Annotated in this window: 103 protein-coding genes and 3 rRNA genes (2 of these 106 cut by a window edge); 16 read left to right on the forward strand and 90 right to left on the reverse strand. The window is 73.6% G+C overall.

Annotation, left to right across the window (positions count from 1 at the left end; translation table 11 throughout):
* A protein-coding gene (locus I598_RS04345; RefSeq protein ID WP_068201600.1) for a glutathionylspermidine synthase family protein crosses the window boundary here: on the forward strand, positions 1-558 show its end. 675 nt of this gene lie to the left of the window's left edge; only the last 558 of its 1233 coding nucleotides appear in the window; its start codon lies beyond the left edge, outside the window; the stop codon is at positions 556-558.
* Between the two features lie 4 nt (positions 559-562).
* Here I598_RS04345 and I598_RS04350 read toward each other — a convergent pair whose 3' ends face one another.
* The 7 genes from I598_RS04350 to I598_RS04380 form a co-directional block, all read right to left on the reverse strand.
* Positions 563-2278 carry a PAS domain-containing sensor histidine kinase gene (locus I598_RS04350; RefSeq protein WP_083972865.1) on the reverse strand — a complete coding sequence of 572 codons (1716 nt, stop codon included), beginning with the start codon at positions 2276-2278 and terminating at the stop codon, positions 563-565.
* The gene (locus tag I598_RS04355; protein WP_068201601.1) at positions 2275-2472 is read right to left on the reverse strand and encodes a hypothetical protein; all 198 of its coding nucleotides are present in this window, start codon (positions 2470-2472) and stop codon (positions 2275-2277) included. The genes I598_RS04350 and I598_RS04355 overlap by 4 nt, the downstream gene beginning before the upstream one ends.
* On the reverse strand, positions 2469-3941 hold the full coding sequence (locus I598_RS04360) for a glycosyltransferase family 2 protein (protein WP_068201605.1): 1473 nt from the start codon (positions 3939-3941) through the stop codon (positions 2469-2471). Before I598_RS04360 ends, I598_RS04355 begins: the two co-directional genes overlap by 4 nt.
* Positions 3938-4678, reverse strand: coding sequence for a PHP domain-containing protein (locus I598_RS04365; protein WP_068201609.1), 741 nt, complete (start codon positions 4676-4678; stop codon positions 3938-3940). The genes I598_RS04360 and I598_RS04365 overlap by 4 nt, the downstream gene beginning before the upstream one ends.
* Positions 4675-5670: an ATP-grasp domain-containing protein gene (locus I598_RS04370; protein WP_198155751.1), complete on the reverse strand. Its 996-nt coding sequence runs from the start codon at positions 5668-5670 to the stop codon at positions 4675-4677. The genes I598_RS04365 and I598_RS04370 overlap by 4 nt, the downstream gene beginning before the upstream one ends.
* Before the next feature lie 14 nt (positions 5671-5684).
* Complete coding sequence (locus I598_RS04375; protein ID WP_083972867.1) at positions 5685-6743, reverse strand: response regulator; 1059 nt, start codon at positions 6741-6743, stop codon at positions 5685-5687.
* Positions 6744-6853: 110 nt separating this feature from the next.
* Positions 6854-7855 (reverse strand): FUSC family protein, encoded by a 1002-nt coding sequence (locus I598_RS04380; RefSeq protein ID WP_068201611.1) that lies wholly within the window; start codon positions 7853-7855, stop codon positions 6854-6856.
* Between the two features lie 285 nt (positions 7856-8140).
* Between I598_RS04380 and I598_RS04385 the strand changes: the two genes are divergently transcribed.
* Positions 8141-9514, forward strand: a complete 1374-nt coding sequence (locus tag I598_RS04385; RefSeq protein WP_068201619.1) for a glutamate decarboxylase — start codon at positions 8141-8143, stop codon at positions 9512-9514.
* 54 nt (positions 9515-9568) lie between these two features.
* On the opposite strand, the gene I598_RS04390 is transcribed toward I598_RS04385, so the two are convergent.
* The 5 genes from I598_RS04390 to I598_RS04410 all read right to left on the reverse strand — a co-directional run bounded on the left by I598_RS04390 (position 9569) and on the right by I598_RS04410 (position 16275).
* Entirely contained in the window at positions 9569-10975 is a 1407-nt protein-coding gene (locus tag I598_RS04390; protein WP_068201621.1) for a rhamnulokinase, read from the reverse strand.
* Positions 10972-13008 (reverse strand): bifunctional rhamnulose-1-phosphate aldolase/short-chain dehydrogenase, encoded by a 2037-nt coding sequence (locus tag I598_RS04395; RefSeq protein WP_068201623.1) that lies wholly within the window; start codon positions 13006-13008, stop codon positions 10972-10974. The genes I598_RS04390 and I598_RS04395 overlap by 4 nt, the downstream gene beginning before the upstream one ends.
* 35 nt (positions 13009-13043) lie before the next feature.
* On the reverse strand, positions 13044-14210 hold the full coding sequence (gene rhaI / locus I598_RS04400; RefSeq protein ID WP_068201624.1) for an L-rhamnose isomerase: 1167 nt from the start codon (positions 14208-14210) through the stop codon (positions 13044-13046).
* Between the two features lie 177 nt (positions 14211-14387).
* On the reverse strand, positions 14388-15047 hold the full coding sequence (locus I598_RS04405; protein ID WP_068201625.1) for a phosphonatase-like hydrolase: 660 nt from the start codon (positions 15045-15047) through the stop codon (positions 14388-14390).
* Positions 15048-15111: 64 nt separating this feature from the next.
* A complete protein-coding gene (locus I598_RS04410; RefSeq protein ID WP_068201626.1) occupies positions 15112-16275 on the reverse strand; it encodes a TIGR03364 family FAD-dependent oxidoreductase in 1164 nt (387 codons plus the stop codon).
* An 80-nt stretch (positions 16276-16355) separates the two neighbouring features.
* Here I598_RS04410 and I598_RS04415 point away from each other — a divergent pair, with 80 nt between their 5' ends.
* A complete protein-coding gene (locus I598_RS04415; RefSeq protein WP_198155752.1) occupies positions 16356-17093 on the forward strand; it encodes a GntR family transcriptional regulator in 738 nt (245 codons plus the stop codon).
* 23 nt (positions 17094-17116) lie between these two features.
* On the opposite strand, the gene I598_RS04420 is transcribed toward I598_RS04415, so the two are convergent.
* The 4 genes from I598_RS04420 to I598_RS04435 are packed head-to-tail and all read right to left on the reverse strand — an operon-like array spanning position 17117 to position 21541.
* A complete protein-coding gene (locus tag I598_RS04420; protein WP_068201629.1) occupies positions 17117-18172 on the reverse strand; it encodes a zinc-binding dehydrogenase in 1056 nt (351 codons plus the stop codon).
* On the reverse strand, positions 18148-19788 hold the full coding sequence (gene phnE / locus I598_RS04425; RefSeq protein WP_083972871.1) for a phosphonate ABC transporter, permease protein PhnE: 1641 nt from the start codon (positions 19786-19788) through the stop codon (positions 18148-18150). The genes I598_RS04420 and phnE overlap by 25 nt, the downstream gene beginning before the upstream one ends.
* On the reverse strand, positions 19785-20561 hold the full coding sequence (gene phnC, locus I598_RS04430; RefSeq protein ID WP_232314260.1) for a phosphonate ABC transporter ATP-binding protein: 777 nt from the start codon (positions 20559-20561) through the stop codon (positions 19785-19787). The genes phnE and phnC overlap by 4 nt, the downstream gene beginning before the upstream one ends.
* A 5-nt stretch (positions 20562-20566) precedes the next feature.
* The gene (locus tag I598_RS04435; protein ID WP_068201634.1) at positions 20567-21541 is read right to left on the reverse strand and encodes a phosphate/phosphite/phosphonate ABC transporter substrate-binding protein; all 975 of its coding nucleotides are present in this window, start codon (positions 21539-21541) and stop codon (positions 20567-20569) included.
* A gap of 153 nt (positions 21542-21694) precedes the next feature.
* Between I598_RS04435 and I598_RS04440 the strand changes: the two genes are divergently transcribed.
* Positions 21695-22921: an alpha-D-ribose 1-methylphosphonate 5-triphosphate diphosphatase gene (locus tag I598_RS04440; protein WP_083973528.1), complete on the forward strand. Its 1227-nt coding sequence runs from the start codon at positions 21695-21697 to the stop codon at positions 22919-22921.
* A gap of 76 nt (positions 22922-22997) precedes the next feature.
* Here the strand turns inward: I598_RS04440 and I598_RS04445 are convergent, their stop codons facing one another.
* From I598_RS04445 to I598_RS04485, 9 genes are all read right to left on the reverse strand, one after another.
* Positions 22998-23339, reverse strand: a complete 342-nt coding sequence (locus I598_RS04445) for a metal-sulfur cluster assembly factor (protein WP_068201637.1) — start codon at positions 23337-23339, stop codon at positions 22998-23000.
* On the reverse strand, positions 23332-23832 hold the full coding sequence (gene sufU, locus I598_RS04450; RefSeq protein WP_068201642.1) for a Fe-S cluster assembly sulfur transfer protein SufU: 501 nt from the start codon (positions 23830-23832) through the stop codon (positions 23332-23334). Before sufU ends, I598_RS04445 begins: the two co-directional genes overlap by 8 nt.
* Before the next feature lie 51 nt (positions 23833-23883).
* A complete protein-coding gene (locus I598_RS04455) occupies positions 23884-25188 on the reverse strand; it encodes a cysteine desulfurase (protein ID WP_068201644.1) in 1305 nt (434 codons plus the stop codon).
* Between the two features lie 11 nt (positions 25189-25199).
* Positions 25200-25961: a Fe-S cluster assembly ATPase SufC gene (gene sufC, locus I598_RS04460; protein WP_068201648.1), complete on the reverse strand. Its 762-nt coding sequence runs from the start codon at positions 25959-25961 to the stop codon at positions 25200-25202.
* A 37-nt stretch (positions 25962-25998) separates the two neighbouring features.
* Positions 25999-26343, reverse strand: a complete 345-nt coding sequence (locus I598_RS04465; protein ID WP_068201650.1) for a non-heme iron oxygenase ferredoxin subunit — start codon at positions 26341-26343, stop codon at positions 25999-26001.
* 3 nt (positions 26344-26346) lie between these two features.
* Positions 26347-27564: a Fe-S cluster assembly protein SufD gene (gene sufD / locus I598_RS04470; RefSeq protein ID WP_068201654.1), complete on the reverse strand. Its 1218-nt coding sequence runs from the start codon at positions 27562-27564 to the stop codon at positions 26347-26349.
* A 1-nt stretch (position 27565) separates the two neighbouring features.
* Positions 27566-29017 (reverse strand): Fe-S cluster assembly protein SufB, encoded by a 1452-nt coding sequence (gene sufB, locus I598_RS04475; RefSeq protein WP_068201656.1) that lies wholly within the window; start codon positions 29015-29017, stop codon positions 27566-27568.
* Entirely contained in the window at positions 29014-29742 is a 729-nt protein-coding gene (locus I598_RS04480; protein ID WP_068201658.1) for a helix-turn-helix transcriptional regulator, read from the reverse strand. Before I598_RS04480 ends, sufB begins: the two co-directional genes overlap by 4 nt.
* Before the next feature lie 190 nt (positions 29743-29932).
* Positions 29933-30556, reverse strand: coding sequence for an HdeD family acid-resistance protein (locus I598_RS04485; protein WP_068201659.1), 624 nt, complete (start codon positions 30554-30556; stop codon positions 29933-29935).
* Positions 30557-30593: 37 nt separating this feature from the next.
* Here I598_RS04485 and I598_RS04490 point away from each other — a divergent pair, with 37 nt between their 5' ends.
* The 3 genes from I598_RS04490 to I598_RS04500 all read left to right on the forward strand — a co-directional run bounded on the left by I598_RS04490 (position 30594) and on the right by I598_RS04500 (position 33421).
* A complete protein-coding gene (locus tag I598_RS04490; RefSeq protein ID WP_068201661.1) occupies positions 30594-31556 on the forward strand; it encodes an ABC transporter ATP-binding protein in 963 nt (320 codons plus the stop codon).
* Complete coding sequence (locus I598_RS04495) at positions 31553-32335, forward strand: ABC transporter permease (protein WP_068201663.1); 783 nt, start codon at positions 31553-31555, stop codon at positions 32333-32335. Before I598_RS04490 ends, I598_RS04495 begins: the two co-directional genes overlap by 4 nt.
* A gap of 114 nt (positions 32336-32449) precedes the next feature.
* Complete coding sequence (locus I598_RS04500; protein WP_232314261.1) at positions 32450-33421, forward strand: COX15/CtaA family protein; 972 nt, start codon at positions 32450-32452, stop codon at positions 33419-33421.
* An 87-nt stretch (positions 33422-33508) separates the two neighbouring features.
* Here the strand turns inward: I598_RS04500 and I598_RS04505 are convergent, their stop codons facing one another.
* The 26 genes from I598_RS04505 to argC all read right to left on the reverse strand — a co-directional run bounded on the left by I598_RS04505 (position 33509) and on the right by argC (position 64823).
* On the reverse strand, positions 33509-34162 hold the full coding sequence (locus I598_RS04505; RefSeq protein WP_068201665.1) for an NUDIX domain-containing protein: 654 nt from the start codon (positions 34160-34162) through the stop codon (positions 33509-33511).
* Positions 34159-35844 carry a CTP synthase gene (locus tag I598_RS04510; RefSeq protein ID WP_068201667.1) on the reverse strand — a complete coding sequence of 562 codons (1686 nt, stop codon included), beginning with the start codon at positions 35842-35844 and terminating at the stop codon, positions 34159-34161. The genes I598_RS04505 and I598_RS04510 overlap by 4 nt, the downstream gene beginning before the upstream one ends.
* Before the next feature lie 118 nt (positions 35845-35962).
* Positions 35963-37651 carry a murein biosynthesis integral membrane protein MurJ gene (gene murJ / locus I598_RS04515; RefSeq protein ID WP_068204927.1) on the reverse strand — a complete coding sequence of 563 codons (1689 nt, stop codon included), beginning with the start codon at positions 37649-37651 and terminating at the stop codon, positions 35963-35965.
* Positions 37648-38550, reverse strand: a complete 903-nt coding sequence (locus I598_RS04520) for a hypothetical protein (RefSeq protein ID WP_068201669.1) — start codon at positions 38548-38550, stop codon at positions 37648-37650. The genes murJ and I598_RS04520 overlap by 4 nt, the downstream gene beginning before the upstream one ends.
* A complete protein-coding gene (locus tag I598_RS04525; protein WP_068201672.1) occupies positions 38550-39551 on the reverse strand; it encodes a copper transporter in 1002 nt (333 codons plus the stop codon). The genes I598_RS04520 and I598_RS04525 overlap by 1 nt, the downstream gene beginning before the upstream one ends.
* 41 nt (positions 39552-39592) lie before the next feature.
* Positions 39593-40786 carry a putative cytokinetic ring protein SteA gene (gene steA / locus I598_RS04530; RefSeq protein WP_068204929.1) on the reverse strand — a complete coding sequence of 398 codons (1194 nt, stop codon included), beginning with the start codon at positions 40784-40786 and terminating at the stop codon, positions 39593-39595.
* 6 nt (positions 40787-40792) lie between these two features.
* The gene (gene recN / locus I598_RS04535; protein WP_068201674.1) at positions 40793-42496 is read right to left on the reverse strand and encodes a DNA repair protein RecN; all 1704 of its coding nucleotides are present in this window, start codon (positions 42494-42496) and stop codon (positions 40793-40795) included.
* A gap of 1 nt (position 42497) precedes the next feature.
* Complete coding sequence (locus I598_RS04540; protein ID WP_068201675.1) at positions 42498-43439, reverse strand: NAD kinase; 942 nt, start codon at positions 43437-43439, stop codon at positions 42498-42500.
* Positions 43436-44323, reverse strand: coding sequence for a TlyA family RNA methyltransferase (locus tag I598_RS04545; protein ID WP_083972877.1), 888 nt, complete (start codon positions 44321-44323; stop codon positions 43436-43438). The genes I598_RS04540 and I598_RS04545 overlap by 4 nt, the downstream gene beginning before the upstream one ends.
* Entirely contained in the window at positions 44323-44511 is a 189-nt protein-coding gene (locus I598_RS04550) for a hypothetical protein (protein WP_068201677.1), read from the reverse strand. The genes I598_RS04545 and I598_RS04550 overlap by 1 nt, the downstream gene beginning before the upstream one ends.
* Positions 44512-44584: 73 nt before the next feature.
* The gene (locus I598_RS04555; RefSeq protein WP_068201679.1) at positions 44585-45598 is read right to left on the reverse strand and encodes an HAD-IIA family hydrolase; all 1014 of its coding nucleotides are present in this window, start codon (positions 45596-45598) and stop codon (positions 44585-44587) included.
* Positions 45595-47445, reverse strand: a complete 1851-nt coding sequence (locus I598_RS18025; protein WP_157557158.1) for a tetratricopeptide repeat protein — start codon at positions 47443-47445, stop codon at positions 45595-45597. Before I598_RS18025 ends, I598_RS04555 begins: the two co-directional genes overlap by 4 nt.
* A gap of 152 nt (positions 47446-47597) precedes the next feature.
* Positions 47598-47714 (reverse strand): 5S ribosomal RNA (gene rrf, locus I598_RS04565).
* Between the two features lie 110 nt (positions 47715-47824).
* Positions 47825-50938: ribosomal RNA gene (locus I598_RS04570) — 23S ribosomal RNA — on the reverse strand.
* Positions 50939-51468: 530 nt separating this feature from the next.
* Positions 51469-52986, reverse strand: a 16S ribosomal RNA gene (locus I598_RS04575).
* Together the 16S, 23S and 5S rRNA genes form the textbook arrangement of a ribosomal RNA operon.
* Positions 52987-53469: 483 nt before the next feature.
* Positions 53470-54729 carry a tyrosine--tRNA ligase gene (gene tyrS, locus I598_RS04580; protein ID WP_068201682.1) on the reverse strand — a complete coding sequence of 420 codons (1260 nt, stop codon included), beginning with the start codon at positions 54727-54729 and terminating at the stop codon, positions 53470-53472.
* A 114-nt stretch (positions 54730-54843) separates the two neighbouring features.
* Positions 54844-55515, reverse strand: coding sequence for a DNA-3-methyladenine glycosylase (locus I598_RS04585; protein WP_068201684.1), 672 nt, complete (start codon positions 55513-55515; stop codon positions 54844-54846).
* A 10-nt stretch (positions 55516-55525) separates the two neighbouring features.
* Complete coding sequence (locus I598_RS04590; RefSeq protein ID WP_068201686.1) at positions 55526-56134, reverse strand: uridine kinase family protein; 609 nt, start codon at positions 56132-56134, stop codon at positions 55526-55528.
* Positions 56135-57586 (reverse strand): argininosuccinate lyase, encoded by a 1452-nt coding sequence (argH, locus tag I598_RS04595; RefSeq protein WP_068201688.1) that lies wholly within the window; start codon positions 57584-57586, stop codon positions 56135-56137. It lies immediately after the preceding gene.
* Positions 57586-58815: an argininosuccinate synthase gene (locus I598_RS04600; protein ID WP_068201689.1), complete on the reverse strand. Its 1230-nt coding sequence runs from the start codon at positions 58813-58815 to the stop codon at positions 57586-57588. Before I598_RS04600 ends, argH begins: the two co-directional genes overlap by 1 nt.
* Positions 58816-58862: 47 nt before the next feature.
* Positions 58863-59396 carry an arginine repressor gene (locus I598_RS04605; protein WP_068201690.1) on the reverse strand — a complete coding sequence of 178 codons (534 nt, stop codon included), beginning with the start codon at positions 59394-59396 and terminating at the stop codon, positions 58863-58865.
* Positions 59393-60325 (reverse strand): ornithine carbamoyltransferase, encoded by a 933-nt coding sequence (gene argF, locus I598_RS04610; protein WP_068201691.1) that lies wholly within the window; start codon positions 60323-60325, stop codon positions 59393-59395. Before argF ends, I598_RS04605 begins: the two co-directional genes overlap by 4 nt.
* Before the next feature lies 1 nt (position 60326).
* Positions 60327-61571, reverse strand: coding sequence for an acetylornithine transaminase (locus tag I598_RS04615; protein WP_068201692.1), 1245 nt, complete (start codon positions 61569-61571; stop codon positions 60327-60329).
* Entirely contained in the window at positions 61568-62557 is a 990-nt protein-coding gene (gene argB, locus I598_RS04620) for an acetylglutamate kinase (RefSeq protein ID WP_068201693.1), read from the reverse strand. Before argB ends, I598_RS04615 begins: the two co-directional genes overlap by 4 nt.
* Positions 62554-63744: a bifunctional glutamate N-acetyltransferase/amino-acid acetyltransferase ArgJ gene (argJ, locus tag I598_RS04625; protein WP_068201694.1), complete on the reverse strand. Its 1191-nt coding sequence runs from the start codon at positions 63742-63744 to the stop codon at positions 62554-62556. Before argJ ends, argB begins: the two co-directional genes overlap by 4 nt.
* Positions 63741-64823, reverse strand: a complete 1083-nt coding sequence (gene argC / locus I598_RS04630) for an N-acetyl-gamma-glutamyl-phosphate reductase (RefSeq protein ID WP_068201695.1) — start codon at positions 64821-64823, stop codon at positions 63741-63743. The genes argJ and argC overlap by 4 nt, the downstream gene beginning before the upstream one ends.
* 88 nt (positions 64824-64911) lie before the next feature.
* Between argC and I598_RS04635 the strand changes: the two genes are divergently transcribed.
* From I598_RS04635 to I598_RS04645, 3 genes are read left to right on the forward strand one after another with little or no spacing between them, the layout of a single operon-like run.
* On the forward strand, positions 64912-65895 hold the full coding sequence (locus I598_RS04635) for a quinone oxidoreductase family protein (RefSeq protein ID WP_068201697.1): 984 nt from the start codon (positions 64912-64914) through the stop codon (positions 65893-65895).
* Between the two features lie 14 nt (positions 65896-65909).
* Positions 65910-66782 carry a methyltransferase domain-containing protein gene (locus I598_RS04640; RefSeq protein ID WP_232314262.1) on the forward strand — a complete coding sequence of 291 codons (873 nt, stop codon included), beginning with the start codon at positions 65910-65912 and terminating at the stop codon, positions 66780-66782.
* Between the two features lie 10 nt (positions 66783-66792).
* Positions 66793-67581, forward strand: coding sequence for an LLM class F420-dependent oxidoreductase (locus I598_RS04645; protein WP_068201701.1), 789 nt, complete (start codon positions 66793-66795; stop codon positions 67579-67581).
* A gap of 76 nt (positions 67582-67657) precedes the next feature.
* Here the strand turns inward: I598_RS04645 and I598_RS04650 are convergent, their stop codons facing one another.
* From I598_RS04650 to infC, 8 genes are all read right to left on the reverse strand, one after another.
* Positions 67658-68530 carry an SDR family NAD(P)-dependent oxidoreductase gene (locus I598_RS04650; protein ID WP_083972879.1) on the reverse strand — a complete coding sequence of 291 codons (873 nt, stop codon included), beginning with the start codon at positions 68528-68530 and terminating at the stop codon, positions 67658-67660.
* Positions 68523-71111, reverse strand: coding sequence for a phenylalanine--tRNA ligase subunit beta (pheT, locus tag I598_RS04655; protein WP_068201703.1), 2589 nt, complete (start codon positions 71109-71111; stop codon positions 68523-68525). Before pheT ends, I598_RS04650 begins: the two co-directional genes overlap by 8 nt.
* On the reverse strand, positions 71111-72172 hold the full coding sequence (pheS, locus tag I598_RS04660) for a phenylalanine--tRNA ligase subunit alpha (RefSeq protein ID WP_068201704.1): 1062 nt from the start codon (positions 72170-72172) through the stop codon (positions 71111-71113). Before pheS ends, pheT begins: the two co-directional genes overlap by 1 nt.
* A 34-nt stretch (positions 72173-72206) precedes the next feature.
* The gene (gene thpR / locus I598_RS04665; protein ID WP_068201706.1) at positions 72207-72851 is read right to left on the reverse strand and encodes an RNA 2',3'-cyclic phosphodiesterase; all 645 of its coding nucleotides are present in this window, start codon (positions 72849-72851) and stop codon (positions 72207-72209) included.
* A gap of 25 nt (positions 72852-72876) precedes the next feature.
* Positions 72877-73752 carry a TrmH family RNA methyltransferase gene (locus I598_RS04670; RefSeq protein WP_068201709.1) on the reverse strand — a complete coding sequence of 292 codons (876 nt, stop codon included), beginning with the start codon at positions 73750-73752 and terminating at the stop codon, positions 72877-72879.
* A gap of 44 nt (positions 73753-73796) precedes the next feature.
* Positions 73797-74180 (reverse strand): 50S ribosomal protein L20, encoded by a 384-nt coding sequence (gene rplT, locus I598_RS04675; RefSeq protein ID WP_068201711.1) that lies wholly within the window; start codon positions 74178-74180, stop codon positions 73797-73799.
* Between the two features lie 61 nt (positions 74181-74241).
* A complete protein-coding gene (gene rpmI, locus I598_RS04680; RefSeq protein WP_068201713.1) occupies positions 74242-74436 on the reverse strand; it encodes a 50S ribosomal protein L35 in 195 nt (64 codons plus the stop codon).
* A gap of 101 nt (positions 74437-74537) precedes the next feature.
* Positions 74538-75572: a translation initiation factor IF-3 gene (infC, locus tag I598_RS04685; protein WP_083972881.1), complete on the reverse strand. Its 1035-nt coding sequence runs from the start codon at positions 75570-75572 to the stop codon at positions 74538-74540.
* Between the two features lie 290 nt (positions 75573-75862).
* Between infC and I598_RS04690 the strand changes: the two genes are divergently transcribed.
* From I598_RS04690 to I598_RS04700, 3 genes are read left to right on the forward strand one after another with little or no spacing between them, the layout of a single operon-like run.
* Positions 75863-76222, forward strand: coding sequence for a DUF1844 domain-containing protein (locus I598_RS04690; RefSeq protein ID WP_068201717.1), 360 nt, complete (start codon positions 75863-75865; stop codon positions 76220-76222).
* 1 nt (position 76223) lies between these two features.
* Positions 76224-76805, forward strand: coding sequence for a hypothetical protein (locus I598_RS04695; RefSeq protein ID WP_068201721.1), 582 nt, complete (start codon positions 76224-76226; stop codon positions 76803-76805).
* Complete coding sequence (locus tag I598_RS04700) at positions 76802-77539, forward strand: S1 family peptidase (RefSeq protein ID WP_232314263.1); 738 nt, start codon at positions 76802-76804, stop codon at positions 77537-77539. The genes I598_RS04695 and I598_RS04700 overlap by 4 nt, the downstream gene beginning before the upstream one ends.
* A gap of 9 nt (positions 77540-77548) precedes the next feature.
* Here the strand turns inward: I598_RS04700 and I598_RS04705 are convergent, their stop codons facing one another.
* The 7 genes from I598_RS04705 to I598_RS04735 all read right to left on the reverse strand — a co-directional run bounded on the left by I598_RS04705 (position 77549) and on the right by I598_RS04735 (position 82707).
* Positions 77549-78286 carry an SseB family protein gene (locus I598_RS04705; protein WP_068201726.1) on the reverse strand — a complete coding sequence of 246 codons (738 nt, stop codon included), beginning with the start codon at positions 78284-78286 and terminating at the stop codon, positions 77549-77551.
* On the reverse strand, positions 78283-79014 hold the full coding sequence (priA, locus tag I598_RS04710) for a bifunctional 1-(5-phosphoribosyl)-5-((5-phosphoribosylamino)methylideneamino)imidazole-4-carboxamide isomerase/phosphoribosylanthranilate isomerase PriA (protein WP_068201727.1): 732 nt from the start codon (positions 79012-79014) through the stop codon (positions 78283-78285). Before priA ends, I598_RS04705 begins: the two co-directional genes overlap by 4 nt.
* A gap of 35 nt (positions 79015-79049) precedes the next feature.
* Positions 79050-79793, reverse strand: coding sequence for an imidazole glycerol phosphate synthase subunit HisH (gene hisH / locus I598_RS04715; protein ID WP_083972883.1), 744 nt, complete (start codon positions 79791-79793; stop codon positions 79050-79052).
* Positions 79793-80320 (reverse strand): hypothetical protein, encoded by a 528-nt coding sequence (locus I598_RS04720; protein ID WP_068201729.1) that lies wholly within the window; start codon positions 80318-80320, stop codon positions 79793-79795. Before I598_RS04720 ends, hisH begins: the two co-directional genes overlap by 1 nt.
* A gap of 1 nt (position 80321) precedes the next feature.
* On the reverse strand, positions 80322-80924 hold the full coding sequence (gene hisB, locus I598_RS04725) for an imidazoleglycerol-phosphate dehydratase HisB (RefSeq protein WP_068201731.1): 603 nt from the start codon (positions 80922-80924) through the stop codon (positions 80322-80324).
* Positions 80924-82060: a histidinol-phosphate transaminase gene (locus I598_RS04730; RefSeq protein ID WP_068204936.1), complete on the reverse strand. Its 1137-nt coding sequence runs from the start codon at positions 82058-82060 to the stop codon at positions 80924-80926. The genes hisB and I598_RS04730 overlap by 1 nt, the downstream gene beginning before the upstream one ends.
* A 188-nt stretch (positions 82061-82248) precedes the next feature.
* Positions 82249-82707 carry a Rieske (2Fe-2S) protein gene (locus I598_RS04735; protein ID WP_068201733.1) on the reverse strand — a complete coding sequence of 153 codons (459 nt, stop codon included), beginning with the start codon at positions 82705-82707 and terminating at the stop codon, positions 82249-82251.
* A gap of 61 nt (positions 82708-82768) precedes the next feature.
* On the opposite strand from I598_RS04735, the gene I598_RS04740 reads away from it, so the two are divergent.
* Positions 82769-83179: a hypothetical protein gene (locus I598_RS04740; RefSeq protein ID WP_068204937.1), complete on the forward strand. Its 411-nt coding sequence runs from the start codon at positions 82769-82771 to the stop codon at positions 83177-83179.
* A gap of 278 nt (positions 83180-83457) precedes the next feature.
* Positions 83458-85683, forward strand: a complete 2226-nt coding sequence (locus I598_RS04745; protein ID WP_068204939.1) for a RecQ family ATP-dependent DNA helicase — start codon at positions 83458-83460, stop codon at positions 85681-85683.
* Between the two features lie 10 nt (positions 85684-85693).
* Here the strand turns inward: I598_RS04745 and I598_RS04750 are convergent, their stop codons facing one another.
* The 3 genes from I598_RS04750 to hisD all read right to left on the reverse strand — a co-directional run bounded on the left by I598_RS04750 (position 85694) and on the right by hisD (position 90906).
* Positions 85694-88954: a DEAD/DEAH box helicase gene (locus I598_RS04750; protein WP_198155754.1), complete on the reverse strand. Its 3261-nt coding sequence runs from the start codon at positions 88952-88954 to the stop codon at positions 85694-85696.
* Positions 88955-89015: 61 nt separating this feature from the next.
* On the reverse strand, positions 89016-89597 hold the full coding sequence (locus tag I598_RS04755) for a GNAT family N-acetyltransferase (protein ID WP_232314264.1): 582 nt from the start codon (positions 89595-89597) through the stop codon (positions 89016-89018).
* Positions 89584-90906 (reverse strand): histidinol dehydrogenase, encoded by a 1323-nt coding sequence (hisD, locus tag I598_RS04760; protein ID WP_068201737.1) that lies wholly within the window; start codon positions 90904-90906, stop codon positions 89584-89586. Before hisD ends, I598_RS04755 begins: the two co-directional genes overlap by 14 nt.
* A 57-nt stretch (positions 90907-90963) precedes the next feature.
* Between hisD and I598_RS04765 the strand changes: the two genes are divergently transcribed.
* Complete coding sequence (locus I598_RS04765; RefSeq protein ID WP_068201738.1) at positions 90964-91191, forward strand: RNA-binding S4 domain-containing protein; 228 nt, start codon at positions 90964-90966, stop codon at positions 91189-91191.
* 38 nt (positions 91192-91229) lie between these two features.
* Here the strand turns inward: I598_RS04765 and I598_RS04770 are convergent, their stop codons facing one another.
* The 21 genes from I598_RS04770 to I598_RS18240 form a co-directional block, all read right to left on the reverse strand.
* Positions 91230-91634, reverse strand: a complete 405-nt coding sequence (locus I598_RS04770; protein ID WP_068201740.1) for a pyridoxamine 5'-phosphate oxidase family protein — start codon at positions 91632-91634, stop codon at positions 91230-91232.
* A 69-nt stretch (positions 91635-91703) separates the two neighbouring features.
* Complete coding sequence (locus I598_RS04775) at positions 91704-92249, reverse strand: NUDIX domain-containing protein (protein ID WP_335583275.1); 546 nt, start codon at positions 92247-92249, stop codon at positions 91704-91706.
* Positions 92237-95806, reverse strand: a complete 3570-nt coding sequence (gene dnaE / locus I598_RS04780; protein WP_068201742.1) for a DNA polymerase III subunit alpha — start codon at positions 95804-95806, stop codon at positions 92237-92239. The genes I598_RS04775 and dnaE overlap by 13 nt, the downstream gene beginning before the upstream one ends.
* 130 nt (positions 95807-95936) lie before the next feature.
* Positions 95937-96869 (reverse strand): RluA family pseudouridine synthase, encoded by a 933-nt coding sequence (locus I598_RS04785; protein WP_068201743.1) that lies wholly within the window; start codon positions 96867-96869, stop codon positions 95937-95939.
* Positions 96869-97483 (reverse strand): signal peptidase II, encoded by a 615-nt coding sequence (gene lspA / locus I598_RS04790; RefSeq protein WP_068201745.1) that lies wholly within the window; start codon positions 97481-97483, stop codon positions 96869-96871. The genes I598_RS04785 and lspA overlap by 1 nt, the downstream gene beginning before the upstream one ends.
* A gap of 19 nt (positions 97484-97502) precedes the next feature.
* Entirely contained in the window at positions 97503-97964 is a 462-nt protein-coding gene (locus I598_RS04795; protein ID WP_068201747.1) for a TraR/DksA family transcriptional regulator, read from the reverse strand.
* Positions 97965-98087: 123 nt separating this feature from the next.
* Positions 98088-98714 carry a DivIVA domain-containing protein gene (locus I598_RS04800; RefSeq protein WP_068201749.1) on the reverse strand — a complete coding sequence of 209 codons (627 nt, stop codon included), beginning with the start codon at positions 98712-98714 and terminating at the stop codon, positions 98088-98090.
* Between the two features lie 212 nt (positions 98715-98926).
* Entirely contained in the window at positions 98927-99223 is a 297-nt protein-coding gene (locus I598_RS04805; RefSeq protein WP_068201751.1) for a YggT family protein, read from the reverse strand.
* Between the two features lie 90 nt (positions 99224-99313).
* Positions 99314-99787, reverse strand: a complete 474-nt coding sequence (locus I598_RS04810; protein ID WP_068201753.1) for a cell division protein SepF — start codon at positions 99785-99787, stop codon at positions 99314-99316.
* A gap of 80 nt (positions 99788-99867) precedes the next feature.
* A complete protein-coding gene (gene pgeF, locus I598_RS04815) occupies positions 99868-100638 on the reverse strand; it encodes a peptidoglycan editing factor PgeF (protein WP_068204943.1) in 771 nt (256 codons plus the stop codon).
* A 29-nt stretch (positions 100639-100667) separates the two neighbouring features.
* Complete coding sequence (gene ftsZ / locus I598_RS04820) at positions 100668-101978, reverse strand: cell division protein FtsZ (RefSeq protein WP_068201755.1); 1311 nt, start codon at positions 101976-101978, stop codon at positions 100668-100670.
* Positions 101979-102202: 224 nt separating this feature from the next.
* On the reverse strand, positions 102203-102931 hold the full coding sequence (locus I598_RS04825; protein ID WP_232314265.1) for a cell division protein FtsQ/DivIB: 729 nt from the start codon (positions 102929-102931) through the stop codon (positions 102203-102205).
* Between the two features lie 245 nt (positions 102932-103176).
* Positions 103177-104667 carry a UDP-N-acetylmuramate--L-alanine ligase gene (gene murC, locus I598_RS04830; RefSeq protein ID WP_157557159.1) on the reverse strand — a complete coding sequence of 497 codons (1491 nt, stop codon included), beginning with the start codon at positions 104665-104667 and terminating at the stop codon, positions 103177-103179.
* Positions 104664-105806, reverse strand: coding sequence for an undecaprenyldiphospho-muramoylpentapeptide beta-N-acetylglucosaminyltransferase (gene murG, locus I598_RS04835; protein ID WP_068201759.1), 1143 nt, complete (start codon positions 105804-105806; stop codon positions 104664-104666). Before murG ends, murC begins: the two co-directional genes overlap by 4 nt.
* 11 nt (positions 105807-105817) lie before the next feature.
* A complete protein-coding gene (ftsW, locus tag I598_RS04840) occupies positions 105818-107053 on the reverse strand; it encodes a putative lipid II flippase FtsW (protein ID WP_068201763.1) in 1236 nt (411 codons plus the stop codon).
* 11 nt (positions 107054-107064) lie between these two features.
* A complete protein-coding gene (gene murD, locus I598_RS04845; protein WP_068201765.1) occupies positions 107065-108507 on the reverse strand; it encodes a UDP-N-acetylmuramoyl-L-alanine--D-glutamate ligase in 1443 nt (480 codons plus the stop codon).
* On the reverse strand, positions 108504-109586 hold the full coding sequence (mraY, locus tag I598_RS04850) for a phospho-N-acetylmuramoyl-pentapeptide-transferase (protein ID WP_068201767.1): 1083 nt from the start codon (positions 109584-109586) through the stop codon (positions 108504-108506). Before mraY ends, murD begins: the two co-directional genes overlap by 4 nt.
* Positions 109583-110989, reverse strand: a complete 1407-nt coding sequence (locus I598_RS04855; protein WP_068201769.1) for a UDP-N-acetylmuramoyl-tripeptide--D-alanyl-D-alanine ligase — start codon at positions 110987-110989, stop codon at positions 109583-109585. Before I598_RS04855 ends, mraY begins: the two co-directional genes overlap by 4 nt.
* Positions 110986-112581, reverse strand: a complete 1596-nt coding sequence (locus I598_RS04860; RefSeq protein WP_068201770.1) for a UDP-N-acetylmuramoyl-L-alanyl-D-glutamate--2,6-diaminopimelate ligase — start codon at positions 112579-112581, stop codon at positions 110986-110988. The genes I598_RS04855 and I598_RS04860 overlap by 4 nt, the downstream gene beginning before the upstream one ends.
* 28 nt (positions 112582-112609) lie before the next feature.
* Positions 112610-113086, reverse strand: coding sequence for a penicillin-binding transpeptidase domain-containing protein (locus I598_RS18235; protein ID WP_250636815.1), 477 nt, complete (start codon positions 113084-113086; stop codon positions 112610-112612).
* A gap of 5 nt (positions 113087-113091) precedes the next feature.
* Positions 113092-114652, reverse strand: the 3' portion of a protein-coding gene (locus I598_RS18240; RefSeq protein WP_250636814.1) for a peptidoglycan D,D-transpeptidase FtsI family protein. Its footprint extends 8 nt past the window's final position; the window shows 1561 of its 1569 coding nt (coding positions 9-1569); its start codon lies beyond the right edge, outside the window; the stop codon is at positions 113092-113094.

Here is a 114652-nt window from a genome sequence, read left to right on the forward strand (position 1 = left end):
CAGTTCGTCGACGACTTCGGCCTGCCGGTCCGTGCGGCGTTCAAGCTCTACCCGTGGGAGGACATGCTCCACGAGCCGTTCGGCGCGCACGTGCTCGCCGGCCGGGAGGCCCGCCCCGTGCAGTGGCTGGAGCCCGCGTGGAAGCTCCTGCTGTCCACCAAGGCGATCCTGCCCGTGCTGTGGGACCTGTTCCCCGGGCACCCGAACCTGCTGCCTGCCTACCTGGGCGAGCCGCGGGGCCTGACCCAGTGGGTCGCCAAGCCGCTGTGGGGCCGCGAGGGCGACAACGTGCACGTGCACGCCGACGACGTGCGCCAGGTCAACGACGGCGCGTACGGCGACCAGCCGCTGGTCTACCAGCAGTACGTCCCTCTGCCCGACTTCGACGGCAACCGCGTCGTGCTCGGGTCGTGGGTGATCGGCGGCGTCGCGGCCGGATGTCTGGTGCGCGAGTCCGACGGGCCCGTCACCGACTACTTCTCCCGCGTCGTCCCGCACGTCATCGGCGACGCCCGCATGCCCGACGACGCGCAGGTCCAGGCCTGGCTCGACGAGTGACGGGTCACACCGGCTCGGCCGCCGGAGCGGTGCCGGCCGGCAGGGTCACGGTGAACGTCGTGCCCGCCCCTTCGACGCTGCTGATCGCCAGCTCCCCGTCGTGCGCGTCGACGATGGCCTGGGTGATGGACAGCCCGAGCCCGACGCCGGGGACCCGGCGCCTGGTCGCCGTCGTCGCGCGGAAGAAGCGGTCGGTGAGCCGGTGCACCTCGTCCGCGGGGATGCCGACGCCGTCGTCCTGCACGGTCAGCACCGCCTGCGGCGCGCCGTCGGGCGCCTGGCTTCGTACCGCGCGGACCTCCACGCGCCCGCCCGCCGGGGTGAACTTCAGGGCGTTGGACAGCAGGTTGTCGACCATCTGCCCCAGTCGCACCGGATCGGCCGACAACGCCACCGGGCCCGGCGTGGAGTCGACCAGCGCCAGGTCCTGCGAGATCGCGAACGGGACGGCGGAGCGCACGGCGGCCGCCAGGACGTCGGCGAGGTCGGTGGGCTCCTGGCGCACCACGAAGCCACCCGCGTCGACCTGGGCACGCAGCAGGAGGTCCTCGACGAGGTGCAGCAGCCGCTGCGCGTTGCGTTCGATCACCTCGAGGTAGCCGCGCTGCTCGGCGGAGAGGTCGTCGTCGTCGAGCCGGAGCAGCTCCAGGTAGCCGAGGACCGACGAGATCGGGGTGCGCAGCTCGTGGCTGACGTAACCGAGGAACTCGTCCTTGGCCCGTTCCGACTCGCGCTCGGCGGTGACGTCGGTCGCCACGAACAGATAGCCCTGCTCCTCGTCGCCCGGCAGGGGCGTGCGCCGCGTGACCGTCAGCCGCACCACCCGCGTGCGCTCCCGGCCGACGAGCGTCCAGTCGTGCTGGAACGCCAGGCCGTGCGCCGCGCTGCCCACCAGGACCGACCACCGCTGCGGGTCGCCCTCGGGGCCGGGCGGGATCCGGTGGCCCTGCTCGAGCGCCACCGCGTCGAGCTCGGCGGAGACACCGAGCTCGAGGAGCGGGCGCCCGATCATGTCCTGTGCCGCCCGGCCGCTGAGGTGTTCGGCCCCCTTGTTGAAGACCTCGACCGTGCCGGTCACGTCGGTGCCCACGATGGCCTGCTCGGTGGCGGCCTCCACGAGCCCGGCCATGAGGTCGCGGGACGTCCGCAGCTGGTCGGCCAGCGCGCTCTGCGCCGCAGCACGGGCGCGCAGACCCTGTGCGGCGTCGGACACGAAGACGGCGAGGACGAACGCGACGAGCGGCACGAGGATGCCCCGGTACACCGTGACCCCCGTGCTCGCGAAGTCCTCGATCCACACCGCGGGCACCAGGACGCTGATCGTCGCCAGCGCCGTCCCGAGCAGGACCCCGCGCCGTCCGCTCGTCCAGGCGAGGGTGGTCACGGGCAGCAGGACGAGGATGGAGAAGTAGAGCAGCTCGCCCGACGTCCCCCGCTGCAGGAGCAGCAGCGCCCCGACGGACGTGACCGGCAGCAGGTCCTGCGCGGCGGGCGCCCAGCGCCCCCAGGGCAGGAACGCCGCCGCCATCAGCACCGCCACCTCCACGAGGACCGCGGCCACGACGAGCACCGGTTCGTCGAGGTGGGCGATCACCACCGGGAGCACCGCCACCGAGATCCCGAAGATCGCCGCGAACGCGACCTGCCGCTGCAGCACGCTGTTGAGCGGGAGGTGCGCGACCTGGAGGCGCGGGATCCAGGGGGCGTCGCCGGTGTTCACGTCGCCGTGGGCCCGCCGTGCAGCACGAGGACCACGGCGGCTCCGGCCATCGCGAGAGGGGCGGCCAGGAGGAGCCACCGCTCACGGCGCCGGTTCGTCTCCGTCTCGTCGCGCAGCGCGTCGTCGTCGAGCGTGGCCCACCAGTCCGACCGGTCGTCGGGAGGCTCGTCCGTCGCGGCGTGGCGTGGCGTCATCCCATCACCCTTCCCGTCTTCTCGGTCTTGTCCCAGGTCGCCGCCGCGCCCTGCGCCTCCTTGAGGTAGGAGTCGAGCGTGACGGCGCACAGCAGGGGTCCGAACCCGACGACGTACAGCAGCAGGCTCGTCACCCACCGCCACCGCACGACGCCGTCCAGGAGCTTGAGCAGCCAGGCGAGCATCATCGCCACCAGGGGCCAGGCGTACAGCACGTACAGCAGCACCGTGCGGGTCTCCTGGGTCACGTCGATCCCGACGAGCTCGAGCCAGGTGTTCGGACGCCAGGCCGCCACCATGACCACGATCGCGCCGAGGCCCGGGAAGGCGAGGCCCTCGAACCACGCGCGCCGGGCGGTGCGGTGGTCCAGCATGAGGGTGAGCAGGGTGACGTAGACGTAGGCCACGACGGCGAGCCACCAGAGCCAGGTGAAGAGCTCCAGGGCGGCGACGTCGTTCACCGCATGGAGCACGACCAGACCCACCGAGGCGAGCACGGCCGCGACCGGCAGGCCGAACACCGAGAACCAGACGACCCCGAACGAGACCGACCCCAGCCGGTGGTCGCGCGAGGGCCGGAACCAGACCTTGCGGAACCGGGACGTGATCTGCACGTTCCCGCGGGCCCACCGCAGCCGCTGCTTCCACAGGGCCCGGATCGACGCCGGTTCCTCGGCGAGCACGTGGACCGTGGGGTCGAACACGACGCGACGCCCGCCGAGCTGGGTGAGGAACGTCGTGCAGGTGTCCTCCGCGAGCGTGGTGGTGTCGATCTCCCCGCCGATCGCCTCCAGGTTGACCCGCGAGTGGAGCTGGGCGCCGCCCGCCAGGCAGGCCATCGCCCCGAGCACGTTCTGCGCGCGGCGCGCGGCCGCCTGCGCGGCGACGTACTCGAACCCGACGAACCGGGCCACCGCGGCGGGACGCCGGCTGCCCTCGGCGATGTAGCCCGTCACGGCACCGATCTCGGGGTCGGCCAGGTGCCGGGTCATCCGGCGCAGGGACTCCGGCGCGAAGATGACGTCGGCGTCCATGACGAGCAGCGCCTCCATCCAGTCGTCCGCGAGCGCCTGGCGGATGCCGTGGTTGAGGGTGTGCGCCTTGCCCTGCCCGCCCTGCTCGCGGCGCAGGTGCCGGATGCGTCCCGGGTAGCGGGCGGCCATCGCCCGGGCGACGTCGGGGGTGTCGTCGGTGCTGGCGTCGTCGACGACGAGCACGCGCAACCGGTCCGGGGGGTACTCGAGGTGCATGAGCCGCTCGAGGGACGGCTCCAGCACGGCGCCCTCGTTCCAGGCCGGCAGCACCACGACGACGCGCGGCAGGTAGGGCGCCGACCGCGGCCAGTGGTTCGTCACGGCATGGACCGGCACGAGCAGGTACTGGTAGACGCCGACGACGACCGGCACGGCCCCCAGGGCGACCGCCGCGACGCAGAGGACCTCCAGGACCTGGAGCAGGACGTCCGTCACGGCTCCCCCGCGAGCCACCGGTAGGCACCGACGTCCCCGGCGTGGTGGGCGTCGGTCGACGCGACGAGCGGGACGCCCGCGGCGCGCAGCTCGGCGACGACCCGGTCGCCGGGGCACCGCCACTTCTCGTTGATCTCGACGACGCCGTCGGCCGCGAGCAGCGCGGCGACGAGGGCCGTGAGGTGGTCGTCGTCGACGTGGGACTCGTCCAGCCCGACCTTGGGCAGGACGGAGAACGGGTGCGCGAGCTGCGCCGGCCCGGAGGCGGCGAGGGCGTTCACGTAGGCGGTCACGAGATGCCCGACGACGTCGGCCGGGTCCAGGCCGGCCGCGAGGCGCTCCCGCGTGGCAGAGGGTGACCAGGGTCCGTCGGGTGCGGGGAGCTGGTGGTCCGCGAGGAGCACCCGGCCGGGACCTGCGCGGGTGCCGACGGCGGCCAGGACGTCGGCGGGCGCGTCCACGGTTCCGGCGGTGTCGAGGATCTTCGCCTCGATGCCGGTGCGGACCGTCAGCCCGTCGGGGACGTCGAGCGCGGCGACGGCGGCGAGGAAGTCCGGCACGTGGGTCGCGGCGACCCGGACGTGCTCCACCATGCGGATCCGGGTCAGGCCTCGTCGGGTCGCGGCGGCGAGGTTCTCCGCCGGGGTGCTGTGCGCGTCGTCCGAGAAGGTGGAGTGCACGTGGTGGTCGCCCCGCAGGTCGACGCCACCGCGGGCGGCGGTGCCGGCGTCCGTCACCGCTCCCCCGGGCCGGCCGCTGCCTCGAGGGCGGGCAGGACCTCGTCGAGCGGGAGGAACCTGTCCTCCAGGAACCGGACGTTCGCGACCTCGCGGAAGTCGAGGCGGGCAGGGACCGGCCGCCCGAGCACGGCGTCGAGCGTGATCGACGGCATGTCGACCCCGGACGCGACGGTCAGGGGCATGGCGCCCGGGAACCGCGGGTTCACCTCCAGCAGGGCGGGCACGCCGTCGGCGTCGCGCTTGAGCTGGACGTTGGCGACGGTCGTCAGGCCGATGACGCGGGCGACCTCCGCGGCGGTCGCGATCAGCTCCTCGTCGTGCACCGTCACGCCGGCCACGGACACGCCGGAGTCGACGCGCAGGCGGGCCCGCGGCACGGCCGCCACGACGTGGCCGTCCAGGTCCGCCAGCACGTCCACGGAGTACTCGTCGCCGGGCAGCAGCTCCTGGACGAGCAGGTCCTCGGCGGCGCTGGTCGCGACCAGCTCGGCATGGTCGGTGACGAGCCGTACCCCCCGCGAACCGGCGCCGCGGCGCGGCTTGACGATCACCGGGAAGGTCCACCCCTCGTCGGCGCCCTGCGTGCCGAGCAGCTCCGTGCGGGGCACGCGCAGGTGCGGTGCGCACGCCCGGGCCAGCGCGAGCTTGTCGAGCGCCGTCTCGAGGGTCTCCAGGGACGGCGAGGCCAGGACGGTGCCGACGTCCGCCAGCCGGTCGCGCGCCGCCGCCAGCCGCGGCAGCTCGACGTCGACGGTGGCGAACAGCACCTCGACACGGTCCCGGTCGCACAGCGCCACGACCTCGTCGACGAACCCGTCCGCCAGTCCGGGCGGGACGAGCCGGCGCCGGTCCGCCTCGACGAGGTAGATCCCGCTGGCCCACCGGTCCATGTCGGCGGCGTGCACCGCGACGTCGCCCCGGGCCAGCAGCGAACGGATCACGGCCACCCCGGCGGGTCCTCCCGCACCGGTCACCAGCACTCGCGTCATCGTGCGTCCTTCCGTCAGTGGAGCGGGCTCTGGCCGTGCACGCCCGCATGGTCGCCGACCAGCAGCCCGAGGCGCCCGACGGCACGCAGCGCCTCCATCGGCTCGGCGTAGGTGCCGACGCCGAACCTCGACCAGTAGCGGGCGGTCGCCCGCACCGACTCGGGCTGCATGTAGTCGCGGTGCGCCTGCGACGCGAAGGCGGCGAGCATCCGCAGCTTCGTCTCGATGTGCTCGTCGACGGGCGAGAAGCGGGCGGGCTTGAAGTCGATCGTGGCCGAGGGGCTCTGGTAGCACAGCACCGTGGGGACGCGCCGTGCCGCGACCTCGACGCCCTGGTGGACGGCCCGGTGGTCCTGGTGGCGGTCGTTGGCGGTGTGGGTGTACACGATGGTCGGGTCGACGTCGGCGACGACCTCCTCGATCGCCCGGATGACCGCCGCGAGCGGCTCCATCCGGGTGTCCTCGAAGTCGAGCAGCACCAGGTCGGCACCGATGACGGCGGCGGCCGCCCGCGACTCGTGCTCCCGCGCCGACGGCTGCCCGCCGACCGCGCCGCGGGACAGGGTGAGCACGGTGACGTCGTCGCCGATCGCGCGGTGCGCGGCCAGCGTGGCCCCGGCGCCGATCTCCACGTCGTCGGGGTGAGCGCCGACCGCGAGCACGCGTTCGCGGGGCGTCGGGGTGCCGGCCTGGCGGGCTCTCTCGACGAGCGTCCGCGCCCGGTCCACCAGCCTGGCGGAGTCGAGCGGCTTCACGAGGAACTCGTCGGCGTCGTCGCGCAGGGCCTCGACCGCGTAGTCGACGCTCGCGTACGCCGTCATGACGATGACCGGCAGGCGTGACCCCTCGGCACGGATCGCCCGGACGACCTCGAGACCCGACATGCCCGGCAGCTCGATGTCGGTCACCAGCAGGTCGAAACGCTCGGCCCGCAGCCGCGCCAGCGCCGACACGCCGTCCTCGACCACCGCCGTCTCCATGCCGCCCGTCCGCCGCAGCACCGTGGCCACGTAGATCGCGGCGTCCGGGTCGTCCTCGACGACGAGCACCCGGACCGGTCGTGCATCCTCCACCGCGATCCTCCCCCGCACCTCGTCCGATGAGGTCACGATGCCAAAGGACGGTCGAGGGCGCGCGAGGAGCGGTCCCCACCGCCGCACGCCGGGGCACGTCCCGTGGCCCGTCAGCCGCGGCGAACCCTCCGGGCTGTGGCCACCGTGGCGGCGACGCGGGGCACCGTCCAGGCGGCGGCCAGCGCGAGGGCGACCCCGAGGAGCGTCTCGCCGACCCGTTCGGCGAACCAGTGCCCGGCGTGGGTCTCGTCGCCGACCAGCAGCAGGGACAGCACGAGCAAGGTCGAGAAGAAGGGCATGACGTACCAGCGGCTGCCCGCGGTCGCGGCGGCCCCGGCGAGGGCGACCACCACGAGCAGCGCCCGGACGCCGTCGCTCGGTCCCGCGAGCGCGATCACGCAGGCCAGCAGCGACCCGGCCAGGACGCTCAGCGACCGCCCGACCTCCCGCACGTGCGCGTCCCGCAGGCGTGGACGGCTCACGAGCAGCGCCGTCGTGCAGGCCCAGCCCGGGTGGTCGAGGCCGAGGGCCAGGCCGATCGCGGCCGCCACCGCGCCCGCGACGCCGATCTGCACCCCGTAGACCAGCATCGCGCGCCGCGCCGGCACGGGCCGGGCCGGCGGCTGCGGCACGTCCCGCTCCGGCCAGGCGAGGGACACGAGCCAGGCGTACACCGAGCCCGCGAGCATCAGCAGAGCCATGCCTGCCGCCGACCCCACCGAGTCGAACGACAGCCCCGCCCCCACCAGCGGCAGCCCCAGCGCCATCGCCAGCGGGGCGAGGCGTCGGCCCGGCACGGCGACGGCGGCCGCGACGGCGACGCACAGCGCGAACACCGTCAGCACGGCGACGACCGGGTAGGGCGCGACGACGGAGCCGATCACCATCGAGACGCCGGCCAGCGCACCCACCCCGACCACACCGGCCCGACGCCGCCGGCTCGCCGGCAGGCCGACCGCAGCCGCCGGCAGCACGCCGACCGCCAGCGCGAGCCCCCGCGCCGGGTCGTCGAAGGCCACGACGGTCGCCGGCGCCGCGTACGCGACACCCAGCCCGAGGCGCGACCACGACCAGCTCAGCGGCCCTCGTTCCGGGCTGTCCGACGACGGCATGCGGCCACGCTAGCCGCGGCCACCACGTCCTGCGCGACGTCCCTCAGCGACGCGGGTCGTGACCAGGTGTCGACGGCACCTCGGACGTCGACAGCCGGGCAGCCGCCGTGAAGCCGGGCACCACGTCGTTCGGCAGCATCGCGTCGATAGGCGTCCGACGGCGAACGGGTCGACACTCGGAGGAGCTCGAGAACACGGCGGCGACCGCTGGGTCCAGATCCGGAGTGACTGGCTCCACGCACGTCGGGCACACCCTGTGCCGAGGACCGGGCGGAGGAGCAGACCATGGGGACCCTGCCGCACGACGACGACGCAGAGATGTTCGGCAACCGCTTCGCCATCGAGGAGGTGCCGACCAGCAGCTTTCCCACCGGCGGCATGTCCGCCGTCGACGCGATGCGGCTGGTCGGGGAGGACCTGGCCCTGGAGGGCGACCCGGCCCGCAACCTGGCGACGTTCGTGACCACCTGGATGGAGCCCGAGGCGCAGCGGGTGATCGCCGCGAACCTGCACCGGAACTTCATCGACCACGCGGAGTACCCCCGGACGGCGGAGATCGAGCAGCGGTGCATCCGCATGCTCGCCGACCTGTTCCACGCCCCCGGGGAGACGACGGGGGCCCGCACGCAGGGGTCCTCGGAGGCGATCATGCTGGGCGCGCTGTCGCTGAAGTGGAACTGGCGCAAGCGCCGCGAGTCCGCCGGTGCGTCGACGTCCAGCCCGAACCTCGTGTTCGGCGGCGACGTCCACGTCGTGTGGGAGAAGTTCTGCCGGTACTTCGACGTCGAACCCCGGATCGTCCCGTTGAAGCCCGGCAAGTACACGATCGGCCCGGAGGACGTCGCACCGCACGTCGACGAGAACACGATCGGGGTGGCCGCCGTCCTCGGCACCACGTTCACCGGGCACAAGGACGACGTCGTCGGCATCGACCAGCTCCTCGTGCGGCTCAAGCAGGAGCGCGGGATCGACGTCCCCCTGCACGTCGACGCCGCGAGCGGCGGCTTCGTGTGGCCGTTCCTCTACCCCGACTCGCCGTGGGACTTCCGCCTCGAGCAGGTCCGGTCCATCAACGTGTCCGGCCACAAGTTCGGGCTCGTCTACCCCGGCATCGGCTGGCTGATCTTCCGCGAACGGTCCGACCTCGCGCCGGAGCTCGTCTTCGAGGAGAACTACCTCGGCAAGACCGACGCGACGTTCACCCTGAACTTCTCCACGGGCTCCGCGATGGTCCTCGCGCAGTACTACAACCTGGTGCGGTACGGCCGCCACGGATACACCTATGTCATGCGCAACATGCAGCTCAACGCCCGTGTCCTGGCAGAGAAGCTGCAGGCCATGGGTCGCTTCGAGCTGATCGGGGCCGACGAGGAGCAGCTGCCGCTGGTCGCGTTCCGCCTCGCGGAACCCCAGGCGTACGACGAGTTCGACATCGCCTGGCAGCTGTCCGCCGAACGCGGCTGGATGGTCCCGGCGTACACCTTGCCGCCCGACGCGCAGGACGTCACGATCATGCGGGCTCTCGTCAAGCAGACGCTCAGCCGCGAACACGTCGACACCCTTGCACGGGACATCGAGGAGGCCTGCGCGACCCTGGACAAGAAGGGTGGCGTCCACGAGTCGGAACGGCGCAAGGTCGTCACCGGCAGCGGACACTGACCTGCGGGGCTCGCACCCGACACCTGGTGGGCGCCGGACCGCGGGCGCGTGCTCTCAGCGACGCGGGTCGTGCCGCCGGGGCGGGTGGGTACGGGCGACGAGGGCGCGCAGGTCCTCCAGGGTGCCGTCGAGCAGGCCGGCGGCCCGTGCCTGCACGAGGAGGTTGCCGGTGGCGGTCGCCTCGACGGGGCCGGCGAGCACGACCCGTCCGGAGAGGTCGGCGAGCCGCTGGCAGAGCAGCCGGTTGAGGCTGGCGCCGCCCACGACGTTGACGGTGTCGAGGCTGTCCCCGGTGAGCGTCTCGAGCGCATCGAGGGTGCGGGCGTAGGCGACGGCGAGGCTCTCGACGATCGAGCGCAGCACGCGGGCGGGCGACGCTCCGGCGAGGCCGGGCGCGAGGGCGACGAGCCGCGCCGGCATGTCGCCCGCGGGCACGAGCGACGGGTCCTCGACGTCGAGCACGACGGGGTCGTCGATCGTCGCGGCCTCGTCGAGGAGCGCGGGCAGGTCGGCCGGGTGACCGGCGGCCTGCCAGGCGGCGACGCACTCGTTGACGAGCCACATCCCCATGACGTTGCGCAGGTAGCGGGTGCGGCCGTCGACGCCGCCCTCGTTCGTGAAGTTCGCGGCGCGGCTCTCGGGCGTCAGGACGGGCGCGTCGGTCTCGGTGCCGATCAGCGACCAGGTCCCCGAGCAGATGTACGCCGACCCGGGACCCGGCAGCGGCACCGCGACGACGGCCGACGCCGTGTCGTGCGACCCGACGGCCACGACCGGTACCGGCCGGCCCCCGACTACCGCCGCCACGTCGGCCGTGAGGGTCCCGATCCGCTCCCCCGGCTCGACGACCGGCGCGAACAGGGCGCGCGGCAGGCCGAGCCGGGCGACGAGCGCGTCGTCCCAGTCGCCCGTGGTGACGTCGAGCAGCCCGGTGGTCGAGGCGTTGGTGCGCTCGGCCCGCCGCTCGCCGGTGAGCCAGAACGCGAGGAGGTCGGGCACGAGCAGCATCGACGTGGCGACGTCGAGCATCCCCTCGTCCCGGTCGACCGCGAGCTGGTAGAGCGTGTTGAACGGCAGGAACTGCAGCCCGTTGGCGGCGTACAGCTCGGCGCGCCCGACGACGTCGTCCACGGCGGCGACGCCGCGCGCGGTGCGCTCGTCGCGGTAGTGGTAGGGGTCGCCGAGCAGCCGGTCGCCGCGCAGCAGCCCGTAGTCCACGGCCCAGGAGTCGATGCCGATGCTGACGATCCCCGGCTCGACGTCGAACGCCTTGCGCAGCCCCTCGAGGACGTTGCGGTACAGGTCCAGGACGTCCCAGTGCAGGCCGTCCCGGGTCCGCACGGGCCGGTTGGGGAACCGGTGGACGTCCTGGACGTCGAGCGTGCCGCCGCCTACGCGGCCGATCACCACGCGACCGCTGGTCGCCCCGAGGTCGACCGCGGCGACCACGCCGGCCGTCATCGCAGGAACGCCGCGGCGACGCCCGAGTCGACGGGCACGTGCAGGCCGGTCGTGCGGGACAGCTCGGGGCCGGTGAGGACGTACACGGCGTCGGCGACGTTCTCGGGGACGACCTCACGCTTGAGGATGGTGCGGTTCGCGTAGAACTGGCCGAGGTCCTCCTCGGCGACGCCGTAGGTCGCGGCGCGGTTCGCGCCCCAGCCGGAGGCGAAGATGCCGGAGCCGCGCACGACGCCGTCGGGGTTGATCCCGTTGACGCGCACGCCGTGCTCGCCGAGCTCGACCGCCAGCAGCCGGACCTGGTGGGCCTGGTCGGCCTTGGTCGCCGAGTAGGCGATGTTGTTCGGGCCGGCGAAGACGCTGTTCTTCGAGGAGATGTAGACGACGTCGCCGCCCATCTGCTGGTCGACGAGCGCCCGGGCGGCGGTCTTCGCCACGAGGAACGACCCCTTGGCCATGACGTCGTGCTGGAGGTCCCAGTCCGCCTCGGTGGTCTCCAGCAGCGGCTTCGACAGGGACAGGCCGGCGTTGTTGACGACGAGGTCGATGCCGCCGAACGCGAGGACGGTCGCGTCGATCGCGGCCTGCACCGCGGCGGCGTCGGCGACGTTCGCGGCGACGCCGATCGCGACGTCGGTGGAGCCCAGCTCGGCCGCGGCCGCCTGGGCCTTGGCCAGGTCGAGGTCGGCGACGACGACGCAGGCGCCCTCTGCGGCGAGCCGGGTGGCGATCGCCTTGCCGATGCCGGACGCCGCGCCGGTGACGAACGCGATGCGCCCCTGGTGGCTCTTCGGCCTCGGCATGCGCGCCAGCTTGGCCTCCTCCAGCGACCAGTACTCGATCCGGAACTTCTCGGCGTCGGAGATCGGCGTGTAGGTGGACAGCGCCTCGGCGCCGCGCATCACGTTGATCGCGTTGACGTAGAACTCGCCGGCGACGCGCGCGGTCTGCTTGTTCGCCCCGTAGGAGAACATGCCGACGCCGGGAACCAGCACGATGAGGGGGTCGGCGCCGCGCATCGCCGGGCTGTCGGGCGTGGCGTGGGCGTCGTAGTACGCCTGGTAGTCGGCGCGGTACTCGGCGTGCAGCTCGCGCAGGCGGGCGATCTGCTCGGCGGTGGTCGCCGTGGCAGGCAGGTCGAGCAGCATCGGCTTGACCTTGGTGCGCAGGAAGTGGTCGGGGCAGCTGGTGCCCAGCGCCGCGAGCGCCGGCGCCTTGGCGGACGCGAGGAAGTCGAGCACGACGTCGGCGTCCGTGAAGTGGCCGACCATCGGCCGGTCGGTGGAGGCCAGGCCGCGGATCGTCGGCGCGAGCGCGGCCGCGCGGGCGCGGCGCTCGTCGTCCGGCACGGCCTCGAAGCCGGCGCGCGCGCCGCCGAACGGGTCCTGGCTGCCGTGCTCGGCGATGTGGGCGGCGGCGGTCTCGATGATCCACCGTGAGTTCGCCTCGGCCTCGGCGGACGTGTCGCCCCACGCGGTGATCCCGTGGCCGCCGAGGATCGTGCCGACCGCCTGCGGGTTCTGCGCCTTGACGGCCGCGATGTCGAGCCCGAGCTGGAAGCCGGGCCGGCGCCAGGGCACCCAGACGACCTTGTCGCCGAAGATCGCCGTCGTCAGCGCGGGGCCGTCGGCCGCCGTCGCGATGGCGATCCCGGCGTCCGGGTGCAGGTGGTCCACGTGCGCGGCGTCCACGAGCCCGTGCATGGCCGTGTCGATGCTCGGTGCGGCGCCGCCCTTGCCGTGCAGGCAGAAGTCGAACGCGGCGACCATCTCGTCCTCGCGGTCGACGCCCGGGTAGACGGCGACGAGGGCGCGCAGGCGGTCGAGCCGCAGCACGGCCAGGCCCTGCTCGGTGAGGGTGCCGAGGTCGCCCCCGGACCCCTTGACCCACAGCAGCTCGACGGGCTCGCCGGTGACGGGGTCGACGTCCGTGCCCTGGGCGGACGTGTTGCCGCCGGCGTAGTTGGTGTTCCGCGGGTCGGCGCCCAGCCGGTTGCTGCGGGCGACGAGCTCGGCGACGGTGGGGTGTGTCATCTCAGGTCCTGTTCGGTGTGGGGTGTCGAGGGCGCTCAGGCGCCCCAGCCGGCCTGGGTGCCGCCGACGCGGTCGGCCGCGATCCGGTGCTGGTAGCCCGACGCGGCGAACGCCGCCATCGGGTCGGCGGGCAGCCCCCGCGACTCGCGCCATGCGGCCAGGTGCGGGCGCACGTCGGTGTAGAAGGCGTCCATGAGGACGGCGTTCGCGCCGAGGACGTCGTTCGCCGCCTGGGCGGCCGCCAGCGCGTCGGTGTCCACGAGCAGCGCGCGCGCCGCCATCTCCTGCACGTTCAGCACCGAGCGGATCTGGCCGGGGATCTTGTCCTCGACGTTGTGGCACTGGTCGAGCATGAACGCGACCCCCGCCGCCGGGTCGAGCCCGCCGCCGCGGACGACCTCGAAGAGGATCCGGAAGAGCTGGAACGGGTCGGCGGCGCCGACGATGAGGTCGTCGTCGGCGTAGAACCGCGAGTTGAAGTCGAACGCGCCGAGCCTGCCGAGCCGCAGGAGCTGCATGACGATGAACTCGATGTTGGTGCCGGGCGCGTGGTGGCCCGTGTCGAGGCAGACGACGGCGCGCTCGCCCAGGGCGGCGACCTGCGCGTACGAGGTGCCCCAGTCCGGGACGTCGGTCGCGTAGAAGGCCGGCTCGAAGAACTTGTACTCCAGCACCAGCCGCTGCTCGTCGCCGAGCTGGGCGTAGATCTCCGCGAGGGACTCCGCCAGGGTGTCCTGGCGCCGGCGCAGGTCGTTCTGTCCCGGGTAGTTCGAGCCGTCGGCCAGCCAGATCTTGAGGTCGCGCGAGCCCGTGGCGCCCATGATCTCGAGGCACCGCAGGTGGTGGTCGATCGCCTGGCGGCGGGCGGCCGGGTCGGCGGCGGTCAGGGAGCCGAACTTGTACGCGTCGTCCTGGAACGTGTTCGAGTTGATCGTGCCGAGCCCGACGCCCTGGTCGGCGGCGTGGCGGCGCAGCGCCGCGTAGTCGTCGACCTCGTCCCATGGGATGTGCAGCGCCACCGTGGGGGCCGCCCCGGTGAACCGGTGCACCTGCGCCGCGTCGTCGATCTTCTCCTCGACCGTGCGCGGCGTGCCCGGGGTGGAGAACACCTTGAACCGCGTCCCGCTGTTGCCGTACGCCCACGACGGGACCTCGATCGCGAGGCCCTCCAACCGGGTCGTGACGTCCTCGAACCTGACCATCTGGCACTCCCCCGATCGGCATCGCCGGCGACGATGCTTGAAACGATTCAAGCGTGAATCTAGGGGCCCCCCTCGCCGGTGTCAAGCACGCGCGGCCGCGGCCCGGACCCTCGCGGGGACGCCGCGGTCGCGACGCCCCCGCGATGCCGCCGGCCGGCCGCTCCGGCCGAGCCGCACTCAGCCCCGCAGCAGCGCGGGCACGTCCGCCACGCTGTCCACCACGTGCGTGTGCGGGGCCGCCTCGAGAACCGCGCGGGGCACGCCGCCGCTGAGGACCCCCACGACCAGGCCGGCCCCGGCGTTCGTGCCGGCCTCCAGGTCCAGCACGGTGTCGCCGACGGTCAGCACCCGGGCGACGTCGGTGACGCCGGTGCGCTCCATCGCCCGGTGCACCATGTACGGTGCCGGACGCCCGGAAGGGACGTCGTCGGTGGTCACCACGGCGTCCAGCAGGCCGTCGGCCCAACCGAGGCGGTCGAGCAGCAGCCCGGTGACGTCCGCGGAGAAGCCCGTGGTCAGGACGATGCGGACGCCATGGTCCCGCAGCGCGGTGAACGCGTCGAGGACACCCGGCATCGGCGCCGGCGGCGTCGTGTCGTAGGCCTCGCGCAACAGCTTCTCGAAGTCGACGAACGCCGGCTCGACGGCCGACGTGTCCCCCCCGAGCTCCAGCAGGGCGCGGATCGCGGTGCGCTTGTCCGCCCCCATCCAGCGGGCGACGTCCGCGACGTCGGCGGCGCTGCCGTGCCGGCGCACGGCGTCGTGCAGCGCGCGGTAGACGGCGCCGCCCTCCTCCACGGTGGTGCCGGCGATGTCCAGGGCGGCGAGGTCGATCATGAGGTGGTCCTTCCGGTCGGTGGTGCGGTCCAGACCCGAGCGCGGGCTCGGGGTGCAGGGGTGGTCAGTCGGTGAGACCTGCGCGGTCGAGGACGTCGACGGCGAGCCCGAGGCCGGTGGTCATGCCGATCCCGGTGGTGACGACCGCGACGTGCACGCCGGGTGCCGGCTCGGCGACGAGGAACTCACGTCCCGGGGCCGTGGCGTACGTGCCCTGCCAGCGCTCGAGCACCCGCAGGTCGTCGCGGCCGAGCAGGTCGCGGCCCAGGCGCAGCAGCAGGTCGAAACCCTCCTCGTCCTGGAACACGGGGGCGTCGGTGGCGCGCAGGTGGGTGTCCCCGAGGATCAGGGTCCCGCCCTGCGGCGTCGCCATGAGGTTCACGTCCCACCGGGCGCCGTCCGGGTCGGCGGCGGCGAGCTCGGCCGCGACGTCGGCGGCCGACGGGCACACGGCGAAGGCGGCGTACCGCACCATCGACCAGCCGGTGAGCAGGGGCGCGGCCAGGCCGTGCGGCGTGCCGGGCCGCACCCGCAGCATGTGCAGCCGGCAGCGCCGCAGCCCGACCTCCTCCGCGAGATCCGGCAGCAGGCGGTCGAGGTCGTGGTGGACGGCGACCACGACGACGTCCCCCTCGACGACGCCCCGCGTGGTCTCGACCCGGCCGGGGGCGACGCCCCGCACGGCGGTGCGCCAGCGGAACGCCACGCCCTGGGAGGCGAGCCAGCGGGCGAGCGCGGGTGCCGCCGCGCGCGGGTCGACGAGCAGGTCGAGGTGCAGGTGCGCGCCCCCGACCACGTCGTCGGCCCGCATCGGGGCCACCGCCCGGACCTCCGCGACGTCCAGGAGACGGACCTCCTCCTCGCCGCGCTCGGCGGCCAGCTCGCCGAGCAGCCGCAGCTCGGCCGCGCTGCGCGCCACCACGTGGGTGCCGACCGCCGCGACGTCGAACCCGGCCGCGGAGCCGAGCGCGATCCACCGCTCCCGGGCGGCGAGCGCGTACCGACGCGCGTCCCCGGCCTGCGCCGTGGTGCAGACGTGCCCGAAGTTCTGCACCGACGAGCCGGTCACGCCCGCCGCCTGCTCGACGACGGTCACCCGGTGGCCCCGGCGGTGGGCCTCGGCAGCCACGCCCAGGCCCACCACGCCGGCGCCCACGACGACCACGTGGCGGCCGGTGGCGGACCGCGTGCCGACGGACGGGACGGGGGTCGGTGCGGGACCGGTCATCGGAGGCCTTCCTCGGGGTGGTGGCGCTGGGCGGTCGGGTCGTTCACCGCACGGCCACCTGGGACCGGTACGGTCCGCGCGTGAGCGCAGAGAACGGCCCGGCGTCGCCGTCGGCACGCATCGTGCGGGTGCTCGCCGACGAGCTCGCCGGCCTGCCGTCGGGGACACGGGTGGCCTCCGAGGCAGAGGTCGGGAGGCGCTTCGGCGTCGGTCGCGCGGCCGCGCGGGCCGCGCTCGTCGAGCTGGAACGACGGATGCTCGTCAGCCGCATCCAGGGTCTGGGCACCTTCACGCGCCGCCGGGTCGACTACCTGGTCGCACCCGGCCTCGCCCCGTCGTGGAGCAGGACGCTGCGGGAGGCGGGTGCGTCGCCACGGACCGTCGTCCTCGCGTGCGACGCCGTCCCGTTGCCGGCCGCCGTCGCGACCGAGCTCGAGACCGAGCCCGGTACCCCGGGGTTCCGGCTGGTCCGCCGCTCGCACATCGACGAGATGCCCGCCGCCTGGGGCGTGGAGTGGCTCACCGCCGACCTCGTGCCCGAGCTGCCCGCTGCCTTGCGGCTCGAGGAGTCCCTCGACGCGATCCTGCGGGACTCGGCCGGCGCGCGCCCGGAACGCGCCTGGACCCGCGCCAGCGTGGAGCCCGCCCCGGAGGTCGCCGTCGACGGGCTGGGGTGCCGGCCGGGCGATCCCGCCTGGCTCATGGTGAGCGTCGCGCGGGACGGCGCCACCGGCCACGCCCTGCTGTTCACCGAGCGCTGGGTGCGGGCCGACGCCGTGCGGGTCGTCCTGGAGCTGGGGAGCGCGCGGAGCTCCTGAGGGGCGCGTCCGCACCGAGCGGGTCACGGTGCCACCGCCGCGCGCGGCGCCGTGCCCGCCGGGCCGGTGAGCAGCCCGGCCAGGTCGGCGAGCCGCGCGGCGGGGGCCACGAGGTCGGTCCAGGGCACCACGTCGCGGGTACGGTCCAGCAGCTCCAGCGCCGCCCGCAGGTGCCGCGGCTCGTAGTTGTGCACCCCGGTCACGGTGTGCCAGCCCCGCACGATCCGCTCCGGGTCGAGCGGCACGGCCGGCCCCGGCGCGACGGAACCGACGAGCACCAGCCGCCCGCCGACGTCGAGGGCGTCGAGGCACCGGGCGACCGCCGCGCTCGCCCCGGAGAGCTCGACCGCGACGTCGACCGGAGCGACCGCGTCGTCGGTCCCCGGGGTCGCGGTGGCGCCGAAGCGCGCGGCGAGATCCCGGCGGGCGGCATCGGGGTCGCTCACGACGACGGCCGCCGCACCGGCGTCACGCGCGGCGACGACGGCGGCCAGACCGAGCATGCCGGCACCGCTGACGAGGACCCGTCGCCCGGCCAGCGGGCCGGCAGCCTCGACCGCGGCCATCACGGTCGCGGTGGCGCACCCTGCGGGCGCGGCGAGCGTGTCGGGCACCGTCGTCGGCACCCGGGCGACCGTCGCACCGGCGGGCAGCACCAGGTGGCGGGCGTACGTGCCGGACAGCGGCCACGCCGAGTCGAACGGCTCGTGCCCCACCTTGCGTACCGATCGGCACTTGGCCGTGCGTCCGGCCCGGCAGCGGTCGCAGGCGCCGCACGCCACGGTGACGCCCCACACGACGCGGTCCCCGGCCGCGAGCGCACCGCCGTCGTCGCCTGCCGCGCCACCGGCGCCGATCTCGACGATCTCGCCCACCGCCTCGTGGCCGAGCACCGACGGGCAGGGGGACGTGCGGCGGCCCGACACGGTGTGGCGGTCGCTGCCGCACACGGTGGCCAGGAGCACGCGCACGAGCACCTCGCCAGGCCCGAGCACGGGCAGCGGGACGTCGACCAGACGGACGGCGTCGCCGCCCTCCCAGAGCGCGACGGTGGTCAGGTCAGCTGAGCGCGGATCCACCCGGAGAGCCTCTCGATGAGCAGGACGACGATGAACACGAGGAGGACGATCCCGCCCGCCACCTGGAAGTGGAGGGTGCGGACGGCCTCGAAGAGGAGGAAGCCGACACCGCCGGCGCCGACGATCCCGAGGATCGTCGACGTGCGGATGTTGACGTCCAGCAGGTACATGCCCGACCCGACGATCGAGGGCATGCCCTGGGGCAGCACGGCCGAGAACAGCACCTTCCACCAGCCGCCACCGACGGATCGCACGGCCTCGGCCGGGCCGGGCTGGATCTCCTCGACGGCGTCGGCGACGAGCTTGCCGAGGAACCCGATCGAGCCGATCCCGAGCGCGACCGCCCCGGCGACCGGTCCGAGCCCGACCGCCGCGACGAAGACGACGGCGAGAATGAGCTCCGGGATGGCGCGCACGACGAGGATCACCGTGCGTGCAGCGCCGTACGCGAGCGGGTGCGGCGCCACGTTGCGCGCGGCGAGCAGCCCGAGCGGCAGGGACAGCAGCACGCCGATGCCGGTGGCCGACAGGCCGATGGCGAGCGTCTGGAGCAGGGCCTCCCAGAGCGCCGGGCCGAGCGTGGTGAGGTCCGGCGGGAAGGTGCGCCCCGCCACGGCGAGCAGGTCGGGCACGGAGGTGACGAGGGCCGCCGGGTCGATGTCGAGCCGCACGAACGACGCGACGAGCAGCGCGGCCGCGGCGCCGCCGACGGCGAACCGCACGGCACGGTCCCGGCCGTACCGGGGATTCTTCGGGGCGAGCAGCGTGCGCCGGATCGCGACGGAGAGCAGCTCCATGCCCGCCACGAGCGCGAGGATCACCAGGACGATGCCCATCGCCTTGGGGTAGACGAGGCCGCGCAGCGCGTCCTGCAGCGCGAACCCGATGCCGCCGGCCCCGACGAAGCCCAGCACCACGGAGGTGCGCAGGTTGATGTCGACGCGGTACACGAACGCCGACACCCACGCGGGGACCACCTGCGGCACGACGCCGTTGAGCAGCTCCCGGACGGGGCCCACCCCGATGCTGCGCACGGCTTCGCGCGGCCCGGCGTCGGAGGACTCGATGGCGTCGGCGAACAGCTTGCCGAGCATCCCGATCGAGTGCAGCGCGAGGGCGAGGACGCCGGGCAGCACACCGAGGCCGAGCGCCCGGACGAACAGCACCGCGAACACCAGGTCCGGCACGGCGCGGCAGAAGGTGATGATGCCGCGCGCGACGGCGGCCACCGCGGGGTGCGGTGTCGTGTTGCGTGCCGCGAGGAAGGCCAGCGGCACGGACAGCACGGTGGCGAGCACCGTGCCGAGGAACGCCATGAGCACGGTGTCGAGGGCGAGGGTCGCGATGCGCGCGGGGTCCGCGAGCGTGGGCGGCACCATCCGACCGAGCAGGTTCGCCACGTCTCCGGCGCCGGCGACGAGCGTCGGCAGGTCGAGGCCGATCGCCGACGAGGCCACCAGGGTCAGCAGGACCCCGAGACCCGCCAGCCAGCGGATCACGCGGGCCCGCGGGTCCGCCGGTGGGCGGACGGCGCCGGGCCGCGAACCGCTCGGTCCCGCGGCGTCAGCGCCGCCCGTCGGACTCTTCGGGCGGGCGACGACGGGGGTCCCGGTCACGCCGCCACCCCCGCGGGCTCGACCCGCCGGTAGATCGCCATCGCCTCGTCCTTGGTCAGCCCGGCGACGGGCCGGTCGAGGACCTTGACGCCCTGGCGCAGGCCCACCAGGCGGTGCGCCCAGCCGAGCGCCAGGTCCACCTGGTGGAGCGTGCACAGCACGGTCAGCCCCTCCTCGGCGCAGACCCGCACCAGCAGGTCCATCACCGTGCCGGCGTTCTCCGGGTCGAGCGAGGCGACGGGCTCGTCGGCGAGCACCAGCTGCGGGCGCTGCATGAGCGTCCGGGCCAGGGCGACCCGCTGCTGCTGCCCGCCGGACAGCGTGTCCGCGCGCTGGAACGCCTGGTCGGCCAGGCCGACACGCTCGATGTGCTCCAAGGCCTCCGCGCGCATCCGGCGCGGGTAGGTCGTCACCCCGTAGCGCGGGCCGCGCACCCTGCCCAGACCGCCGACGAGCACGTTCTCCAGGCAGGACAGCCGACCGACGAGGTTGAACTGCTGGAAGACGAACCCGACCTGTGTGCGCAGGTGCCGCAGCTCACGGGCCGACGCCCGGTCCACCCGCGTCCCCGCCACCGTGACCTCCCCGTCGCTCGCGCGGTGCAGACCGTTGAGGCAGCGCAGCAGCGTCGACTTGCCGGAGCCGGACAGCCCGAGCAGCACGACGAGCTCGCCCGCCGCGACGTCGAGGTCGACGCCCGCGAGCGCCGTCGTCCCGTCGAACTCCTTGCGGAGCCCGCGGACCCGCACCAGCGGCTCGTCGGCGGTGGGCACGCCGCTCACTCCTCGCACTTGTCCGACTTGGTGATGGTGCAGACCTCGCGGGTGCCGTCGTAGTCGGCGTCCTCGGCGGGCACGAAGCCCCACGCGTCCTCGTCGGTGAGCAGGCAGTCGCCGTCGCAGTAGCCGTGCTCGAGCAGGTAGTCGGCGTTCGCCTTCTCGGTGAGCAGGGTCGCGAGCTGCTCGTTGACGTCCGCGCCGAGCGCGTCGTTCCCGACGAACAGGGATCCCGAGATCGTCGCGGACCGCCAGACCTCCTTGAGGTCGCCGTCCGCGATGTCGCCGGCGTCGGGCAGGGTGTCCTCGACCATCGACTGCATGGCGAACCCGACCTCGCAGTCGCCGGAGGCGACGGCCAGGGCGGAGGCGTCGTGGCCTCCCGCGTACACGGGCTGGACGCCGGCGGCGACGTCCGCCTCGGTGCCGGACTCGATGACCCCGGCGTCGATCAGGCCGGCGCTCGGGTAGAGGAAGCCGGACGTCGAGCCCGGGTCGACGAAGCAGACGGTCTTGCCGGCGAAGTCCTCCAGCCCGTCCACGGCGTCGTTGTCCCCCTGGGTGATGCCGAGGGAGTAGTAGCCGGGCTCGGCGCCCGGCTCCGCGATGACGGCCGCCAGCGGGGTGATCGCGGCGTCGTTGTGGGTGGCGAGCACGTACCCGAAGGACCCGAGGAAGGCGAGGTCGACCTTGTCGGCGATGAGTCCCTCGATGACGCCGGCGTAGTCGGAGGCCTGGCTGACCTCGACCTGCGCGCCCGTCTCCTCCTCGAGCATCGCGATGATCGGCGCGTAGCCCTCGGCGAGGTTCGTCGAGTTCTCCGCCGGGATGGCGCCGAGCCGCAGCACCTCGGGGAATCCCTCGGCGGTGGTGCCGCCGTCGGCGGACGCCGAGCCCAGCGCCCCGCAGCCGGACAGCACGAGGGCTGCGGCGCCGGCGAGCGAGACGGCGGCAAGAGTGGTCCTGGTGTTCAACATGTGTCGTCTCCGGTGCTCGGTCTCCACGTGGACGCCGGATCCGGCGCCGAGAGGAGTCTGTGAGCAGGCAAAGAAGGAACTTCCCCCGGGCGATGAACGCCCGGTGAAACCTCGTTAACCGTCCGGCCAGGTCGTCCGGACAAGATGCGCGCCATGCTCACCACGTCGCCCGCCGCGCACCGCCCGCCCTGGCCGATCGCCGCCCCGCCGGGCGAGTGGACGCTCGCCGGCGTGCACGGGGTCCTGCCCGACCGCGTGGTCGACGACTGCCGGGTCGTCGTGCAGGACGGCCGGATCGTCGAGGTGGGCGAGCGGCCGCACGGCTTCCGGGCCGACCTCGACGGTGGCGGCGCCTGGTGCCTCCCGGCGCTGGTCGACGTGCACACCGACGTCCTCGGGCACGAGCGGCGGCCGCGGCCCGGGGCCGCTCTGCCGCTGGACCTCGCCGTCCGCACCGCCACCGACAGGCTGGCCGCCGGCGGCGTGCTGACCGCCTTCCACGGCGTGCCCTTCGGGGAGCGCACCCCGGTCGGGCTCGCGGCAGGAGCCCCCGGGCCGGGACCGGTGCTGGCGGCGCTGCGCGACCCGGTGGCGACGGCGGAGGGTGCCCGGGTCCTGTTCCGGGTCGACGTCCGGTGCGCCACCGGCCTCGCCGACCTCGAGTCGGCGCTGGCCGACGACGACGGCGACGTCCCGCCGCTCGTCTCCCACGAGGACCACACCCCCGGCATCGGGCAGTACGCCGACCCCGCCACGATGGAGCGCTACCTCGTGGAGCGCGAGGGGATGGCGGCCGCCGACGCGCGATCGCACGTGACGTCCTGGCGGGCGCTGCGCGAGGAACGCTCGGACGTCGCGACCGCGGCCCTGCGGCGGCTCGGCGACTGGGCTCGGGCGGGCAGGATCCGGCTCGCCGGGCACGACCCGCAGACCCGCGCGGACGTCGAGGACCTCGTCGCACGCGGAGGCACCGTCGCGGAGTTCCCCACCACGCTCGAGGCGGCGCGCGCCGCCCGCGAGCACGGGCTGTCCGTGGTCGCGGGCGGACCCAACGCGGTGCGCGGCTCGTCACACACCGCCAACGTCTCGGCCCGCGAGCTGGTCGCGCACGGCCTGGTCGACGCGCTGGCCTCCGACTACGTGCCGTCGTCCCTGCTCATGGCGGTCGAGGTGCTCGTGCGCGAAGGGCTCACCGACCTGCCCGGCGCCGTCCGGCTCGTCACCTCAGGGCCCGCGCGCGCTGCCGGGCTGCACGATCGTGGCGCGCTCGTCCCCGGCGCGCGCGCCGACGTCGTGCTCGTGCGCCGGTCGAACCGCTGGCCCACCGTCGCCGCCGTGCTCCGGGCGCACCAGCACGACGGGTCACCCTCCTGGCGGTGACACCGCCGGCCCGGGGAAGCAGCGGAGCCACGCCCCGGGAGGGGCGTGGCTCCGGAAGACCGGGTGCTGAGCCAGATCAGACGTTGAAGCCCAGCATGCGGAGCTGCTCGCGACCGTCGTCGGTGATCTTCTCCGGGCCCCACGGCGGCATCCACACCCAGTTGATGCGCTGGCCGGTGACGATGCCCTCGAGGGCCTGGGCGGCCTGGTCCTCGATGACGTCGGTCAGCGGGCAGGCCGCGGAGGTGAGCGTCATGTCGATGACGGCGTGCTGGTTCTGGTCGAGCTCGATGCCGTAGATGAGGCCGAGGTCGACGACGTTGATCCCGAGCTCGGGGTCGATGACGTCGCGCAGGGCCTCCTCGACGTCGGCGGCCGTGGTCGGCGCGGGCGCCGGCTCGGTCGTGTTCTCAGTCATCGGTTCCTCCGGTTCGGTGGTCGGGTGCGCCGCTGCGCACCAGGGAGTCCTTCAGCGCGGCCCAGCCGAGCAGCGCGCACTTGATGCGGGCGGGGTACTGCGAGACGCCGGTGAAGGCGTCGGCGTCGCCGAGGGCGTCGAGCGCCGCATCGTCGGCCAGGCCCTTGCCGCGCGAGGCCATGAGGTCGTGGAAGAGGGCGTCGAGGCGGGCGATCTCGGCAAGGTCCTGGCCCTGCACGAGCGTGGTCATGACGGACGCGGACGCCTGCGAGATGGAGCAGCCCTGGCCCTCCCAGGTGACGGCGGCGAGCCGGCTGCCGTCGGGGCCGGGCTCGACGTCGACGCGCAGGGTGATCTCGTCGCCGCAGGTCGGGTTGACCTGGTGGGACTCCCCCGCCAGGTGGCCGGGCGCCACCTCGGTCAGCCCGCGCCCGTGCGGGCGCTTGGCGTGATCGAGGATCACCTGCTGGTACATCTGCTCGAGCGAGCTCACGGTCTTCCTTCCCCGGTCTCCTGACCGAGCGTCCGGTGCCTCTTCGTCTTCTCAGTCCACACCGAAGAACGTTCGCACGCCCTCCAACGCTTCCCGGAACGCGACGACGTCCTCGACGCTGGTGTAGACCGACGCGGACGCGCGGGCGGTGGCCGCGACGCCGAACCGGCGATGCAGGGGCTGGGCGCAGTGGTGACCGACCCGCACGGCGACCCCGCGGTCGTCGAGCACCTGGCCGACGTCGTGGGCGTGCACCCCGTCGACGACGAACGACACCACGGCGATCCGGTCGCGCAGGTCGGTGGGACCGATGACCCGCACGCCGGGGACGTCGGCGATCTTCAGCAGCTCGGCGGCGATCTCCGTCTCGTGGGCGGCGACCTTGTCCATGCCGAGCTCGCCGAGCCACTGCGCGGCGACGCCCATGCCGACGGCCTGGGCGACCATCTGGGTGCCGGCCTCGAAGCGCTGCGGCGGCGGCGCGTAGGTGGTCGCGTCCATGGTGACGACCTCGACCATCGACCCGCCGGTGGTGACGGGCGGCATGGCCTCCAGCAGCTCGCGCCGCCCGTAGAGGGCGCCGACGCCGGTGGGGCCGACCATCTTGTGCGCGCTGAACGCGGCGTAGTCGACGCCGAGGGCGTGCAGGTCGACGGGCAGGTGCGGCACCGACTGGCACGCGTCGAGCACCGTGAGCGCGCCGACCCGGCGGGCCGCCGCGACGAACGTCTCGACGGGGGCGATCGCGCCGGTCACGTTCGAGACGTGCCCGAAGGCGATGACGCGCGTCCGGTCGGTGACGACCCGGTCGAGGGCGTCGACGTCGAGGCGGCCGTCGTCGTCCACGCCGATCCAGCGCAGCACGGCGCCGGTGCGGGCGCACAGCTCCTGCCAGGGCACGAGGTTGGCGTGGTGCTCGGCCTCGGTGACGACGATCTCGTCGCCAGGGACGAGCCGCAGCCGCTCGGCGCCCGCTCCCCCGCGCCCCAGCGACGCGTTGGACAGCGCGTACGTGACGAGGTTGATCGCGGCGGTCGCGCCGGACGTCCAGACGATCTCACCAGGGTCGGCGCCGACGAACGCGGCGACGGCGTCACGCGCCTGCTCGAACGCCTCGGTCGCCTCCTCGGCGACCTGGTGCGCGCCGCGGTGCACGGCCGCGTTGCGCTGCTCGTAGAAGTCGACCTCCGCCTCCAGGACGACGTTCGGCTTCTGCGAGGTGGCCGCCGAGTCCAGGTAGACCAGCGGCCGACCACCCCGGACCGTGCGCCCGAGCAGCGGGAAGTCCGCCCGCACCGCGGCGAGCTCGCGCGCGGTGAAGCGTGCCGTCGGGAGCACGGTTCCGGTGGTGGTCATGACGGCTCCGCTCAGGCCTGGGCGGAGGCCAGGTAGCGGTCGTAGCCCTCGTCCTCGAGCCGCTCGGCGAGCTCGGGGCCGCCCTCCTCGGCGATCTTGCCGTCGACGAAGACGTGCACGAAGTCGGGGGTGATGTAGCGCAGGATGCGCGTGTAGTGCGTGATGAGCAGCACGCCGACGTCGGTGGTGTCCTTGGCGCGGTTGACGCCCTCGGACACGATGCGCAGCGCGTCGACGTCGAGGCCGGAGTCGGTCTCGTCGAGGATCGCGAAGTGCGGCTTGAAGAGCTCCATCTGGAGGATCTCGTGGCGCTTCTTCTCACCGCCGGAGAAGCCCTCGTTCACGGAGCGCTCGGCGAAGGCCGGGTCCATGCGCAGGTTCTCCATCGCACCCTTGACCTCCTTGCCCCAGTGCCGCAGGGCCGGGGCCTCGCCGGAGATGGCGGTCTTGGCGGTGCGCAGGAAGTTCGCGACCGACACGCCCGGCACCTCGACGGGGTACTGCATGGCCAGGAAGAGCCCGGCGCGGGCGCGCTCGTCGACGCTCATCGCCAGGACGTCCTCGCCGTCCAGGGTGACGGTGCCCGAGGTGACCTCGTACTTGGGGTGGCCGGCGAGGGCCGAGGCGAGGGTCGACTTGCCGGAGCCGTTGGGGCCCATGATGGCGTGGGTCTCGCCCGAGTTGATGGTCAGGTCGACGCCGCGCAGGATCGGCTTCGGCCCTTCCTTGGTCTCGACGCTGACGTGCAGGTCGCGGATCTCCAGGGTGGACATCAGGTGGTTCTCCAGGTTCGCTTCACAGAAAGGGGTGTCAGGACGCCACGGCGACGGTCGCGTCGACGTCGACGAGCACGTTGCCGTCCTCGACGCTGACCGGGTAGACGGGCACGGGCTTGATCGCGGGGAGCTGGAGCGGGCGGCCGGTGCGCAGGTCGAACTGCGAACCGTGCAGCCAGCACTCCACCAGGCAGCCCTCGACCTCGCCGTCGGACAGCGACACGGCCCCGTGGGAGCAGACGTCGCTGATGGCGTGGAACTCGCCGTCGGCGTCACGCACGACCGCGACCGGCACGGTCCCGGCGGCGCCGACGAGCTCGACGAGCTTGGCCTCCTCCGGTCCCAGGTCGTCGGTCGTGCAGGCGATCTGCAGGGCCATGGATCAGGCCTCCGCCGCGGGCACGCCGGTGATGACGCTCATCGACTTCTCGAGCTCGGCCTCGATGGAGGCCAGGAGCCGCTCCTGCACGGAGGGCACACCGATCTCCTCGATCAGCTCGGCGAAGAAGCCGCGCACGACGAGGCGACGCGCGTCGGCCTCGGGGATGCCGCGGGCCATGAGGTAGAAGAGCTGCTCGTCGTCGAACCGGCCGGTCGCCGACGCGTGGCCCGCGCCCTCGATCTCGCCGGTCTCGATCTCCAGGTTCGGCACGGAGTCCGCGCGCGCACCGTCGGAGAGCACCAGGTTGCGGTTGAGCTCGTAGGTGTCCGTCGCCTCGGCCTCGGCCTGGATGAGGACGTCGCCCACCCACACCGTGTGCGCGCCGGCACCCTGCAGGGCGCCCTTGTAGGTGACGCGCGACTTGCAGCGCGGCACGGCGTGGTCGACGAACAGGCGGTGCTCCTGGTGCTGGTCGGCGTCCGCGAAGTACAGGCCGACCATCTCGACCTCGCCGCCCTCGGCGGTGAAGGTCGCGTCCGGGGTGAGGCGCACGACGTCGCCGCCGAACGTCACCACGACGTGCTTGAGCTTGGCGTCGCGGCCGATGATCGCGCGGTGCGACGACGCGTGCACGGCGCCGTCGGCCCAGTCCTGGACGGACACGACCGTGAGCTGCGCGCCGTCGCCGACGACGATCTCGACGGTCTGGTCGAGCAGCGCCCGGCCGCGGTGGTCGATGACGACGACCGCCTCGGCGTGCCGCTCGGCCTCGACGAGCAGGTGGCTGGCGGTGGCCTCGTCGGACACGCCGTCGACGCGCACGGACGTGACGGTCGAGGCGACGGCCTCGGCGGGCACCGTGACGACGGTCGCCTGCGCGATCGCGTTCCACGCGGTGACGGCGGCGCGGTCGCCGGGCTTGCCGGCGCGGCCGAGGCGGGCGTCGTCGCGACCGACGGTCTCGACCTTCACCTCGGGGGCGGCGTCGACGGAGACGGTCACGCCGTCGGCGCCGAGCGTCTCGGCGAACAGCGGCTGGAGGCGGGCCACCGGGGAGAAGCGCCACTCCTCCTCACGACCGGACGGGACCGGGATGTCCGCGAGGTCGAAGGAGGTGACGCGCTCCGCGCGCGAGCCGGCGGGCACCACGCCGTGGGAGTGGGCGCCGTCGGCGACGGCGCGCGAGTGGTCCGTCGTGAGATCTGTGGTTGCGGTCATTTCAGCCGACGGACCCTTCCATCTGCAGCTCGATGAGGCGGTTGAGCTCGAGGGCGTACTCCATGGGCAGCTCGCGCGCGATGGGCTCGACGAACCCGCGCACGATCATCGCCATGGCCTCGGTCTCGTCCATGCCTCGGGACATGAGGTAGAACAGCTGGTCCGCGCTCACCTTGGACACCGTCGCCTCGTGCCCCATGGACACGTCGTCCTCGCGGACGTCGACGTACGGGTAGGTGTCGGACCGGGAGATCTGGTCGACCAGCAGGGCGTCGCACAGCACGGTGGACGCGGAGTGCGAGGCGCCCTCGAGCACCTGCACCAGGCCGCGGTACGACGTGCGGCCACCGCCGCGGGCCACCGACTTGGAGACGATGGAGCTCGACGTGTGCGGTGCGGCGTGCACCATCTTGGCGCCGGCGTCCTGGTGCTGGCCCTCGCCCGCGAAGGCGATGGACAGCGTCTCGCCCTTGGCGTGCTCGCCGAGCAGGTAGATCGCCGGGTACTTCATCGTCACCTTGGAGCCGATGTTGCCGTCGACCCACTCCATGGTCGCGCCGGCCTCGGCCGTCGCGCGCTTGGTGACGAGGTTGTACACGTTGTTCGACCAGTTCTGGATGGTCGTGTACCGCACGCGGGCGTTCTTCTTGACGATGATCTCGACGACCGCGGAGTGCAGCGAGTCCGACGAGTAGATCGGCGCGGTGCAGCCCTCGACGTAGTGCACGTAGGAGCCCTCGTCGGCGATGATCAGCGTCCGCTCGAACTGGCCCATGTTCTCCGTGTTGATGCGGAAGTAGGCCTGCAGCGGGATCTCGACGTGCACGCCCGGCGGGACGTAGACGAACGAGCCGCCCGACCAGACGGCCGAGTTCAGCGCGGAGAACTTGTTGTCACCGGCGGGGATGACGGTGCCGAAGTACTCCTCGAACAGCTCGGGGTACTCGCGCAGCCCGGTGTCGGTGTCGACGAAGATGACGCCCTGGGCCTCCAGGTCCTCGCGGATCTGGTGGTAGACGACCTCGGACTCGTACTGGGCGGCGACGCCGGCGACCAGGCGCTGCTTCTCCGCCTCGGGGATGCCGAGACGGTCGTAGGTCGCGCGGATGTCCTCGGGGAGGTCCTCCCAGCTCGCGGCCTGCTTCTCCGTCGAGCGCACGAAGTACTTGATGCGGTCGAAGTCGATGCCGGTGAGGTCGGCGCCCCAGCTCGGCATGGGCTTCTTGTCGAACAGCCGCAGCGCCTTGAGGCGCGCCTTGAGCATCCACTCGGGCTCCTTCTTGAGCGCGGAGATGTTCTTGACGACGTCCTCGTTGAGGCCGCGCTTCGCGGACTCGCCGGCGGCGTCGCTGTCGCGCCAGCCGTACTCGTAGGCACCGATCGAGGCGATGATCTCCTCGTCGCTGCGCTGCTCCGGAGCCGCCTGGGCGGCGTCCTGCGTGGGAGCGCTCATCGTGATCCTTCCTGCGTACCGCGGGTGCGGCCGGCGGGGGTGGGGGGAGCAAGCGGGACGTTGGTGACGCAGGCGTGCGCGCCGCCTGCGAGGGTGGCGAGCCGCTGGACGTGGGTCCCGAGCAGCCGGGCGAAGGCGTTCGCCTCGGCCTCGCACAGCTCGGGGAAGTCCTCGGCGGCGTGCTGCACCGGGCAGTGGCCCTGGCACAGCTGCACGACGGGCACCTGGGGGCCGACGACGGGCCGCACGGAGGCGGCGTAGCCGTCGGCGGCCAGCAGCTCGGCGAGCTGCTCGGCGCGGGCGTGCGGGTCGGTTCCGGTCAGGCGCGGGGCGTACCGGCGCACCACGGCCTCGTTGCGCTCGGCCGCGAACGCGGCGACCGCCTCGTCCCCGGCCGTCTGCCGCAGGAAGCGCATCGCCTGGGTGGCGAGCTCGACGTCCTCGCCGCCGAGCTCGGACTGACCGGTGGTGGAGACGACGTACCGGCGCGCGGGGCGGCCCCGACGCCGGTCGTTGCGGCCGGCGTCGCGCACCGCGACGGTGCCGTCCTGCTCGAGGCAGGCGAGGTGGCGCCGGACGGCGGCGGAGGTGAGCTGCAGCCGGGCGGCCAGCTCGGACGCCGAGACGGGGCCCTCGCTGGCGACGAGCTCGAGCACGCGGCGGCGCGTCCCCTCGGTGTCCGCCGCGGTCGGCGGCACGCCGACGGGTGCAGGTGCGGGTGCCACGTGCTCACCTCCGGTTCGCCCTCGGGACCGGCCGGGAGCGACCCGGCCGACGTCATCGATATAGGCAACATCCTTGTTGCGTAATCGCCCTTGTCAAGCAAGGCATGCCTCACCGAAGGCACGGAGCCGCTGGTCACGGCACCGCCTGCGACGTACGTCACAGAGGTTTCACACCCGCGTCATCCCCCCGTCACTCCCCGACGACCTCGCCCTCGATGACGTCGTGGTCGGCGTCCGGCGGCGCCTGCTTGCCCAGCGCCCGCATCTTCAGCCCGAGCGCCACCAGCATCACGCCGATCGCGACCGCGAACAGCCCCACCACGACCGACATGAACTCGATGGTCTCGCTGGGCCGCACCAGGCAGACGACGGCGAGCGCCACGAAGAGCAGGCCGGACACCAGGCTCCACACCCACGACCCGCCGCCGCGGCTGCGCAGCGCGAACGCCGCGAAGATCTGCAGGAGCCCGAACAGCATCGCCCAGATGGCGATGAGGGCGAGCACCAGCGCGAGGGTGACGCCGGGCAGGAACAGCATGACGGCACCGAACACGATCGCCACGACGCCGATGCCCGTGTTCACCGAGCCCGCCTGCGAACCGCGGCGGCGCAGGCCGTCGACCAGGCTCACGATGCCGTCGACGATGACGAACGCTCCGAAGACCTGCACGAGCAGCCCGGGGGTCTTGTCGGGGAGGAACACGGCCAGGAGGCCGAAGACCACGGCCAGGACACCGCGGATCACCGGCCAGTACCAGAGGCGCCGTGCCATCCGGGCCAGGTCGGCCGGCTGTGCGAACGTGTAGTAGGTCATCGTCTCTCCCGCTCTGCTCGACTCGTAGAATCCTCGGGTGCCCACCACCGTCCCGCCAGTCGAGGCTGCCGTCGTCGTGCACCGGCTGCGCAAGACCTACGGGGGCCGGGACGTCGTCGACGGCCTCGACCTGCACGCGTCCGCCGGTGCGGTGACCGCGGTGCTCGGGCCGAACGGGGCGGGCAAGACGACCACCGTCGAGTGCTGCGAGGGGCTGCGCTCCCCCGACGGCGGCTCCGTGCGGGTGCTCGGGCTGGACCCCGTCGCCGACGCCGTGGCCCTGCGACCCCGGGTCGGCGTCATGCTCCAGGACGGCGGGCTGCCGACGGGCGTGCGCGCCCTGGAGATGCTCCGGCACGTCGCGTCGATGTACGCGGCCCCGCGCGACGTCGGCGAGCTCGCCGAGCGCCTCGGGCTGCACGCGTTCGCCCGCACCACCGTGCGGCGACTGTCCGGCGGGCAGCGGCAGCGCCTCGCGCTGGCCGCGGCGGTCGTCGGCCGCCCCGAGGTGGTCTTCCTCGACGAGCCGAGCGCCGGGATGGACCCGCAGTCGCGGCACGCCGTGTGGGAGCTCGTGCGCGAGCTGCGCGCGGACGGCGTCGCCGTCGTCCTGACGACGCACCTCATGGACGAGGCGGAGGACCTCGCGGACCGGGTGCACGTCGTCGACCACGGCCGCGTCATCGCCTCCGGATCGGTCCCCGAGCTCCTCGCGGCGGACGCCGACGGACCGGCACCCACCGTGCGACTCGACGCCACGGACGACCTCGACGTCGCGACGCTGACGGCGGACCTGACGGCGGCGCTGCCCGGCACGACCTGGCAGGTGACCCGCACCGACCCCGGCACCTACCAGGTGTCCGGGCCCACGTCCCCCGCGGCCGTCGCCGCGGTCGCCGCGGGCCTCGCCGCCCAGGACGTCCTGGTCCGGCGCCTGGGCGTCGGGCGGCGCACGCTCGAAGACGTGTTCCTCGACCTCACCGGACGGCACCTGCGATGACGACGCCTGCCCCCGCCCCCGCGACACCGTCCCCCGGCGCCGCGCCCGCGTACCGCCGGGTCGCCGCCCAGGCGTCCTTCGAGACACGGGCGATCCTGCGCAACGGCGAGCAGCTGCTCGTCACGATCGTCGTGCCGGTGATGCTGCTCGTCGGCCTGGTGCGCACGTCGTTCGTCGAGCTCGACACCGGCGGCGCGACCCGCGTCGACTTCGTCACCCCGGGGGTCCTCGCGCTGGCCTGCGTCACCACCGCGTTCACCTCGCAGTCCATCGCGACGGCTTTCGACCGCCGCAACGGCGTGCTGCGCCTGCTCGCCACGACACCGCTCGGCCGCGGTGGGCTGCTCGCCGGGAAGGTGCTCGGCGTGCTCGCGGTCGAGGTCGTCCAGGTCGCCGTCGTCACGGTCGTCGCGCTCACGCTCGGGTGGCAGCCCGCGCCCGGCGGGATCCTGCCCGCGGCCGCGCTGCTCCTGCTCGGCACGGCCGCGTTCACGGCCCTGGCGCTGCTGCTCGCCGGGACCCTGCGCGCCGAGGGCGTCCTCGCGGTGGCGAACCTCGTGCTGGTCCTGCTGGTCGTGGGCGGCGGGCTGATCGTGCCGCCGTCGGAGCTGCCCGGCGTCCTGGCGCACGTCGCCGCGTTCCTGCCCTCGGGGGCGCTCGGCGAGGGCCTGCGCGGTGCCCTGCTGGGCACGGGCGTGCCCCCGCTGAGCGTCATGGTGCTGCTCGCCTGGACCGCCGCCTTCGGGGCCGGGGCGAGCCGCCTGTTCCGCTGGCACTGACCCCCTCGCAGCCCGCACCGCGCCCTCGCGCGCGGCCGCCGGCGGGGCCAATCTCACAGCCCTCGGCCCCCGGGGCCGCCGGGAGCGCGTGACGGCGGGCACTACCGTGGACCCGTGAGCACCCCCGCCCCCGCCGAGCCCGTGCGCATCACGTCCGACCCCGCCGACGCCCCCGACCGGTTCGCCCGCTTCCGCGGGTGGACCCGCGGAGTGCTGGTGGCGAACGTCGTCGCGCAGATCGGCATCATCGTCACCGGCGGCGCCGTCCGCCTCACCGACTCCGGCCTCGGGTGCTCCACCTGGCCGCACTGCGAGCCCGGCAGCTTCACCCCCGTGCTGCACGAGGCGACGAGCATCCACCCGTACATCGAGTTCGGCAACCGGCTCCTGACGTTCGTGCTGGCCGCCGTCGCCGTCGCCGTGCTGGTGCTCGTGTGGACCGACCGTCGGCGCTCCCCGGAGTACCGCGCCCTCGGCTTCGTGCCGATCGCCGGGGTGGTGGCGCAGGCCCTCATCGGTGGCGTCGTCGTCCTGCTCCACCTGCACCCCGGCTGGGTCTCGCTGCACTTCGGGGTCTCCGCGGCGCTCGTCTGGTTCAGCGCGTACCTGCTGCACCGGCACGGCGAGGGCGACGGTCCTCCCGTCCCGGTCGGGCCACGCGCCCTCCGCGTCGCCGGGTGGCTGCTCACCGCCCTCATGGCGGCCGTCGTGATCCTCGGGGTGCTCGTCACCGGCGCCGGCCCCCACTCCGGCGACACCACGGTCGGCTACCGCCTCGCGCTCGACCCGTACCTCATGACGCGGGCGCACTCCGCGACGGTCTGGCTCTTCGTCGCCGTCCTCGTCGCGCTCCTGGTCATGCTGCACCGGCTGCCGCGACGCGAGGGCGCCGACGTCGACGCGCTCGGCGGGGCCCGCCGCGCCGCCTGGCTGCTGGTCGTCGTCACGCTCTCCCAGGGGCTGGTCGGCTACGTCCAGTACTTCACCGGCCTGCCGGAGATCCTCGTGGCCGTGCACATGCTCGGCGCCGGGGTGCTCGTCTGGGCCACCGCTCGCACCGTCCTGCGGCTGCGCACCCGCGCCTGAGACGCGCACGCCAGAAGGCCGGTCCCTCGATGAGGGACCGGCCTTCTGTGTCCGGACGAGCGGCCGTGGGCTCTCGCCACCGATCGGTCAGTCGGGCAGCGTGCCCCGCCGGTGCGGCCACGGGGCGTCCACCGTGCGCAGCGACGACCAGCCGCCCGCCCGGCTCGCGGCGGCGGCCAGCAGGCCGACCACGGTGGCAGGGTTGTGGATCTCGCCGGCCAGCGTCAGGGCGACCGCCTCGTCGAGCGGCACCCAGCGGGTGACGATCTCCGCCTCTTCGCCGGAGCGCTCGTGCCGCTCCCCCTCGGGGACCTCCGCCACACCGCGGGCGAGGAAGACGCGCAGCGCTTCGTTGCTCGCCCCCGGGGTGGTGGCGAAGTCGACCAGCACGTCCCAGCGGGAAGCCGTGAGGTCCGCCTCCTCGGCGAGCTCGCGCGCCGCGGCGTCCACCGCAGGCTCCCCCACGACGTCGAGCAGCCCGGCCGGGATCTCCCACATGAGGGTCCGCACCGGGTGCCGGTACTGGCGCAGCAGGAGCACCCGGTCCTCGTCGTCCAGCACGACCACGGCCACCGCTCCCGGGTGGTCGAGGTACTCGCGGGACACCGTCCCGGCGTCCCCGAGGTCCACCCGGTCGCGCACGAGGTCGAAGATCGCACCGGAGTGCAGGACCTCCCGGTCGGTCACCCGCCGCGGCTCGACCCGGTCCCCGACGCCGTCGGTCGCGGGCCCCGCCGTCACGCGCCGACGCCCTGGCGGACCAGCGCCGCGGCGACGAGGCCCTTGAACAGCGGGTGCGAGCCCGTGGGGCGCGACATGAACTCCGGGTGCGCCTGGGTGCTCACGTAGTACGGGTGGACGTCGGACGGCAGCTCGACGAACTCCACCAGGTTGCCGTCCGGCGACGTGCCGGAGATGCGCAGGCCGGCCTCCTCGAGGCGGTCGCGGTACTGGTTGTTCACCTCGTAGCGGTGCCGGTGCCGCTCGGAGACCTCGGTGGCGCCGTACGTCTTCGCGACGACCGAGTCGTCGGCGAGGCTCGCGGTGTACGCGCCGAGGCGCATGGTGCCGCCCAGGTCGCCGTCGCCGCCCACGATCGCGAGCTGCTCCGCCATCGTCGCGATGACGGGGTTGGCCGAGTCGGCGTCGAACTCCGTGGACGACGCGTCCGCGAGGCCCAGCACGTTGCGGGCGTACTCGATGACCATCGACTGCAGGCCCAGGCAGATGCCGAGCGTCGGCACGAGGTTCTCGCGCGCCCACCGCAGGGCGCCGACCTTGCCGTCGATGCCGCGCACGCCGAACCCGCCCGGCACGAGGATCGCGTCGACCCCGGACAGCGCCTCCTGGGCGCCCTCGGGGGTCTGGCAGTCGTCGGCGGCGATCCAGCGGATCGCGACGCGCGTGTCGTTGTCGAACCCGCCCGCGCGCAGGGCCTCGGTCACCGACAGGTAGGCGTCGGGCAGGTCGATGTACTTGCCGACCAGCGCGATCTCGACGTTGTGCTCCGGCTCGTGCACGCGCTCGAGCAGGCGGTTCCAGCCACCCCACTCGACGTCGTGGAACGGCAGGTCCAGGCGACGCACCACGTACGCGTCGAGGCCCTCGGAGTGCAGCACCCGCGGGATGTCGTAGATGCTCGGCGCGTCGGCGGCGTTCACGACGGCCTCGTTGTCGACGTCGCACATGAGCGCGATCTTGCGCTTGATGCCCTCCGGCACCACGCGGTCGGAGCGGAGCACGATCGCGTCCGGCTGGATGCCGATGGAGCGCAGCGCGGCGACGGAGTGCTGCGTCGGCTTGGTCTTCAGCTCGCCCGACGGACCGATGTACGGCACGAGCGAGACGTGCAGGAAGAAGCAGTCGTCCCGGCCGAGCTCGTGGCGCACCTGGCGGGCCGCCTCGAGGAACGGCTGCGACTCGATGTCGCCGACGGTGCCGCCGATCTCGGTGATGATCACGTCGACCTCGGGCCCGGCCTGGTCGCGCATGCGCGCCTTGATCTCGTCGGTGATGTGCGGGATGACCTGCACGGTGTCGCCGAGGTACTCGCCGCGGCGCTCCTTGGCGATGACGCGGGAGTAGACCTGGCCGGTGGTGACGTTCGACGACGCGGGCAGCTCGACGTCGAGGAACCGCTCGTAGTGGCCGATGTCCAGGTCCGTCTCGGCGCCGTCGGCGGTGACGAACACCTCGCCGTGCTGGAACGGGTTCATCGTGCCCGGGTCCACGTTGAGGTACGGGTCGAGCTTCTGCATCGTGACGCGCAGGCCGCGGGAGCGGAGCAGGCGGCCGAGGGACGACGCCGTCAGGCCCTTGCCGAGCGAGGAGGCCACACCGCCCGTCACGAAGATGTGGCGCGTCTGGTGCGTGGCACCGGCGCGGTGGGAACGGGACGAGGTTCGGTTCTGGGTGTCAGCCACGGAACTCCATGCTATCCGAGGTCTCCCCCCTCGGCGTGCCGGAACCGCCCTCCGGCGCCGTGCCGTGGGGCACACGGCGCGCACGGCGGCCCCGCGCCGCAGCGCGCCGGTCCCGCGGTCAGCGGCGCAGCATCCGACGGCCCGTCGACGCCAACCGGGAGCGCACGTCCCGGTCCGTCGCACCGGCGACGAGCAGCACCACCACGACGGCGACGAGTCCCGCGAGCAGCCCGAGCCCGACGTCGACGGCCGCCGCGGCGGGGTCGAACGGTGTGCTCACCGGGTTGCCGCCGGCCGGTCCAGCGGCGACCGTGCGGTCCGTCACCGGCACCGCCCAGCGCCCGAGGACGGCACCGACCCCGCCGGCGACCACGACGACGGCGAGCGTCCGCCAGACCCGGTCGAGCGCGCCGCGCCCCAGACGGGACCGGACCGCGGCCAGGAGCCCGACGCCGGCGACCACCATGCCGACGGTGGTGGCTCCGCCGAGCCAGGCCAGCACGTCCTCCTGCGTGCTGCCGGTCGCGGGGTCCGCCCCGGCGAACATCGGGACGGCGAGCCACGCACCGAGCGCGGCAACGCCCCAGCCGAGCACCGTCGCGACGACGGCGGGCCGACCGCCGTCCACGGCGTACAGCACGCGGGAGAGCTGCAGGATGAGGGCATAGCCGACCAGCCCGGGGGCCATCCACGTGAGCGTCCCGGCCAGCCCGTCCGCATCGCCGTGCTCGATGACGAGGTCGAAGACGTTCTCGACGAGCGGGGCGGCGGCCACCAGGGCGGCCGCACCCGCGGCCGAGACCACGACGAGGACCCGCGTCGTAGAGGACACCAGGCGGCCCAGGTCGTCGTGGAGCCGCTGCGCGGCGAGCTCGGAGAACCGCGGGAACGCGCTCGTCGCGATGGGGAACGCGAGCACGGCGTAGGGCAGGAAGTACACCTGCTGGGCGTAGAGGAAGATCGTCCAGGCCCCGGGGCCGCCCGCCTCGTTGGCGGCGGTCATGGTGGCGAGCAGGGCGAGCTGCTGGGCGACCAGCGCCCCCAGCCCGGCCGAGGCCAGCCGCGCCGCGCGCCGTCCCTCGCCGTCGGGGAACCGGAGCGTCGGGCGCAGCCGCAGCCCGGTGCGCAGCACCGGGACGACCAGCGGCAGCGCCAGGAACGCCACGCCCGCCGTCGTGCCCCAGGCCAGCCAGCCCAGGGCCTGCGACGTCAGCTCGGCGACATCCTGCTGGTTGCCGTCGGCGAGCGCACCGAACCGGGCGTAGACGCCGATGACGACGAGGCTGGACACCAGCGGGGCGAACGCCGGCCAGAAGAACCGGTTGTGCGCCTGGAGCATCCCGCCGAGCACGACCGCCAGCCCGTACAGCGGGACCTGCACGGCGAACACCCGCAGGAAGTCCGCGGCGACCGCGGTGTCGACGGGGTCGGAGAGCCGGAGCAGGCCGGCGATCGGGTCCGCGAGCAGCGCCATGACACCGGCGAGCGGCACGAGCACGACCAGCGTCCAGCCGAGCAGCGCCGACGCCGTGCGCGACGCCTTCTCGCGGTCGCCGCGCACCAGGTAGCCGGACAGCAGCGGCACGACGGCCCCGGCCAGCGCACCGCCCGCGGCGACCTCGAACAGGACGTTCGGCAGCAGGTTCGCGGCGTTGAACGGCGCGTCCACACCACCGGTGCCGAGGTACTTCGCCTGGGCGAGCCATCGCCCGAACCCGACGACCCGGCTGGCGAGCGTGACGACGGTGATGAGGGCCGCCGCCCCGGCGAGCGTCGTGGCGGCGCGGCGCCCGCCGGTCCCGCTCACCCGGTCGGGCCCGCGCCCGGCGTCGGGTCCGGCTCCACGGCCGGCGCGACGGGTGTCGCCGGCTCGGCGGGCCGGCGACCGATCGCGTCGATCCTGCGCAGCCATCCCGTGCGCTCGACGACGGCGGAGAAGCTCACCTTCTCCGAGGCGAGCGTGAGGGCGACGACGCCGCCGAGAGCCACGACCCGGGCGGCGCGGGGAGCACCGAGCGCCCACCGGGCGCCGACCCACGCACCCAGGGCGTTGGCGCCGCCGTCGCCGAGCATGTCCCGCTCCCCCAGGTCGGCCGGGGCGGCGACCGCCGCCGTGCCGAGCAGCGCGCCGGTCCCCGCCGCTCCGGGCGCCGCGACGACCGGCAGGGAGAGCAGCGCCGACGCCTTGAGGGCGCGCCCCGGACGCAGGTCGAGCAGGTTGACGAGGTTCGCCGTCCCGGCCACGAGCGCGCCGTTGACGACGACGTCCGTCACGTGCCCGGCGACGCTCCCCCGCCGCGGCGTGCCGACGGCCGCGGCGAGCAGCGCGGAGGCCCCGATACCGAGGACTTTCAGCCCGCCCGTGGTCAGGCGGCCCTGAGCCAGTGCACCGAGGTGACCGCGCAGCCCCTTCGTCCGGGTGGTCGTGTCCTCCGCGAGGTCGTCCACCACGCCGAACGCGCCCGCCGCCGACGTGGCGAGGGCGGTGGCAGCCCGCGCCCTACCGGCGCCCGGCCCGACCAGCGTGCCGGCGACCAGGCCCGCGGCCACCGCAGGTCCCTCGAGCATCGAGACGGGCTCCCCACGATGGTTCGTGCGGGTCCACCGCTCCACGCCGCCGGGCACCGAGCCGGCGAGCCCGCGCCGGACGACAGCCGTCGTGGCGGCGCCGACCACGGCCGCGAGGCCCGTGCGCAGCACGCCCATCAGGAGCCCTCGCCGTCGGTGCCGTCCGTCCCGGTCGCGGCCCGGTCGGCGAGGTCCACGGCCGGGGGCACGACGACCGCGTCGTCCTCGAACCCGTACTGCCCGACCTCGCCCACGTACTGCGCGGCCAGCGCCAGCGGGACGTTGAGCCGCATGACCTCCTGCTCCAGGCCGCTGACGGTGCTCAGCACCCCCGTCGCGGCCTCGTCGGAGCGCAGGGCCGAGACCAGGTCGCCCTCGGCCACCGTCGGGCCCGCCACCACGACGGTGCCCGCCGCCGCCTGCATCGCGAGCACCGCGCCGACCTCGTCGACGTCCTCCGGGACCTCCGACGACTCCGTCGACTCGACGCCCTCCTCCTCGATGCCGGCCGACAGCAGCAGCACGGCCTCCGCGGGCGCCGACGGCGCGAACCGCGAGTCGACCAGACCCACCTGCGACAGCAGCTGGTAGAGCTCGACGGCCCGGGTGCTGCGGCTCTCCGACCCCTCGCCGTCCGCCTCGGTCAGCGCCACGCCCAGGACCGTGCCGAGCACCTGCGCGGTCGTCGCGTCGTCCTCGACCATGCCGTCGAGCTGGCCGCGCTGACCGTCGGCCACGGTGCCGCGCAGCACCGCGTCCCCGGCCGACGTCCACGCCTCCGTCATCGACGACTGCGCCACGACCCGGGCACCGGCGGCCTCGAGCTGGGACACGACCTCCGCCTCGCGGGTCCCCGACACCTTGCCGACGTCCACGACCGCGACGCGCACGTCCTGCAACGAGCCCTCGACGAGCTCGGCGCCCGCGGCGAGCGCGTACGCGCTCTGCTCGTCGAGGGTGACCTGCGCCTCCGTCAGGGAGTCGCGCAGGGCGGTGCGCTCGACCCGCAGCGCCTCCACCTGGTCGGTGAGCTGGTCGCCGATGGCGTTCTGCAGAGGGCCGGCGCCCAGGATGATGCCGACCGCGAGCGCCAGGAAGACGGAGATCAGCGAGACGAGGTGGTACCGGAAGTCGATCACGGCGTGCGGGTGCTCCTTGGTTCGGGTGAGGGTCGTCGGGGTCAGCCGCCGAAGAGACTACCCACCCACGAGACGATGTCGTCGATCTGCGCCCCGACGAGACCGAAGGCGGTCTGGCCTGCGGAGGTGGACCACAGCGCGGCGATGACCGCCGCGACGCCCGCGGCGGACAGGAGCGTCAGCTGCAGGTTCGAGATCCGCGTCCGGTAGAGACGCGAGACACCCTTGGCGTCGACGAGCTTGCCGCCCACGCGCAGTCGGGTGAGGAACGTGCTGGCCATCCCGGCACGGCCCTTGTCGAGGAACTCGACCAGGGTGGCGTGCGTGCCGACGGCGACGATCAGCTCGGCGCCCTTGTCGTCGGCGAGCAGCATGGCGATGTCCTCGCTGGTACCCGTGGCGGGGAACACGACGGGCTCGACGCCGAGCGAGCGGACCCGCTCCAGGCCGGGGGCGTTGCCGTCGCGGTAGGCGTGGACGACGATCTCCGCACCGCAGGCGAGCGCCTTGTCGGTGACGGAGTCCATGTCGCCGACGATCATGTCAGGGCGCAGGCCGGCGTCGAGGATCGCGTCCGCGCCGCCGTCGACGCCGACCAGCACGGGCCGGTTCTCCGCGATGTACGACCGCAGCATCGCGAGGTCCTCGCGGTAGTGGTAGCCGCGCACCACGATGAGCACGTGACGCCCCTCGAAGCCCGTGCGGACGTCGGGCACACCGACGCCGTCCAGGAGGAGGTCGCGCTCACGGCGCAGGTACGACAGCGTGTTCTCCGCGAACCGCTCGATCTCGTCCGACAGGCCGACCCGGGCGTCCGCCTGCTCCAGCGTGACCGTCTCGGGGGTCTGCCGCTTGCCGGAGGCGACGACCGCGCCGTCCACGACGACGTCGCCGCCGTCGATCACCACGCGGGTGCCGTCGGGGACGGCCATGATCTCCGGCCCGATGTCGTCGACCAGCACGATGCCGGCCTGCACGAGGATGTCCGGGCCGGCGTTCGGGTAGCGGCCCGTGGTGGACCGGGCGGCGTTGAGCACGGCCACCGGTGCCGCGGTGACGAGAGCGTCTGCGGCGACCCGGTCGATGTCGGCGTGGTCGATCACGGCCACGTCACCGGGCTTCAGCCGCTTGGTGAGGTCCTTGGTGCGCGCGCCGACGCGCGCCGGACCACCGGGCCCGGTGACGTCGGCGCTGGTGTCCGGGCTGCGCTCGGCCCTGCGGAGAAGAGGTCTCATCGTCACCTATCGTCCCACGGCCGAGGACTCGAGAAGCTCGAGGGCGTGCCGCCGCGCGGACTCCGACTCCTCCTGGCCGGACAGCATCCGGGCCAGCTCGCGCACCCGGTCGTCGTCGGTCACGGGCCGGACGCCGGTCACGGTCGTGTCGTCGTCCGACGCGGTGGACTTCGTCACCACGAGGTGGGTGTCGGCGAACGCCGCGACCTGCGCCAGGTGCGTGACGACCACCACCTGCGTGGTGCGCGCCAGGACGGCGAGGCGGCGGCCCACCTCGACGGCGGCGCGCCCCCCGACCCCGGCGTCGACCTCGTCGAAGACGAACGTGGGCAGCACCGTGTCCCCGGCCGCGGTGGCGAGCGCCACCTCGACGGCGAGCATCACGCGGGACAGCTCGCCGCCCGAGGCACCCTTGCCCAGCGGGCGGGGCGGGGCGCCGGGGTGCGGCACCAGCAGGAACGTCACCTGGTCGGCGCCCGACGGGCCCGCGTCCGTCGCGGTGACCTCGACCTCGAGGCGCGCCCCGGACATCGCCAGGCCCGCGAGCTCCGCGGTGACGGACGCGGCGAGCCTGCCGGCGGCCTCCTGCCGGGTGGCGGTGATGCGCTCCGCGAGCGCCGCCAGCTCCGTGTCCAGCTCCTCGACGCGCTCCTGCATGCCCCGCACGCGGTCGCCGCCGTCGTCGAGGTCGAGCAGGCGCAGCCCCGCGTCGGACGACCACTGCAGGACGTCGTCGACCGTCGTGCCGTAGCTGCGGGTCAGCGAGCCGAGCGCGGCGAGGCGCGTGTGCGCGGTCTCCAGCGCGGCAGGGTCGGCCTGCAGGTCCGCGACGTAGGACGACAGCTCGGTCGCGACGTCCGCCAGCAGGTAGCCGGCCTCCGCGAGCCGCGTCGCCTGGTCGGCGAGGGCCGGGTCGTCGGCGGCCGCGGCCTCGAGGGCGCGGCGGGCGCGCTCCACCGCGTGCACGGCGGACCCCTCGGTCTCGACGTCGTCGCCGACGACGGCGTCGTGGGCCTCCTGGGCGCCCTGCCGCAGCGCCTCGGCGTTGCCCAGGCGCGCCACCAGGGCGGTCAGCTGGACGTCCTCCCCGGGCTGCGGGTCGACCCGCTCGATCTCCGCCAGCCCGAGGCGCAGCAGCTCCGCCTCCCGCGCGCGCTCGGCCGCCCGCGCCGTGAGGTCGTCGATCTCGTGCTGCAGGCCCGTCCGCTCGGTCCAGGCCGTCCGGTACGCCTCCAGCGTCGCCGCGTGGTCGCTGCCGGCGAACCGGTCCAGCGCCTCGCGCTGCTTGCCCGGGGTGCGCAGCCGGAGCTGGTCCGCCTGCCCGTGCACCGTGACGAGCTCGTCCGCGATCTCGGCGAGCACGCCCTGCGGCACGCCCCGGCCCCCGAGGTGCGCCCGCGACCGGCCTGCGGCCACCGTGCGCACGACGACGACCGTGCCGTCGTCGTCCGTCGCACCGCCCGCCTCGTCGACGCGACCCGCGACCTGCGGGTGCCGGCTCAGGTCGAGCCGTCCCTCGACGACGGCGCGGTCGGCGCCCGGGCGCACGGTGCCGGGGTCCGCCTTGCCGCCCATGAGCAGCCCGAGGCCGGTGAGCACCATGGTCTTGCCGGCACCGGTCTCGCCGGTGATGACGGTCAGTCCCGCGGACAGCGGCACCCGGGCGGCGCGGATGACCCCCAGGTCCTCGATGGCGATCTCCTCGAGCACGTCACCACTCCTCTCGACGGTGCTGGGCGTCGGCGTCCCGTCGCGCGGCCGCCTCGTCCGCGGCCTCCCGCCAGCCGATCACCGGCAGGGAGAACTTGGACACCAACCGGTCCGTGAACGGCGCGTGGGTGAGTCGGGCGAACCGCAGCGGCTCCGCGCCACGGCGCACCTGGATGAGCGACCCCGCGGGCAGGTCGATGCTCCGGCGTCCGTCGCACGTCAGCACGCCGGGCACCGGGCTGCGGTCCAGCACCTGCACGGCGAGCTCCGACGTCGGCCCGATGACCAGCGGGCGCGCGAACAGGGCGTGCGCGGCGAGCGGGACCACCAGGACGGCGTCGACGTCCGGCCACATCACCGGGCCGCCCGCGGAGAACGCGTGCGCCGTCGAGCCCGTCGCCGTGGAGATCACGACGCCGTCGCAGCCGAACGAGCTCAACGGACGTCCGTCGACGGCGATCCCCACCTCGAGCATCCGCTCGCGGCTCGCCTTCTCCACGGTGGCCTCGTTGAGCGCCCACCCGGTCTCCGGCTCGTCCCGGTCGGGTCGGTGCACGAGCACGTCGACGACGTGCCGCTCCTCGACGACGTAGTCCCGGTCGGCGACGCGACGCACCGCGTCGTGCAGGTTGTCCCGCTCGGACTCCGCGAGAAATCCGACGTGCCCGAGGTTGACGCCGAGCAGCGGCACGTCCGTGCCGTGCGTCAGCTCCGCGGCACGCAGGATCGTGCCGTCGCCGCCGAGCACCATGACGACCTCGGACTCCGTGACGCCCTCACGCGTGCGTGCCTCCATCGCGGGATCGCCGAACGACGCCGCGAGGTCGTCGTCGTGGAGCGTCACCTCGAACCCGGCGGACCTCAGCTCCGCGACCGCCTCGGCCGTCGCCGCGACCGCCTGCGGTCGTCCGCCGTGCGTCACGATGAGGACGCGTCGACTCATCGAGCACCACCTTCCCGGGCCGTAGCCACCTCCAGGACAGGGGGCACGCCGCCCGGCTGCCAGGCGACCGCCGTGACGGCAGCCTCCCGCAGCACGGGGTCGTCGACCGGCACCGCACCCTCGTCCCGCACGAACCAGCAGAAGAACTCACGGTTGCCCGACGGGCCCGGCAGCGCGCTCGGCACCACGGCCAGCGGCCGCAGACCGTGCTCGGCGCCCGCGGCGGCCACCGCCACGACCGACCCCGCCTGCTGTGCCGGGTCGCGCACCACCCCGCCCGCGCCCAACCGCTCCCGGCCCACCTCGAACTGCGGCTTGACCAGCAGCAGGACGTCGGTGCCGGGCGACACGGACCGCGCGAGCGCGGGGACGACGAGGACCAGCGAGATGAAGGAGAGGTCGCCGACGACGACGTCGGGGGCGGGGTCGAGGTCGCCCGCGGTGAGGTCGCGGACGTTGAAGCCTTCCACCACCGTCACCCGCTCGTCGTCGCGCAGCGCGGGCACCAGCTGGCCGTGGCCCACGTCCAGCGCGACCACGGACGTCGCGCCGCGTCGCAGCAGCACGTCGGTGAACCCACCCGTGGACGCCCCCAGGTCGAGGCAGCGCGCTCCCGGCACGCGGTCGGCGAGGCGTCGGCCCGTCTCGTGAGCCTCCAGTGCGTCCAGCGCGCCGGCGAGCTTGCCGCCCGCCCGGGACGCCCAGCCAGGGTCCTGCGGATCCGGTTCCACCGCCAGCAGCGCCGCCTCGGCGACCTGCACCGATGGCTTGACCAGGACGACGCCGTCGACGCTCACCCGACCTGCGGTGACGAGCTCGCCGGCCTGGCGCCGGGAACGGGCCAGGCCGCGTCGCACCAGCTCGACGTCAGCACGCTCACCCATCAGCCCTCCGTCCCCGGCGCGGCGTCGTCCGTCCCGGGGTCGTCGATCCGGGCGCGCAGGGCGCGCTCCACCTCCTCGAACCGCGCGACGTGCTCCGCCGTCGGGACGGCGTCCAGGTCGTGCAGCATCGCGAGCGGCCCCGCGGTGTCGGGAGTGCGCTGGGGTGCCTCGTCGGCGTCCTGGGACATGTCCTCTCCTGGGTCGGTCGGATCAACGCTACCGCCTGCGGGGCCCCGCCCGGCGGCGCCGCACAGGCCGTGGTCAGGCCGTGAGCTGCGGCACCCCGGACGCGGCGACGGCTTCACCGGCGTCGGCGGCCGTCCACGCCGCGGAGCACGCGGCACGGACCACGTCGATCCCCTGCGGGCCCTGGCGGTCCACCTCGAGCACGCCGTCCACGACCCGAGCCGCGCGCGCACCGCACCGCCACCAGCCGTCGCCGGCCTGCTCGGGCTCCGGGTGCGGCTCGAGCAGCGACCGCAGGTCGGCACCCACGTAGTGGGGCCGCAGGCCCGGCTCCGCCAGCACCGCGTCCCGTGCGCCCGACACGCCCGTCAGGACGTGCAGACCCGGGTAGCCGCCCGCGCGCGCGCCCGCGAGATCGGTGTCCAGCCGGTCACCGATCACCAGGGGTCGCTGTGCACCGACCCGGTCGACCGCCAGCCGGTACATCGTCGGCGCGGGCTTGCCCGCGCTGTCCGGCTCCACCCCGGTGGCCGCGACCACGGCACCGACCAGGGCGCCGTTGCCGGGCGCGAACCCGCGCGCCGTCGGCAGCGACAGGTCCCGGTTGCTCGCCACGTACCAGGCGCCTCCGGCGACGGCGTACGCCGCCTCCGCGAGGTCGCTCCAGCCCAGCTCCGGCGCGAAGCCTTGCGCGACGGCGTCCGGGGCGTCGTCCGCCCCGGAGGCCAGCCGGAACCCGGCCTGCTCGACGGCCGTCACCAGCCCCCGGCCCCCCACCACCAGGACCGAGGCTCCGGGCTCCAACCGGGTGCGCAGCAGCGCGGCGCAGGCCTGGGCGGCCGTCATGACCTCGTCCGGCGTCGTCGGGATGTCCAGGCCCGAGAGCTGCGCCGCGACGTCCTCCGGCTCACGCGAGGCGTTGTTCGTCACGAACAGCAGGCGCAGCCCGCGCTGCCGGGCCCCGGCCAGGCTGTCGGAGGCGTGCTCGATCGGCAGGTGGCCGTGGTAGGCCACACCGTCGAGGTCGACCAGCGCGAGGTCGTGGCACTCCGCGAGCGGCTGCGTGCTCCCGAGCAGTCCGGCCGTCATCGCTGGTCCTCGGCGGCGCCCTCCCCAGGGGCGGGTTCGGCGGAGTCCGTGTCGCCCTCGGCTGCCGACTCGTCGTCGGGCTCCTCGGACTCAGCCACCTCGTCGTCGGCCACCTCGACATCGGCGATCTCCTCGGCGTCGTCCTGTGCCGTGACCACCGAGCCGTCCTCAGCGTCGGCCTCCGCCTCGTCCGCGTCGTCCGCGTCCTCGTCGAAGGCGTCGAAGACGACGACCTCCTCGTCGTCCTCCACGACGCCGTTCACCCGCGCCAGCGCCGCAGGATCGACACGGGCCAGCAGCGCCGCAGCCTCGGACTCACGTCCGGCCGCCTCGAGCGCGACGGCCCGGGCCTGCACGACACGAACTCCCAGGTCACCCTGACGCTCCGCAGGGGCGATCCGGTCGAGGACCGCCAGCGCGGCGTCGTGCTCCCCGAGGTCGCTGCGCGCACCCGACACCACGATCGCGAGCTCGGTCCGGCCGTCGCCGTCCAGCGACCGCGCCTCGTCCGACGCCGCGAGGGCCACCGCCCGCTCGGGACGGCCCAGGCCACGCTCGCAGTCCGCCATGATCGGCAGGTGCTCCGACGAGCCGTTCAGCCGCCGGACCGTCCGCAGCTCACGCAGCGCCTCCGCGTACCGGCCGGTCCGGTACGCGGTCAGGCCGGCGGCCTCACGCACCACGTCCACCCGGCCGCCACGGCTCACCGCTGCCTGGGCGTGCTCGTACGCGAGCTCCGGGTCGGCGTCAATCAGCCGACCTGCCATCACCAGGTGCGACCCCACCCACTCGGCGTTGTCCTTGCTCAGACCCCGCAGACGCTCCCGCGCCTCCTTGTCGAGCTGCCGCATGCTGACGTCCTCCGGCAGCTCCGGGGCGTTCGAACGCACCGGCTGATCGGCCTCCGGACGGCCTGCCTCACGGCGCCCGCCGAACCCGCCACCCCGCCGGTCGTCCCCGTCGTTCCGACGCGGACCGTTCGACGGCCGTCCGGCATAGCCCCCACGATCGCTGCGACCACGAGAGTCCGGCCGTCCCCCGCGCTGGTCGTCCCGACGGTTCCCCGCCGGACGGTCGCCGCGGTCGTCGCGGTTGTAGCCGGAGCCCGACGGACGACCACCACGGTCATCACGGCTGTAGACCGAACCCGACGGACGACCACCACGGTCATCACGGCTGTAGCCCGAACCCGACGGACGGCGGTCGTCGCTGCTGCGCTGGTAGCCACCACCAGAAGGCCTGCGGTCGTCGCGGTTGTACCCGGAGCCCGACGGACGGCGGTCGTCGCTGCTGCGCTGGTAGCCACCACCAGAAGGCCTGCGGTCGTCGCGGTTGTACCCGGAGCCCGACGGACGACGGTCGTCGCGGTTGTACCCGGAGCCCGACGGACGACCACCACGGTCATCACGGCTGTAGCCCGAACCCGACGGACGACCACCACGGTCATCACGACTGTAGCCCGAACCCGACGGACGACCACCACGGTCATCACGACTGTAGGCCGAACCCGACGGACGACCACCACGGTCATCACGGCTGTAGTCCGAACCCGACGGACGACGGTCGTCGCTGTTGCGCTGGTAGCCGCCACCGGAAGACCTACGGTCCTCCCGCTGGCCACCCGACGAACGGTCCCGACGGTCGTCACGCTGGTAACCCGCACCCGACGAACGACGTTCGGTGGTGCCGCCACGCCTGTCGTTCCCCTTGCCGGCACCGCCGGATCGGGAACCTCCGGTGTGGCGCGCGGGTCCGCCGTCGCGGCCACGCTCGCCGCTTCCGGTGCGGGGCCTGCGCGGCTCTCGTCCGTCTTCGCGGGAGCTGTCGTGTCGCGACGTGTCGTTCATGTCTTCCTCTCGTCAGAACCGACGAACGATCATCCCACGGCTGCTGCCCGGACGGCGCGCTGTGGGGTTGTCCCGGGTTCTGAGCCCGTGGTGGTGTGGGGGTGCAAGCAGGCCCCCCAACCTGGTGGTTGGGGGGCCTGTTTGTGAAGGGTGTCCGGCGGCGTCCTACTCTCCCACCCCGTCTCCAGGGCAGTACCATCGGCGCTGTAGGGCTGAGCTTCCGGGTTCGGGATGGGACCGGGCGTTTCCCCTACGCTGTGACCGCCGTAACGTTGTCGAGTTGTTCGGGTTCCACACCGGTCCCCTTGGTCTGAGGGGGTGGTGTGGGTGGTGCCCGTTTCTCGGGAACCGCACAGTGGACGCGTGCATGCAAGGAGTGTGTGTGAAGTTGTTGGCTGATTAGTACCGGTCAGCTGCGACAGTCTTTGGTCCTGTCTTCCACTTCCGGCCTATCTACCCAGTGGTCTAGCTGGGTGCCTTCACAGAAAGATTCTGTTGGAAACCTCATCTTGAAGCAGGCTTCCCGCTTAGATGCTTTCAGCGGTTATCCCTTCCGAACGTAGCGAACCAGCGGTGCTCCTGGCGGAACAACTGGCATACCAGAGGTTCGTCCGTCCCGGTCCTCTCGTACTAGGGACAGCCCTTCTCAAGTTTCCTGCGCGCGCAGCGGATAGGGACCGAACTGTCTCACGACGTTCTAAACCCAGCTCGCGTGCCGCTTTAATGGGCGAACAGCCCAACCCTTGGGACCTACTCCAGCCCCAGGATGCGACGAGCCGACATCGAGGTGCCAAACCATCCCGTCGATATGGACTCTTGGGGAAGATCAGCCTGTTATCCCCGGGGTACCTTTTATCCGTTGAGCGACGGCGCTTCCACAAGCCACCGCCGGATCACTAGTTCCGACTTTCGTCCCTGCTCGACCTGTCGGTCTCACAGTCAAGCTCCCTTGTGCACTTGCACTCGACACCTGATTGCCAACCAGGCTGAGGGAACCTTTGAGCGCCTCCGTTACATTTTGGGAGGCAACCGCCCCAGTTAAACTACCCACCAGGCACTGTCCCTGGTCCGGATCACGGACCGAGGTTAGATGGTCGATGCGGTCAGAGTGGTATTTCAACGGCGACTCCACTCGCGCTGGCGCGCGGGTTTCATAGTCTCCCACCTATCCTACACAAACCGCACCGAACACCAATACCAAGCTATAGTAAAGGTCCCGGGGTCTTTCCGTCCTGCTGCGCGTAACGAGCATCTTTACTCGTAGTGCAATTTCGCCGAGTTCGCGGTTGAGACAGCGGAGAAGTCGTTACGCCATTCGTGCAGGTCGGAACTTACCCGACAAGGAATTTCGCTACCTTAGGATGGTTATAGTTACCACCGCCGTTTACTGGGGCTTAAATTCTGGGCTTCGCCGAAGCTGACCCGTCCTCTTAACCTTCCAGCACCGGGCAGGCGTCAGTCCGTATACATCGTCTTGCGACTTAGCACGGACCTGTGTTTTTAGTAAACAGTCGCTTCTCCCTGGTCTCTGCGGCCCTCACCGCGTCCCACCGCTAGGGTGTTGACGGATCAGGCCCCCCTTCTCCCGAAGTTACGGGGGCATTTTGCCGAGTTCCTTAACCACGATTATCTCGATCGCCTTGGTATTCTCTACCTGACCACCTGAGTCGGTTTGGGGTACGGGCGGCTAGAACCTCGCGTCGAGGCTTTTCTTGGCAGCATAGGATCACCCGTTTCCCGCATACGCGGTCACTGTCAGCTCTCACCCTGGTGCTTCGCGGATTTGCCTACGAAGCGGGCTACGGCCTTGGACGTGGTCTACCATCGCCACGCCGGGCTACCTTCCTGCGTCACCCCTGTTAATACGCTTACCTACTACCGGTTCGGGTCACGCGCCGCCGGCAGCGGTGTGGTCCGAAGACCACTGTGCTGCCCTTGGGGCGTTTAGCATCACCGGGCTCGGTATGGGCGGTTCTTCGCCGGTAGGAGAATATCAACTCCTTGTCCATCGACTACGCCTGTCGGCCTCGCCTTAGGTCCCGACTTACCCAGGGCGGATTAACCTGGCCCTGGAACCCTTGGTCATTCGGCGGACGGGTTTCTCACCCGTCATTCGCTACTCATGCCTGCATTCTCACTCGTGTGGTCTCCACCGCTGGATCACTCCGCGGCTTCACTGCCCACACGACGCTCCCCTACCCACCCACACGCCTGAACACAGATCAAGTCTGTGCTGGGCAAAGTGTGAGTGCCACGGCTTCGGCGGTGTACTTGAGCCCCGCTACATTGTCGGCGCGGAATCACTTGACCAGTGAGCTATTACGCACTCTTTCAAGGGTGGCTGCTTCTAAGCCAACCTCCTGGTTGTCTGTGCAACTCCACATCCTTTCCCACTGAGCACACGCTTAGGGGCCTTAGCCGGTGGTCTGGGCTGTTTCCCTCTCGACTACGAAGCTTATCCCCCGCAGTCTCACTGCCACGCTCTGGCTTACCGGCATTCGGAGTTTGGTTGACGTCAGTAACCTGGTGGGGCCCATCGGCCATCCAGTAGCTCTACCTCCGGTAAGGAACACGTGACGCTGCACCTAAATGCATTTCGGGGAGAACCAGCTATCACGAAGTTTGATTGGCCTTTCACCCCTAACCACAGGTCATCCCCTCAGTTTTCAACCTAAGTGGGTTCGGTCCTCCACGCCGTCTTACCGGCGCTTCAACCTGCCCATGGCTAGATCACTTCGCTTCGGGTCTAGACCCGGCGACTGAATCGCCCTGTTCGGACTCGCTTTCGCTACGGCTTCCCCACACGGGTTAACCTCGCCACCGAGCACTAACTCGCAGGCTCATTCTTCAAAAGGCACGCCGTCACCCCTGCTAGGGAGGCTCCGACGGATTGTAGGCACACGGTTTCAGGTACTATTTCACTCCCCTCCCGGGGTACTTTTCACCTTTCCCTCACGGTACTTGTCCGCTATCGGTCACTAGGTAGTATTTAGGCTTAGCAAGTGGTCTTGCCAGATTCACACGAGATTTCTCGGGCCCCGTGCTACTTGGGATCCCCTCCACCAGGCCGCACCATTTCGTCTACGGGACTCACACCCTCTACGGTCCGCCTTTCAATGCGGTTCGACTATGACACGGCTTTCTTACTGGCTGAAGAACTGTCAGATTCCTCCAGAAGGTCCCACAACCCCGTACGCGCAACGCCTGACAGCTTGACACGCGCACGGTTTGGCCTCATCCGCTTTCGCTCGCCACTACTCACGGAATATCTCTTCCTGCCGGTACTGAGATGTTTCACTTCCCGGCGTTCCCTCCACTCGCCCTATATATTCAGGCGAGGGTGACCAGGCATGACCCTGGCCGGGTTCCCCCATTCGGACACCCTCGGATCACAGCTCGTTTGCCAACTCCCCGAGGCTTATCGCAGGCTACCACGTCCTTCTTCGGCTCCTAGTGCCAAGGCATCCACCGTGTGCCCTTAAAAACTTCGGCACACACTACAAATATGCTACAGAAATCCAAGAAAACGCCTCACCACCTCGCAAGAGGAAGTGATGCGTCTTTGAACATCTGGGATGCTCGCGTCCACTGTGCAGTTCTCAAGCAACGGACGAACCCGCCGGCGCGGACGCCACCAACCCCACCACCACCAGAAGCCCCACACCTTCCGGTGCGAAGACCCTGCAGCAGCCAGGCGGTATGACACCCACCGACGACCCGCGTCGTGAAACCCCCGACCCATGGCCGGTTGCCTCAGGACCCAACAGTGTGCTCTCCCGACCCCACTCACGACACCGACCCGACTTTCCAACCACCCACCCACCCCGAAGGGCAGCGCAGCGGCGTACTCGCGAGCCGGCCCACGAACGGGACCGTACGGTCAATGTTCCACCCAGAGCAGCCACCAGACGCACGAACGGCGCCTCGAGCAGCCTGCATGGACCCCAGCTGAACGATCCCACCAGCACCCACCCGAACGGGCGAGCAACACCGGTGCGACCACCAGGGCCACGTGCTCCTTAGAAAGGAGGTGATCCAGCCGCACCTTCCGGTACGGCTACCTTGTTACGACTTAGTCCCAATCGCCGGTCCCACCTTCGACCACTCCCCCCAAAGGGTTGGGCCATGGGCTTCGGGTGTTACCAACTTTCGTGACTTGACGGGCGGTGTGTACAAGGCCCGGGAACGTATTCACCGCAGCGTTGCTGATCTGCGATTACTAGCGACTCCGACTTCATGGGGTCGAGTTGCAGACCCCAATCCGAACTGAGACCGGCTTTTTGGGATTCGCTCCACCTTACGGTATCGCAGCCCTCTGTACCGGCCATTGTAGCATGCGTGAAGCCCAAGACATAAGGGGCATGATGATTTGACGTCATCCCCGCCTTCCTCCGAGTTGACCCCGGCAGTCTCCCATGAGTCCCCGGCATAACCCGCTGGCAACATGGGACGAGGGTTGCGCTCGTTGCGGGACTTAACCCAACATCTCACGACACGAGCTGACGACAACCATGCACCACCTGTGCACCGACCTTGCGGGGCACCCATCTCTGAGTGTTTCCGGTGCATGTCAAGCCTTGGTAAGGTTCTTCGCGTTGCATCGAATTAATCCGCATGCTCCGCCGCTTGTGCGGGCCCCCGTCAATTCCTTTGAGTTTTAGCCTTGCGGCCGTACTCCCCAGGCGGGGCACTTAATGCGTTAGCTGCGGCACGGAACTCGTGGAATGAGCCCCACACCTAGTGCCCAACGTTTACGGCATGGACTACCAGGGTATCTAATCCTGTTCGCTCCCCATGCTTTCGCTCCTCAGCGTCAGTTGCGGCCCAGAGACCTGCCTTCGCCATCGGTGTTCCTCCTGATATCTGCGCATTCCACCGCTACACCAGGAATTCCAGTCTCCCCTACCGCACTCTAGTCTGCCCGTACCCGATGCACGCCCCAGGTTGAGCCTGAGGTTTTCACACCAGACGCGACAAACCGCCTACGAGCTCTTTACGCCCAATAATTCCGGACAACGCTTGCGCCCTACGTATTACCGCGGCTGCTGGCACGTAGTTAGCCGGCGCTTCTTCTGCAGGTACCGTCACTTGCGCTTCTTCCCTGCTGAAAGAGGTTTACAACCCGAAGGCCGTCATCCCTCACGCGGCGTCGCTGCATCAGGCTTTCGCCCATTGTGCAATATTCCCCACTGCTGCCTCCCGTAGGAGTCTGGGCCGTGTCTCAGTCCCAGTGTGGCCGGTCGCCCTCTCAGGCCGGCTACCCGTCGACGCCTTGGTAGGCCATTACCCCACCAACAAGCTGATAGGCCGCGAGCCCATCCCCCACCGAAAAACTTTCCAGCACCCACCATGCAGCAGGCACTCATATCCGGTATTAGACCCCGTTTCCAAGGCTTATCCCGAAGTGGAGGGCAGGTTGCTCACGTGTTACTCACCCGTTCGCCACTGATCCACCCAGCAAGCTGGGCTTCACCGTTCGACTTGCATGTGTTAAGCACGCCGCCAGCGTTCGTCCTGAGCCAGGATCAAACTCTCCGTAAAAGAGAGAAAAACACCACGAACCCCGAAGAGCCCGCGATGCCAATCGATACTGGCCAGACAGCTAGCATAAAACCTAGATGTCCGATCCAAAGGAACCAATGAAGGTTCAATAAATTTGGCATTGACTATCAAGCACACTGTTGAGTTCTCAAACAACCGACACACACCATCCGACGATCCGAACCTCAGTCCGAACCCCGTCCGGGGCAACCCTTCAACCTTACCGGCTTCGCTCCGCCCGGTCAAACCGCACGGTGTTCAGTGCGATGATCGAGAAGACCCTGCCAGCGTCCAGGGCACACAACTGTACCTGAACCGAAGTCTGGGTGGAACACCCGCGGGACCGTCCATCCGTCGGCCGGTTGACCGGCCTGCGCTGTCCGTTCCTCCCTGCCGGGCGAACGACCAGAACACTACACACGCCCTGACCCACGGACAAATCCGCAGGTCAGGGCGTGTTTGCGGCAGCAGCAGCCGGCCTGATCAGTCGGCCACGGCGACCGCGAGGGTCTTCTTGCCGCGCCGCAGCACCGCGAACCGACCGTGCAGCAGGTCCGCCGCCGACAGCACGGCCTCCTCGCCGTCCACCTTGACGTTGTTGACGTACGCGCCGCCCTCGGCGATCGCGCGCCGACCGGCCGCCTTCGACGCGACGAGCCCGGACGCGACCAGCGCGTCCAGCACCGGCGTGCCGGGCTCGACCTGCGCGCGGGGCAGCTCGTCCGTCGCCGCTGCCAGGGTCGCCTCGTCGAGCTCGGTGAGCTCACCACGGCCGAACAGCGCCTGGCTCGCCGCGACGACGGCGTCGGTCGCGTCCTGCCCGTGCACCAGGGTCGTGACGTCGGCCGCGAGCGTCCGCTGCGCCTCCCGGGCGCCCGGGCGCTCCTGCACCGCGGCCGCCAGCGCCTCGATCTCCTCGCGGGAGCGGAAGGTGAAGATCTTCAGCCAGGAGACGACGTCGGCGTCCGACGCGTTGAGCCAGTACTGGTAGAACGCGTACGGGCTCATCATGTCCGGTGCCAGCCAGACGGCGCCGCCCTCGGTCTTGCCGAACTTCGTGCCGTCGGCCTTGGTGATGAGCGGTGTCGTCATGACGTGCACCGACCCGCCCTCGGTCTTGCGGATCAGGTCGACCCCCGACAACAGGTTGCCCCACTGGTCATTGCCGCCGGTCTGCAGGGTGACCCCGTGACGTCGGAAGAGCTCGAGGAAGTCGATGCCCTGCAGGATCTGGTAGCTGAACTCGGTGAAGCTGATGCCCTCGTCCGAGTTGAGGCGGCGAGCCACCGTGTCCTTGGCGAGCATGGTGCCGAGCCGGTAGTGCTTGCCGACGTCGCGCAGGAAGTCGATCGCCGTCATCCCTGCGGTCCAGTCGAGGTTGTTCACCAGGACCGCCGGGTTCTCTCCCTCGAAGTCGAGGAACCGGGAGACCTGCGCCTTGAGACGCTCGGTCCAGTCGGCGACCGTCTCCTTGGTGTTGAGCACGCGTTCGCCCGACTGCCGAGGGTCACCGATGAGGCCCGTCGCCCCGCCCACCAGGGCGACCGCACGATGGCCGGCCTGCTGGAGATGGCGCAGCACCACGAGCTGGACGAGGTGCCCGTGGTGCAGGCTCGGCGCCGTCGGGTCGAAGCCGCAGTAATAGGTGACCGGGCCCGCCGAGAGCGCGTCGCGCAGCGCGGCCTCGTCGGTGGACTGCGCCACCAGGCCACGCCAGTGCAGCTCGTCGAGAACGTGGGTCACCGTGTGCTCCTTCGATGGGTTCGTGCGGTCCGGCCGGACCGCAGCGTGCCTAGTCTGCCCGACCTGCGGCCCGCTGACGCACAGGAAAATCCTCCCGGACTCCGGCAGGCTCGTTCAGCGCAGGCGACCCGTGACGGGTCGGTAGGCCGACACCGTCGGCTCGTCCACCAGCCAGGAGCGCCAGGCGAACCGCGCCGGGTCGGCACCCTCGCCCGCCACCCCCACCCGCGCCCCGGTCGCCACCGTGCGTGGCAGCGGGTCGACGGGCAGGTGCAGCACGAGCGCGCCGTCGGGGTCGGTGACGTCGGTCGAGTCGTGGTCGAGCACGAGGTCGAGGGCGACGGCGAGCCGGGCTGGGCCACGAGCGATCTGGCGGTCCGAGTCGCAGCGGCCGATCTCCTCGCGGCGGCGCCGAGCGAGGCCCGCGCCCTCGACGACCTCCCCCGCGCGCAGCAGCACGGCGGCCGCCTCGCCCGACGGGCCGCAGACGACGTTCACGCAGTGGTGCAGCCCGAGGTGCCGATAGACGTAGAGCCGGCCCGGCCTACCGAACATGGAACGGTTGCGGGCCGTGGGGCCGCGGAACGCGTGCGAGGCCGGGTCGTCGACACCGCCGTACGCCTCCACCTCGGTGATGCGCAGCGTGACGTCGCCGTCGGGGTGCCGCCGCTCGAGATAGGCACCGAGGAGGTCACGCGCGACCAGGTGGACGTCGCGCGCGTACCAGGAGGGGCCGGGCACCTGCCACGGCACGGCCTGGACGTGGCCGTCGGTCGACGTGCTCATCGCGCCTCCGTCAGTCGCTGCCCGCCGGGACCAGCCGTCCGAAGCCGTCGAGGCGGACGTCGGCCCGGGCGCGCGTCTGTTCCGCAGCGTAGTGCCTGGCCTCGTCGTCCATCCAGAGCAGCCAGTGATCCCGCGCGTGCTCGCCGTCGCGCTCGAGCCCGCGGCGCAGCCGCTCGGTGTCGTCCGCCTCGACCCAGACCCGCAGCGCCGCCCACGGGTCGACCTGGCGCGCCGCGGCGCCGCAGCCCTCGACGACGAGGAACGGCGCGGGCTCGACGGCGTGGCGCTCGGCCCAGCGGCCGGCGACCCAGTCGTAGCGCCGGTACTCCCCCGCGCGGCCCGCGGCCAGGGGTGCGAGCACCTGCGCACCGAGGTTCGCCGCACCCCCGTCGGGACCGTCGTCCCAGCCCTCGTACAGGTCGTCCATGTGGACGACCTGAGAGGCGAGCTCGACGGCGAGCTGCGTGCCGAGCGTCGACTTGCCCGAGCCCGCCGGGCCGTCGACGCACACGAGCCGGGTGCGTCGCCACACCGGCGACGCACCCGGCCCCGGCAGGCGTGCCGGCGACTCGTGCACGCGGCGCACGAGACCGGCCAGCACGTCGGCGCCGACGGTCACTCAGCCCTCGGCCCAGAAGCGGAACTCCGTGGAGCGCTCCTTGGCGGCCTCGAGCTGCTCGGTGACGCGCACCGGTGCCGTGCCGCCCACGCCGTCGCGCGACGCGACCGAGCCCTCCACCGTGAGCACGGCTCGCACCTGAGGGGTGAGGTGCTCGGAGATCGCGGCGAGGTCGTCGTCGGAAAGGTCCCACAGCTCGATGCCGCGCTCCTCGCAGACGCGCACGCACGCGCCGGCGACCTCGTGCGCGACCCGGAACGGGACGCCCTGCCGCACCAGCCACTCGGCGATGTCCGTCGCGAGCGCGAACCCCTGCGGGGCGAGCTCGGCCATCCGGTCCGTGTCGAACGTGAGGGTACGGATCATCCCGGCGAACGCGGGCAGCAGGACGGTGAGCGTGTCGACCTGGTCGAACACCGGCTCCTTGTCCTCCTGGAGGTCCCGGTTGTACGCCAGCGGCAGGCCCTTGAGCGTCGTGAGCAGGCCGGTGAGGTCACCGACGAGACGCCCCGACTTGCCGCGCGCGAGCTCGGCGATGTCGGGGTTCTTCTTCTGCGGCATGATGCTCGACCCGGTGGACCACGCGTCGTCGAGCCGGACGAACCCGAACTCCTTGGTGTTCCACAGGATGATCTCCTCGGAGATCCGCGACAGGTCGATGCCGATCATGGCGGCGACGAACGCGAACTCCGCCACGACGTCGCGCGAGGCGGTGCCGTCGATGGAGTTCTCCACCGGGCCGTCGAAGCCGAGGTCGGCGGCGACCGCCGCGGGGTCGAGCCCGAGCGAGGAGCCTGCGAGCGCCCCCGACCCGTACGGCGACCGGGCGGCCCGGACGTCCCAGTCGACGAGGCGGTCGACGTCGCGCAGCAGCGGCCACGCGTGGGCGAGCAGGTGGTGCGCCAGCAGCACGGGCTGGGCGTGCTGCAGGTGGGTGCGCCCCGGCATGACGGCGTCCCCGGCGGCCTCGGCCTGCGTGAGGAGCTCGTCGACGACCGTCAGCAGGTGGACGGCGATGGTGCGGGCGTTCTCACGCAGGTAGAGGCGGACCTGGGTGGCGATCTGGTCGTTGCGGGAGCGCCCGGCGCGCAGCTTGCCGCCGAGGGCGTCCCCGGCCCGCTCCATGAGTCCGCGCTCGAGGGCGGTGTGCACGTCCTCGTCGGCGAGCTGGGGCAGGAACTCCCCCGCGGCGACGTCCTGCTCGAGCCGGTCGAGGGCGTCGAGCATGCCCGCCAGCTCTCCCTCGTCGAGCAGGCCCGCGGCGTGCAGGACGCGGGCGTGGGCGCGGGAGCCGGCGATGTCGTAGGCGGCGAGACGCCAGTCGAAGTGCGTCGACTGCGACAGCGCCTGCAGCTCGGGCGACGGGCCGCCGGCGAACCGGCCGCCCCACAGGCTGACGGAGGGCGTCTCGGCCGGCGCGTCGGCGCCGGCCCGCTTCTCGAGGTCGGACATCAGAACGACCCGACCCCGAAGTCCACGCCGTTGCCGAACTTCTCGTCGCGGGCCGCGGCCTGCTTGGCGGCGAGGCCGTAGATCTCGATGAAGCCCTTGGCGTGCGACTGGTCGAACGTGTCGCCCTCGTCGTAGGTGGCCAGGTTGAAGTCGTACAGCGCGGCCTCGGAGCGGCGGCCGGTGACGGTGGCACGACCACCGTGCAGCACGAGGCGAACCTCGCCGGACACGTACTTCTGGGTGTCGGCGATGAACGTGTCGAGGTTCTTCTTCAGGGGGCTGAACCACATGCCGTCGTACACGAGCTCGGTCCAGCGCTGCTCGACGCCGCGCTTGAAACGGGCCTGCTCGCGCTCGAGGGTGACGTTCTCGAGCTCCTGGTGGGCGGCGATGAGGGCGATCGCGCCGGGCGCCTCGTAGACCTCGCGGGACTTGATGCCGACCAGGCGGTCCTCGACGATGTCGATGCGGCCCACGCCCTGGGCGCCGGCGCGTCGGTTCATCTCCTGGATGGCCTGCAGCGGCGTGACGGGCACGCCGTCGAGCGCGACGGGGACGCCCTGGTCGAACGTGACGACGACCTCGTCGGCGACCGGCGGGAACGTCGGGTCGTCGGTGTAGGAGTAGACGTCCTTGGTGGGCTCGTTCCAGATGTCCTCGAGGAAGCCGGTCTCGACCGCGCGGCCCCACACGTTCTGATCGATGGAGAACGGGTTCTTCTTCGTGGTCGCGATCGGCAGGTCGTGCTTCTCGGCGTAGTCGATCGCCTTCTCGCGGGTGAGGGCGAGGTCGCGCACCGGCGCGATGGTCTTGAGGTCCGGGGCGAGCGACGTCGTCGCCACCTCGAAGCGGACCTGGTCGTTGCCCTTGCCGGTGCAGCCGTGCGCCACGGTGGTCGCACCGAACTGGCGGGCCGCGCGCACCATGTGCTTGACGATGACGGGGCGCGAGATCGCGGAGACCAGCGGGTAGCGGTCGAGGTAGAGGCCGTTGGCCTGCAGGGCGGGCATGCAGTACTCGGCGGCGAACTCGTCGCGGGCGTCGGCCACGTAGGCCTCGACGGCGCCGCAGTCCAGGGCACGCTGGCGGATGACGTTCATGTCCTCGCCGCCCTGGCCGACGTCGACGGCGACGGCGACGACCTCGGCACCGGTCGCCTCGGCGATCCACCCGATGGCGACGGAGGTGTCCAGGCCGCCCGAGTAGGCGAGCACGACGCGATCAGTCATGAGGTTCTTCTTCCTTGTGGTGCGGTACGGGGTCGAGTCTTGCAGGCTCAGGCGTCGTGGGACGCCGTGAGCTCGAGGAAGCGGCGGGCGAGGTCCTCGCCGCCGGCGGGGTCGCGGGAGATCACGAGGATCGTGTCGTCCCCGGCGAGACAGCCGAGGACCCCGGGGAAGACGGAGTGGTCGATGGCGGAGGCGAGATAGTTCGCGGCCCCGGGCGGTGTGCGCAGGACGACCTGGTTGCCTGACGCCTCGGCGGAGACGAGCAGGTCGGCGCAGAGCCGGGCGAGCCGCGCGGCCACGTACCCGGCCTCGAGCCCGCCGACGCCGGCGGCCTGCACGCTGCGGTCGCCGCCCTCGCCGGGCACGGCGTAGACGAGGGCACCGGCGGCGCTGCGCACCTTCTCGGCGCGCAGCTCGACGAGGTCGCGCGACAGGGTGCCCTGGGTGACGGTGACGCCCTCGTCGGCGAGCGCGCGGGCGAGCTCGGCCTGGGAGTGGATGGCGGTGCGGCGCACGATCTCGACGATGCGGGCGTGCCGGGCCGCCTTGGTCGACGGCGCACCGGCGGCGGGAGCGCTCATCGGTGCTCCAGCAGGAACGTCAGGACGGCCTTCTGGGCGTGCAGCCGGTTCTCCGCCTCGTCCCAGACGACGGACTGCGGACCGTCGATCACCTCGGCGGTGACCTCCTTGCCGCGGTAGGCGGGCAGGCAGTGCAGGAAGATCGCGTCGGGGGCGGCGAGCGCCATGAGCGCGGCGTCGACCTGGTGGTCGGCCAGCGCGGCGAGCCGGTCGGCGGCCTCGTCCTCGTCGCCCATCGACACCCAGGTGTCCGCCGCGACGACGTCGGCGCCGGCGACGGCGGCCCGCGCGTCGGTGGTGACGGTGACCGACCCGCCGGTGGTCGCGGCGATCTCCTGCGCCCGCGCGACGACGTGGTCGGGCGGGAGATAGCCGTCGGGGCCTGCGACGGTGACGTGCATGCCGGCGGTCGCGCAACCCAGGAGGTACGAGGCGCCCATGTTGTTCGCGGCGTCCCCGACGTAGGTGAAGCGCTGCCCGGCGAGCGCGCCGAGACCCCCGTGGTGCTGGGCGACGGTGAGCAGGTCCGCGAGGATCTGGCACGGGTGGAAGTCGTCGGTGAGGGCGTTGACCACGGGGACGCGGGAGACCGCGGCCATCTCCTCGATGCGGTCCTGGCCGAACGTGCGCCACACGACCGCGGCGACCTGCCGGTCCAGGACCCGCGTGACGTCGGCGACGGACTCGCGCACGCCCACCTGGGCGAGACGGCCGTCCACGACGAGCGGGAAGCCGCCGAGCTCGGCGACCCCGACGGAGAACGAGACCTGGGTGCGCAGGGTCGGCTTGTCGAAGACGAGGGCGACGGCTCGCGGCCCGGACAGCGGGGCGCGCAGGAAGCGGTCCTCGCCGAACGCCCAGGCGAGCTCGAGGACCTCGCGCTGCTCGGCCGGGGAGAGGTCGTCGTCGCGCAGGAAGTGGCGAGGCATGTCAGTGCTCCGGGTCGGGGACGGTGACGCCGGCGAAGAAGCGTGCGGCGTCGAGGGCCTGGTCGGTGGTGAGGACCAGCGGCGGGGCGAGGCGGATCGCGTCGGGCGCGACGGCGTTGACGACGAACCCGGCCTCCAGCGCGGCGCGGGCGACCTCGGCGGCGACGGGCCGGTCGAGTCGCACGGCGAGCAGCAGGCCCCGGCCGCGGACCTCGGCCACCAGCGGGTTCCCACCGGCCTCGATCGCGCGGCGCAGCGTCTCGCCGACCTCGACGACGTGGGCGAGCAGCCGGTCGCGCTCGATGACACCGAGCGTGGCCAGCGCCGCGGCGGCGGCCACGGGGTTGCCGCCGAACGTGGTGCCGTGCTGACCGCGGCCGAGCAGCGTCGCCGACTCCCCGTACGCGACGACGGCACCCACGGGGAACCCGCCTCCGAGCCCCTTGGCGAGCGTGACGACGTCGGGCACGATCCCGCCCCCGAGCTCCGGGTGCTGGTGGGCGAACCAGCGGCCCGTGCGGCCGATGCCGGTCTGCACCTCGTCGAGGACGAGCAGGGCGCCCGCGTCGGCGGTGAGCCGCCGCGCCAGCGCCAGGTAGCCGGCCGGCAGCTCACGCACCCCGGCCTCGCCCTGGATCGGCTCGACGACGAACCCGGCGACCTCGCCGCGCGCGGCGACGGCCTCGGGCGAGAACGCCTCGACGAGCGCGTCGGTGTCGCCGAACGGCAGGTGCTCGACCCCGCCGGGCAGCGGCTCGAACGGCTCCCGGTAGGCGGCCTTCGCCGTGAGGGCCAGCGCACCCATGGTGCGGCCGTGGAACCCGCCCTCCAGGGCGAGGACGCGCGGCCGGCCGGTGCGGCGGACCATCTTGAACGCCGCCTCGTTGGCCTCCGTGCCGGAGTTCGTGAAGAACACGCGGGAGCCGTCGGGCGCCTCGGCGAGCTGGAGCAGCCGCTCGGCCAGGGTGATCTGGGTGGGCGTGCCGAAGAAGTTCGACACGTGCCCGAGCGTCCCGAGCTGGGCGCTGATCGCCGCCGTCAGGGTCGGGTGGGCGTGCCCGAGGGCGTTGACCGCGATCCCGGCGAGCAGGTCGAGGTACCGCTTGCCGTCGGCGTCCCACACGTAGGCCCCCTCGCCGCGCACGAGGATGCGCTGCGGCGGGCCGAACGTGTCCATCACCGAGCGGGTGTACGCCTCGGTCCACCCGTCCGAGGTCAGCTCGGTGCGGGTCGTCACGTCGGTCATGCGTTCGCCTCCGTCGAGCCGTGGTCGTGGTGCGGGCCGTCCGGGACGTCACCGTCCGGGACCACCATCGTGCCGTTGCCGCGGGTCGTGAAGACCTCCAGCAGCACCGAGTGCGCCTGGCGGCCGTCGATGACGGAGGCGCGCGGCACCCCGCCCTGCACGGCCCGCAGGCACGCCTCCATCTTGGGCACCATCCCCGCGCTCAGGCTCGGCAGGAGCTGCGCGAGGTCGCCCGCGGAGATCTGCTCCACCAGCGAGGTGCGGTCCGGCCAGCTCGTGTACAGGCCCTCGACGTCGGTGAGGACGATGAGCTTCTTCGCCCCCAGCGCCACCGCGAGCGCCGCGGCCGCGGTGTCGGCGTTGACGTTGAGCACCTGGGTGGGGTCGTCGACGTCGGGCGCGACCGTCGACACCACGGGGATGCGGCCGGCGGCGAGGAGGTCGAGCACCGCCGACGGGTTGACCTGCACGACGTCGCCGACGAGGCCCACGTCGACGGGCTCGCCGTCCACGACGGCCTGGCGACGCACCGCGCCGAACAGCCCGGCGTCCTCCCCCGACAGGCCGACGGCGCGGGGTGCGTGGGCGTTGAGCAGCCCGACGAGCTCGCGCTGCACCTGGCCGACCAGGACCATCCGCACGACGTCCATCGCCTCGGGGGTGGTGACGCGCAGGCCGCCCCGGAACTCGGACTCGATGCCGACCCGGCCGAGCATCGCGGAGATCTGCGGGCCCCCGCCGTGCACCACGACCGGCCGCAGGCCGACCTGGCGCAGGAACACCATGTCCTCCGCGAACGCCGCCTTGAGCGTGTCGTCGATCATCGCGTTGCCGCCGTACTTGACGACGACCAGCGCGCCCGCGAACTCCTGCAACCAGGGCAGGGCCTCGATGAGCACCTCGGCCTTCTGGTCCGGGCGCAGGTCGGTGCGGGTGTCGAACGTGAAGTCGGGGTCGATGCCGGTGTCCGGCGTCCGGTCGCTCATGAGGAGTACGCGCTGTTCTCGTGGACGTAGTCGTGCGTGAGGTCGTTGGTCCAGAGCGTGACCTCGGAATCGCCGGCGTGCAGGTCGACGTCCACGTGCACGTCGCGGTGCGAGGCGAGGTCGACGAGCTCGCGCGGCTCGCCGACGCCCCCGGCCCGGCACACCTGCACGCCGTTGATGGCGACGTCGAGCGAGAGCGGGTCGTAGGGCGCGACGTCGGGCGGCACGGTGCCGACGGCGGCGAGCACCCGGCCCCAGTTCGGGTCGTTGCCGAAGACGGCGGCCTTGAACAGGTTGGAGCGGGTGACGGCCCGGGCGCAGGCGAGCGCGGCGTCCTCGGTGCTCGCGCCGCGCACGGTGACCGCGATGTCGTGGCTCGCGCCCTCGGCGTCCGCGACGAGCTGGCGGGCGAGGGAGGCGCAGACGTCGGTGACGGCCGACGTGAGCTCGGCGAGTGTGACCTCGACCCCGGACGCCCCGCTCGCGAGCAGGATCACGGTGTCGTTGGTCGACATGCAGCCGTCGGAGTCGACCCGGTCGAACGTGGTGCGGGTGGCGGCGCGCAGCGCGGCGTCGGCGGTCGCGGCGTCGACGACGGCGTCGGTGGTGACGACCGACAGCATGGTGGCCAGGCCCGGCGCGAGCATCCCCGCGCCCTTGGCCATCCCGCCGACGCTCCAGCCGTCGCGCTGCGCGGCGGCCTGCTTGGCGACGGAGTCGGTGGTCATGATGGCGTGGGCGGCGTCGTCCCCGCCGTCGGGGTCCAGCGCTCCGGCCGCGGCGTCCACGCCTCCCAGCAGGCCGTCCATGTCGAGACGAAGGCCGATGAGGCCCGTGCTGCACACGAGCACGTCGCCGGCCCCGACCTCGTCCTCGGGGGTCGCGGCACCGGCCGAGAGCACCGCGGCGACGTGCTCGGCCGTGCGGTGCGTGTCCGCGAAGCCCTCCGGGCCCGTGCAGGCGTTGGCGCCGCCGGAGTTCAGCACGACGGCGCGGGCGGCGCCGTCGGAGACGGCCTGCCGGGTCCACACGACGGGCGCGGCCTGCACGCGGTTCGACGTCAGCACGGCCGCGGCGGACGCCAGCGGGCCGTCGTTGACGACGAGCGCGACGTCGCGCGCACCCGTGGACTTCAGGCCCGCGGCGACACCGGCCGCCCGGAACCCGCGAGGGGTGGTGATGCTCACGGAGCCACTCCTTCGGTGACGAGGCCCGCCGTCTCCGGCAGGCCGAGGGCGAGGTTCATCGCCTGCACGGCCTGACCGGCGGTGCCCTTGACGAGGTTGTCGAGCGCGGTGACCACGACGACGCGGCCGGCGGCCGCGTCCAGCGCCACCTGCACGAGCGCCGTGTTGGCGCCGAGCGTGGCGGCCGTCGACGGCCACTGCCCCGCGGGCAGCAGGTCGACGAACGGCTCGTCGGCGTACGCCTGCTCCCACACCGCGCGGACGTCGGCGGCGCTCGCGGCCTCGCGGCCCGGCGCGAGGCGGGCGGTCACGGTGGCGAGGATGCCGCGGGACATCGGCACGAGCGTCGGGGTGAAGCTGATCGACACGTCGTCGGCGCCCGCGACGCGCAGGTTCTGCGCGATCTCGGGGATGTGCCGGTGGGTGCCGCCGACGGCGTACGGCGCGGCCGACCCGAGACCTTCCGCGGCCAGCAGGTGCGGCTTGAGGGCCTTGCCCGCGCCGGAGTACCCGTTGGCGAGCACCGCGACGACGTCCCGGGGGCTGACGAGGCCGGCGGCGACCCCCGGCTGGAGCGCGAGGGTGACGGCGGTGACGTTGCAGCCGGGCACGGCGATCCGGCGGGCGCCGGCCAGGCGGTCGCGCTGGGTCGTGACGGAGCCGTCGGCGGCGGTGCGGATCAGCTCGGGCAGACCGTACGGCCAGGTCCCGGCGTGCGCGGAGCCGTAGAACGCCTCCCAGTCGGCGGCGGAGGCCAGGCGGTGGTCGGCGCCCAGGTCGAGGACGAGGACGTCGTCGGGCAGCTGGGCGGCGATCTCGCCGGACGCGCCGTGGGGCAGGCCGAGGACGACCACGTCGTGGCCCGCGAGCGCCTCGGCCGTGGTGGGCTCGAGCACGCGGTCGGCGAGGCCGCGCAGGTGCGGCTGCAGCTCGCCGAGGCGGCTGCCGGCGTTCGAGTGCGCGGTCAGCGCGCCGATCTCGAGGTGCGGGTGACGCGCGGCGATCCGGAGCAACTCACCGCCGGCGTAGCCGGACGCCCCGGCGACGGCGACGCGCAGTCGCTGCTGTGTGCTGGCCATGGGCGCCACTATACATACATATGCGAGGTCTTCGGAATCTATTCCGACAGGCGGTCGCGGGCCCTCGCGGCCGGTTAGTCTCGGAGACATGCACGCCGTCGTGGCCCGCAGCGCGGGTGGTCCCGAGGTCCTGTCGTCCACCGAGCTGCCCGATCCCGCCCCAGGTCCGACCGACCTGCTCGTGCGGGTCGCCGCCGCCGGGGTGAACTTCATCGACACCTACCGCCGCGCCGGGGTGTACCCGATGAGCTTCCCGCACGTGGTGGGCTCCGAGGGCGCAGGTGTCGTGGAGGCCGTCGGAGCCGAGGCGCGCGGGTTCGTCGTCGGAGACCGCGTCGCCTGGGACGCCGCCCCCGGGTCGTACGCGGAGCTCGCCGTCGTGCCCGCCGCCGACGCCGTCCACGTCCCCGACGGCCTGGACCTGACCACCGCCGCCGCGCTCCCCCTGCAGGGCATGACCGCCCACTACCTCGTGGCCTCGACGTTCGAGGTCGGCCAGGGCCACGACGTCCTGCTGCACGCCGGCGCCGGGGGCGTCGGGCTGCTGCTCACCCAGCTCGCCGTCGCCCGCGGCGCCCGGGTGATCACCACCGTCTCCACGCCCGAGAAGGCCGCCCTGTCGTCCGCGGCCGGGGCCGCGCACACCATCGACTACGCCCGCCTGGACGACCTCGCCACCGAGCTGCCCGCTCTCGTGCGCGACCTCACCGACGGCGCGGGCGTGCACGTCGTCTACGACGGCGTCGGAGCCGCGACGTTCGACGCATCCCTGGCCTCCCTGCGCCGGCGCGGCACGCTCGTGCTGTTCGGCGGGGCGTCCGGGCAGGTGCCGCCGTTCGACCTGCAACGCCTCAACGCCGCCGGGTCGCTCTACGTCACCCGGCCGACGCTCGCGCACTACACGGCGACCCCGGCGGAGCTCGAGTGGCGGGCCCGCGAGGTGTTCCGGGCCGCCGCCGACGGCGACCTCGACGTGCGCGTCGGGGCCACCTTCCCGCTCGCCGAGGCGGCCGAGGCGCACCGCGCCCTCGAAGGGCGCCGCACGACGGGCAAGGTGCTGCTGCTCCCCTGACGGCGGGCCGCACCGTGACGGCGGTCGACACGTCGGCCGCCAGCATCTATCTTGATGTCAAGATACTTGATATCGAAGGAGATGTGATGGGCGACTGGTCCCCCGAGCACTACCTGCGCTACGTCGACGAACGGTCCCGGCCGTTCACCGAGCTCCTCGCCCGCGTCCCGGACGACGTCACCACCGCCGTCGACCTCGGGTGCGGGCCGGGCCACCTCACCGGCGTCCTGCGCGCCCGCTGGCCCGGGGTGCGGGTGGTCGGGGTCGACTCCTCCCCCGCGATGATCGACCGCGCCCGCGCCGACGACCCCGACGGCACCTACCTGCGCGGCGACGTCCGCGACCACGCTGCGGGCGGCGTCACCGACGACGCCGACCTCGTCGTGTCCAACGCGACCCTCCAGTGGGTGCCCGGCTACCGCACGCTGCTGCCGCACCTCGCCGACCGTGCCCGGCACGCCTTCGCGTTCTCCGTGCCGGGCAACCACGACGCCCCCAGCCACGTCCTCCTGCGCACCGTCGCCTCGCGGAGGCCGTTCGCGGACGTCGTCGGCACCGTCGAGCGGCGTGCCGTCGGCGACCCGGCCGACCACCTCGCCGACCTGGCACGCCCCGGCTGGGACGTCGACGTCTGGGAGACCACGTACACGCACGTCCTGCCCGACACCGACGACGGCACCCATCCCGTCCTGCGCTGGATCTCCGCCACGGGCGCCCAGCCGGTGCTGCACGCGCTCTCCACGCACGACGCCGCGCACGGCACCGACCTGCGCGCCCGGTTCCGGGTCGACCTCGGGGCCGAGCTCGCCGCGGCCTACCCGCGCACGTCCCACGGCACCCCGCTCACCTTCCGCCGGGTCTTCACCGTTGCCCGGCGCACGCATTAGGTTGGTCAGCATGACCTCCCCCGACGCGCGCCCCGTGCGCATCGCCGTCCAGCTCCAGCCCCAGCACGCCGACTACTCCGGCATCCGTGACGCCGTCCTGCGGGCCGAGGACCTCGGTGTCGACGTCGTCTTCAACTGGGACCACTTCTACCCGCTCACCGGCGACCTCGACGGCAAGCACTTCGAGTGCTGGACCATGCTCGGGGCGTGGGCGGAGCAGACCGAACGCGTCGAGATCGGCGCGCTGGTCACCGGCAACGGGTACCGCAACCCCGACCTGCTGGGCGACATGGCGCGCACGGTCGACCACATCTCCGGCGGCCGCCTGATCCTCGGGATCGGCGCGGGCTGGAACGAGAAGGACTACGACAACTTCGGCTACGACTTCGGCACCGCGGGCTCGCGCATCGCGGCGCTGGCCGAGGCCCTCCCGCGGATCCGGCGGCGCGCCGCGATCGGCAACCCCGCGCCCACGCGGGACATCCCGCTGCTCATCGGCGGCGGCGGGGAGAAGAAGATGCTGCGGCTCGTCGCCGAGCACGCCGACATCTGGCACTCGTTCGGCGACGCCGGGACGCTGCGCCGCAAGTCCGCGATCCTCGACGACCACGGCGCCGACGTCGGCCGTGACACGGCGCGCCTCGTCGAGCGGTCGATCGGCGTCGACGGCCCGCCCGCCGAGACCGGCGAGGAGATCCTCGCCGCCGGAGCCACGCTCCTCACGATCGGCGTCAACGGCCCCGACTACGACCTGACCACCGCCGCGCAGTGGGTCGCCTGGCGCGACGAGCGACGCTGACGAGGACCGCCCCACCGTCACGACGGGGTGCCCGGACCTTCGAGGACCGGGCACCCCGTGCGTCGTGCGAGCGGCTTCAGCGCCCGGTGAGGACGTCCGTCATCGGGTCGGCGTCGCCGGCGGGCAGCACGCGCAGGCGGCGGGGCGCCGCCACCTCGCCCGCGGTCGCGGCGAGCGCCCGCAGGGAGTCCGGGGTGTCGTCGGACACCCGCACGAACCAGCCTGAGCACACGTCGAGCTCACCCCGGGCGAAGGCGACGGCCACGTCGACCGTCCGCTCGACGGGCGTCCACTCGGTGCGACCCTCGTGCATCCGCATGGAGGCCGTCATGTCGGTCGTGACGACGCCGGGCGCCAGCTCGAGGGTCCGCAGGCCCTGCGCACCGCCCGCGGCGTGCAGGTGGTGCCCGAGCCGCATGAGGGCCGTCTTGGACAGGTTGTAGGCGCTCGACACGGTCATGTCGTGCGAGCCCGACCCGCTGTTGAGGTCGATCACCCGCCCACCGCTGCGGGCCAGCATGCCCGGCACGACGTTCCGGACGAGGAGGAAGGGGCCGCGGACGTTCGTCTCCACGACCTGCCACCACTCGTCGACGTCGGCCTCCCAGGCGGGGACCTCGGCGTCGATGCGACCGGCGTTGTTCACCAGCAGGTCGACGCCGCCGAGCCCGCCGTCGGCGACCGGAGCCTCCGCGCGACGCACGGCGGCCGCGACACCCGCGACGTCGGTGACGTCGCAGGGCAGCACGACGGCGCGGCGCCCGAGCGCGCGGACCTCGTCCGCGACCTCGGCGAGCAGGGCCTCGTCACGGGCCAGCAGCGCCACGTCGAGACCCGCGCGCGCCAGGCCGAGCGCGACCGCACGGCCGATGCCGCGGGTCGCGCCGGTGACCAGCGCCGTGCGGGCGGGCCGCACGACACCGTCACCGGTGGCGTCGGGGTCAGCCACGCAGGACCGCCCCCACCTGCTCGGCGGCGGACTTCACGACACCGTCGCGCACGGCACGCACGTCGTCGGCGGACAGCGTGCGGTCCGCCGCGCGCAGGCGCAGCGAGTACGCGAGCGACTTCTTGCCCTCGCCCACCTGCGGGCCGGTGAAGACGTCGAACAGGCGGACGTCCTCCAGCAGCTCACCGGCACCGGCCACCACGGCCGCCTCGACCTCCGCAGCGGGCACCCCGGCGTCCACGACGAACGCGAAGTCCTCCTTCGCGGCCGGGAACGCCGACACGGGACGGGCCGCCACCGGCTCACCGTCGGCCGCCTCGACCAGCAGCGACAGGTCGAGCTCGAACGCCGCCGTCCGCGCGGGCAGGCCCAGCGCCTCGACGACCTTCGGGTGCAGCTCCCCGGCGTGCCCGACGACGCGGCCGTCCGTCAGCTCGAGGCGCGCGCAGCGACCGGGGTGCCAGGGCATCCGGGTCGGGTCGTTCGCGACGACGACCTCGGTGCGTGCCACCTCGGCCACGGTCCGTGCGGCGGACAGCGCGTCCGTCCAGTCGGTCGGGCGGCCCGCGCCCCACCAGCCGGCGGGCACGCGGTTCCCCGAGAGCACCCCGGCCACCTGGCGCGGCTGGGGCGGGACGGCGGCGTCGAGCGCGGCCAGGTCGGCCTCGCTCGGACGCACGCCCACCGGGAGCTGCGGGGCCGCCGGGGCGTCCGGCGCCGGGTGCGTCACCAGGCCGAGCTCGAAGACGGCGACGTCGTCCAGGCCGCGGGCCACGTTGCGGCGCGCCGTCTCCAGCAGGGTGACGAGCACGCTCGTGCGCATCGACGGGCGGTCGTCGGCGATCGGGTTCGCCAGCCGCAGCGCGGTGCGCCGCGGGTCGTCGGCGGGCAGACCCAGCACGTCGAGGTCCGCCGGGCCCATGAACGGGTACGACAGCACCTCCACCAGCCCGGCGTCGGCCAGCGCGCGCGCCACCGAGCGGCGGGTGCGCTGCTCCGGCGTCAGACCACGGCCACCGGGCGCGGCCGGGAGCACCGACGGGATCTGGTCGTAGCCGACGATGCGGACGACCTCCTCGACCAGCGTCGCCGGCTCGACCAGGTCGGGACGCCACGACGGCGGCGTCACCTCGACGACCTCCCCCGCGCCGGTCACCGTGCAGCCGATCTCCGCGAGGGTGCCGACGACCTGCTCGCGCGTGTACGGCACACCGGCGGTGCGGGACGGGAGCGTCACGTCGAACGCGATCGGCGTGGGCGCCGTCGTGGTGTCGAGGTCGCTCACCGCCGGGTCCGCCGTGCCGCCCGCGAGCTCCACGAGGAGCTCGACGACACGCTGCGCCGCCACCGCGGGCAGCCGCGGGTCGACGCCGCGCTCGAACCGCTTGGCCGCCTCCGAGGGCAGCTTGTGGCGGCGCGCCGTGCGCGCCACGCTCACCGGGTCGAAGTGCGCCGCCTCCACCAGCACGTCCGTCGTCGAGGCCGAGACCTCCGACGACTCGCCGCCCATGACGCCCGCGAGGCCCAGCACGCGCGAGCCGCGGGCGCCGTCCGGGGAGTCCGTGATGAGCAGGTCCTGGGCGTCCAGCGCGCGGTCGACGTCGTCGAGCGTCGTCAGTCGCTCCCCCGGCGCCGCGCGCCGCACCACGACCGGCGCGGCGACCGCCGCCAGGTCGTAGGCGTGCAGCGGCTGCCCGAGGTCCAGCATCACGTAGTTGGTGACGTCGACGGCCAGCGAGATCGAGCGCATGCCCGACCCCTCCAGGCGACGCTTCATCCACGCGGGGGTGGGCGCCGACGGGTCGATCCCGCGCACGACCCGCGTGACGAACCGGTCGCAGCCGACGCGACCGTCGATCGGAGCGGCGTCGTCCACCTCGACGACGAACCCGTCGGGGGTCGCGGTGGGCTCCGCACCCGTGGGCAGGCCCTTGTCCGTGAACGCGGCGCCCGTGGAGTGCGCGTACTCGCGCGCCACCCCGCGGTAGCTGAACGCGTACCCGCGGTCCGGGGTCACGTTGATCTCCAGGACCTCGTCGCCGAGACCGAGGAGCTCCGTGGCCGACTGCCCGGGGGTGAGGTCGGCCTCCGCGAACCCGGCCCGCGTCAGCACGAGGATGCCGTCGTGGTCGTCGCCGATGCCGAGCTCGCGCACCGAGCAGATCATGCCGTCCGAGGTGTGGCCGTACGTCTTGCGGGCCGCGATGGCGAAGCCGCCGGGCAGCACCGTGCCCGGCAGGGAGACCACGACCAGGTCGCCCACACCGAAGTTGTGCGCGCCGCACACGACGCCGCGCGCCCCGCCGGGCGGGACGTCGGCGTCGTCGACGCCCTTGATCTGCGTCGCGTTGTGCTCCGGGCCGACGTCGACCAGGCACCAGTTGATCGTCTTGCCGTTCTTCTGCGGCTCGGGCGTCATCGCCAGGACGCGACCCACCACCAGCGGGCCGGTGACGGCCGCCGCGTGGATCTCCTCCTCCTCCAGCCCGACCCGCACGAGGTCGGCGGCGAGCTGCTCCGTGGTCAGGTCCGCCGGCAGCTCGACGTGGTCGGCCAGCCAGTCAGCAACGATGCGGGGCATCAGATCTCCGTCCCGAACTGCGTGGAGAAGCGCACGTCGCCCTCCACCATGTCGTGCATGTCAGCGATGGAGTGGCGCAGCATCAGCGTGCGCTCGATCCCCATCCCGAAGGCGAAGCCCGAGTACTCCTCGGGGTCCACCCCGGCGGCGCGCAGGACGTTCGGGTGGACCATGCCGCAGCCGCCCCACTCGATCCAGCCCGCGCCGCCCTTCTTCTGCGGGAACCACAGGTCCATCTCGGCGCTCGGCTCCGTGAACGGGAAGAACGCCGGCCGCAGCCGCGTCCGGGCCTCCGGGCCGAACATCGCCCGGGCGAACGCGTCGAGCGTCCCCACGAGGTTCGCCATCGTCAGGCCCTTGTCGACCGCCAGACCCTCGACCTGGTGGAACACCGGGGTGTGGGTCGCGTCGAGGGCGTCCGTGCGGAAGGTCTTGCCCGGGACCGCGACGTACAGGGGCACGCCGCGCGCCAGCATCGAGCGCGCCTGGACCGGCGAGGTGTGCGTGCGCAGCACCAGGTTGTTCGGCTCGCCGGACGGCGACTGCGCGTAGAACGTGTCCTGCATCTGCCGCGCCGGGTGGTCCGGGCCGAAGTTCAGGGCGTCGAAGTTGAACCACTCCGCCTCGACCTCCGGGCCGTCGGCGATCTCCCAGCCGAGGCCCACGAAGAAGTCCGCGACACGCTCCTGGACGAGCTCGATCGGGTGCCGCGCGCCCTGGGGCGCCCGGTGCACGGGGAGCGTCACGTCGACCGTCTCGGTCTGAAGGACCCGGGCGTCGCGCTCCGCCTCGAGCTCGGCCTGCCGGGCCGCGAACGCCTGGTTCAGCCGCGCCCGGCGCGGGCCGACGTTCTTGCCCGCCTGCGCCTTGTCCGGACCGGGCAGCGCGCCGATCGCCCGGTTGGCGAGCGCCAGGGCGCTGCGGTCACCGGTGTGACGGGTACGGACGTCCTTGAGGGCGTCGAGGTCCGACGCCGCGGCGACGTCGGCCAGCGCGGCGTCGACGGCGGCGTCGAGCGCGGTGACGTCCAGCGGGTCGGGAAGTGGTGCGGGCGCGGACATGCGAGCCTTCCTGGAGGTCGGTGGGGCGGCAGGCTCAGTCTAGGTGGCCTCGCAGGGGGACGCGGGCCACCACCGCGTGGGCAGGACCACCCGCACGCCCCTCACCGAGCCGTGACGAGACGACCAGGACCTCGCCGACCGTCCACAGCGGCCCGCGGTACACCGACAGGGCGCGCGACCACCGGCCGAACGGCGACGTCGGCACACCCTCCGGCTCCCCCCGGCGCCGACGTCGACGCTCCCGGGCGCGGTCCGCGCCCACGACGGACGCGGACGCTCGCGCGACGGTGAGGTGCGGACGCCCGGACGCGCGGTCCGCGCCGGGGACGCCGGTCTCGTCCGCCACCTCGTCGGTGTGCCGGGCGAGGGAGCGCAGCGCGTGGACGTCACCGCCGAGGCCGACCCACAGCGTCCGACCCCCGAAGGTGCCGCTGCCCGCCAGGGCGAGGTCGAAGGACCGAACGCCCGCGACGGCCTCGGCGAGGGTGTCGACGTAGCCGTCGACCGCGCCGTCGGGGACGTCGCCGTGGAACGCGAGGGTCACGTGCCGCTGCTCGCGCGGCACCCAGCGCAGCCCCGCGCCGGGATCGGCGACGGCCGCACCGCCGACGCCACCGAGGGCGCCGTCGAGATGGTCCAGGGACTCCGGGGACGGGTAGACCGCCGTGAAGAGACGCACGCCGGGATGCTAGCGGCCGGCTCCGTCAGCGCTGGGCGCGGCCGGAGGCGTACAGGCAGACGGTGGCCGCGGTCGCCAGGTTGAGCGACTCCGCGCGGCCCCGGATCGGGACGCGCACGACGGCGTCCGCCAGCGCCCGGTCGGTCGCGGGCAGACCCCAGGCCTCGTTGCCGAACACCCACGCGGTGGACGCGGCGAGGTCGGGCGTCCCCGCCGGGCGGACGGCGGCCGGACCCGCCACGTCGAGGAGGTCGTCGAGGTCGTGGTCACCCACGCCGTCGGCGGCCAGCACCGTGCAACCGGCGGCCCGGAGGGCCGCCACCGTGTCGGCCAGCGACGGGCCCGTCACCACCGGCAGGTGGAACAGGGACCCGGCGGTGGAGCGCACCACCTTGGGGTTGTGCACGTCGACGCTCTCGCCGGCGAGCACCACGACGTCCGCGCCGGCGGCGTCCGCGGCGCGGATCACGGTGCCGGCGTTGCCCGGGTCCCGCACCGTGGCCAGCACGGCGACGAGCAGGGGCCGGCCCGCGGCCCGCCGGGCGGCGGACAGCTCGTCGACCGTGTCCGCCAGCGCCCACGACCGGGCCCGGACCACCGCCAGGACGCCCTGGGCGTCCGGGCTCATGGCGTCCAGCACCTCGGGCGTGCCGACGTGGACCCGCAGCCCCGCATCGAGCGCGGCGTCGAGGATCTCGTCGTAGCGCGCCGCGGCAGGCTCGGTGAGGTAGACGTCCCGGACGTCGGCGGCGGCGTGCCGCACGGCTTCACGGACGCCCTGCGGGCCCTCGACGAGCAGCTGACCGTGCTTGGAACGCGCAGGACGCCCGGACAGCGCCCTGACCTGCTTGACCCGGTCCGCCCGCGGGTTGGCGAGCGTGAGGTCGGGGATGCGGTGCATCGAGGTCAGGGGTGTCCGGGCGTCCGGGGGTGCGACGCGGCTGCTCAGGCAGCCTTGGGCGCGTTGACGTCCTCGGGGAGGGCGTCCTTCGCGACCTGGACCAGCGCGTTGAACGCGGCGATGTCGTTGACGGCCAGCTCCGCGAGGAGACGGCGGTCGACCTCGACCTCAGCGGCCTTGAGGCCCTGGATGAGGCGGTTGTAGGTCAGACCCTGCGCGCGGGCCGCAGCGTTGATGCGCTGGATCCACAGCTTGCGGAAGTCGCCCTTCTTGGCCTTCCGGTCGCGGTACGAGTAGACGAAGGAGTGGGTGACCTGCTCCTTGGCCTTCCGGTACAGGCGCGAACGCTGGCCGCGGTAACCGGCGGCGCGCTCGAGGGTCGTACGGCGCTTCTTGTGGGCGTTGACAGCCCGCTTCACGCGTGCCACGTGATGCTCCTTGCAGTTCGGGTCGGTCGGTGGCCTCGGCGGGTCGGACCCGCCGGAAGACTCACTTGCCGAGCAGCTTCTTGATCTTCTTGACGTCCGCCGGCGCGACCTCCTGGTCGACAGCGAGGCGGCGGGTGCGACGGGTCGACTTGTGCTCGAGCAGGTGGCGGCGGTTGGCCTGCTCGCGCATGACCTTCCCCTTGCCGGTGACCCGGAAGCGCTTCTTGGCGCCGGAGTGCGTCTTGTTCTTCGGCATGACTGCCGTCTCTCCTCATGTCGGTCGCCCGCCCGTGGGGGGCGGGGACGTGGTGCTGACCGTGGCCGGTGCGCCGACCCGGTGTCAGATGGGCTGTGGCCTCAGGCCCGGGGGCCCGGGCGGGGTGCCGGTCGCGGCGCGGGCCGCGGGGTCGCCGGGCGCGGGGTCGCCGCGCGCGGCGTGGCGGGACGCGCGGCCGGAGCGGCGGCGGCCGGCGCGGCGGCGGCGGCCGGAGCCTTGGCGGCCGGGGCCTTGGCGCGGGGAGCCGGGGCGGGCTTCTCCTCGACGGCGGGCTCGGGCGCGGCCTCCGGCGCGGGCTCCGGCTCGACGGCCGCGGGCTCCGGCTCGACGGCCGCGGGCTCGACGGCCTCGACCTCGACGGCGGGCTCTGCCACGGCGTCGGTCACCGGCTCGGTCACGTCGTCGCTCGTGACCTCGTCCGCGGGCTCGTCCGTACGGGCGCGGGCCTCGGCCTTGACCTCGGACTTCGTCTTGCGCTGGGCGTTGACCTCGGCGGAGCGCTGGCGCTGCTCGACCTTGGCCTCGGCCTTCTTCTTCACCGGGCCCAGGACCATCGTCATGTTGCGACCGTCCTGCTTCGGCATCGACTCCACGAAGCCGAGCTCCGAGACGTCGTCCGCGAGGCGCTGCAGCAGGCGCACGCCCATCTCCGGGCGGGACTGCTCACGACCACGGAACATGATCATGACCTTGACCTTGTCGCCCGCCGACAGGAAGCGCACGACGTGGCCCTTCTTGGTCTCGTAGTCGTGCGGGTCGATCTTCAGGCGGAACCGGATCTCCTTGAGCAGGGTGTTCGCCTGCTTCCGGCGCGCCTCGCGCGCCTTCATGTCCGACTCGTACTTGAACTTCCCGAAGTCCATGAGCTTGCAGACCGGCGGACGGGCGTCCGGGGCGACCTCGACCAGGTCGAGGTCGGCGTCCTGGGCAAGCTTCAGGGCGACTCCCGTGGCGACCACGCCGACCTGTTCCCCGCCCGGGCCGATGAGCCGGACCTCGGGAACGCGGATCCGGTCGTTGATGCGAGGCTCGCTGATGGTGGTGCTCCTTGAACTCGTGGTGAGACCGCCGAGAAACGAGGAAGGCCCCCGTCCTGGGTGCAAGACGGAGGCCATCACTACCGGGCGCACGTCGGCCGGGGCCGTCGTGCGACAAGGACGACGAAGGACGCCGTCCGACCGGACCCGGCCCCTGTCGGCGCGCTGCGCCCGTCGGGACTCGGGTGGGATGATCTCCACTTGCGACACCCGTCCGCCAGGCGGTCGGGTCGGTCAGTTCCCCAGGCTAGCACGGACCCGCTGCGGGCCGGCAGGCGTCGCGGGGTCGATCCGGTGTCAGGTCCGTCACGCGCACGGTCCGCCGCCGGCCAGGTCCTCCCGCACGCGCGAGGTGCCAAGATGGTCCCATGAGCTCCGCCACCACCGAACCCGGCGACGCGAACGCCGCCACCCGCGACATCGCGGACGTCGCCGCCGTCGAGGTCATCACCACCGCCGCCGTGCACCTCATGAGCGCCGCCGCCGTGAAGTGCGGCCTCGCGGACGACGCCGACGCCCGGGACCACCTCGACCTCGACGAGGCCCGCAAGCTGATCACCGCCCTCGCCGCGCTCGTCACGGCGTCCGCGCCGGACATCGGCAACCAGCATGCCCGCTCCCTGCGCGACGGGCTGCGCTCCCTGCAGCTCGCGTTCCGCGAGGCGTCCGTCATCCCCGACGCCCCGGGCGAGGGACCGGGCGAGAAGTACACCGGCTCCGTCGTCTGACATGGCCGAGCCGACGCCGACCCCGGCGCCCGCGTCCGTCGACGCGGCACCCGCCCCCGCCGGGCGGCGTCGGCCGGGGCGCCGGGCGGCCGTCCTGGCCGGGGTCCTCGCCGTCGCCCTCGTCGCGGCGCTGGTCCTGGCGGCCTTCCTGTGGCGCAGCACCGACGCGTGGCAGGGGCACTCCGCGGCCTGGGAGGGCAAGGCCCGCGACCACGCCGAGCAGGTGGCCGGCCTGGAGGTCGAGCTCGAGGGCACCCGCACCGACCTCGCCGTCACCCGGGACCAGCTCGCCACCGCGACGGCCCGCATCACCGAGCTCGCCGACGAGAAGGCCCAGCTCGGCGACGAGCAGGTCGTCGCCGAGCAGTACCTCGACTACCAGCGGCGCGTGAGCGAGGCGGCGGGCGGAGTCGCCACCGCGCTGGGGCACTGCACCGCCGCGCAGTCCCAGCTCATCGGCTACCTCGGCAACCGTGACGCCTACGACCCGGCCGACCTCGACCGGTTCGCCGGCGACGTCCAGGCCCTGTGCGACGAGGCGAACGAGGCCAACACCCGGCTCCAGCAGGAGCTCGCGCAGTGAGGGCCGCGGCGCGGATGACGCGGTCGGGCGCCACGGCCGCCGCCCTGCTCGCCCTGGCGGCCTGCTCCGCGCTGCCCGAGATGCCTCCGCCCGTCCCGGACGACATCGTGCCCAGCGCCGCCGCTCCCGAGTTCGAGGACGGGGCCACCGAGAACCTGTCCCCCGACGGCTTCGACACCGTGCAGCGCATGGCCGTGCGGGTGCGCAACGTCGGCTGCGACGCCCTGTCGACGGGGTCGGGGTTCGCGATCGACGAGCACACCCTCATCACCAACCGGCACGTCGTGGCGGGCAACGAGTCCTTGCAGGTCAGCACCTACGACGGGCGGGACATCGACGTCGCCGCCGCGAGCGCGGCCGAGCTGGCCGACCTCGCGCTGGTGCGCACGCAGGACCCCCTGCCGTCCTTCCCCGACGTGTCGGCCCAGGACCCGGTCACGGGCGACGAGGTGACGGTCGTCGGCTACCCGTCGGGCGGGCGCCTGACCGTCACCACCGGGCAGGTGGTCGGCAGCACCACCGACCCCCTGCACGAGAACCTCGGCGAGGTGCTCGTCACCGACGCCGTCGTGGAGCCCGGGTCGTCGGGGTCGGCCGTCCTCGACGACGGCGGCGAGGTCATCGGGGTCGTGTACGCGAAGACCTCCGACGGCCGCTCCCTCGTGGTGCCGGCCTCCACGCTGCGGGACCTGCTCGCCGACTCCGCGGCGTTCACGGACCTGCCGCCCTGCTGAGCGGGTCGCTCAGCGGGCGGCCCCGATCCGCAGCTCCAGGGAGTCGACACGGTCGGCGACGACCTTCGCGGCGGCGAGCCGGGCGTTGACCTGACCCAGCACGGTGTCCAGCCCGGCCCGGTCCAGACCGGGGTCGAGGGCGAGGACGACGGCGACCTCGGCCGTGCGGCCGGGTTCGGCGTGGGCGCGCACCACGTGCTGCACGGGCGCTGCGGCGTCGGCGATCGCCCGGGCGACGTCGGCGTCGACGGTCAGGCCGTCGGCCGTCGGCACGAGCGCGGGCCGCCAGGTCTGCCCCTGGGCGAGCGCCCACACGGCGGGCCGCGGGACCAGCACGGTCACGGGGCCGGCCGGGTCGAGCACGAGCAGCGCCCACTTCTCCGCGACGGCGGACAGCGCGGCGCGGGTCGCCTCGACGGGCACCGGCCGGGCATCGCGACGCCACGCCTGCATCGCGGCCACGGAGCTGAAGACCGGCAGGGCCCGGCGTCCGTCGGGCGCCTCGAGCGCCACGACGCCCGCGGACGCCTCCTTGTCGACCTCCAGGGCGGACCCGGCGTGCTCGACCGTCGCGGTCTGCTCGACCTCGGCGAGCACGGGCACGAGCACCCGCGTCGCGGCGAGCCGCGCGACGACGTCCCGCAGCGGCGTCGTCCCGGTACGGAACCCGTCGAGGAGCCGGACGAGCTCGGCGTCCGCCGAGCCGTCGTCGCCGGCGAACTGGCTGGTGGGCTGGATCGACCTCACGGCCGGCCCGCCACGTCGAGCGCCTCCGGCAGCGTGAACGCGCCCGCGTAGAGCGCCTTGCCCACGACGGCACCCTCGACGCCGTCGGCGACCAGGGTGCGCAGCACCTCCAGGTCGGCGAGCGACGAGATGCCGCCGGACGCGACGACCTTCGCGGGCGTGCGGGCGGCGACCTCGCGCAGGAGCTCGACGTTCGGGCCGCGCAGCGTGCCGTCCTTCGTCACGTCGGTGACGACGTAGCGGGCGCACCCGGCCTCGTCGAGGCGGGCCAGCACCTCCCAGAGATCGCCGCCCTCCTTCGTCCAGCCGCGGGCGGCGAGCGTCGTGCCGCGCACGTCCAGACCGACGGCGACGGCGTCGCCGTGCTCGGCGATGATCCGGGCGGTCCACTCCGGGTCCTCCAGCGCGGCGGTCCCGATGTTGACCCGGCGCGCGCCGGTGGCGAGCGCCCGCTCGAGCGAGGCGTCGTCCCGGATGCCCCCGGACAGCTCGACCTGGACGTCGAGGTCCGCCACGACGCGCGCGAGCAGCTCGGCGTTGGAGCCGCGGCCGAACGCGGCGTCGAGGTCCACGAGGTGGATCCACTCCGCACCGCCGGACTGCCAGTCCAGCGCCGCCGACAGGGGGTCGCCGTACGAGGTCTCCGAGCCGGCCTCGCCCTGGACGAGGCGCACGGCCTGCCCGTCGGCGACGTCGACGGCGGGCAGCAGCACGAGGCGTTCGGTCATCAGCGGGGTACTCCAGTCGGTGTCGGCGGGGGCGCTCACAGGGAGCGCACCCAGTTCTCGAGCAGGGTGGCGCCGGCGTCGCCGGACTTCTCGGGGTGGAACTGCGTGGCGGACAGCGGGCCGTCCTCGACGGCGGCCACGAACCGGACGGCGCCGCCGTCGGGCCCGTGCTCCGCCCACGTGACGCGCGGCGGCGTGTAGCGGGGGTCGGCGGCCTCGTCGTGGCCCTGGGCGAAGGTCTGCGCGCCGTAGGAGTGCACGAAGTAGAACCGCTCGTCCTCGACGCCGCGGAACAGGGTGGAGCCCGAGGCGGCGTCGACGCCCGACCAGCCCATGTGGGGGACGACCGGGGCGTCGAGGTGCTCGACGACGCCGCGCCACTCCCCCAGGCCCTCGGCGCGCACGCCGTGCTCGACGCCCGCGTCGAACATGACCTGCATGCCGACGCAGATGCCCAGCACCGGGCGGCCGCCGGCGAGGCGGCGGTCGACGACCTGGTCGCCGCGCACCGCACGCAGCCCCTCCATGCACGCGGCGAACGCGCCGACGCCGGGCACGACGAGCCCGTGCGCCTCGGCCGCGGCGTCCCGGTCGGCCGTCAGCTCGACGTCCGCGCCGACGCGCTCCAGCGCCCGCACGGCGGAGCGCACGTTGCCGAACCCGTAGTCGAGGACGACGACGCGGGGGCGACCGTCGACGCGCGGCAGCGGCACGGGCCGCGGGTTGAGGTCCGCGGCCGCGCCGCCCGACGGCAGCAGCTCGGGGACGTCGGTGCTCATCACTTCTTCTTCCGCGCGCGCCGCGAGACGGCGGAGAGCATCCGCACCGCCTTGAGCCGTCCGATGCCGGCCGACGGCACGACCCCGGGGAGGTCCGCGACGGTCAGGTGACCCGTGACGAGGTCCTCCAGCGCCTCGGGCGCGCCACCGAGCACGAGGCCCGGCGGGAGCTCGCCCTCGTCGACACCGTCCGCCCAGCGGTGGCAGCTGAGCTGCTCGCCCCGGCGGGTGACGAGGATGAGCGGGACACCCTTGACCACCTGGGAGATCTGCGCGGCGGCCCGCTGGGGCAGACCCTCCGAGCGGTCGCGCAGGACGGCGAGGGCGCCCACGGGCGTCGGGACGGCGTCCACGTCGATCTCCGCCAGCGCGCAGGCGGCCGCGAGCGCCTCGGCGTCCGCGACCTGCGTGATGAGGGCGGCGAGGTCCGGCTCGGCGGACCCGGTGAGTGCCGAGAGGTCGTCCGGGACCTGGAGGTCGGCGGGCGCCTCGGGCAGGTCCGGCTGGTCGTTCGCGGGGTCGGTCACCCTACAGCGCTCCCTTGGTGGACGGGATGCCCTCGACGCGGGGGTCGAGGGCGACGGCGGCTCGCAGCGCGCGGGCGAGAGCCTTGAACTGGGCCTCCACGACGTGGTGCGGGTCGCGGCCCGCGAGCACGCGCACGTGGAGGCAGATGTCGGCGTGGTGGGCGATCGACTCGAGCACGTGCCGGGTCAGCGAGCCCGTGAAGTGGCCGCCGATCAGGTGGTACTCCTGCCCTGCGGGCTCGCCGGTGTGGACGAGGTAGGGCCGGCCGGAGACGTCGACGACGGCCTGGGCGAGCGCCTCGTCGAGCGGCACGAGGGCGTCGCCGAACCGGGAGATGCCCTGCTTGTCGCCGAGCGCCTGCTTGAGGGCCTGACCGAGGACGATCGCGGTGTCCTCGACGGTGTGGTGGGCGTCGATGTGGGTGTCGCCGGTGGCCCGGACCGTGAGGTCGATGAGCGAGTGCTTGCCCAGGGCGGTGAGCATGTGGTCGTAGAACGGCACCGAGGTCGAGATGTCGGTGCGGCCGGTGCCGTCGAGGTCCAGCTCGACGACGACGGTGGACTCGCTCGTGGCGCGCTCGATGCGTGCGGTACGGCCTGCCATCACTGCTCCTTCTGGGCGGTCTCGGCGACGACGTCGGTCAACGCGTCCTGGAACGACCGGGTCTCGGCGGGTGTTCCGACCGAGACCCGCAACCAGCCGTCGGGGCCGGTCTCGCGGATGAGGACGCCACGGTCCAGCAGGCCCTGCCAGACGGCGTGCCGGTCGGCGAAGGTGCCGAACAGCACGAAGTTGGCGTCGGTGTCGGCGACCTGGAGCGGGCGTCCGCCGACCTGCTGGTCGCGCAGCCACGTCACCAGGTCGTCGCGCTCGGCGCGCAGGTCGGCGACCTGGCCGAGCAGCTCGTCGCGGTGCGCGAGCGCGGCGCGGGCGGCCGCCTGCGTGACGGCGGACAGGTGGTAGGGGAGGCGTACGACGCGCAGCGCGTCGACGAGCGCGGCGGACGCGGCGAGGTAGCCGAGCCGCAGCCCGGCGGCGGCGAACGCCTTGGACATGGTGCGGGTGACGGCCAGGTGGGGGTGCGCGTCGAGCAGCTCGAGCGCGGAGGGCACGCCCTCGCGCCGGAACTCGGCGTACGCCTCGTCGACGACGACCACGGCCGGGATCCGTGCCGCGGCCTCCAGGACGGCCTCGACGGTGCTCGGCGGCAGCGCCGTGCCGGTGGGGTTGTTGGGGCTGGCGAGCAGGATCACCGACGGCCGCTCGGCCTCGATGGTGGCGACGGCGTGCGCGGGGTCCAGGGTGAAGTCCTCGGCGCGGCGGCCGGTGACCCAGCGGGTGTGCGTGTCGCGCGCGTACTCCGGGTACATGGAGTAGGTCGGGGCGAAGGACAGCGCGGTGCGCCCCGGCCCGCCGAACGCCTGCAGCAGGTGCAGCATGACCTCGTTGGAGCCGTTGGCCGCCCACACCTGCGCCGGGTCGAGGCGGACCCCGGACTCGACGGCCAGGTAGTCGGCGAGGTCGGCGCGCAGGGCCGAGAAGTCACGGTCGGGGTAGCGGTTGAGCTCGCGCGCGGCGTCCGCGACGTACCGGGAGATCGTGGCGACGACGGCGTCGGAGGGGGCGTACGGGTTCTCGTTGACGTTGAGCCGCACGGGCACGTCGAGCTGCGGGGCGCCGTAGGGCACCTCGTCGGCGAGCTCGGGGCGCAGCGGCAGCGCCGGAGCGTCGGGGGTGATCACCCGCCCAGTCTACGAACCCCGTGGGCCGTCGTCGTCGGTCGTCCGCAGGCCGGGCACCGCGCGCGGGTGCGAACCGCGGGCGCAGGCCACGCCCGGCCACCTGCCGGGCCCCGCAGGGTGAGCAGCCTCACGGTCCGGCACGCCCGCGACGACGGGGTGAGGGAGCCGGCCCGACGGCACGGGGCTCAGGCGACGACGACGTCCCCGTCGACGACCTCGACGGGCACCTCGCCGAGCGGTTCGGGAGCGGGGCCGGACTGGACGGCCGCGTCGGTCAGGGCGAAGGTCGACCGGTGGCACGGGCACTCCAGGACGCCGTCGCCCGGGAGCACCGTGCACCCCTGGTGGGTGCACACCGCGCTGAACACGTGCACCTCCCCCTCGACGGGCTGGGTGACCAGCACCTCCACGCCGCCGACCTGGCCGGACACCGCGCCGCCGACGGGCACGTCGGCCAGCGCCACGACGACCTGGCCCGCCGCGCCCGACGCCTCGTCGACCGACGCCCCGGGATCGGTGCCCTCGGAGCACGCCACGAGGGCACCGCCCACCACGACCGCGCCGGTGGTCGCGGTGACCCCTCGCAGCAGGTCGCGGCGGGAGCAGCAGGAGGTGGTCAGGACGGTGGCGGCGGTGTCGGTCATGGGGGCTCCTCGGCGGGGCTGCGGACGACGGACGGCACGCTGCGGTGGCAGCATGTCCATCATGGATGCAGATGCCCCGAGGCGGCCAGCGACCGGCGCGGGCGCGCCGCGCCCGGCGCGGGTCTGGCGGGCGGTGTCGGCGGCGGGCGTGCTCGTCTCGGCGATCGTGCACCTCGTCCTGTGGTTCGACGGCTACCGCGACATCGCGCTGGTGGGCCCGCTGTTCCTGCTCAACGCGGTGGGCGGCCTCGTGCTGTCCGTGCTGCTGGTGACGTGGCCGCACTGGCTGCCGCTCGTCGGGGCGATCGGGTTCGGGGTCGCGACCCTCCTGGCGTTCGTCGGGTCCGCCGCCTTCGGGCTGCTCGGCATCTCCGCGACCTTCTTCGGGACGAACGAGCTGATCGCCGCGGTCGCCGAGGTCGCGGCCGTCGTGGGGGCGACGGTGGCGCTGCTCCGCGAGCAGGCGCGCTGACCTGTGGAGAGCGCCTGCGCCGTGTCCCCGGCAGCGCCTACGATCGCCCGGTGACCTCTTCCGACGACCCGTACGCGGACCTCGAGCCCACCTGGACCGACGCGGACGTCCCGCCGGACGACGACGTCCCCCCGCCGCCGCCGGAGGACGTGCCCGGCCCGGTCGTCGAGGACGCCCCGGTCGCACCGGCGCGTCCGGCGGCCGGCTCGCCGTCGGGTGCGCAGCAGGCGGCGCCCCGAGACGACCGCGCCGACGCGACGCGCCGGGCGAAGCTCGCGATGCTGCGCGGCCTCATGGACACCGCCGGCGGCGAGGGCGGGACCCTGCGCGAGCAGGCCACCGTCGCCCTGCGCGGCCTGGTCGGCCGCGACGACGTCGAGCTGCGCGACGACCAGTGGCGGGCGATCGAGGCGCTGGTCGCGTTCCACCGCCGTGCGCTCGTCGTGCAGCGCACCGGCTGGGGCAAGTCGGCGGTGTACTTCGTCGCGACCAGCCTGCTGCGGGCCCGCGGTGCGGGTCCGACGGTCATCGTCTCGCCGCTGCTGGCGCTCATGCGCGACCAGATCGCCGCCGCCTCGCGCGCCGGGATCCGCGCCGTCACGATCAACTCCGCCAACGTCACCGAGTGGGACGCGATCCACGCCCGGATCGCGGCGGGCGAGGTGGACGTGCTGCTCTGCTCCCCCGAGCGGCTGAACAACCCGGCGTTCCGCGACGAGGTGCTGCCGCGGCTCGCCGCCGACGCGGGACTCGTCGTCGTCGACGAGGCGCACTGCATCTCCGACTGGGGCCACGACTTCCGCCCCGACTACCGGCGCATCCGCACCCTCCTGGCCGACCTGCCGCCCGGCATCCCGGTGCTGGCCACCACGGCCACCGCGAACGAGCGCGTCACCCGGGACGTCGCCGAGCAGCTCGCGGTGCCCGGCGAGGGTGTGGGGGGCGAGGCCGTCGCCCTGGCCACGAACGACGACGTGCTCGTGCTCCGCGGCGCCCTCGACCGGGAGTCGCTGCACCTGGCCGTCCTCGAGCTGCGCGACCAGCCGACCCGCGTGGCGTGGCTCGTGGAGGCGCTGCAGGAGATCGACGGGTCCGGCATCGTCTACTGCCTCACCGTGTCGGCCGCGGAGGAGGTCGCCGCGCAGCTGCGGACCGCCGGCCTCGCCGTCGCCTCGTACACCGGCCGCACCGACCCGACGCAGCGCGAGCAGCTGGAGGAGGACCTCAAGGAGAACCGCGTCAAGGCGCTGGTCGCGACGTCGGCCCTCGGGATGGGGTTCGACAAGCCGGACCTGGCGTTCGTCGTGCACCTCGGCGCGCCGTCGTCGCCCATCGCCTACTACCAGCAGGTGGGTCGCGCCGGTCGCGGCGTGGACGACGCCGTCGTGGTGCTGCTGCCCGGGCACGAGGACACCGCGATCTGGGAGTGGTTCGGGTCGCAGGCGTTCCCCGCCGAGGACCAGGTGCGCGCCACCCTCGCAGCGCTGACGCAGACCGGCGAGACCATGTCGACCGCCACGCTGGAGACGTACGTCGACCTCAAGCGGTCCCGGTTGGAGACGATGCTCAAGGTGCTGGACGTCGACGGTGCCGTGCGCCGCGTCCAGGGCGGGTGGGTCGCCACGGGCGAGCCGTGGGTCTACGACGCCGCCCGCTACGGTCGCGTCGAGGAGACCCGGCACGCCGAGCAGCAGGCCATGCGCGACTACGTCGCGACCGACGGCTGCCGCATGCGGTTCCTGCGCGCCCAGCTCGACGACCCGGCGCTGCCGGACGGGTGGACGTGCGGGCGCTGCGACCGCTGCGGCGGCGTGACCCTCCCGCCGCCCCCGGACGCCGAGACCGTGGCCAGCGCCCGCGAGGAGATGGACCGCCCCGGTGTCGAGGTGGAGCCCCGCAAGATGTGGCCCTCCGGTCTCGCGACGCTCGGCCTCGACCTCAAGGGCAAGATCCCCGACGGCGAGCGGGCCGAGGTCGGCCGGGCCGTCGCGCGCTTCGACGGCCTCGGCTGGTCGGGGCCGGTGCGCGAGCTCTTCGCCCCGCGGACCCCGGACGGGGAGACGCCGGCCGCGCTGCGCACCGCCGCGGCCCGCGTGCTGGACGACTGGTCGGCGATCCGCGGCGAGGCCCCCGAGGACGGCGAGGCGCCGCTCCTCGTCGAGGGGGTCGTCGCCGTGCGGTCGGTGACCCGGCCCCAGCTCACCTACCACCTGGCGAACGGGCTGGCCTCCTACCTGGGCGTCCCGCTCATCGGGGCCGTCGGTCCGGTCCCCGGCTCCGAGGAGCCGGGCCGGCACGACGTCAACTCCGCCCAGCGGCTCGCCGGGGTCGCCCGGCGTCTGCGCCTCGAGCTCGGCGAGGGCGCGCTCGCCGGCCTGCCCGGCCGCCGGGTGCTCCTCGTCGACGACTGGACCGAGTCCGGCTGGACCCTGACGGTGGCCGCACGGCTGCTGCGCCAGGCCGGTGCGGCCGGCGTGCACCCGTTCGTGCTCGGCGTGCGCTGAGGCGGGAAGCTCAGCCGTCGAGGAGTCCCCGGACGTCCTCGGCGGCGAGCGCACCCGCGAAGGTCCCGGCGTCGTCGTCGACCACCGCGTCGAACAGCGCGGCCTTGCGCGCGGCGAGCGCCATGACCTTCTCCTCGATGGTGTCCGCCGCGACCAGACGGGTGACCACGACGTGGCGGGTCTGGCCGATGCGGTGGGTGCGGTCGACGGCCTGGGCCTCGGCCTGCGGGTTCCACCACGGGTCGAGCAGGTAGACGTAGTCGGCCTCGGTGAGGTTGAGCCCGAACCCGCCCGCCTTGAGGCTGATGAGGAACACCGGGGCGTCACCCGCCTTGAACCCGGCGATGACGTCGGCGCGGTTCCGCGTCGACCCGTCGAGGTAGGCGTACCCGAGCCCGGCGGCGTCGAGACGATCGGCGACGCGCCGCAGGAACGACGTGAACTGGCTGAACACCAGCACCCGGTGCCCCTCGGCCGCGATCTCGGGGAGCTGCTCGGTGAGCAGGTCGAGCTTCGCCGAGCCGGTCCGGGCGTAGGCGTCGTCGACGAGCGACGCGTCGAGCGCGAGGCGCCGCAGCGTCGTCAGGGACCGGAAGATCGCGACCCGGTTGGCCTCGAAGTCCTCCAGCAGCCCGAGCAGCCGCTGCCGCTCGCGCTGGAGGTGCGTGTCGTAGATCTTGCGGTGGTCCGCGGTGAGCGGGACCCGCAGCACCTGCTCGGTGCGCTCCGGCAGCTCCGGGGCGACCTGCTCCTTGGTGCGGCGGAGCATGAGGGGGCGGATGCGTCGCTTGAGCCGTCCGAGGGCACGGTTGCCCGCCGCGACGACGGCCGGGTCGTCGTCGGACGCCGCCGCGGCCACGGGGCGCACGGTCTCGAGCCGGAACCTCGCGAGCGACGGGTACAGGCCGGGCGCGACGACGGCGAGGATCGCCCAAAGCTCGGTGAGGTCGTTCTCCAGCGGCGTGCCGGTGACGGCGAGCTTGAACGGCGCGTCCGTGGCGCGGGCCACCCGGTTCGCGCGGGTGCGGGGGTTCTTCGCGAACTGCGCCTCGTCGAGCAGCAGGCCGGACCAGGCCAGCTGGGTGTACGCCGGGTCGAGACGGTGCACGGCGTAGGAGGTGACGACGACGTCGGCCCCGGCGGCGAGGTCGGCGAGCGAGGTCTTCCGCTTGGCGGAGGTGGTCCCCGCCGCGACGACCTTCAGCCCTGGCGTGAACCGGGCCGCCTCCAGCACCCAGTTCGCCACGACCGACGCCGGGGCGACCACGAGGAACGGCGGGGCGTCGGGCTGCTCGGCGCGGGCGTGCGCGAGGAACGTCAACGCCTCGAGCGTCTTGCCGAGGCCCATGTCGTCGGCGAGGATCCCGCCGAGGTCGTGCCGCCACAGGAACGTCAGCCACTCGAACGCCTGCCGCTGGTAGGGGCGCAGGTCGGCGTGCAGGCCGGCGGGCAGCGGCGTCGGGACCGCCTCCTCGGTGCCCGCGGCGAACGCCTGCAGGCCGGCCAGCGTGCGCCGCCAGCGGTCGTCGACGTCGACGGCGTCCGCGACGTCCTCGACGGCCCGCCACAGGTCGGCGTCGTAGCGGCTCATGCGCAGCTCGCCCGGGCGGTCGGCCAGGTCGGCGGAGTCGGCGATGAGGTCCCGCAGGCGGTTCAGCACCGGCTGGTCGAGGCGCAGCCAGGACCCGTCGACCAGCAGCAGCCGCTTCTTCCCCGTCGCCAGCGCGGTGAACAGCCGCGCGAAGGGGATGTCCTTGCCCGCGACGGTCACCGAGATCCCCAGGTCCAGCCAGTCGGACCCGCCGGACGGCGCACCGTCGACGACGACGCGCGGCTCGCCGTCGAGGTGCAGGTAGTCCGGGACGTCGCTCGTCTCCAGGCGGACGTCCGGGACGGCGGCGAGGGCGGGCAGCGCGTCGTGGGCGAGGTCGAGGGCGTCGAGCCCGCGCCACTGCTGCCGGTCGGTGTCGAAGTCGGCGAACCCCGGCACGGCGCGGACGGCCGCGACGGCCTTGTCGCGGATCTCCGTCTCGACGTCGCCGTCCCGGGTCAGGTCGTGGGCTCCCCCGCCGACCGGCACCACCCGTACCCCGTCGGCGCGGGGGTACTCCCACGCCCAGGTGAGCTCGGCCTCCTGCGGCGACGCGTACCGGGCGGTGGCGACCAGCACCGGGCGGGGCGGCGCGGGCAGGTCGACGCTGCCGTCCGTCACGACCCGCGCCAGGCGACGCAGGGCCGGCAGGTGCTCGGCGTACAGCTCGCCGACGTCGTCGGCGGGGACGTCGAGCGGACCGGCGGCGAGCAGCTCGGCGACGCCGTCGGCGGTCCGCCGGGCCGCCGGGCCGAGGTGCAGGACCGTCCGGCCGTCACCACCGTCGACGGCGTAGAACCCCGTGTCTCCCACGCACCCGAGCGGAGAGCCGGCCTCGGCGTCGAGCCCGTCGAAGCCGACCCGCGGGGTCAGACGCACGCCGGCGTCGTGGGCACCGACCTCCCAGCGGACGGCCGCGGCCCGGGCGAGCCGGACCTCGTCGCGCACGCCGTGGCCCACCAGCGGGACGCCCAGGTCGGCGGCCTCGGCGAGCAGCGGCCACACCGCCCGCCCGCCGCGCGCCAGGGGCCGCCACGCCTCCCGGGACGAGGTCTGCCCCCCGCCGAGCACGGCGCCGAGGTCCGCGAACCAGCGGCGCACCTCGGGCAGCGGCGTCGCCCGCGTGTCGGCGAACGCGTACAGGCCGCGGGCGAGGGCGTCCCACGACACCTCGGGCGCGACCTTCCATCCGTCGCGGGCCGGTGCGACCGGCCGCACGGACAGGCCCGGGGCGGTGTCGCCGAACGCGCCGTCGAGCCGGAACCGCAGCGCCACCGGCAGCACGCCGCCCTCGGCGGCGCCGCCCGGGACGCCGGCACGGGACAGGGCCGCCAGGTGACCGCGCCAGCCGTCCTCGCCGTCGTCGCCGTCCGGGCCGCTCACGCCGCGCGAGGCGACCTCCAGCAGGACGGCCCCGACGTGCTTGCAGTCGATCCCCACCGGGCACGTGCAGGCGGAGTCCTCGAAGGCGTACCGGCCGCCGTCGACGGTGAACCAGACGCGGCAGGTGTACGGCCGGTCCGTGCTGCCCTCGACGGTCCCCCGCAGCACGAGCTCGTCGGCGTCCCAGCGCCACGACCGCACCAGTCCGGCACGCTGGTAGCCCTGCGCCCGGCGGAACGTCGTCGCGCCGACGATGCCGCCGACCACCAGCGGGTCGAGGCGGGGCGGGGCGGGCATGGGGTCCATGCTCCCACGGACCACCGACGCGACGTCGGGTGCCCGACGATCGCTTGGCACACTATTCTGCGCGGAGCCACTCCTCGCGCAGGACGCCGTGGACGACCGCGTCGTGGCGCACGCCGTCGACGACGCGCGCCCGCCGGAACCTCGCCTCCTCGACGAACCCCAGCGCGCCGGCCACCGCCGTCATCGCGTGGTTCCCCGACCAGGTCGCCAGGTCGAGGCGCACCCAGTCCGTCCGGGCGAACAGCAGGTCCGTCCAGGCCGCCAGCGCGGCCCGCCCGATCCCCCGTCCGCGCACCGCCGGGTCGTACAGCACGATCCCCGCCCGGGCCCACTGCGTCGCCTCGGACTCCCAGTACCAGCTCACGGTGCCCAGCAGGAGGTCGGTCACCGGGTCGGCGACGACCGCCCGGTGCGGCGGCAGCCCCTGGCCGTCGTCCGCCGCCTGCGTGGCGACCCGTGCCGCGAACGCCTCCGCCTCGACGTCCGTGGGGCGCGGGAAGTAGGGCCCGTCCCAGCGGTGCCAGTCGTGGTGCGGCCGCAACCACTCACGCAGCACGGGCCCGTCCGCGGGCAGGCCGGTGCGCAGCACGCACCGACCCGCGTCGAGCGGGAGCCGCACGTCAGAAGCGGCCACGGACCGCCTCGCCGTGCGCGGGCAGGTCCTCGTCGTCCGCGACGGCGACGATGCGGTCGGCCAGCTCGGCGAGCGCGTCCCGGCTGTACTCGATCACCTGCACCGACCTGAGGAAGGCGTGCACCCCGAGGCCGCTCGCGAAACGAGCCGTGCCGCCGGTGGGCAGGACGTGGTTCGACCCGGCCATGTAGTCCCCCAACGACACCGGCGAGTACGGCCCGACGAAGATCGCCCCGGCCGACGTCACGCGTTCGGCGAGCGCCGCCGCGTCGGCCGTCTGGATCTCCAGGTGCTCGGCGCCGTAGGCGTCCACGACCGCGAGGCCCTGGTCGAGGTCGTCGACGAGCACGACCGCGGACTGCGACCCGCCGAGCGCCGTGGTGACGCGCGCCGCGTGCTTCGTGGCGGACGCCATGTCGACCAGGCGCGCCTCGACGGACCCGGCCAGCTCGACCGACGGGGTCACCAGCACGGACCCGGCCAGCGGGTCGTGCTCGGCCTGGCTGATGAGGTCGAGGGCCACGTGGTCGGCGTCCGCCGTGTCGTCGGCGAGCACCGCGATCTCCGTCGGCCCGGCCTCCGCGTCGATCCCGACGACGCCCCGCACGAGGCGCTTGGCCGCCGCGACGTAGACGTTGCCCGGGCCGGTGATGACGTCGACCGGCTCGCACAGCACGTCGCCGTCGGCCGGCTCGCTGCCCGCCGCGCCGTACGCGAACATCGCGACCGCCTGGGCGCCACCGACCGCGTAGACCTCGTCGACACCGAGCAGGGCGCAGGCCGCGAGGATCGTCGGGTGCGGCAGCCCGGCCGAGTCCCGCTGCGGCGGGGACGCGACGGCGAGCGCCGGCACGCCGGCCTCCTGGGCCGCGACGACGTTCATGATCACCGACGACGGGTACACGGCCAGGCCGCCCGGCGCGTAGAGGCCGACCCGCTGCACGGGGATCCACCGCTGGCGGACCTCCGCGCCGTCCGCGAGCACGGTCGTGTGCTCCGTGGGCCGCTGCGCGGCGTGCACCGTCCGCACGCGCGCGATCGCCTCCTCCAGACCCGCCCGGACCGTCGGGTCGAGGGTCGCCAGCGCGTCGGTGAGCGCGGCCGCCGGGACCCGCACGTGCTCCGGGCGCACGCCGTCGAACCGCTCGGCCAGGTCGCGCAGGGCGGCGGCGCCGCGGGCACGGACGTCGGCGAGGATCGGGGCGACGACGCCCGTCGCCTCCTCGACGCCCAGCTCCGGACGCGGCAGCACCCCGAGCAGGTCGGCACGGGACAGGGACTGACCCCGAAGGTCGATGCGCTGGATCACCCGTCCAGTCTAGGTCGGCGGTCGCGCCCCGGGTCCGGCGTCCCGGACAATGAACGCATGGACACCCCGATCGAGGTCGAGATCCGCGACGACGTCATCCGGCTCGGCCAGTTCCTCAAGCTCGCCGGCCTCGCCGAGTCGGGCACGCACGCCCGGGACCTCGTGGCCGACGGCGACGTGCGCGTCGACGGCGAGGTCGAGACGCGGCGCGGACGTCAGCTGCAGCGCGGCGCCCGCGTGACCGTCGCGACCCCCGAGGGCGACGAGACCGCGGTCGTGGCCTGACCCGTCGGGGCGCGCCGAGCCCGTCGGCGCCGTGCCTGTCAGGAGCGCATGTACGCCGACGACATCGTGCGGTCGACCGTGACCCGCAGCACGACGCGCCGCGGGTCGTGCTCGAGCGGCCGGTAGCGCTTGGCGTACCGGCGCACGGCGTCGGCGACCTCGTCGGCGTCCTCGACGACCTCGATCGTCCCCTCGAGGGTGAGCCACCGGCCGCCGTCGACCTGGCACACCGCCACCCGGGGCGGCTCGCCGTCGGGGCCGCGTCGCCGGGCGTTCGCCGCCTTGACCGACGTGCGGCGCGTCGTGATCCGCAGCACCCCCTGCTCGGCGTCCCACGTGTAGGCCACCGGCACGACGTGCGCCGTACCGTCGGCACGGTGGGTGGTCAGGGTGGCCAGGTGCCGCTCGGTGACGAACACGAGCTGCTCGGGGTTGAGGCGCATCACGAGGGCGAGCCTACGCGGCGGCGCGGACCGACCGGCCCGTCGAGAGCTTGCGTGGGGCCGGTGGTGTCAGAACCCGAAGGACCGGTACGGCGTCACGACGCCGTCGTGCAGGTCGCGCAGGACGACCGCCTCGTGCGGGACGACGGGGGCGGGCAGCCGCACCAGCGGGAACCAGCGCAGGTCGTCCGCCTTGTCGGCCTCCTGGAGCGCGGGGGTGCCGGTCCAGCGGGTGGCGGCGAAGAAGAAGTCGACGCGCTGCTCCAGGGCCGGGCCGTGCGGGATCCCGCGGTGCTGCACGGTCAGCGGCACGACGTCGGCGGGGTCGACGACGACGCCGAGCTCCTCGCGCGCCTCGCGCACCACGGCCGCGAGCGCCGACTCCCCCGCCTCCACGTGCCCGGCGGCGCCAGCGGCCCAGTGCCCGCCCATGTACACGTCGGGGGCGCGGAGCTGGAGCAGCACCTGCCCCTCGCGCCGCAGGAACAGGTAGGCGGCGGGGATCACGCGGAACTGGTCGGCGGCGCTGCCGTCGTCCCAGGACGCCCGGCCCGGCCCTCCGGTCGCCGGCGCCCCGGCCGCGGCGGCATCCTCGGCGCGGGTCACGACAGGCACGCCGGGCCGAGGAGCGCCTTGAGGTCGCCGAACAGCGCGGGGCTCTTCTCGACCCGCAGCGTGTCGGCGGCGCGGACCACGGTCCGCTTGCCGGGCTCGGCGACGTGCACGTGCACCTCCGCGGGCCCGGGGTGGGAGACGAGCACCTCGCGCAGCCGCACCATGACGGGCTCGACGCAGCGCGTGTGCGGCACGGTGACGAGCACGGGCGCGTCGGCGACGGCGGAGGTGTCGGGCAACGTCACCTCCTGCGCCTGGAGCTGCATCTGGTCGTCGCGGCGCCGCACGCGACCCTTGAGGGTGACGACCTGGTCCTCGGCCAGCACGGTCGAGTACGCGAGGTAGGTCTCGCCGAAGAACATCACCTCGACGGCGCCCTCGAGGTCCTCGATGGTCACGGCCGCCCACGGGTTGCCGTTCTTGCTCATGCGGCGCTGCACCGAGGTGAGCAGACCGGCGACGGTCACCATGGAGCCGTCGGCGCGGGTCTCGTCGGCGTTGAGAGCGGCGATCGAGGTGTCCGCGGCGCGCGCGAGCACGTGCTCCAGGCCGGACAGCGGATGGTCGGACACGTAGAGGCCGAGCATCTCCCGCTCGAACGCGAGCCGCTGCTTCTTGTCCCAGTCCGGCAGGTCCGGCACCTCGACGGAGAACGTCACGGCGTCGTCCGCGGCGCCGCCGAAGTCCGCGAAGAGGTCGAACTGCCCCTCGGCCTCCTTGCGCTTGACCGAGATGACGGCGTCCACGGCCTGCTCGTGCACCACGAGCAGGGCGCGGCGCGGGTGCCCGAGCGAGTCGAAGGCGCCCGCCTTGATGAGCGACTCGATGGTCCGCTTGTTGCAGACGACGGCCGGGACCTTGTCGAGGAAGTCGGTGAACGACGTGAAGGCGCCCTTCTCCTCCCGGGCCGCGATGATCGCGTCGACGACGTTCGCGCCGACGTTGCGGATCGCCGTCAGGCCGAAGCGGATGTCCCGGCCGACGGCCGTGAACTTCGCCGCGGAGTCGTTGACGTCCGGCGGCAGCACCGTGATCTTCATCCGACGGCACTCGCCCAGGTAGAGCGCCATCTTGTCCTTGTCGTCCCGCACCGACTGCAGCAGACCTGCCATGTACTCGGTGGGGAACAGCGCCTTGAGGTACGCCGTCCAGTACGCGACCAGGCCGTAGCCGGCGGAGTGCGCCTTGTTGAAGGCGTACCCGGCGAACGGGACGAGCACGTCCCACACGGCCTTGATCGCGGCGTCGGAGTAGCCGCGCTCCTTGCAGCCCGCCTCGAAGTTCACGAACTCCTTGGCCAGCACCTCGGGCTTCTTCTTGCCCATCGCGCGGCGCAGCAGGTCGGCCTGGCCGAGCGTGTACCCGGCGAGGATCTGCGCGGCGCGCTGCACCTGCTCCTGGTAGACGATGAGGCCGTACGTCTCGTCGAGGACCTCCGCGAGCGGCTCGGCCAGCTCGCGGTGGATGGGCTCGATCTTCTGCAGCCCGTTCTTGCGCAGGGCGTAGTTGACGTGCGAGTTCATGCCCATCGGGCCCGGGCGGTACAGCGCGATGACGGCGGAGAGGTCGTCGAACTTGTCCGGGCGCATCTGGCGCAGCAGGGAGCGCATGGGGCCGCCGTCGAGCTGGAACACGCCCAGGGTCTCGCCGCGGGCCAGCAGGCCGTACGTCGCCGGGTCGTCGAGCGGCACGGTCTCGATCTCGACCGGGTCCTTGCCGTTCATGACGATGTTCTCGAGCGCGTCGTCGAGGATCGTCAGGTTCCGCAGGCCCAGGAAGTCCATCTTGATCAGGCCGAGGCCCTCGGACGTGGGGTAGTCGAACTGCGTGATGACGGCGCCGTCCTGCGGGCGGCGCATGATGGGGATGACGTCGATGAGCGGCGCGCTCGACATGATGACGCCCGCCGCGTGCACGCCCCACTGGCGCTTGAGGCCCTCGATGCCGCGCGCCGTCTCCACGACCCGCTGCGCCTCCGGGTCGGTGTCGTGCACCTGGCGGAACTCCGCCGCCTCCGCGTAGCGCGGGTGCTTCGGGTCGAAGATCCCCGACAGCGGGATGTCCTTGCCCATCACCGCCGGCGGCATCGCCTTGGTGAGCTTCTCCCCCATCGCGAACGGGAAGCCGAGGACCCGCGAGGCGTCCTTGAGGGCCTGCTTCGCCTTGATGGAGCCGTAGGTGACGATCATCGCGACGCGGTCGTCGCCGTACTTCTCGGTGACGTAGCGGATGACCTCGGCGCGCCGACGCTCGTCGAAGTCGACGTCGACGTCGGGCATCGACACGCGCTCCGGGTTGAGGAACCGCTCGAAGATGAGCCCGTGCTCCAGCGGGTCGAGCTCGGTGATGCCCATGACGTAGGAGACCATCGACCCGGCGGCGGACCCACGGCCCGGCCCCACGCGGATGCCCTGCTCCTTGGCCCAGTTGATGAAGTCGGCGACCACGAGGAAGTACCCCGGGAAGCCCATCTGGATGATGACCTCGGTCTCGTAGCTCGCCTGCTTGCGCACGTCGTCCGGCACGCCGGCCGGGTACCGCACGTGCAGGCCCTTCTCGACCTCCTTGACGAACCAGGAGATCTCGTCCTCACCGGCGGGGACGGGGAAGTTCGGCATGTAGTTCGCGCCGGTGTCGAAGGACACCTCGGACTTCTCGGCGACGAGGAGCGTGTTGTCGCAGGCCTCCGGCAGCTCGCCGAAGATGCGGCGCATCTCCGCGCCCGAGCGCACGTAGAACGAGTTCCCGCTGAACGCGAACCGGCTGCCGCCCTGGTCGTACGTCGGCTCGTCGAGGGTGGATCCGGAGTTCACCGCCAGCAGCACCTCGTGCGCGTGGGAGTCCTCCTGCTTGGTGTAGTGCAGGTCGTTCGTCGCGAGCAGCGGCGCACCGATGTGCTCGGCGAGCCGCAGCAGGTCCTTGGTGACCCGGCGCTCGATCTCGATGTCGTGGTCCATCAGCTCGACGTAGAAGTCGTCCTTGCCGAAGATGTCCTGCAGCTCGGTGGCCGCCCGGACCGCCTCGTCCCACTGCCCCAGGCGCAGGCGCGTCTGCACCTCGCCCGACGGGCAGCCCGTCGTGGCCATGAGGCCCGGGGAGTAGGTCTCCAGCAGCTCGCGGTCCATGCGCGGCCACTTGCCCATCTGCCCGTCCAGCGACGCGAGCGACGCCGCGCGGAACAGGTTGTGCATGCCCGTGTTGTCCTTGGCCCACATCGTCATGTGGGTGTAGGCGCCACCGGCGGAGACGTCGTCGCGGCGCTGGTGCTGCTCGCCCCACAGCACCTTGGTGCGGTCGTGGCGGCTCGTGCCGGGCGTGACGTAGGCCTCGACGCCGATGATCGGCTTCACGCCGAACTTCTGGGCGGTGGACCAGAAGTCGAACGCCCCGAACAGGTAGCCGTGGTCGGTGATGGCGATCGCCCGCTGACCCAGCCGGTCCACCTCGGTGAACAGCTCGTTCATGCGCGCCGCACCGTCGAGCATCGAGTACTCGGTGTGCACGTGGAGGTGGACGAAGTCGTCCTGCGGTCCGGTGGGTGCTGCGGCGTCCGGCATGCCAGCGAGTCTAGGTCCCGCCACCGACGCCTCGGCCACGCCTCACCGTGGTGAGGTTCACGCCGACGGGGACACCCCTGCCCGCCCGGACGCGGGCCTCGGGCGCACCGCACCACGGCCCGCCCGGAGGTCAGCGGTAGGCGTCCCGGACGACGGCCAGCGCGTGGGAGAGGTCGTCGGGGTACTCCGACGTCACCACGACGTCGCGGCCGGTGACCGGGTGCGCGAACCCCAGGCGGACGGCGTGCAGCCACTGCCGCGACAGGTCCACCCGGGAGGCGAGCACCGGGTCGGCGCCGTACGTGAGGTCCCCCACGAGAGGGTGGCGCAGCGCCGAGAAGTGCACCCGGATCTGGTGGGTGCGGCCCGTCTCCAGGTGCACCTCCACCAGGGAGGCGGCGGGCAGCATCTCCAGGACCTCGTAGTGCGTCACCGACGGCTTGCCGTCCGCCACGACCGCGAACCGGTAGTCGTGGCCCGGGTGGCGGCCGATCGGCGCGTCGATCGTGCCCGTCGTGGGCTCCGGGTGGCCCTGCGCGAGCGCGTGGTAGACCTTGTCGACCGTGCGCTCCTTGAACGCCCGCTTGAGGTTCGAGTACGCGACCTCGCTCTTGGCGACGACCATGAGACCGGAGGTCCCGACGTCGAGCCGGTGGACGATCCCCTGCCGCTCGGCGGCGCCCGACGTCGAGATGCGGTAGCCGGCGGCGACCAGGGCCCCGACGACGGTGGGGCCGGTCCAGCCCGGCGACGGGTGCGCCGCCACGCCGACCGGCTTGTCGACCACGACCACGTCGTCGTCCTCGTAGGCGATGCCCATGCCCTCGACCGGCTCGGCCACGACCTCGACGCCGGCGGCCGGGGCGTCGGGCACGTCGACCTCGAGCCAGGCGTCGGCCACCAGCCGCTCCGACTTGCCGACCTCCCGACCGTCGACGCGCACCGCACCTGCCGCCGCGAGCTCCGCGGCCTGCGTGCGCGAGAAGCCGAGCATCCGGGCGAGGGCCACGTCGACCCGCTCGCCCGCCAGCCCGTCGGGGACGGGCAGGGTGCGCAGGGCCATCAGGACTCGTCCTCGGCCTGCCGGGTGCCGTCCAGGCCGATCCCGCGGAACGACAGGACGATGATCATCCCCGCCGCCACGACGATCGCGACGTCCGCGACGTTGCCGACGAAGAAGTTCGCGTAGGCGATCATGTCGACCACCTCGCCGCGGGCGAAGCCGGGCTCGCGGAAGAACCGGTCCACCAGGTTGCCGAGGGCACCGCCGAGCAGCAGCCCCAGCGCGACGGCCCAGCCCCGCGAACCGATCCGGCGCATGGCCCGCACGATGACGACCACCACGGCCACGACGACGATCGTCAGGGCCCACGTGTAGCCGCCCGAACCGATGGACAGGGCCGCGCCGTCGTTGAACACGAGGGTCAGGCCCAGCAGGTCGCCGAGCAGGTCGATCCGCTCGCCGACGGTGAGCGCCGACAGCGCCCACCACTTCGTCAGCTGGTCGACCACCAGCACCGTGGCGGCCAGGGCGAACGCCCAGGTCGTCAGGCGGCGACGCCGACGGGCGACGTCCGCCTCGTCGACGGCCGGGGCCGCAGCGGGGGACGTCGCCTCGTGGACGGGCTCGTCAGGGATCTCGGGAACCGGGTCGGCCCCGGCGGGCGTCGTGGACATCGGGCCCGAGTCTACGGCGCTAGCGTCGCTCCTCGCGCGCCTTCGCCTCGACCGACAGGGTGGCGCGGGGGAACGCCTGCAGGCGTGCCTTGCCGATGGGCGCGCCGGTGATCTCGCAGGTGGCGTAGGTGCCCTTGCGGATCCGCTCCAGCGCGTGGGACGTCTGCGCGAGCAGGTCGCGCAGGTTGTTGACCAGCGTGAGCTCCTGCTCCCGCTCCAGCGCGCTCGAACCGTAGTCGGCCTGGTCGTCCCCGGCGCCGTCGCCCGAGTTGCGGAGCAGGTCGCTCAGCTCCGCGTCCGCGGCCGCGAGCTCCTCGGTGTAGCGAGCCTTGTCGTCCAGCAGGAGCACCACGAGCTCGGTGACCTCCGCCAGCGTCCACGGCTCCTCGCCGTCGCGCACCGGGAAGTCCTTGACGTCCCGCGCGAGGTTCGGGAACTCCTCGCGGATCGTCGACCGCTGGGTGGTGGAGATCTTGGCCATTCGCAGCCCTTCGTTCGTGGGGTCACCGCAGCGTAAGGGCACGGCACGGCCCGCACAACAGCACGCGCCGCCAGGGCGCGGGTCGTGCGGGCCGGGTCGTGCGGTGGAGCGCTCCGGGTGTGCTCAGAGGTCCTGCGAACGCCCCGCGGCGGCGTTCTGACGCTGCGGCGGCAGCGCCGAGCCACGTGCGTCGAGGTCGCCCAGGAGGTTCTGCAGGAAGCTCTTCAGGCGGGTGCGGTAGTCGCGCTCGAAGAGACGCAGCTCGTCGATCTTGCGCTCCAGCAGCGAGCGCTCCTGCTCGAGCTGGGACAGGGTGCGGTGGCTCGTCTCCTCCGCCTCGCGAACGATCCGCGTGCCCTCGGCCTTCGCCTCGGAGATGAGCCGGTCGCCCTCCTCCTGACCGGAGCGGACGTAGTCGTCGTGCAGCTTCTGCGCGAGCTGGAGCATGCCCGTGGCGGACTCCGGCTCGGGGTGCGCCTTGTCGGCGGCGACGGGCGCGACCACGGGGGCCGGCGCGGGCGCCTCCACCTTCTCCGACTGCTGCGCGGCGTCGCTGCGGCTGAGCTCGGCCACCCGGCGCTCCGCCGCGGCGAGCTTGGAGCGCAGGTCGTCGTTCTCCTCCTGCACCGACGTCAGGGTGCGCACGACCTCGTCGAGGAAGTCGTCGACCTCCTCGACGTCGTAGCCCTCGCGGAACTTCGTCGCCGAGAACTTCTTGTTGAGGATGTCCTCTGCCGTGAGCAGTGCCATCGTGTCACCTCGTTGCCGTTGCGCGGTCCAGTGCACGGACCCGGAGCGTCCGTGGAAGCCCACCGTAGCGGACGCCCGCCAAGGCGGCCCTCCGGGCGCGGCCCCGCACACGGGGTCTTCACACGGGTCCACCGGGACGTCACGACGCCCCTCGGGGACGGTCCGGACCGGTCGGCCGTCGCCGCGCGGCGGCGTCGACGCAGGTCAGTGGCTCAGAAGCGGAACGCCAGGCTGTTCGCGACCTGCAGCAGGATCGACGTCGCGAGGAAGAGCACGAGGAACGCCAGGTCGAGGCGGATGCTGCCCAGGGTCAGGGGCGGGATCACCTTGCGCAGCGCCCGCAGCGGCGGGTCGGTCACGGTGTACACGGCCTCGGCGAGCAGGAGCACGACGCCGCGGGGGCGCCAGTCGCGCGCGAAGACCTGCACCCAGTCGAAGACCAGGCGGATCACGAGGCACACCAGGAAGAGCAGCAGGACCAGGGCGACGAGGCTGAAGATGACGCTCACGAGGGCAACCTACCGGACGCACGACGCGCGACCCGGGGGGCGTGCCCGGGCCGCGCGTCGTGAGGTTCGTCGGGAGCTCTCCCGAGCGGGTCAACTCTGGTTGTAGAACGCGCCGGTGCGCACCTCGGGGCGCGCCTTGGGGACGTTCTCCTCCCCGGTGATCTCGACGTGCTCGGGCGAGAGGAGGAACACCTTGTTGGTGACCCGCTCGATGGCGCCGTGCAGGCCGAAGATGAGCCCGGCGGAGAAGTCGACGAGCCGCTTGGCGTCCGCGTCGTCCATGTCCGACAGGTTCATGATCACCGGCGTGCCGCCGCGGAACGCCTCGCCGATCAGGCGGGCGTCGTTGTACGACCGGGGGTGGATCGTGGTGATGCGGCGCAGGTCGCCGCCGACGTACGCCTCCGCGGCGCCGTCGCGGTGCAGCGGCGTCACCTCGGCCTGGTAGTCGTCGTCACGCACCGGCTCCAGCTCCTCGTCGTACTCCTCGAGGTACTCCCCGTCGGGGCGCTGGTCGTCGGCCAGCCCCAGGTACAGCATCGTCTTGCGAAGCGCTCCGCCCATCGCCCTGCTCCGTTCGTCGGTACGTCAGTGACTTGACGGTAGCGACGTCGAAGCGGTAGGCGCGGCACGACACGCCGAGGTCAGACGAGGACGACGACACCGGCCTGCCTCCCGGTGACGGTGCCGGCGGCGGTCGCGCGTCGGTGCGAGAAGAGGTCGGCGTCGGTCAGGGTGCACCGTTCGACCCGGACCGCCCGGACGTCCCGGGCCGTCAGCGCGGCCAGGACCGCCGCAGGGAGGTCCAGGCCGGGCGTGCCGGCGGCGGTGGTCGCCCACGCGGCCGGGGCCACGGCGGTGACCTCGTCCCGCATCGCCTCGGGCACCTCGTAGCAGTCCCCGCAGACGGCCGGGCCGACGGCGGCACGCAGGTCGCCGGTGCGAGCCCCGCGGGCGAGCATGCGGTCCACGACGCGGTCGACGACGCCCGCGACGACGCCCTTGCGCCCCGCGTGCGCGACGCCCGCCACCCGTGCCACCGGGTCGGCGAGCACCACCGGCACGCAGTCCGCGACGAGCACGCCGAGCCCGGGGCCGCCGTCCGCGGTGACGAGGCCGTCGGCCTCGCCCGCCGAGTCGGGCGGGTCCTGCTCCCAGCGTTCCCGGTCGCGCGGGTCGAGCTCGATCACGCCGTCGCCGTGCACCTGCGTGGCGAACGCCACCGGCGCGCCGACCCACCCGGCCAGCAGGTCCCGGTTGCGACGCACCCGGGCGGGCTCGTCACCGGTGGAGGCCGACAGGTCCAGCGACGCCCACGGCGCGGGCGAGACGCCGCCGTGCCGGGTGGTGAACCCGGCCAGCACGCCGTCGCCGAGGTCCACCCTCAGCAGCCCGGCACCCAGGTCCTCCGGCAACAACGCCTCCTGCGCCCACGCCGCCGACGTCACTTGAGGAAGTCGGGGACGTCGAGGTCCTCGGCCGGGCGCGAACGCTCGGCGACGCGCGGCACCTCGACCGGACGCTCGACGGTCACGCCCTCACCGACGCCGTCCTCGACGACCGTGAACGCGGGCCGCTGCGCGGCACCGACGGGCTCGAGGCTGGCCGGGACGTCGTCAGGGCCGGCGGGGATCGGGCGCGGGCGGGCGTGCGCGGGCTCGGCGGCGGGTACCGGCGCGGTCGCCGGGGACGCACCGGTCGGGGTCGCGACGGACGGCACGGCGCCTGCCGGGGCGGCCGGGACCGCCGGGCGGGTGCCGGCGCCGGTGACCTGGCCGAGGGCGCGCGAGTCCTCGCGCTGCTTCGGCACGCCGCCGTCGAACCCGGCGGCGATCACGGTGACCCGCACCTCGTCGCCGAGGGCGTCGTCGATGACCGTGCCGAAGATGATGTTCGCCTCGGGGTGCGCGGCCTCCTGGACGAGGCGGGCGGCCTCGTGGACCTCGAAGAGGCCGAGGTCGGACCCGCCCTGGATGGAGAGCAGCACGCCGTGAGCGCCGTCGATGGAGGCCTCCAGCAGCGGCGAGGAGATCGCGAGCTCGGCGGCCTGGACGGCGCGGTCCTCGCCCCGGGCGGACCCGATGCCCATGAGGGCGGACCCGGCGCCCTGCATGACCGACTTGACGTCGGCGAAGTCGAGGTTGATCAGGCCCGGGGTCGTGATCAGGTCGGTGATGCCCTGGACGCCGGAGTGCAGCACCTGGTCGGCCGAGTGGAACGCCGCGATGGCGGAGACGCTCTTGTCGGACATCGACAGCAGGCGGTCGTTGGGGATGACGATGAGGGTGTCGACCTCCTCGCGGAGCTGCTCGATCCCCTGCTCGGCCTGCACCGAGCGACGACGCCCCTCGAAGGTGAACGGTCGCGTCACGACGCCGACGGTGAGCGCACCGAGCGCGCGGGCGATGCGCGCCACGACCGGCGCGCCGCCGGTGCCCGTGCCGCCGCCCTCGCCCGCGGTGACGAAGACCATGTCGGCGCCGCGCAGGACGTCCTCGATCTCCTCGGCGTGGTCCTCGGCGGCCTTGCGACCGACCTCGGGGTCGGCGCCGGCCCCCAGGCCGCGGGTGAGCTCGCGGCCCACGTCGAGCTTGACGTCGGCGTCCGACATCAGCAGGGCCTGCGCGTCGGTGTTGATGGCGATGAACTCGACACCCTTGAGGCCGACCTCGATCATGCGGTTGACGGCGTTCACGCCGCCACCGCCGATGCCGACCACCTTGATCACTGCCAGGTAGTTCTGCGGAGTTGCCACGTCGGTTGCCTCTCGGGTCGTCCGGGTCCTGACCACGTCTGCGCGGGCTCCGGTCCGGGCCCGTGCCAAACCCTCAGGTTATAGTTGAGGGTTAGAGTTATGTCAGGTTGCTGCTGAGACGACGGTAGGTCGCGCACCCGTGCACCGGCCGCACGTGCCACGGCGTGTCGCGTGCGGACGCCGCGAGCGGGCCGCGCTGCGGGCCGCACCACCTCGCGACGGCGTCACCGCGTCACCGGCAGGTCCGGGGACGACACGTCGATCACGTCGGCGCCGTCGGCGAGCTTCCGCAAGGACCGGACCACCTCCACCTTGAGCTCCAGCCGCTCCTGGCCGCCCCAGCGCACGGTGGTCCCGTCCCGCAGCACCGTCTCGACGTCGTCCTGCGTGGTCGCCCCCACCTGCTCGACCTGCTCCGCGAGCTTCGGCGGCAGCACCGCCACGACCGCCAGCGCCGCGGACAGCACGTCCGGGTCGCCGTCCAGCGGGACCGACACCACGGGCAGCCGACGCGGCGCCGACGACCGGCTGCCGACCAGCACGCCCTCGGCGTCCAGGACGACGTACCGGTCGCCGTCGGGCACCGCCGCCACGGGCACCCGGGCCGTGAGCGTCACCGTCAGACCGCTCGGCCAGGCCCTGCGCACCTCGACGTCCTTGACACCGCGCAGGCCGAGGATCTCGGTGTGCATCGCCGCCGTGTCCACGCGCGGCAGCGGGGTCCCCGACGCGGCGAGCGCCACGTCCCGCACGGCGTCGGCGTCGACCGTGCTCCCCTCCCCCGTGACCGACACCTCGGCCGGGTCGAGCGCGAGCAGGTCGGACCAGCCCGCGGCCCACACCGCGCCGCCGAGCAGACCCACGACGAGCACCGCCGCCAGGACCGTGCGCCACGACCGGTACCGGCGCATGGCCGAGCGCTCGGCGAGCCGGTCCGTCATCGCCGTGGACACCCGGGCCCCGCCCGGGGCGGGAGGCGCCTGCGTGCGCGACACCGCGGGGCGCGCCGCGGGCGCGCGTCGCCCCCCGCCCGGTGCGGCCGGGGACGACGCCGACCGGGCCGAGGACGCCGACCGTGCGGACGCCGCGGACGACCCCGACGCCGCGGAACGCGCCGAGGCCGCCGACCGTCCCGACCCGGTGCCCGAGGACCCCGGCGACGGTCGCGGCGGGGTGCGCGGACGAGGAGGAGGACGCATCACCCCATGGTGGCGCCGGGCGGCCTCGCCGCCGGGTCCGCCACGCCGAACCGGGTCGCGAGGTCGGCGAGCACGACCGGCCCGAGCTCGGTGACGTCGCCCGCACCCACGGTGATCAGGACGTCGCCGGGCTGCGCGAGCGCGGCGACCAGGTGCGCCGCCTCGAGGCGGTCCTCGACCGGGCGCAGCAGCCCACCGGTGCCGGTGCGTTCCCGGCGGTCGGTGATGGTGCGCGCGTCCACGGTGGGGTCGACGTCCTCGCGGGCCCGGTAGACACCCGTGACGACGACCTCGTCGGCGAGGGCCAGCGCGTCGGCGAACCGGTCGGCGAACGCCCTCGTGCGCGAGTACAGGTGCGGCTGGAAGAGCACCAGCAGGCGGCCCTCCCCCGCGGCCGGGCGGGCGGCGCGCAGGAGCGCGTCGACCTCGGTGGGGTGGTGGTCGTAGCTGTCGAAGACGCGGACCCCGCCGACCTCGCCCTTGGGCTCGAACCGGCGGCCGGTGCCGACGAACTCGTGCGCCCCTGCCACGGCCTCCCGCGGCCCCACGCCGAGCAGCACGGCGGTCACGACCGCGGCCGTGGCGTTGAGGGCGTTGTGCCGGCCGGGCAGCTCGAGCGCCAGGACGTGCTCGTCGTCCCCGAGCGGACCGCCGGCGACGACGGCGCGCACGGTGCCCGGGCCGACCTCCACGTCGCGCACGACGACGTCCGCGCCCGGCGCCGTCCCGTAGGTGACGACGGACCCGCCCGCGGCGCGGTGCCGCTGCGCGAGCCGCGCGGACCCGGGGTCGTCGGCGCAGGCCACGAGGTGACCGCCGGGCACGATGCGGCCCGCGAAGTCGGCGAAGGCCTGCTCGAACGCCTCCTGGGTGCCGTAGTGGTCGAGGTGGTCGGCCTCGACGTTGGTCACCACGGCCACCGTCGGGGCGTAGTTGAGGAACGAGCCGTCGGACTCGTCGGCCTCGGCGACGAGGACGTCGGCGGTCCCGGCGTGCCCGCCGGGCAGCGCGACGACCTGCTCGCCGTCGCGCACGCGGACGGTGCCGCCGATGGCGTAGGAGGCGTCCAGCCCGGCCGCCCCGAGGACGGTGGCCACCATGGCCGAGGTGGTGGTCTTGCCGTGGGCGCCGGCGACCGCGACGGCCCGGGTGCCCGCCATGAGCCGGGCCAGCGCCTCGGAACGGTGCAGGACCGTGATCCCGGCCGCCCGCGCGGCGGCGAGCTCCGGGTTCGTCGCGCGCACGGCGGACGACACCACGAGCGTGTCGACCAGCGCGGCGCCGTCGGGTCCGACGACGTGGGCGGCGTCGTGCCCGACCCACACCGTCAGGCCGTCGGCCCGCAGCGCGGCGAGCGCGGGACCGTCGGCGGCGTCGGAGCCCTGCACGGGCACGCCGCGTGCGGCGAGCAGCCGGGCGACGACGGACACGCCCGCCCCGCCGACCCCGACGAGGTGCACGCGCCCGAGCGCGGCGAGCTCGGGGCTCACGCGGTCCACCCGGCCGCGCCGCCCACCATGTCGGCCATGCGGGCGGCGGCGTCGCGGACCCCGGCACCGCGCGCGGCGGTCGCCATGGCGGTGAGGCGGGCGGTGTCGCGCAGCAGCACGGGGACCTGGGTGGCGACCCAGCGCGGGGTCAGGTCGACGTCGTCGACGAGGAGCCCGCCGCCCGCCTCGACCAGACCCGTCGCGTTGAGGCGCTGCTCGCCGTTGCCCACCGGCAGCGGCACGTAGACGGCGGGCAGGCCGAGCGCCGCCAGCTCGCACACGGTCCCGGCACCGGAGCGCGCGACGACGAGGTCGCACGCGGCCAGGGCCTCGTGCATCTCGGACAGGTACTCGCGCACGTGGTACCGGGTGGTGTCGATCGACTCGTCGAGCGCGCCGATCGCCGCGCGCACCTCGTCGGCCTTGCCGCGCCCGGTCAGGTGCAGCACCTGGACCCCGGCGGCGAGGAGCTCGCCCGCGGCGCCGACGACGGCCCGGTTGACGCTCAACGCCCCGGACGACCCGCCGGTGACCAGCAGGGTCGGCAGGGCGGGGTCGAGCCCGAGACGGGCTGCGGCCTGGGCCCGGGCCCCGGCGGGGTCGGCCTCACGCCGCCCGACGAGGTCGGCGATCTCGGCACGCAGGGGCAGGCCCACGCAGGTCGCGCCGGCCAGGGTGGTGCCGGGGAACGTGGTGCCCACGGCGGCGGCCCAGCGCGAGCCCAGCCGGTTCGCCAGGCCCGGGCGGGCGTTGGCCTCGTGGATCACGACGGGCACGCCGCGGCGGCGGGCCGCCAGGTACGCGGGCGTGGAGACGTAGCCCCCGAACCCCACGACCGCCTGCGCGCCGATCTCGTCGATCGCCGCCTCCGCGGCCCGCACCGCCTCGGTGAGGCGTCCCGGCAGGCGCAGCAGGTCGGTGGACGGGCGGCGCGGCAGGGGCACGCGCGGGATCTGCCGGAGCTCGTAGCCGCGGGCGGGCACCAGGTCGGCCTCCAGGCCGGCGGCGGTCCCCAGGACGAGGAGCCGCGTGGCGGGCTCACGCCGGCGCAGCTCGTCGGCGACGGCGAGCAGGGGGTTCACATGGCCGGCGGTACCCCCGCCGGCGAGCACGACGGACCGCACATCGGAAGGATTCACGCCCCCAGACCCTACCCGGCCCGGCGGGACCGTCCCACCACCGTGAGGGACCGTCGCAGCACGCCCCGACGCGCGGCGAACGCCTGCGCGGCACCGGGCTCGTCGCGGGCGAACCGCATCACCATGCCGAGCGCGACCATGACCGTGACCAGCGCCGACCCGCCCGCGGACACCAGCGGCAGCGGCACCCCGATCACGGGCAGCAGACCGACGACGACACCGATGTTGACGAACGCCTGGCCGACGATCCAGCACGCGACCGCGGCCGTCGTGATCTTGACGAACGGGTCCGGGTGGCGCCGCACGACGCGCGCCATCGCGACCCCGAGCACGACGAACAGGGCGAGCACGACGAGGGTGCCGAGCAGCCCCAGCTCCTCGCCGATGATGGCGTAGATGAAGTCGTTGTGCGCCTCGGGCAGGTAGCGCCACTTCTCCCGGGACGCGCCGAGCCCGACGCCGAACACCCCACCGGTGCCGAGGCCGTACAGGCCGTGCAGCGACTGGTAGCACTCCCCCTGCTGGTCGGTGCACCCACCGTACGTCGCCATGATGCGCCCGACGCGGTTCGTGTTGCCGCGGACGAAGAAGAACACGACGACGAACGCCGCCGCGGCGGCTCCCAGCGCGAACAGCTTCGTCGGGGCCCCGGCGACCCACAGCGCGCCGGCCACGAGCCCCGCCATGACGAGCACCGTGCCGAGGTCGTTGCCCGCGAGGACGAGCCCGACGAGGACCAGGGCGCCCGGCACCGCCGGCACGAAGGTGTGGCCCCAGGAGCCCAGCAGGTGCTGCTTGCGCCCCAGTACGAACCCGAGCCACACCGCCAGGGCGAGCTTGCCGACCTCGGCGGGCTGGAACGTGACGCCGCCGCCGAGGTCGACCCAGCCGACGTTGCCGCCCGCGCTGCGGGCCAGGGCGGACACCAGGGTGAGCGACTGCAGGGCGACCGCCACGATCAGAGCGGGCCAGGCCAGCCGCTTGTACCAGCGCACCGGCAGGCGCATCGCGAGCAGCATCAGGGGCAGGCCGATGAGCGCGAACTTCGCCTGCTGCAGGCCCTCTGCCCAGGGCGCCTCCTGCGCCGCGATCGACGTGACCGTCGAGCTGGAGAACACCATGACGACACCGATGACGAGCAGCAGCGTCGTCGCACCGAGCAGCAGGTAGTAGCTGGTCGCCGCGGAGTTCCACTGGCCGAGCCACGGACGCTCCGCCGTCCGCCGCGCGGGGGCCGTGGCGACCATCCGGGTTCCTCCTAGGGCAGGTCCTGCACGGCCCGGGCGAACGCCCGGCCGCGGTCCGCGTACGACGTGAACTGGTCCATCGACGCGCCCGCCGGAGCCAGGAGCACCGTGTCGCCCGGTCGGGCGAGGTCACGGGCCGCGGCCACCGCCCGGCGCATCACCGTGCCAGTGTCGCCGGGGTCGACCACGACGACGGGGACCTCGGGCGCGTGTCGGTCAAGAGCGTCCGTGAACGGCGCGGGATCGGTGCCGATGACGACGGCGGCGCGCAGCCGGTCGGCGCGGGACGCGACGAGGTCGTCGAAGCGGGCACCCTTGGCGAGCCCGCCCGCCACCCACACCACGGTGCCCGGCGCGCAGGACGCGAGCGACGCCGCCGCGGCGTGGGCGTTGGTGGCCTTGGAGTCGTCGATCCAGGTGACGTCGTCGAGGGTCCGCACGGTGGCGACCCGGTGGGCGTCGGGCCGGAACGCGCGCAGGCCGTCCCGCACCGCGCGGGCGTCGACCCCGTGGGCCCGCGCGAGCGCGGCGGCGGCGAGCGCGTTGGCCACGACGTGCGGCGGGGCGCCGTGCGGGCCGAGGTGCGCGAGGTCGGCCAAGGTGCCGAGCTCCGCGGCGGTGCGCAGGCGCTCGCGCGATCCCTGCGGCGCGTGGAACGCGCGGTCCACGAGGACGTCCTCGACGACGCCCACCTGGCCGGGGCCCGGCGCCCCGAGGGTGAAGCCGACGGCGAGCGCCCCCTCGGCGACGTCCGCGGCCCGCACGAGGTCCTCGGTGCGCGGGTCGGCGACGTTGTACACGCACGCCACCTCGGCCCCCGTGTAGAGACGACCCTTGGCGGCGGCGTAGGCGTCGAGGCCGCCGTGCCAGTCCAGATGGTCGGGGGCGACGTTGAGCACGGCGCCCGCCTGGACGGCCATGGTGTGCGTGAAGTGCAGCTGGAAGCTCGACAGCTCGACCGCGAGCACGTCGAGCGTCGGGTCCTGCGCGGCCTCGAGCACGGGGGTGCCGACGTTGCCGACGGCCGCCGTGCGCAGTCCGGCGGCCTCGAGGATCGAGGCGAGCATCCGCACCGTGGTGGTCTTGCCGTTGGTGCCGGTCACCGCGAGCCACGGCGCCCCGGCGCGCAGCCGCCAGGCGAGCTCGACCTCGCTCCACACGGGGACGCCGGCATCCGCGGCGGCCACGAGCAGCGGCGCCGACGGGGGCCAGCCCGGCGAGGCGACGACGAGGTCGGCCGCGGCCAGGACCTTGCGAAGCACGTCGGGGTCGACGGCGTCCGGGCCCGAGACGTCGGCGGCGTCGGCGTGCGCGTCGACCGTGACGACGGACGCCGCGCGCCCGGTCACGGCGGCCACGACCGCCCGCCCGGTGACGCCCAGCCCGGCGACCACGACCCGGGTCCCGGCGAGGAACCCGGCACGCGACCCGCCGTCGTCGCGGACCGACGTCAACTGACGACCCACTCGGCGTAGAACGCCCCCATGCCGAGGGCGGCGAAGAACCCGGCGACGAGCCAGAACCGGATGACGATGGTGACCTCGCCCCAGCCGGAGAGCTCGAAGTGGTGGTGCAGCGGCGCCATCTTGAACACGCGCTTGCCGGTGAGCTTGAACGAGCCGATCTGGATGACGTCGCTGAGCACGATGATGACGAAGAGGCCGCCGATGACGGCGGCGAGGATCTCGGTGCGCGACAGGATCGACAGGGCGGCGAGCGCGCCGCCGAGCGCGAGCGAGCCGGTGTCGCCCATGAAGATCTTCGCGGGGCTGGCGTTCCACCAGAGGAACCCGACGCAGGCGCCCATGACGGCGGCCGCGACGATCGCGACGTCCTGCGGGTCGCGGACCTCGTAGCAGCCTGGCCCGGCCGCGGCGAGGCGCTGGCAGGACTGGTTGAGCTGCCACACGCCGACGAGCACGTACGCGCCGAACACGACCAGCGAGGAGCCGGTCGCCAGGCCGTCGAGGCCGTCGGTGAGGTTCACGGCGTTCGACCAGGCCGTGATGAGGAAGTTGGCCCAGAGCACGAAGAGGATGAGGCCGATCGTCGCGCCGGCGAACGCCAGGTCGAGGTTGGTGTCGCGCAGCACCGAGATCTTCGTCGACGCCGGGGTGCGGGAGTTCTCGTTGGGGAACTGCAGGGCGAGCACGGCGAAGGAGATGCCGACGAAGCCCTGGCCGACGATCTTGGCGCGGGCCGTGAGGCCGAGCGAGCGCTGCTTGCGGATCTTCGTGAAGTCGTCGAGGAACCCGACGACGCCGAGGCCGGTCATGAGGTACAGCGCCAGCAGCACGGTCGCGCTCGGCGCGCGGCCCGCGAAGATCATGGAGGCCGCCACGCCCAGCAGGGTCGCGGCGATGATGACGACGCCGCCCATGGTGGGCGTGCCGCGCTTGGTGAAGTGCGCCGTCGGCCCGTCCTGGCGGACGAACTGCCCGTAGTTGCGGTGCACGAGGAACCGGATGAACAGGGGCGTGCCCAGCAGGGCCACGAGCAGCGACACCCCGGCCGCCGCGAGGATCGCGATCATGCGCCGGCCTCCACCAGCTCGTCGGCCAGGCGCCACAGGCCCGAGCCGTGGGACGCCTTGACGAGGACGACGTCGCCCTCGCGCAGCTCGTCGGCCAGGACCGCCCGCGCGGTGTCGAGGTCGGGCACGAAGAGCGACTCCTCCCCCCAGGACCCCTCCTGCTGGGCTCCCTCGTGGACGTGGTACGCGCCCTCGCCGACGACGACGAGGAGCTTGACGTTGAGCCGCACCGCGAGCCGGCCGACGGCGTCGTGCTCGACCCGGGACGTCTCCCCCAGCTCCAGCATCTCACCGAGCACGGCGACGGACCGGCGGGTGCGGCCGGCCATCACGGCGAGCGTGCGCAGCGCGGCCCGCACCGAGTCCGGGTTCGCGTTGTAGGCGTCGTCGACGACCGTCACCCCGTCGGGCCGCTCGGTGACGGCCATGCGGTGCGGGCTCAGCGGCGTGGCGTCGGCGAGCCGGGCGGCCACGTCGTCGAGCGCCACACCCAGACGCAGGGCGGCCGTGGCGGCCGCGAGCGCGTTCGTCACGTGGTGCGCGCCGACCAGCCGCAGGCGCACCGGCGCCGCGTCGTCGCCGTGCGTCAGGATGAACGCGGCACGGCCGCCGTCGACCGTGACGTCGACGGCGCGCACGGCGGCGGCGGAGATCGTGCCGAACGTGACGACCTCGGTGCCGTCGGCCGCGCGGGCCGCCATGGCCGCGACGCGGGAGTCGTCCACGTTGAGCACGACCGTGCCGCCGGGCAGCACCCCCTCGGCCATCTCGCCCTTGGTGCGGGCGATGGTCTCCACGTCGCCGAAGTGCCCGAGGTGGGCGGTGCCCACGGCGAGCACGACGCCGACGTCCGGCGGGGCGAGCCGCGTCAGCTCGGCGATGTTGCCGGGCCGGTCGGCGCCCATCTCGAGGACCAGCAGCCGGGTCGCGGCGGTCGCGCGCAGCACCGTCAGCGGCAGCCCGATCTCGTTGTTGAACGAGCCGGTCGGGACGATGATCGCGTCCTCGCCCACCTCGGGGGTGAGGAGCTGGCCGAGCAGGTCCTTCGTGGTCGTCTTGCCCATGGACCCGGTCACGGCGACGACGCGCACGTCGCCGGCGGCGCGGACGCGGGCCAGCACCTCACGGGCCAGCTCCCCGAGCGCGACCTGGACGTCGGCGACCACGACGGTCGGCACGCCGTCCAGCGGGCGGGCGGCCAGCACGAGCGCGGCACCGGCCGCCACCGCGCCCGCCGCGAAGTCGTGGCCGTCGACGTGCTCCCCGGGCAGCGCGACGAACAGCGCGCCGGGTGCGACCTGCCGGGAGTCGACGACCACCGGTCCGGTGACGACGGCGCCGTCGGCGCCGTGCAGCGTCCCGTCGGTGGCTGCGGCGACCTCGGCCGCGGTCAGCTCGATCATGCGGAGGTGTTCCTCTCTGCGCGGGCGCGCACCGCGGCGCGCGCCTCCACGCGGTCGTCCAGCTCGAGGTCGACCCCGCCGACCTCCTGGATGGTCTCGTGGCCGCGCCCGGCGACCAGCACCGTGTCGCCCGGCGCCGCGTCGAGGACGGCCCGGCGGATCGCGTCCGCGCGGGGGGCCACCTCGACCAGCTCCGGTGCGCGACCGGCGGCCCGGGCGGCCCCGACGGCGTCGCGCGCGCCGGCGAGCACGGCGGCGCGCACGGCGGCCGCGTCCTCGTCGTGCGGGTCGTCGTCCGTCACGACGACGACGTCGGCCCCCGCGACGGCGGCGGCACCCATCGCGCCGCGCTTGCCCGGGTCACGGTCGCCCGTCGCGCCGAACACGACGACGAGCCGGCCCGCCGTCGTCGGGCGCAGCGCGGCGAGCGCCAGCTCCAGGGCGTCGGTGTTGTGGGCGAAGTCGACGACGACGCGCGGGTCGCGGGCGTCGCCGGGGGCGACGACCTCCATGCGGCCCGGCACGCGGGCGCTCAGCCCGTCCGCGGCCGCCAGGGCGGCGGTGACCTCGGCCAGCGGCACGCCGGAGGCGAGGACCATGACGGCCGCGAGCGCGGCGTTGGCGACGTTGAAGCCGCCGGGCAGCGAGGTGGCGGTGCGCAGCGTGCGACCGTCCGTGTGGCGCAGCGTGAAGGCCGAGCCGGTCCCGGCGGGCGCCACGTCGTGCACGGTCCAGTCGGCGGCCGGGGCGCCCGGCGCGGCAGGCAGCGTCCGGACCGTCTCGACGGGCACGGTCGCGGTGGCGGCGAGACGCTCGCCCCAGGCGTCGTCGACGACGACGACGCCGCGACGGGACCGCTCCGGGGTGAACAGCTCGGCCTTGGCCGCGAAGTAGGCGTCCAGGTCGCCGTGGAAGTCCAGGTGGTCCTGGCTGAGGTTGGTGAAGCCCGCGACGTCGTAGACGACGCCGTCGACGCGGCGCATCGCGATCGCGTGGGACGACACCTCCATCGTCAGCGCGTCCACGCCGTGCTCGCGCATCGCCGCCAGGAGGGCCTGCAGGTCCGCGGCCTCCGGCGTGGTCAGCCGGCTGGGCAGCACCTGGTCGCCGGCGCGGGTCTCCACCGTCCCGACGAGCCCGCCCCGGCGACCCAGCGCGCGCAGGAGGTGGTCGACCTGGTACGAGGTCGTCGTCTTGCCGTTCGTGCCGGTGATGCCGAACGTCACGAGCTGCTCGGCGGGCGCGCCGTGCACCCACGCCGCCACGGGTCCCAGGACCCGGCGGGGGTCGTCGACGACCAGCACGGGGACGTCCAGGTCCGCGAGCCGCCCGGCACCCTCGGCGTCGGTGAGCACGGCGGCCGCGCCCCGCCCGACGGCGTCCGCCGCGAAGTCCGCGCCGTGCGACCGGGCACCCGGCAGCGCCACGAAGAGGTCCCCGGCGGCCACGACCCGGTTGTCGCTCGCCACGGCGCTGACCTGCGCCTGCGCCGGCAGCGGACGGGTGGGGGCCAGCCCGAAGGCGGCGGCGAGGTCGGCCAGCGGACGCGGGACGGGCGCCGCGGGACGGATGCGTGCGGTCGGGGATGTCACGGGGTAGAACCTACCTGCTGCGCCCGCGTCACCAGGTCGTCGGGAAGGGCTTGAACGGCTCGTCCGACGGCGGCACGCCGGCCTTGCGCAGCGTGTAGCCCATGAGCTCGCTGAAGACGGGAGCGGCGACCACGCCGCCGTAGATGGACGACCGCGGGCTCTTGAGGAAGACGGACACCGTGTAGCGCGGGTCGTCGGCCGGGGCCACCCCGATGTACGACGCGACGTACGTGGTCCCGCCGCCCTCGAACATCTGCGCGGTGCCCGTCTTGCCCGCCACCCGGTAGCCGGGCACCTGCGCGGCCGAACCCGTGCCCTCGGCGCTCGTGGCCGACTCCATCATCCGCATCAGCCGGGCGGCGGTCTCCTCGGAGACCACCCTGGTGCCCTCGTCGGACTCCACCGGGGTCGTCTCCCCCGTGGTGCTGCGGGTGGCGGCGACCATCGACGCCGGCATCTGCACCCCGCCGTTGGCCACCGTGGAGAACACCTGCGTGGCCTGCATCGCGCTCACCGCGACGCCCTGGCCGAACAGGATCGTGTAGGGCGTCCGGTTCTCGACCTCGTCGATGTCCTCGGGGGGAGCAGGCCGGCGCTCTCGCCGGGCAGGCCGAGGGCGGTCCGCTGGCCGAACCCGAACTTGCGCAGGTAGTCGTAGCGCACCGCGAACGGGATCTCCTGGCCCATCATCACGGTGCCAGTGTTGGAGGACTGCGCGAAGATCCCCGCCAGCGTCCAGTTCTCGACGGGGTGCGGGTGCGAGTCGCGGAACGTCTCCCCGTCCACCGTGTAGGTGTCGGGCACCTCGAACTGGTCGGTGGGCTCCCAGTAGCCGCCCTCGAGCGCCGCCGCCATCGCCACGACCTTGCCGGTGGACCCCGGCTCGAAGACCACGTTGACGGCGCGGGAGCCCTGCGCCACCTGGTCGGTGGAACGGTCGTTGGGGTCGACGTCGCCGGAGTCCGCCATCGTCACGACGTCGCCCGTCCTGAGGTCCTGCACCACGGCGATGGCGTACGACGCACCCGTCTCGCTCACCGCCTGGTCGAGCAGCTCCTCGGCCTTCCACTGGACGTCCGAGTCGACGGTGAGCATCACGTCCTGGCCCGGCACCGCGGGCGTCGACTCGATCTCCGAGACCGGGATCTGTGCGCCGTCGCGGCCGCGCTCGTAGGTGTGCGAGCCGTCCGTGCCCGCCAGCACGTCGTCCCACGCCGCCTCGATGCCGCCGAGCCCGTCCTGGTCGCTGTTGACGTAGCCGAGCAGGGGCCCGGCGACCGTCCCCGCCGGGTAGGTCCGTTCCGAGGTGAGGTCCGTGCGCACGTACGCCTGGAGCTCGAGGGCGGACACGGCGCGCTGCACCTCCGGCACGACGTCGCGGGCGAGGATCACGTACCGGTCCTCCCCGTTGAGGCGGGCGGCCAGGGTGGCCTTCTCCTTGTCGAGCACGGGGGCCAGGAGCTGCGCGATGCCGAGCGCACCGTCCTGGACGGGCTCGCCGTCGGCGTCGTGCCGCCCGTTGGCGCGGAACCCCTGGATGGCCTGCTGGTCGGCGATCACCGTGTACCGGTCCACCGAGGTCGCGAGCACCGTGCCGTCGGAGTCGAGGATGTCCCCGCGGTGCGCGAGGGTGACCTGGGTGGCCAGGCGCGCCTGCTGCGCGGTGGACGCCAGCGCCGGACCCTGGATCACCTGCACCCACACCAGCCGGCCGACGAACACGGTCACGACGATCGCTGCGAGCACGATCAGCCAGCGCTGCCGGCGGGCCGGGTCGCCGGGCTTGCGGGGCGTTCGGGCGCGGGGGGTGCGCGCCGGGGGCGCGACCCGCTTCCGGCTCGACCGGGCCGGCTTGCGCGACGTCGTGCGCGCGGGCGTGCTGCCCTGGCCTGCGGCCTTCCGCGGGGTGCCCTGGCCGCGGGAGCTCGTCGTCCGGCCCGTGCCCGACCCGGACCTGCCGGACGACCGCGCGTTCGGCGACGTCGCGGACGGGCGACCGGCCCCGGCCGCCCGGGAGGTGCCGGGACCACCGGCGCTGCGGCTCGTCGACGACGGACGGCGCGGGGACTGG

The organism is Isoptericola dokdonensis DS-3 (genome assembly GCF_001636295.1).
In the GTDB taxonomy this organism is placed as follows: domain Bacteria; phylum Actinomycetota; class Actinomycetes; order Actinomycetales; family Cellulomonadaceae; genus Isoptericola; species Isoptericola dokdonensis.

What these genes read in the sequence shown, in the direction of transcription:
- I598_RS04355 (WP_068201601.1), bottom strand. Translation starts at nt 2,472, where the DNA reads ATGACGCCACGCCACGCCGCGACGGACGAGCCTCCCGACGACCGGTCG.
- I598_RS04370 (WP_198155751.1), bottom strand. Translation starts at nt 5,670, where the DNA reads ATGACGCGAGTGCTGGTGACCGGTGCGGGAGGACCCGCCGGGGTGGCC.
- I598_RS04380 (WP_068201611.1), bottom strand. Translation starts at nt 7,855, where the DNA reads ATGCCGTCGTCGGACAGCCCGGAACGAGGGCCGCTGAGCTGGTCGTGG.
- I598_RS04385 (WP_068201619.1), top strand. Translation starts at nt 8,141, where the DNA reads ATGGGGACCCTGCCGCACGACGACGACGCAGAGATGTTCGGCAACCGC.
- I598_RS04390 (WP_068201621.1), bottom strand. Translation starts at nt 10,975, where the DNA reads ATGACGGCCGGCGTGGTCGCCGCGGTCGACCTCGGGGCGACCAGCGGT.
- I598_RS04395 (WP_068201623.1), bottom strand. Translation starts at nt 13,008, where the DNA reads ATGACACACCCCACCGTCGCCGAGCTCGTCGCCCGCAGCAACCGGCTG.
- rhaI (WP_068201624.1), bottom strand. Translation starts at nt 14,210, where the DNA reads ATGGTCAGGTTCGAGGACGTCACGACCCGGTTGGAGGGCCTCGCGATC.
- I598_RS04405 (WP_068201625.1), bottom strand. Translation starts at nt 15,047, where the DNA reads ATGATCGACCTCGCCGCCCTGGACATCGCCGGCACCACCGTGGAGGAG.
- I598_RS04410 (WP_068201626.1), bottom strand. Translation starts at nt 16,275, where the DNA reads ATGACCGGTCCCGCACCGACCCCCGTCCCGTCCGTCGGCACGCGGTCC.
- I598_RS04435 (WP_068201634.1), bottom strand. Translation starts at nt 21,541, where the DNA reads ATGTTGAACACCAGGACCACTCTTGCCGCCGTCTCGCTCGCCGGCGCC.
- I598_RS04440 (WP_083973528.1), top strand. Translation starts at nt 21,695, where the DNA reads ATGCTCACCACGTCGCCCGCCGCGCACCGCCCGCCCTGGCCGATCGCC.
- I598_RS04445 (WP_068201637.1), bottom strand. Translation starts at nt 23,339, where the DNA reads ATGACTGAGAACACGACCGAGCCGGCGCCCGCGCCGACCACGGCCGCC.
- I598_RS04455 (WP_068201644.1), bottom strand. Translation starts at nt 25,188, where the DNA reads ATGACCACCACCGGAACCGTGCTCCCGACGGCACGCTTCACCGCGCGC.
- sufC (WP_068201648.1), bottom strand. Translation starts at nt 25,961, where the DNA reads ATGTCCACCCTGGAGATCCGCGACCTGCACGTCAGCGTCGAGACCAAG.
- I598_RS04465 (WP_068201650.1), bottom strand. Translation starts at nt 26,343, where the DNA reads ATGGCCCTGCAGATCGCCTGCACGACCGACGACCTGGGACCGGAGGAG.
- sufD (WP_068201654.1), bottom strand. Translation starts at nt 27,564, where the DNA reads ATGACCGCAACCACAGATCTCACGACGGACCACTCGCGCGCCGTCGCC.
- sufB (WP_068201656.1), bottom strand. Translation starts at nt 29,017, where the DNA reads ATGAGCGCTCCCACGCAGGACGCCGCCCAGGCGGCTCCGGAGCAGCGC.
- I598_RS04485 (WP_068201659.1), bottom strand. Translation starts at nt 30,556, where the DNA reads ATGACCTACTACACGTTCGCACAGCCGGCCGACCTGGCCCGGATGGCA.
- I598_RS04495 (WP_068201663.1), top strand. Translation starts at nt 31,553, where the DNA reads ATGACGACGCCTGCCCCCGCCCCCGCGACACCGTCCCCCGGCGCCGCG.
- I598_RS04520 (WP_068201669.1), bottom strand. Translation starts at nt 38,550, where the DNA reads ATGGGCGTGCTGCGCACGGGCCTCGCGGCCGTGGTCGGCGCCGCCACG.
- steA (WP_068204929.1), bottom strand. Translation starts at nt 40,786, where the DNA reads ATGAGACCTCTTCTCCGCAGGGCCGAGCGCAGCCCGGACACCAGCGCC.
- I598_RS04540 (WP_068201675.1), bottom strand. Translation starts at nt 43,439, where the DNA reads ATGAGTCGACGCGTCCTCATCGTGACGCACGGCGGACGACCGCAGGCG.
- I598_RS04545 (WP_083972877.1), bottom strand. Translation starts at nt 44,323, where the DNA reads ATGGGTGAGCGTGCTGACGTCGAGCTGGTGCGACGCGGCCTGGCCCGT.
- I598_RS04550 (WP_068201677.1), bottom strand. Translation starts at nt 44,511, where the DNA reads ATGTCCCAGGACGCCGACGAGGCACCCCAGCGCACTCCCGACACCGCG.
- I598_RS04555 (WP_068201679.1), bottom strand. Translation starts at nt 45,598, where the DNA reads ATGACGGCCGGACTGCTCGGGAGCACGCAGCCGCTCGCGGAGTGCCAC.
- I598_RS18025 (WP_157557158.1), bottom strand. Translation starts at nt 47,445, where the DNA reads ATGAACGACACGTCGCGACACGACAGCTCCCGCGAAGACGGACGAGAG.
- I598_RS04585 (WP_068201684.1), bottom strand. Translation starts at nt 55,515, where the DNA reads ATGAGCACGTCGACCGACGGCCACGTCCAGGCCGTGCCGTGGCAGGTG.
- argH (WP_068201688.1), bottom strand. Translation starts at nt 57,586, where the DNA reads ATGTCCGACCTCGAGAAGCGGGCCGGCGCCGACGCGCCGGCCGAGACG.
- I598_RS04600 (WP_068201689.1), bottom strand. Translation starts at nt 58,815, where the DNA reads ATGACTGATCGCGTCGTGCTCGCCTACTCGGGCGGCCTGGACACCTCC.
- I598_RS04605 (WP_068201690.1), bottom strand. Translation starts at nt 59,396, where the DNA reads ATGAGCGCTCCCGCCGCCGGTGCGCCGTCGACCAAGGCGGCCCGGCAC.
- argF (WP_068201691.1), bottom strand. Translation starts at nt 60,325, where the DNA reads ATGCCTCGCCACTTCCTGCGCGACGACGACCTCTCCCCGGCCGAGCAG.
- I598_RS04615 (WP_068201692.1), bottom strand. Translation starts at nt 61,571, where the DNA reads ATGACCGACGTGACGACCCGCACCGAGCTGACCTCGGACGGGTGGACC.
- argB (WP_068201693.1), bottom strand. Translation starts at nt 62,557, where the DNA reads ATGAGCGACCGGACGCCGGACACCGGCATCGACCCCGACTTCACGTTC.
- argC (WP_068201695.1), bottom strand. Translation starts at nt 64,823, where the DNA reads ATGGCCAGCACACAGCAGCGACTGCGCGTCGCCGTCGCCGGGGCGTCC.
- I598_RS04635 (WP_068201697.1), top strand. Translation starts at nt 64,912, where the DNA reads ATGCACGCCGTCGTGGCCCGCAGCGCGGGTGGTCCCGAGGTCCTGTCG.
- I598_RS04645 (WP_068201701.1), top strand. Translation starts at nt 66,793, where the DNA reads ATGACCTCCCCCGACGCGCGCCCCGTGCGCATCGCCGTCCAGCTCCAG.
- pheT (WP_068201703.1), bottom strand. Translation starts at nt 71,111, where the DNA reads ATGCCCCGCATCGTTGCTGACTGGCTGGCCGACCACGTCGAGCTGCCG.
- pheS (WP_068201704.1), bottom strand. Translation starts at nt 72,172, where the DNA reads ATGTCCGCGCCCGCACCACTTCCCGACCCGCTGGACGTCACCGCGCTC.
- I598_RS04670 (WP_068201709.1), bottom strand. Translation starts at nt 73,752, where the DNA reads ATGCACCGCATCCCCGACCTCACGCTCGCCAACCCGCGGGCGGACCGG.
- rpmI (WP_068201713.1), bottom strand. Translation starts at nt 74,436, where the DNA reads ATGCCGAAGAACAAGACGCACTCCGGCGCCAAGAAGCGCTTCCGGGTC.
- infC (WP_083972881.1), bottom strand. Translation starts at nt 75,572, where the DNA reads ATGGCCTCCGTCTTGCACCCAGGACGGGGGCCTTCCTCGTTTCTCGGC.
- I598_RS04690 (WP_068201717.1), top strand. Translation starts at nt 75,863, where the DNA reads ATGAGCTCCGCCACCACCGAACCCGGCGACGCGAACGCCGCCACCCGC.
- I598_RS04695 (WP_068201721.1), top strand. Translation starts at nt 76,224, where the DNA reads ATGGCCGAGCCGACGCCGACCCCGGCGCCCGCGTCCGTCGACGCGGCA.
- priA (WP_068201727.1), bottom strand. Translation starts at nt 79,014, where the DNA reads ATGACCGAACGCCTCGTGCTGCTGCCCGCCGTCGACGTCGCCGACGGG.
- hisH (WP_083972883.1), bottom strand. Translation starts at nt 79,793, where the DNA reads ATGAGCACCGACGTCCCCGAGCTGCTGCCGTCGGGCGGCGCGGCCGCG.
- hisB (WP_068201731.1), bottom strand. Translation starts at nt 80,924, where the DNA reads ATGGCAGGCCGTACCGCACGCATCGAGCGCGCCACGAGCGAGTCCACC.
- I598_RS04735 (WP_068201733.1), bottom strand. Translation starts at nt 82,707, where the DNA reads ATGACCGACACCGCCGCCACCGTCCTGACCACCTCCTGCTGCTCCCGC.
- I598_RS04740 (WP_068204937.1), top strand. Translation starts at nt 82,769, where the DNA reads ATGGATGCAGATGCCCCGAGGCGGCCAGCGACCGGCGCGGGCGCGCCG.
- I598_RS04745 (WP_068204939.1), top strand. Translation starts at nt 83,458, where the DNA reads ATGCTGCGCGGCCTCATGGACACCGCCGGCGGCGAGGGCGGGACCCTG.
- I598_RS04750 (WP_198155754.1), bottom strand. Translation starts at nt 88,954, where the DNA reads ATGCCCGCCCCGCCCCGCCTCGACCCGCTGGTGGTCGGCGGCATCGTC.
- I598_RS04765 (WP_068201738.1), top strand. Translation starts at nt 90,964, where the DNA reads ATGGACACCCCGATCGAGGTCGAGATCCGCGACGACGTCATCCGGCTC.
- I598_RS04770 (WP_068201740.1), bottom strand. Translation starts at nt 91,634, where the DNA reads ATGCGCCTCAACCCCGAGCAGCTCGTGTTCGTCACCGAGCGGCACCTG.
- dnaE (WP_068201742.1), bottom strand. Translation starts at nt 95,806, where the DNA reads ATGCCGGACGCCGCAGCACCCACCGGACCGCAGGACGACTTCGTCCAC.
- I598_RS04785 (WP_068201743.1), bottom strand. Translation starts at nt 96,869, where the DNA reads ATGGCCCTGCGCACCCTGCCCGTCCCCGACGGGCTGGCGGGCGAGCGG.
- lspA (WP_068201745.1), bottom strand. Translation starts at nt 97,483, where the DNA reads ATGTCCACGACGCCCGCCGGGGCCGACCCGGTTCCCGAGATCCCTGAC.
- I598_RS04795 (WP_068201747.1), bottom strand. Translation starts at nt 97,964, where the DNA reads ATGGCCAAGATCTCCACCACCCAGCGGTCGACGATCCGCGAGGAGTTC.
- I598_RS04800 (WP_068201749.1), bottom strand. Translation starts at nt 98,714, where the DNA reads ATGGCACTGCTCACGGCAGAGGACATCCTCAACAAGAAGTTCTCGGCG.
- I598_RS04810 (WP_068201753.1), bottom strand. Translation starts at nt 99,787, where the DNA reads ATGGGCGGAGCGCTTCGCAAGACGATGCTGTACCTGGGGCTGGCCGAC.
- ftsW (WP_068201763.1), bottom strand. Translation starts at nt 107,053, where the DNA reads ATGGTCGCCACGGCCCCCGCGCGGCGGACGGCGGAGCGTCCGTGGCTC.
- mraY (WP_068201767.1), bottom strand. Translation starts at nt 109,586, where the DNA reads ATGATCGCGATCCTCGCGGCGGCCGGGGTGTCGCTGCTCGTGGCCCTG.
- I598_RS04855 (WP_068201769.1), bottom strand. Translation starts at nt 110,989, where the DNA reads ATGATCGAGCTGACCGCGGCCGAGGTCGCCGCAGCCACCGACGGGACG.
- I598_RS18235 (WP_250636815.1), bottom strand. Translation starts at nt 113,086, where the DNA reads ATGCAGGCCACGCAGGTGTTCTCCACGGTGGCCAACGGCGGGGTGCAG.